This is a genomic window from Pseudonocardia sp. EC080619-01 (assembly GCF_001420995.1).
Lineage (GTDB): Bacteria > Actinomycetota > Actinomycetes > Mycobacteriales > Pseudonocardiaceae > Pseudonocardia.
In genome coordinates this window covers 4350860-4462998 of record NZ_CP012184.1, presented here as the reverse complement: position 1 = coordinate 4462998, position 112139 = coordinate 4350860, and the positions used below count along the sequence as shown (strand labels likewise).

Genomic DNA, 112139 nt, shown 5'->3' with positions numbered 1-112139 from the left:
ACGCCCGATGTTCGCCGAGAGCGCACCACGTGCCGTTCCGGACGGGTGGACGGCCAGGTCAGGCCTTGGCGTCCGCCTTCTCGCCGGAGGCCTCGTCCGCCGCGTCGGCGGCCTCGGAGGTGGTGTCCTCCGAGCCCTCGACCACGGTCCCCTCGACGGTCCCCTCGGCGGCCTCGTCGGTGGCCTCGTCGTCGCCCAGGAGGTCGGACAGGTCGACCGCCTCACCGTTCGGCAGCGTCACCGAGGCGGCACGCACGGCGGTGATCAGCGCCTTGGAGCGGCGGACGTCCTGGTAGATCGCGCCGATCTGGCCGGCCTGCTGGATCTGCTGGACGAACTGCTCGGGCGCCATGCCGTACTGCTGGGCCTGGTAGAGGATCCGCTCGGTGATCTCCTGGTCGTTGACCGAGACCTCCTCGGAGTCCGCCAGCGCGTCGAGCACGAGGCGGTAGCGGACGGCCTTCTCGGCCTCCTCGCGCGACTCAGCGTCGAACTGCTCCCGGGTCTTGTCCTGGGAGGACAGGAACTCCGCGAAGCGCTCCTCGTCGTGGTCGAAGGCGTGCACCGCGTCGTGCAGGCGGTTGTCGACCTCGGCCTGGACGACGCTCTCCGGCAGCGGGACCTCGGTGCCCTCGACCAGCTTGTCGAGCAGGCGGTCGCGGGCCTGGGCGGCCTGCTCCATCCGCTTCGACTGGCCGAGGCGCTCGCGCAGGTTCTCGGTCAGCTCGTCGAGCGTGTCGAACTCGGAGGCGAGCTGGGCGAACTCGTCGTCGGCGTCGGGGAGGTGACGCTCCTTGACGGTGGTCACCTTGACCGTGATCTCGGCGTCGGCGTCGGCGTGCTCGCCGGCGACCAGCTTCGAGGTGAAGGTCTTCTCCTCGTCGGCCGACATGCCCTCGAGGGCCTCGTCGATGCCCTCGATGAGGCCGCCCTGACCGATCTCGTAGGAGAACCCGGTGGTGGTGGCCTCCTCGATCTCCTTGCCGTCGACGGCGGCGGAGAGGTCGATCTGGACGTAGTCGCCCGAGGTCGCGGGACGCTCGACACCGGCCAGGGTGCCGAAGCGGGCGCGCAGCTGGTCCAGCTGCTCGGTGACCTGCTCCTCGTCGACCTCGGTCTCGTCGACCTCGACGGCCAGGCCGTCGAGGTCCGGCAGCGCGATCTCGGGGCGGACGTCGACCTCGGCGGTGAACGCGATGCGCTCGCCGTCGGCGATCTCGGTGACCTCGATGTCCGGACGGCCGATCGGGGTGACGTCCTCGGCCGAGACGACGGCCTCCTGGTACTTCGTCGGGATCGCGTTGTTCACGACCTCGTCGAGCACCGGGGCCCGGCCGATCCGCGCCTCGAGGATGCGGGCCGGGGCCTTGCCCGGGCGGAAGCCCGGGATCCGGACCTGCTGGGCGATCTTCTTGTACGCGCGGTCGAAGTCGGGCTTGAGCTCGTCGAACGGCACCTCGACGTTGATCCGGACGCGCGTCGGGCTGAGGTGCTCGACGGTGCTCTTCACGGTGGAACTCCTTGCCGGTACGGGCTGGTGCAACGGGCCGCGCCGCGCGCGGCCCCGGTCGGTGTCTCTCCCCCGCCCTCCGGGTGTCGGTGGACGATCCCGGGCTGACCCGGGCGTCCCTCCCGGCCGGGCGCGGGCACGTCGGACGTGCCCGGCTACGGCGGGGGCCCGCGCGAGTCTAGGCGAGGCTCGTCACGGCGTGTCGGGCCGGGCGTGCCTCAGCGCGACGGGACGGGATCGACCCCGCCCACGTCGGCCACCGTGACCTCCACGTCCACGGTGTCGTCGCCGAGGACGGCACGGACGCGGGCCGCGATCCCGTCGGCGATCTCGGCGAACGGGACGCCGAGGCCGACGACGACGGCGATCTCCACGGGGTCGCCGAGGCGGACGCCCCACACCCGGTGGCCGGGGAGGTAGGAGGCGATGGAGCCGAACGGCCCGCCGTCGAGCCGCAGCACCGACGGGTGCGCCAGCACGGCCGTCGCCACGTCCTGCGGCCCGGGGCCCGTGTGCTCGTCCACGCGGGCACCCTAGCCCCGCCGACGGTCCCCGGCCCCGCACACGACGACGGCGGCGCCCGGTCGTGGGCGCCGCCGTCGTCGGAGGGGGTGGATCAGTCCTTCGAGCTCTTGAAGGTGTCCTTCAGCTTCTCGCCGGCCTGCTTGAGGTTCCCGGTGACCTGGTCCTTCTTGCCCTCGGCCTCGAGGTCCTGGTCGTCGGCCGCACGGCCCACGGCCTCCTTGGCCTTCCCGCCCAGCTCCTCGGTCTTGTTGTCGATCTTGTCTCCGAGACCCATGGGGCTCACCCGCTTCCTCTGCGTGTCCGACGCGCGACGGCACGAGCCGGTCGCTACCGTCGCTGACACGCGCCGGGTACCCCGTCGATCACGTCTCAACCGCGGGAGAGACGGACATCTCGGACGCGGGACCATCGCCCACACCGATCGGGACGGACGGACGTGCAGGTCACCCACCGGACGACCCAGGACGGGTCGCCGACCGCGACGCCGGTCGGGGGCGCACCGGTGGACGGTGCCGCACCGCCCGAGGCGCAGGGTGCGGCGACGCCGCGCGCCGCGCTCGACGAGCCGACCCTCGTCGCACGGGCGCAGGACGGTGACGTGCACGCCTTCGAGGAGCTGGCCCGCCGGCACCAGGACGCCCTGTTCCGGGTCGCGGTGCGGGTGCTCGGCCAGCGCGCGGACGCCGAGGACGCGCTGCAGGAGGCCCTGATCGACGCGTGGCGCCGGATCGGCACCTTCCGCGGCGAGGCCGCGTTCTCGACCTGGATGTACCGCATCGTCACGCACCGCTGCACCGCGCTCATGCGCCGGAACCGGCGGACCGAGCCGCTGCCCGCGGAGGACGGCGCCGGGTCCTCCGTCCTGGTCACCGGATCCGGCTCCCCGGAACGGGCCGCCGAGGTCGACGCCGAGATGGCCGCGCTGTCCCGGGCCGTGGCCGAGCTGCCCGGCGAGCAGCGCACCTGCTGGGTGCTGCGCGAGCTGGAGGGGCTCGGGTACGCCGACATCTCCCACATCACCGGTGTCTCCGAGACGGCGGTACGCGGGAGGATCCACCGGGCACGGACGGCCCTGGCGGAGAGGATGCGGGCATGGCGGTAGAGCAGGTGGAGCCGCTGGCCTGCGGGCGCGACGCCGCCGACGTCTGGGAGCACGCCGAGGGCGGCACCCTCGACGAGCACGAGGTGTCCTGCCCGCACTGCGTCGCGGCGCGGGCCGACCACGACCGGCTCGGCGGGCTCGTCGCCCGGATGGCGGCCGAGCCGCTGCGGCCGCCGCCGTCGGTCCTGGAGCAGGTGATGGGCGCGGTCGTGGCGGACCTGCGTCCGCACGAGCTGCTGGAGATCGGGCCGGACGCCTGGCTGGGACGCCCGGCCGCGGAGGCCGCGCTGCGGCACGTCGTCGACTCGATGGGCGGCCTGCGGGCCCGGCGCTGCCGGATCGAGCAGGCCCGCGGCCCCGGCCCGGCCGAGCCGGTCTGGGTCCGGATGACGGTGTCCGCGCGGTTCGGTGTCGACCTCGCCTCGGTCACCGCGCGGGTCCGGCAGATGATCATCTCGGCCGGAGAACGGACGCTCGGCGTGCCGATCGCCGGCGTCGACATCCATGTGGAGGACGTGTGGGAGGAGCCGGAGGTGGCACGCCGGTGAGCACCGTCCGCGTCCACGTCTCGGACCTGGCGGTCGCCCGGGTCGCCGCGCGCCGGGCCCGCGCGGTCCCGGGCGTGGCGACACTGCTGGGCGACGTGACCCAGACCCTGCTCGGGCTGGCCGCGACCTGGCTGCCCCGCTACCCGGTGCCCGACGAGCTGCGCACCCAGGGCGTCGTCGCGACCGTCCTCGGCCGGGAGGCCGAGATCCGGGTGACCGTCGGCGTCCGGCTGGGGACGCCGTGCGCGGACCTCGCGGCGCGGGTGCAGCGCGAGGTGGCCGAGGAGGTCGCCGCGGTCACCGGCCTCGCGGCGCGGGTCCGGGTCACGGTCGCCGGCATCGATCTCCCCGCCTGAGACCTCCCCGCCTGAGACCTCCCCGCCGGGGAGCTCCCCGCACGCGAGCTCCCCGCACGGCCGGACGGCGCCCCGGGCCCCGTCAGCCCCGTCCGGCGAGGACGCAGTCGCCGCAGGTGCCACCGCCGGGCACCCGGACGTAGAGACAGCAGGAGCGACGGTGGAAGGTCCACCCGGCGTCGCCGGTGGGCCGGGACAGGCGCCCGGTCGCCCCGTCCGGCAGCGGACCGGCCAGCCCGGGGTGCCCGACCAGGGCGTCGAGCAGCGCGAGGAACGCGGGCCGGTCCGCCGGCCGCGCGGTGTCCATCACCCGGGCTGCCCCGGCGATCGCGGAGACGACGTTGCCGCGCAGGACCCGCTCCGACACCGACACCCGGGCACCGACGGCCGCGTAGAGCGGTTCGAGGTGGGTGCCGGCGAGCTCCCGGGCCAGCAGACCGGCGGCGCCGTGCGGGTCGGTGCGGGCGTCCGGGGTCACGACGGCGACCGGCTCCGCGGGCAGGGCGGGTGCCCACGGGTCGTCGGCACCGGGGTCGCGGTGCAGGTCGCCCAGCGACGGCAGCACCCCGTGCAGCGCGACGGCGGCGAACGGCATCGACACCAGCCGGGCCGCCATCCCCTGCACCGCGATCGACGCCGCGACCCGCCGGTCGGTGCGCAGGGCGGCGGCCACCTGGTCGATCCGCGCCGACAGCGGGTCGGTCCCGGCACCGGGCGGCGCGTGGAGCTCGTCCCAGCGGCGCGGCCCGGTCCCGCCGGCACCCGCGCGGGCGGACCGGCCGGGCGACGGGACCGCGGCGCCGGCCGGCAGCAGGCCGACGGCGAACCACGGGCCGATCCGGGCGACGTCGGCGAGCACCGCCGCGATCGTCGTCCGATCAGGTGACGCCGACATGGCTCGGCCGGGCGCGGGTAGGTCCATCGCGGCCACTCTCCCCCGGCGGGGCCGGATCCGCCGCACCGTTGCGGTAACGGATCGGGCACGCGCAGCGATACCCTCGGCACGAGACCCCTCCCGTCGGATGGTCACGCGTCGCTCACCGTCCGGACACAGGACGGCAACGTCGCCCTGGTCGGATGGCCAGCGATCCACATCACGGGCCCGGGGCCCGATCATCAGTAGCGCGTCCGGGCGGCGGCATGCGACTCTGTGCTCTCGCCAGACCGCACTCGCCGGGGTGTGCGGTCGAACCGTGCCGCAGGGTTTTGGCCGGGTACTGACAACCAGCGCCCGGCCGCTCGTCGTGCCCGGAGGACAACGTCCGTCGGTCACCCGCCCGGCGGCACGGTGCACCTGAACGGCCCACTTCGCACGCCCCGTACCAGCGCAGCGCTGTATTCTGAGAACCCTTTCGGACCGCAGCGAGCTGCCTGGTCCCGGGTCGTCCGATGCGGGTGGCAGAGGTGCACCGAGACGACAGGAGGAGCAGTTGGCCGCGATCAGTGACCAGATGCGTCGCCCCTCGCCCGGTGGTCTGTACGCCGCCGATCACGAGCACGACGCCTGCGGTGTGGCCATGTTGGCCGACGTCACCGGCAAGCGCGACCACTCCATCGTGCAGAAGGCCATCGAGGCCCTGCTGCGACTGGAGCACCGTGGAGCGCGCGGGTCCGAGCACAACACCGGTGACGGTGCGGGGATCCTGATCCAGGTACCCGACGAGTTCTACCGCGAGGTCACCGACTTCGAGCTGCCCGCGGCCGGTGCGTACGCCACCGGCATCGCGATGCTCCCGCAGGACCCGGAGGCCGCCGAGGCGGCGGTCCGGGCGATCGACGGGCTGGCCGCCGAGGAGAACCTGACGGTGCTGGGCTGGCGCGAGCTGCCCACCGACCCGGACGCGGCCGACCTCGGCCCGACGGCGCTCGCCGCGATGCCGATCTTCCGGCAGCTGTTCGTCGGCGGCGCCGAGCTGACCGGCGACGACCCCGCGGGCGCGCCGAGCGGCATCGAGCTGGAGCGTCGCGCGTTCTGCCTGCGCAAGCGGGTCGAGCACGGGCACGACACCTACTTCGCGTCGCTGTCGCCGCGCACCGTCATCTACAAGGGCATGCTCGCCGAGCCGCAGGTCGCCGCGTTCTACCCGGACCTGACCGACGAGCGCGTCACCTCGGCCCTGGCCGTCGTGCACTCGCGGTTCTCGACGAACACGTTCCCGGCGTGGCCGCTGGCCCACCCGTTCCGCTACGTCGCGCACAACGGTGAGATCAACACCCTGCGCGGGAACCGGAACTGGATGGCGGCCCGCGAGGCGCTGCTGGAGTCCGCGAACCTGCCGGGCGACCTGTCGCGGCTGACCCCGATCGTCACCCCGGACGCGTCGGACTCGGCCACCTTCGACGAGGTCCTCGAGCTGCTCCACCTGTCCGGGCGCAGCCTGCCGCACGCGGTGCTGATGATGATCCCGGAGGCCTGGGAGCACAACACCGAGATGGGCGCCGCCCGCCGGGCGTTCTACGAGTACCACTCCACGCTGATGGAGCCCTGGGACGGACCGGCCCTGGTCGCCTTCACCGACGGCACCCAGATCGGTGCGGTCCTCGACCGCAACGGCCTGCGGCCCGCCCGGTACTGGGTCACCGAGGACGGGCTCGTCGTGCTGGCCTCCGAGGTCGGCGTGCTCGACGTCGAGCCGGACAAGGTGGTCCGCAAGGGCCGTCTCGAGCCGGGCCGGATGTTCCTCATCGACACCGAGCGCGGCAAGATCGTCGACGACGACGAGGTCAAGGGCGAGCTGGCGGCCGAGCACCCCTACGAGGAGTGGCTGCACGCCGGCCTCATCCGCCTCGAGGAGCTCCCCGACCGGCACCGGGAGACCCCGACCCACCAGGCGCTCACACTGCGCCAGCAGGCGTCCGGGTACACCGAGGAGGAGCTCAACGTCGTCCTCCGCCCGATGGCCGTCGGCGGCGCCGAGCCGATCGGCTCCATGGGCAACGACGCGCCGCTCGCCGCGATCTCCGAGCGCCCGCGCCAGCTCTACGACTACTTCATCCAGCTCTTCGCGCAGGTCACGAACCCGCCGCTGGACGCGATCCGCGAGGAGCTCGTCACCTCGCTGTTCAGCCAGCTGGGCCCCGAGCAGAACCTGCTCGACGCGACCCCGGCGCACTGCCGGACCGTCGTCGTGCCGTTCCCGGTGCTCACCAACGACGACCTCGCGAAGATCGTCCACATCAACGACGACCGGGAGTTCCCCGGCTTCGCCTCGCACGTCGTGCAGGGGACCTTCCTCGCGAAGGACGGCGGCAAGGGCCTGCTGTCCCGGCTCGCCGAGATCAAGCAGGAGGTGTCCCGCGCGATCGAGGGCGGCGCCCGCCTGATCGTGCTGTCCCAGCGCGGGGTCGACGCCGAGCACGCGCAGATCCCGTCCCTGCTGCTGACCGGCGCGGTCCACCACCACCTCGTCCGGGAGCGCTCGCGCACCCGGGTGGGCCTGGTCGTCGAGTCCGCGGACGCCCGCGAGGTCCACCACGTCGCGCTGCTGCTGGGCTACGGCGCCTCCGCGGTGAACCCGTACCTGGCGATGGCCACGGTCGAGGACCTCGCCGAGCGGGGCGACATCCCCGGCGTCGACGGCCGGACCGCGGCGAAGAACCTGGTCAAGGCGCTCGGCAAGGGCGTCCGCAAGACCATGTCGAAGATGGGTGTCTCGACCGTCGCGTCCTACACCGGCGCGCAGATCTTCGAGGCCGTCGGCCTGGGGCAGGACGTCGTCGACGCCTGCTTCACCGGCACCACCTCCCGCCTCGGCGGCGTCGGCTTCGACGTCCTCGCCGAGGAGGTGCTGGCCCACCACCGGCGCGCCTACCCGTCCGACGAGGTCCGCGCGTCGCACCGGGCCCTGGCGGTCGGCGGCGAGTACCAGTGGCGCCGCGAGGGCGAGCTGCACCTGTTCAACCCGCAGACCGTCTTCAAGCTGCAGCACTCGACCCGGTCCGGCCAGTACGACGTCTTCAAGGAGTACACGAAGGCCGTCGACGAGCAGGCGAAGCGGCTGATGACGCTGCGCGGCCTGTTCGGCTTCAAGGAGGGGCTGCGGGCCCCGGTGCCGATCGACGAGGTCGAGTCCATCGAGTCGATCATGACCCGGTTCGCCACCGGCGCGATCTCCTACGGCTCCATCTCGCAGGAGATGCACGAGACCCTGGCGATCGCCATGAACCGCATCGGCGGGCGCTCGAACACCGGTGAGGGCGGGGAGGACCCGGACCGCTTCACCCCGGACCCGAACGGCGACTCCCGCCGCAGCGCCGTCAAGCAGGCGGCGTCCGGCCGGTTCGGCGTCACGTCCGAGTACCTGGTCAACGCCGACGACATCCAGATCAAGATCGCGCAGGGCGCCAAGCCCGGCGAGGGCGGTCAGCTGCCGGGCGGCAAGGTCTACCCGTGGATCGCGACCACCCGGTACTCGACACCGGGTGTCGGCCTCATCTCGCCGCCACCGCACCACGACATCTACTCGATCGAGGACATCAAGCAGCTCATCCACGACCTGAAGAACGCCAACCCGCGGGCCCGCATCCACGTGAAGCTGGTGTCCCAGGTCGGCGTCGGGACCGTGGCGGCCGGCGTGTCCAAGGCGCACTCCGACGTCGTGCTCATCTCGGGCCACGACGGCGGCACCGGCGCCTCGCCGCTGTCCTCGATCAAGCACGCGGGCGGCCCCTGGGAGCTCGGCCTGGCCGAGACCCAGCAGACGCTGATGGCCAACAACCTGCGTGACCGGATCACGGTGCAGGCCGACGGCCAGCTCAAGACCGGCCGCGACGTCGTCATCGCGGCGCTGCTCGGCGCCGAGGAGTTCGGTTTCGCGACCGCCCCGCTCGTCGTGTCGGGCTGCATCATGATGCGCGTCTGTCACCTGGACACCTGTCCGGTCGGCGTCGCGACCCAGAACCCGGAGCTGCGCAAGAAGTTCGACGGCAAGGCCGAGTACGTCGTCAACTTCATGCGGTTCGTCGCCGAGGAGGTGCGGGAGTACCTGGCCGAGCTGGGCTTCCGCTCCATCGACGAGGCGATCGGCCGGGCCGACGTGCTCGACGTCGACACCGCCGCGCAGCACTGGAAGTCGAGGCACCTCGACCTGTCCCCGATCTTCGAGGTCGGTGACCACGGCGACGACGTGCCGCGCAAGCGGACCCGCGAGCAGGACCACGGCCTGGACAAGGCGCTGGACAACACCATGATCCAGCTGGCCGAGGGCGCGTTGCGCAACGGCGACCAGGTCACGCTGGACCTGCCGGTGCGCAACGTGAACCGCACCGTCGGCACCATGCTCGGGTCCGAGCTGACCCGGGCGCACGGCGGCAAGGGCCTGCCGGACGGCACGATCGACATCACGCTCACCGGCGCGGCCGGCCAGAGCTTCGGTGCCTTCGTGCCCAAGGGGATCACCCTGCGGCTGGTCGGCGACACGAACGACTACTTCGGCAAGGGCCTGTCGGGCGGACGCCTGACCCTGCGGCCGGACCCGTCGGCGCCGTTCCCCGCCGAGGAGAACGTCATCGCCGGCAACGTCATCGGCTACGGCGCCACCTCGGGCGAGATGTTCATCCGGGGCGTCGTCGGCGAGCGGTTCTGCGTGCGGAACTCCGGCGCGGTCGCCGTCGTCGAGGGCGTGGGCGACCACGGCTGCGAGTACATGACGGGCGGTCAGGTGGTCGTGCTCGGCCGGACCGGGCGCAACTTCGCGGCCGGCATGTCCGGCGGCGTGGCCTACGTGCTGGACGTGGACAAGAACCGGGTCAACCCGGAGATGGTGGACCTCGACCCGCTCGGTGAGGACGACCGCGCCATCCTGCGGGACCGCGTCGAGCGGCACCACGCCGAGACCGGCTCCGCGGTGGCGCACGCCCTGCTCACCGACTGGGACGCCGCGGTGGAGCGGTTCGGCAAGGTCATGCCCAAGGACTACAAGCGCGTGCTGCTCGCGACGGAGAACGCCGAGCGCGAGGGGCGCGACGTGAACCAGGCAATCATGGAGGCTGCTCATGGGTGACCCGAAGGGCTTCATGACGACCCGCCGGGAGACCCCGACCCAGCGACCGGTGGACCTGCGCCTGATGGACTGGCGCGAGGTCTACGAGGACTTCCCCCGCCAGAGCCTGGAGAAGCAGGCCGGGCGCTGCATGAACTGCGGCATCCCGTTCTGTCACCAGGGCTGTCCGCTGGGGAACCTCATCCCCGAGTGGAACGACCTCGTCTACCGCAAGGACTGGCGGGAGGCGACCGAGCGACTGCACGCCACGAACAACTTCCCGGAGTTCACCGGGACGCTGTGCCCCGCGCCCTGCGAGGCGGCGTGCGTGCTCGCGATCAACGACGACGCCGTCACCATCAAGCAGGTCGAGATCGAGATCATCGACCGCGCGTGGGACGAGGGCTGGGTGACCCCGCAGGTGCCCGCGGCGAAGACCGGCAAGAAGGTCGCCGTCGTCGGGTCCGGGCCGGCCGGGCTGGCCGCCGCCCAGCAGCTCACCCGTGCCGGGCACGACGTCGTCGTGTTCGAGCGGGCGGACCGCATCGGCGGGCTGCTGCGCTACGGCATCCCCGAGTTCAAGATGGAGAAGTCGCGGCTCGACAGGCGGCTGGAGCAGATGGTCGCCGAGGGCACCCACTTCCGGGCCTCGGTCGACGTCGGCACCGACGTGACCGTCGAGCAGCTGCGGGCCGACTTCGACGCGGTCGTCCTCGCGGGCGGCGCGACGGCGTGGCGCGACATCCCCGCCGACGGCCGTGACGCCGAGGGCGTCTACCAGGCGATGGAGTTCCTGCCGTGGGCCAACCACGTGCAGCAGGGCGACATGGACGCGCCCCCGATCTCCGCCGAGGGCAAGGACGTCGTGATCATCGGTGGCGGTGACACCGGCGCCGACTGCCTGGGCACCTCGCACCGCCAGGGTGCGCGCTCGGTGACCCAGCTGGAGATCATGCCGACGCCGCCGGAGGACCGCACCGCGGGCATGCCCTGGCCGACCTACCCGATGGTCTACCGGGTGTCCTCGGCCCACGAGGAGGGCGGCGAGCGGCTGTTCTCGGTCAACACGACCGAGTTCGTGAAGGACGCCGACGGCAGGCTCGCCGGCATCCGGATCGTCGAGGTCAAGCGCGGCGACAACGGCTTCGAGCCGGTCGAGGGCACCGAGCAGGAGCTCCCGGCGCAGCTGGTGCTGCTGGCGATGGGCTTCGTCGGCCCGGAGAAGGGCCGGCTCCTGACCGACCTGGAGGTCGAGCTCGACGGGCGCGGCAACGTCGCCCGCGACGAGACCTACATGTCGTCCGCGGACGGCGTGTTCGTCGCCGGCGACATCGGCCGCGGGCAGTCGCTCATCGTGTGGGCGATCTCCGAGGGCCGTTCCGCGGCCGCCGGGGTGGACACCTACCTGACCGGCCGCACCGTGCTCCCGCGGCCGATCGACCCGACGGACCGCCAGATCGGCTGAGCGCCAGCCACACGGATCCGAACGAGTCCGGGCCCGGCCGCACACCGCGGCCGGGCCCGGACTCATTCCACGAGCTCCAGGTCGAACGCGTCGTCACCGATCCAGATCCGGAGACCGTCCGCGTCGTCGGTGACGTAGCCGTCCTCCTCCTCACCGAGCTCGCGGATGGCGCCCAGGGCGCGGCGGCCGAACTCGACGACCCCGTCCCCGGCGTCGACCGGCCGGTACTCGCGGGCGAGCAGGGCCGTCCGGCACGCGGTGGCCAGCCAGGCCGCGTTCGCCGTGCCGACCTCGGCCCGCCATCGTGACTCGCGCATCCGCCGAGTATGAACCGGATCACCCCCGCCCGTCGCCACCCGACGACCGGCGATCGCACCGAAACGGTCCACATCGGCCTCCGGTCGTCGTCACGGCCCCGTCCGTCGCGGACGCGATGCCGCTCGCGGTCGAACCCGGAACGACCGCCACCCGCACCACAACCCGGGGCGCTCTCGTGCGTTGAACCGTGCGACCGGCACCTGCAGAACCGGGAGCCCCTGTCGGTGCCGGGCACCATCGGGACATCGGGTACCGCGAGTCCGCTCGCGGGCCCGGTGCCCGGTGGTGTAACTCGTGGAGCGGCGCCGGGTCAGCGGCCTGCGAGCGCCGGGACCGGCCGTGCGGACCCGTGAGCCCGCCGCCGCAGCGTCCGCACCCGGCTCGCCACCCAGAACAGCGACGCCGTCACCACGGCCAGCACCCCGCCCGCCAGCACGCACAGCAGCGGGTTGCCGCCGGTCACCGGACCGAGCGCGAGCCCGATCGCGAGCATGTACGACGCCCACAGCACCGAGCTCACGGCCGACCCGGCCAGGAACGGGCGCAGACCCAGCCCCAGCCGTCCGGCCGCGGCACAGCCGGCCAGGCGCCCGCCGGGCAGGAACCGGGCTGCCGCGAGCACCGTCACCGGACGCCGGGCGAGGTTCTCCCGGACCCAGCGCACCGCCGGACGGTCGTCGGTGTCGGCGGAGCGCGGGAGCAACCGGTGCGGGCCACGGCCGAGCGCGTGCACGGCGAGGTCACCCGTCATCGAGCCGACGACCGCGGCGAGGACGAGGCCCACCACCATCGGCACGTCACCAGACACGCCCGCCGTCGCCGTCGCCGTCATCAGGACGGTCTCGCTCGGTAGTACCGGCATCGGCCCGTCCACCGCGATCATCAGGACCAGGGCGGGGATCAGCCACGCGCTGTGCAGTACCGCCGTGACCAGCTCCACCCGAGGGACCTCCGTGTCCGGTGCGTCGTCCCACGACCCTCGCAGATCCCACACACGGCGTAACGGGGGCATCCCCCCGGGCTCCGCGATGAGTTCCGTTGCTCGTCCCGGTCTGATCGGGTGAGTGCCACGGACCGGCCGTGGCCCGCCCCCGGAGGTACGTCATGTCCGCGCCGTCGGCCACCCGCCCGTCCGTCTCCCCCGCGCTGCACCGGACACTGTGGGTGCTGCAGATCCTGCTGGGCCTGTTCATCGTGGTCGCCTCCGCCGCACCCAAGCTCGTCGGCGAGGCCTCCGCGGTGCAGATCTTCACCGACATCGGGATCGGCCAGTGGCTCCGCTACCTCGTCGGGGTGCTGGAGCTCGCCGGCGGGATCGGCCTGATGACCAGGCGGTACGCCGGCCCCGCCGCGGTCGGCCTGGTCCTGCTCATGATCGGCGCGGCGCTCACGCAGGCGTTCGTGCTGCACGGCGGAGCGCTGGTGCTGACCCCGGTCGTGCTCGGCGTGCTGTTCGCCCTCGTCGCCGCCGGCCGCCGGGAGACCCTCACCACGAAGCGCTGACCAGCGTTTACCCGTCGTGCGACGGGGAACCCCCCGACCGACACGGGCGCTCCGGCGCCGTTCCGCAGTCTTCCCAGAGGAGAGAACCCGCCATGGCCGACCGCCACGTGAAGCCGGTCGACGACGGCTGGACCGTCGAGAAGCAGAACGCCCAGCGCCCGAGCGCCAAGGCCGGCACCCAGGCCGAGGCGATCACCAGGGCGGTGGAGATCATCGCGAAGGACGGCGGCGGCAACCTCGTCGTGTACGGCACCGACGGCTCGGTCCGCGAACGCCGCTCGGTGGAAGCCGGCTCGGACGCCACCACCGGCACCGCGGCCAGGGCGACCGCCTCCGCGACCGGGACCGCGGCCGCGGACACCGCGGCCAAGGCCGCCGACACCGCAGGCCGCACCGCGGACGAGATCGGCTCCGACACCGCCACCACCGCCCGGAAGGTCGCCGGCGAGACGCGCAGCGCCGCGGCGAAGGCCGGTGACACGGCGAAGACCGGCGCCGAGCAGGTCGCCGCGGAGGCGCGCAAGGTCTCCGACAACGGCAAGAAGCCGGAGAACGCCGGCCGGGACGCCGCCGACGCGGCGAAGGCCACCGGCGAGCGTCTGGCGGGCACCGCCTCCCGCACCGGACGTCAGGTCGCCGGGGAGGCCACCGCCTCGGCGGAGCGTTCCGCGGCGACGCTGCGGTCCGTCGCCGGCGAGGGCGCGGACACCGCGGTGCGCAGCGCGGACCGGGCCGCCCGGGTCGGTGAGCGCGTCGAGGACGACCTCGACGACACCGGTGCCCGGCTGGCGCGCAAGCTGCACGACGACGGTGAGCGCGCCGCCGTCCGCCTCGACGAGTTCGCCCTCCGCCTCTACCGGCCGCTGAACCCGATCCGGTTCGGCAGCCGGGTCGCCGCCGGCGCGGTCGCGACCGCGTTCGGCGTGACCGGCGCCGTCACCTCCCGTGCCGGCAAGCTCTTCCAGAGCGGCACCCGCAAGGCCACCGGCCGCTGACCCCGGCCCCGTCGGCCCCGCCCCGCAGAACGTCCGGGGCGGGGCCGGACCATGTCAGGGGGCGGGGCTGATCACGTAGTCGCCGACGTCGTCGCGCCACTCCATCTGGATCAGGTCCCGGGCCCTGGCAGCCTTCGCGAACGACAGGAAGCTGCCGAAGCCGAACCGCTTCTCCGAGAAGTCGGGCACCCGCTTGCGGAGCTGGTCCTTCAGCCCGGACAGCTGCGGCGGTCCGCCGGCCGCGCTCAGGTCCCGCACGACGCCGACGAGCAGCGCGAACGCGTCCTGGTCGGCGTCGGGGTCGTCGGGCACCGTGACCTCGGGGTCGCCCTGCGCCGACCCGGCGGCCAGCGACAGCGCGCCCTGCGTCTCCAGGTGGCGCAGCAGCTCGCCGAACCCGCGGAACCCGTGGTCGGCCTCGTCGAAGGTGGGGTCCTTGCGGAGGATCGCCCGCTTCAGCCGGGACGCGAGGACCGGGCCGTCGGCGTGCCGGGCCAGGCCGGCCAGGGTGCTGACCACCAGGCCGTCGACGTCGCGTTCCTCGGCCCCGGTCGTCGCGGTCTCCTCGGTGGCGTCGGAGAACGTGAGACCGAACGGGTTCTGGTCCCGCTCGGGTGCGGCCGGGGCCCCGGCCGGCGCCGGGGCCGCGGCGGCCACGGGCTCGGCGGCCGCCGCCGCGGCGGGCGGGCGCGCCGTGCCCCGCCTGCGGCGCTGCGGAGCGGGCTCACGGCTCGGTTCCAGACCGGGCAACCGGTCGTAGAACAGGAACTCGTCGCAGGCCGGCGGCAGCAGTGCCGACGTCGAGGACTGCACCCCGATCCCGATCACCCGCTTGTCCAGCTCGCGGAGCTTGTGCATCAGCGGGGTGAAGTCGGAGTCGCCGGTGGCGATCGCGAACGTCGTCACGAACCCGCGCTCGTAGGCGAGCTCGATCGCGTCGACGGCGAGCTTGATGTCGGCCGCGTTCTTCCGCGAGCCACCGATCCGCTGCGGGATCTCGATGAGCTCGACCTGGGCGCGGGCCATCAGGCGGCGGTCCTCGTCGAACGCCGACCAGTCCGCGTAGGCGCGGCGCACCACCACCCGGCCCCGTTCGGCGAGCGCGTCGGCGACCGGACCGAAGTCGAAGGGGACGACACCGAGCCCGTCCCGGGCGCCGATCGCGAGGTTCTCGTAGTCGAGCAGCAGGGCGATGCGTTCGTCCTCGTGGGCCACCGCGGAAGACTAATCCCGGTGCACCGCCGGGGACCGGCCGGGAGACTGCCCGTCATGCGAGCGGAGGACGTCGAGCAGGCGGTCGTGGTCATGACGGAGGCGCTGCGCGGGACCGACGACGCCGACTGGTCGGCCCCGGCCGGGCCGCTCGAGTGGTCGTGCCGGGACACCGCCGTGCACGTCGCCGACGACCTGTTCGGCTACGCCGCGCAGGTCGCCGTCGCGCCGGCGGGTGACTACCCGCCGTTCGAGCTCACGGTCCCCGCCGCGGCGTCGGTCGACGGCCTGCTCCTGGTGGTGGAGACCGGCGGGGCGATGCTCGCGTCGGTGGTCCGCACGGCGCCGCCCGGCGTCCGCGGCTGGCACCCCTACGGCGACGGCGACGCCTGCGGTTTCGCCGCGATGGGCGTGGTGGAGGTGCTGGTGCACACCCACGACATCACCCGCGGGCCGGGCGTCGGCTGGACGATGCCGGCCCCGCTGTGCCGCGGTGTGCTCGCCCGCCTCTGGCCGGACACCGACCCGGGCGACGACCCGGCGGCGACACTGCTGCACCGGACCGGCCGGGCAGCACTGAACGGGGTCCCACCGCCGTCGCGGTGGCGGTGGTACGGCGCCCCGCACACCTGATCCGCACGGGGTACTGCGTCCCGGAAATCCGGTGACCGTCGGCCCTCCCCGTCCGCGGCGGATCGGAGCAGACTGGGCCCTCCACCAGGAGGAGACCCATGAACTCCCCGCACCCGCCGGCCGGCACCGTCCTCGTCGCGCTCGCCTCTGCCGACCACCGCACCCTGCGCGCGGCCGCCGAGATCGGGCGTGCGCTGGTCGTGCACGGCCACAGCCCGCTGATCGCCGCCGCGGGCGACCTCCCCCCGCTCGACGGGGTGTGCGCCGTCGTCCTCGGCGGGGCCTGGGACCGGCCGTGGGCGCGCCTGGCCGCCCACCGCTTCCTGCACCACGACGACGACCTGCTGCGCGACCGTCCACTCTGGATGTTCGATGCCAACCCGCGCACCGGTCCCGGTCGGCACCCGCACCCGGTGCCGCCGGCAGGGGTGGAACTGCGGGGACCCGTGCAGGGGCCGGAGGCGGCCGGCTGGGGGCCGTGGGCGTCGGCGATCGCCGGCGAGCTCGCCGGGACGGGCACCCCGGTGGGCGCGTCGTGACCGGGCCCGGGGTCCCGGGGCCGACCCCACCCCGCCCGGGTGTCGTCCGGCAGGCGGTCGCCACCGCGCTCATGGCGCCCTCGGTGCACAACAGCCAGCCGTGGCGCTGGCGGATCGGCGCCGACCGCATCGAGCTGTACGGCGACCCGGACCGGCGGCTGCCCTTCACCGATCCCGACGGCCGCGACCTGCTGGTCAGCTGCGGCAGCGCGCTCTCCCACCTGCACGTCGCCCTGGCCGCGGCGGACGTCGGGCACGAGACGCTGCGCTTCCCCACCGACGACCGCCACCATCTGGCCACGGTCCGTCTCACCGGCGAGCCACCGGACCGGGCCGCGCGCGCCGACCGCGTCCTCGCGCCCGCCATCGCGGTCCGGCGCAGCGACCGCCGTCCCTTCACCGACGGTGAGCTCGCCCCGCACACCCGCGCCGCGCTCGGCCTCCGCGCCGCCCGCTACGGCGTCGCCCTGCACGCCGTGACGGGGACGGCGGCCCGCGAACAGCTCGCGGAGCTGGAGCGGGAGGCCGCCCGCGACGCCCGCCGGCGGCCCGGTCAGGCCGCGGAGCTGCTGGTCTGGACGCACCGCTACGCCGGCTCCCGCGACGGCGTGCGGGCCTCGTCGGTCCCGGCGGGCACACTCCGGACGGCCGGGGACGATCTCGCCGTCCGCTTCCCGCCCGGGTCGTTGCCGGTGGACCCGCTCGCCCACGACCGGGCCACGATCCTCGTGCTCAGCACCCCCGCCGACGACGACGAGGCCCGGCTCGCGGCCGGGGAGGCCGGCGGCGCGCTGCTGCTGGCCGCCACCCGCGCGGGCCTCGCGACCTGCCCGCTGACCCGGATCCTGGAGACCAGGGCGACCCGGGCGGCGCTGGCGTCGCGGGTGCTGCGCACCCCCGACCACGCCCAGCTGCTGATCAGGATCGGGCGCGCCCCGGACGACCGGGAGCTCCCGGCCACCCCGCGCCGCCGCCTCTCCGACGTGCTGGTGCACGGTCACGCCTGAGCGCGGCCGGGCGGCGGCGTGAGGCCGGACACGGACCTTCGGCCCGCCCGGCCGGGCCGTCCGGACGGCACCCGTCCCGGCGGCCGGCGGATAGTCTCGGGCCCGACGGGGACGACGGCGTGCGGAGGCGATCGTGACGATCTCGGTGTTCCTGCTCGACGACCACGAGATCGTGCGCCGCGGACTGGCCCAGCTGCTCGAGCTCGAGGACGACATCGAGGTCGTCGGGGAGGCCGCCACCGCCTCCCAGGCCACGGTGCGGCTGCCCGCGCTGCGGCCGGACGTCGCGATCCTCGACGTCCGGCTCCCCGACGGCGACGGCGTCAGCGTCTGCCGCGACGTCCGGTCGGCGGTCACCCCGCCCCCGGCCTGCCTGATGCTGACCTCGTACGCCGACGACGAGGCCCTGTTCGGCGCGATCATGGCCGGTGCGTCGGGCTACCTGCTCAAGCAGGTCGCCGGGGTCGATCTCGTCGGCGCGGTCCGCACGGTCGCCGCGGGCGGCTCGCTGCTCGACCCGAAGGCGACGGCCGCGGTGCTGGAGCGGCTGCGCCGCGGCGACACCGCCACGCAGTCCGACCCCCGCTACGAGTCGCTGAGCCCGCAGGAGCAGCGGATCCTCGAGCTGATCGCGGACGGGCTGACCAACCGGCAGATCGGCGGGGAGCTGCACCTGGCGGAGAAGACCGTCAAGAACTACGTCTCCTCGATCCTGCACAAGCTCGGCTACGCCCGGCGCACCGAGGCCGCCGTGTACGCCGTCGAACGGCGCCGCGGGCAGCGTTGAGGCTCACGGCAGCGGGACCGTCCACACCACACGGGTCCCGCCCGTGTCCGGCGTGTCCGCGACGAACGTCCCGTCCAGCTCCACCGCCCGCTCCGCCAGGTTCCGGAGCCCGCTGCGCCGCCCGGTGCCCCCGATCCCCCGACCGTCGTCGACGATCTCGGCGCCGAGCTCGCGGCCGGCCCGCACCGTGACCGTCAGGGTGTAGGCGCCGGCGTGCCGGACGGTGTTCGTCGCCGCTTCCCGCACCACCGCGAGCAGGTGCGTCGCCACGGTCGCCGGGACGAGCGTGTCGACCGGGCCGTCGGTCTGCACCGAGGTCGTCAGCCCCGACTCGGCGGTCGCCTCCGCGACGGTGTCGAGCAGCCTGCGGCGCAGCCCGCCGGGACCGTGCTCGGCCGTCTGCAGGTCGAAGATCGTCGTCCGGATCTCGCGGACGGTGCGGTCCAGCTCGTCGACGGCCTGCTCGACCCGCTCCCGGGCCGGGCCGTCGGCGGTGCGGCGCAGCGTCCCCTGCAGTTTCAGCCCGACCGCGAACAACCGCTGGATCACGTGGTCGTGCAGGTCGCGGGCGATCCGGTCACGGTCGGCGAGCACCGCGAGCTGCTGCTGGGCGCGGTTCTTCTCCCCCAGCTCCAGGGCCAGCGCGGCCTGGTCGGCGAACGACACCAGCAGTGGCACCTCGGACGGGCGGAACGGTGGGTCCCCCGACCGGCGCTGGGCGATCAGCACCCCGATCACCCGCTCGACGGCACGCATCGGGACGGCGACGGTGGGCCCCGCGGAGCCGCCGTCGGCGGGCGAGTCGAGGAACGCGCGGGGACTGTCGGCGAGCACCGGCTGCAGTCCCTCGACGACGTCGCGCAGCAGGGTCCCGCCGAGCCCGCCCGACGGCCAGGCCCGGCCCGCCGTGGCGCCCTCACGGAACCCGCCGTCGTCGTCGCCGGGGCCCAGCGCGATCAGCGTGCTGTCGGCCCGGCTCAGCTCGAGGCACCGGCGGGCGACGAGCGCGAGCGTGTCCGGCTCGTCGGTACCGGCCAGCACCTCGCCGCGGATCTCGGCGGAGGCCTCCAGCCACTGCTGGCGCAGCAGCCCCTGCTCGAACAGGTCGGCGTTCTGCACCGCGATCCCGGCCGCGGCGGCCAGCGCCTGCAGGATCAGCTCGTCGTCGGCGGTGAACCCGGCGGCCGCCCCGCCCGGCCCGATCTTCTCGGTCAGGTAGATGTTGCCGTAGACGGCCTCCCGCACCCGGATCGGGACGCCGAGGAAGCTGGCCATCGGCGGATGGTTCGGCGGGAAGCCGGACGACGCCGGGTGTGCGGAGAGATCGTCGAGGCGCAGCGGGCGGGGATCCTCGATCAGCTGCCCGAGCAGGCCCTTGCCCTCGGGCGGGCGCCCGAGCGCCGCCCGTGTCGCGTCGTCCAGCCCGACGTCGATGAACCGCGCGATCGAGCCGTCCGGCGCGAGCACGCCGAGCGCTCCGTAGCGGGCGTCCACCAGGTCGACGGCCGACTGGACGATCCGTTCCAGCGTCGCGTCGAGCTCCAGCCCGGCGGCGACGCCGAGCACCGCGTCGAGCAGCCGCTGCATCCGCCTGCGGGTGCCCGCGATCTCGCCCAGCCGGTCCTGCACCTCGCCGATCAGCTGGTCCAGGCGGAGCCCGGACAGCAACCGGGCCAGCTCGCCGGGACCGCTCGCGTTCTCGTCCATCCGGACTCCTCCCGCCGGTACCGAACCTGGCACCGGGCCCGCACGCGCACAAGCGGTCCGGGTGGCCCGGGTATCGCGGGACCTTCGGACCTGACCACCGGGGGCGGCCCGGGACACCATCGACGGCGACCGGGCGGCCTCGCGACGCAGCCGCTGCCGACGTGGGGGAGGGACCGGAATGGACACCACCTGCCACCGCGGGACGGTCACCCGCACGCTCGGGCTCGACGACGGGGCCGTCCACGCGGTACTGGGGCTCGCCACGCGGGCGCCGTCGTTGCACAACAGCCAGCCGTGGCTGTTCCGGCTGCGCCCGGACCGGATCGACCTGCGCGCCGATCCCACTCGCCGGGTCCCGGTCGCCGACCCGGCCGACCGCGAGCTGCGGGTCGGCTGCGGCGCGGCGCTGTTCACCCTCCGGCTGGCGCTCACCGCCGCCGGGGTCCGGCCGCTGGTCAGCCGTTTCCCCGAACCGCACGATCCCGAGCTGGTCGCCGTCGTCCGGCACGGCGGGGCCGTACCGCCGACGACGGTCACGCAGGACCAGCGCCGGATGCTCGAGGCGGTACCGCGCCGGCACACCAACCGGCGGCCGTTCCGGGACACCCCGGTGCCCCGGCCGGTCCGGGCGGCACTGCGCCGGGCCGCGTTCGACGAGGGGGCCTGGCTGGACCTCGTCACCGATCCCGACGACCTCGCCGAGCTGGGCAGGCTCGCCCGGGAGGCGCACCGCAGGCAGTGCGGGGACGCCGCGTTCACCGCCGAGCTCGCGTCCTGGACCGGGCTCGGGAGCGACCGCGACGACGGTGTCCCCGCCCGCGCCGGCGGGCCCTGCCCGCCGCCGAACCAGCCGTGGGTGACGCGGGACTTCGCCGGTGACCGTCATCCCCGCCCGGCGCCCGCGGCCTTCGAGTCCGATCCGCTGATCGCCGTGCTGAGCGTGCACACCGACGGCCCGCGCGAGGAGCTGCGGGCCGGGGAGGCGCTGCAGCGGGTGCTGCTGACGGCGACCGCGGAGGGCCTGTCCGCGTCGTTCCTGTCCCAGCTGGTCGAGGTCCCCGACGTGCGCGAGCGGGTCCGCAGGCTGCTCGGCGGGACCCGCCCGCCCCAGGTCGTGCTGCGGCTCGGGCACGGCGTCCCCGTCCCCGCCACGCCGCGGCGGCGGCCGGAACAGGTCGTCGAACCCGCCTGACCTCCGGTCCCGGGCCCGCGTGGGGGCGGACCCGGGACCGGTCACCCCGGGACGGAGGTCCCGGCCGGGACCGGCCGTCCGCCCGGTTCGCGATGCCCCGCCACGAACCACGATCGACGGAGCGGGGCCGGCGGACCGGTCCCGCCGGTCGTCCGGAGGGGGCGTCGAGGACGCGATGAACCTGGATCTCGCGCGGTGGCAGTTCGCGATCGTCACCGTCTACCACTTCCTGTTCGTCCCGCTGACGATCGGCCTGTCGCTGCTGGTCGCGAGCATGCAGACGGTCTGGGTCGCCACCGGCGACGAGCGCTGGCTGCGCATGACGAAGTTCTGGGGGAAGCTCTTCCTGATCAACTTCGCGATGGGTGTGGTCACCGGCATCGTCCAGGAGTTCCAGTTCGGGATGAACTGGAGCGACTACAGCCGGTTCGTCGGTGACGTGTTCGGCGCGCCGCTCGCGATCGAGGCGCTGCTCGCGTTCTTCCTGGAGTCCACGTTCCTCGGCCTGTGGATCTTCGGATGGGACCGGCTGCCACGGCGGGTCCACCTGGCCTGCATCTGGCTGGCCGCGATCGGCACCGTGCTGTCGGCGTACTTCATCCTCGCCGCGAACTCCTGGATGCAGCACCCGGTCGGCTTCACGGTGAACCCGGAGTCCGGCCGCGCCGAGCTGAACGACTTCGGCGCGCTGCTCACCAACTCGACCGCGGTCGCCGCGTTCTCCCACACGATCACCGCCTGCCTCGTCACGGCCGGGATGTTCCTGGTCGCCATCAGCGCCTGGAACCTCGCGAAGGACCGCCATCCCGAGGTGTTCCGGCCCTCGGCCCGGGTCGGGCTCTGGACCGTGCTGGTGGCGGGCCTGGGTGTCGTGGTGACCGGCGACCTGCAGGCCCGGCTGATGACCGAGCAGCAGCCGATGAAGATGGCCGCGGCCGAGGCGCTGTGGGACACCGTCGCACCGGCGTCGTTCTCGCTGTTCACGATCGGCACCCCGGACGGGACGCAGGAGCTCTGGAGCCTGCGTGTGCCGCGGCTGCTGTCGTTCCTGGCGACCGGCACCTGGGACGGCCAGGTCGAGGGCATCCGCCAGCTCCAGGCGCAGGCGGTGGCGACCTTCGGTCCGGGGCTCTACACGCCCGACATCCCGATGACGTACTGGACGTTCCGGTTCATGATCGGCTTCGGCCTGCTCGCCGGTCTGGTCGCGCTCGTCGGGCTGTGGCTCACCCGCCGTCGCGCCCGCCGGGTGCCCCGCTGGTTCGGCGTCGCGGCGCTGGCCGGGCTGGTCACCCCGTTCGCCGCGAACTCGGCGGGCTGGATCTTCACCGAGACCGGCAGGCAGCCGTGGGTGGTGTTCGGCGTGCTGCGCACCGCCGACGGCGTCTCCCCCTCGGTCGGCTGGGCGACCGTGCTGACGTCGCTGGTCGTGCTCACCCTGCTCTACGGCGTCCTCGCGGTGGTCGAGGTGGTGCTGCTGGTGCGGGCGGTGAGGGCCGGGCCACCGGCGGCCGGCACCCCGGTGGGCGACGGCGCCCCGGCAGGTCCCGCCCCCGAACCCGACCCGGCCGAGCCGCCGGCCCTGACCTACTGAGGAGGACGCGGTCGTGGAGCTCGTCGACGTGTGGTTCGTACTGATCGCCGTCCTGTGGACGGGGTACCTGTGCCTGGAGGGCTTCGACTTCGGCGTCGGGATGCTGCTGCCCGCGGTGACCCGTGACGAGTACGACCGGAAGGTCGCGCTCGGCACCATCGGGCCGGTCTGGGACGGCAACGAGGTCTGGCTGCTGGTCGCCGGCGGTGCGATGTTCGCGGCGTTCCCGGAGTGGTACGCGAGCCTGTTCTCCGGCTTCTACCTGGCGTTCCTGCTGCTGCTGGTGGCGCTGATCCTGCGGGGGATCGCGCTGGAGTACCGGGGGAAGGAACCGCGCTGGGCGCCGGTGCTCGACCGGATCCTGACCGGGTCGTCGCTGGCCGCGGCGCTGCTGGTCGGGGTGGCGCTGGCGAACGTCGTACGCGGGGTCCCGCTCGACGCCGACCACGAGTTCACCGGCACCCTGCTCACCCTCCTCAACCCGTACGCGCTGCTCGGCGGGATCACCACGGTGCTGGTGTTCGCGCTGCACGGCGGGGTGTTCCTGGCGCTGAAGACCGACGGCCCGGTCCGGGAGCGGTCCGCCGCCGTCGCGGTGACGGCGGGCGTGCTGGCCGTCCCCGCCGGTGGGGTGTTCGGCGCCTGGACCCTGGTCGACGGCGCCCCGCTCTGGGTCCTCGCGCCGGTCGCCGTCGCGGCAGGCGGGCTGGTGGGGGCGACGGTGCTGGTGGCGCGGGGCCGGGAGGGCTGGGCGTTCACCGCGACGACGACGGCGATCGTCGCGGTCGCGGTGACGCTGTTCGGGTCGCTGTACCCGGACGTCCTGCCCTCCACGACCGACCCGGCGTTCTCGCTGACGGTGGACAACGCGTCCTCCACGCCGTACACGCTCACGATCATGACGTGGGTGGCGGCGGTGGTCACGCCGGTCGTGCTCTGCTACCAGGCCTGGACGTTCTGGGTGTTCCGCAGGCGGCTGACCCGCCGGGACTTCGTGGCAGCGGAACCCACGACGCCGGAGGGCTGACACGGCGCGGGGCGGGCACCGGCGCTCCGGTGCCCGCCCCGCGTCCGTCGTGCATGGGTGTCAGCCGCGTGTCACGGCGCGCCGAACCCGGCGGTGGTGAGGACCTGCCTGCCCTGCTCACCGTTCACGAAGTCGACCCACTTCTGCGCCAGCTCGGCGTCCTGCGTGTTCTTCAGGACGGTGATCGGGTAGTCGTTCACCGCGTCCGCGGCCTGCGGGAAGTCGACGCCCTGGGCCTGCCCCTTCGACGCCGTCACGTCGGTCTTGTAGACCAGCCCGGCGTCGGCGTTGCCGGTGGTGACCTTCTGGAGGACGGCCTTGACGTCCTGCTCCTCCGACACCGGCGTGATGTCGACGTCCGCCGCCTGCTCGACCTTCTCGGTCGCCGAGCCGCACGGCACCTGCGGCGCGCAGACCACGGTCCGCAGGTCGGGCTTCGTGAGGTCCTGCAGCGACGCGACCGCCTTCGGGTTCTGCGGGGCGACCGCGATCTGCAGCGTGTTCGTCGCGAAGACGGTGGGCTCGGCCTGCTGGTTGCCGGCGTCGGTCACCTTCTTCATGTTGTTCTGGTCGGCCGAGGCGAACACGTCCGCCGGGGCGCCCTGGTTGATCTGCTGGGCCAGGGTCGAGGAGCCGGCGAAGTTGAACGTGACGTCGGTCCCGGGGTTGGCGGCCTCGAACTGCTTCTCCAGCTCCTCGAAGGTGCCGGTCAGCGACGCGGCCGCGAACACGGTGAGGGTCCCGCCCTGGGCCTGGGCGCTCTCCGGGGCGGCGCCGCCACCGGACTCGCCCCCGCCGCAGCCGGCCAGCACGGCCAGCGCGGTCGCGGCGACCGCGGCTCCGGCGACGCGGACAGTGGAACGGATCTTCACGAGGGTCCTCCGGGAGGTCGGACGGTGCGTCGGTGTGCGCGCCGTCCCGGCGGTCCGGGGTGGACGTCGACGGTGACGTCCCCGCCCGGGGCATCCTCCGATGTCCGGAACTGCGGCACGGCGAGGATCATAAGGACGCACACGCCGACCCGCCATGGCCCGGGACCCGCAGATCGTCGTTTCGCCTCAGGGCAGGACGGCCACGGCGTCGACCTCGACGAGGTAGCCGGGTGCGGCCAGCGAGGTGACCCCGATCCAGGTGCTCGGCTGCTGGAACTCGACGCCCAGCCTCGCGGCCGCCCGCTCGCGCCCGACGACGAACTGCCCGGCCTTCGCCTCGTCGAGGCCCACGACGTACACGGTGACCTTGGCCAGGTCGGCCGCCGTCGCCCCGACCGCGTCGAGCGCGGCGGCGACGTTGAGGTAGCACTGCTCGGCCTGCGCGGCGACGTCGCCCGGCCCCACGAGCGTGCCCTCGGTGTCCCAGGACACCTGCCCGGCCAGGTACACCGTGCGCGACCCCTGCGCGGTGGCGACCTGGTGGTGGACGTCGACCCGGTTGACCCGCTCGGGATGCACCAGTTCCACGGTCATCGTCGTTCTCCTCTCGGCGTGGACCCGAAACATAACACAACAATGTTATTGCATGCCGGAAGGTCAGGAGCGCACACCCGGCGACCGGCCGGTGTGAGGGCCCTGTAATCCTGTGTTGACGGCATGTCACGGCCGGATAACGCCCCGGCCCTACCGTCACCGGCGTCCGGGATCGACCCGGGCGCGACGGCGGGAGGCGACGGGACACGGTGGCGGCCACGGGGACCGGAACGACCACGGCGCGGACCGTGTGCACCTACTGCGGGGTCGGCTGCGGGATCCTGCTCGAGATCGGGGCCGGGCCCTCCGGCGAGCGCAGCGTCCGCCGGGCCACCGGCGACCCGCAGCACCCGGCCAACGCGGGGCGGCTGTGCACCAAGGGCGCCACCAGTGCGGAGCTGTTCCGGGCGCCCGGCCGTCTCGGCACGGCTCTCACCCGCACCGAGCGCGGCGCCGAGCCGGTCGCCACCCCGGTCGACGAGGCGATCACCTCCACCGCCCGCCGGCTGCGCGCGATCCTCGACGAGCACGGGCCCGACGCGCTGTCCTTCTACGTGTCCGGGCAGATGAGCACCGAGGCGCAGTACCTGGCGAACAAGCTCGCCAAGGGGTTCGTGCGGACCAGCCAGATCGAGTCGAACTCCCGGCTCTGCATGGCGTCGGCCGCCACCGGATACAAGCTGTCGCTCGGCTCGGACGGCCCGCCCGGCTCCTACGACGACCTCGACCACGCCGACGTCTTCCTCGTGATCGGCTCCAACATGGCCGACTGCCACCCGGTCCTGTTCCTGCGCATGATGGACCGGGTCGCGGCCGGGGCGACCCTGATCGTCGTCGACCCCCGCCGGACGGCGACCGCGGACAGGGCCGACCTGTTCCTCCAGATCACCCCGGGCACCGACCTCGCGCTGCTGAACGGTCTCCTGCACCTGCTGCAGGAGAACGGGCACGTCGACACCGCGTTCGTCGAGGAGTTCACCGAGGGCTGGGAGGACATGCCCGCCCTGCTCGCGGACTACCCGCCCGCCGTCGTCGCCGGGATCACCGGGCTCGCCGAGGACGACCTCCGGCGGGCCGCCGAGCTGATCGGCGGCGCGGAGAACTGGACCAGCTGCTGGACGATGGGGCTCAACCAGAGCACCCACGGCACCTGGAACACGAACGCGCTCGTCAACCTGCACCTGGCGACGGGCGCGATCTGCCGCCGCGGCAGCGGGCCGTTCTCGCTCACCGGCCAGCCGAACGCCATGGGCGGCCGCGAGATGGGCTACATGGGCCCGGGCCTCCCCGGCCAGCGCTCGGTGCTCTCCGCCGACGACCGCGAGTTCGTCGAGCAGGAGTGGGGCGTCCCCGCGGGCACCCTGCGGTCCGACGCCGGGCAGGGCACCGTCGACATGTTCTCCCGGATGGCCGACGGCGCGATCAAGGCGTGCTGGATCGTCTGCACCAACCCGGTCGCCTCCGTCGCGAACCGCCGCACGGTGATCGAGGGGCTCGAGGCCGCCGAGCTGGTGATCACGCAGGACGTGGTGGCCGACACCGAGACCAACGCCTACGCCGACGTCGTGCTGCCCGCCGCGATGTGGGCCGAGAGCGACGGCGTCATGGTCAACTCCGAGCGGAACCTGACGCTCGTCCCCGGCGCGGTCGACCCGCCCGGCCAGGCCCTCCCGGACTGGGAGCTGATCGCCCGGGTGGCCTGCGAGATGGGCTTCGCCGACGCCTTCACCTACGCGAGCGCCGAGGAGGTGTTCGCCGAGATCCGCCGGTTCCACAACCCCGCGACCGGCTACGACCTGCGCGGTGTCGACTACGACCGGCTCCGCGAGGCCCCGGTCCAGTGGCCCGCCGCGCCCGGCGCCGGGGACCGCAACCCGGTCCGCTACCTCAACGACGGCCGCAGCCAGGCCCGCGGCACCCGCCCCGGCGGCGGGACGCCGCGGCTGTGGTTCCCGCGGCCCGGCGGGCGCGCCGCGTTCCTCCCCCGCCCGCACCTGCCCGCCGCGGAGATGCCCGACGACGACCACCCGTTCCTGCTCAACACCGGCCGCGTGCAGCACCAGTGGCACACGCTGACCAAGACCGGGACCGTCGCGGCACTGAACCGGCTGAACCCCGGGCCGTACGTCGAGATCCACCCGGCCGACGCCGAGCGGCTCGGCGTCACCGACGGCGACGGCCTGGAGCTGACCTCCCGGCGCGGACGGGCGGTCGTCCCCGCCGCCGTCTCCGACCGGGTGCGCGAGGGCGCCCTGTTCGCCCCGTTCCACTGGAACGACCGCTACGGCGAGTACCTCGCGGTCAACGCCGTGACCAGCGACGCCGTCGACCCGCAGTCGTTCCAGCCCGAGTTCAAGGTGTGCGCGGTCGCCGTCGCCCCGGTCCCGGCGCCCCGCGAGCCGGAACCGGTCGCGGCGGCGGCACACCCGCTGGAGGCCGTGTTCGGCCTGGCCGGGCAGGCCGAGCCGGAGCTCGGCGGTACCGAACGCCGGTACCTGGCGGGCTTCGTCCGCGGGCTGCAGGCCGCACCACCGGACGGGGTCGTGCCCGTGCTGCCGCCCGGCGCCCCGTTCGCCCCGGAGCACGCCACCTGGGTCGACGGCGTCCTCGCCGGGATGTTCTCCCGCTCCTCCCCCGGCGCACCGGACTCCCCCGGCAGCGTGGCGGGCACCGGGAGCCGGCCGGTCGTCGTCCTGTGGGCGTCGCAGACCGGCACCGCGGAGGACTTCGCGACCGGCCCCCTGACCGCGCGGCTCGCCGCGGCGGGCCGCACCCCGACCGTGACGGACATGGGCGGCAGCGGCCTCGCCGAGCTCCCGCCCGACGCCGATCTGCTCGTCGTGACCAGCACCTTCGGCGACGGCGGGGCCCCGGACAACGGCGCGGGGTTCTGGGAGTCGCTGGCCGGCGCCGAGCCGGGCTCCCTCGACGGGCGGCGCTTCGCCGTCCTCGCGCTGGGCGACTCCAGCTACGCCGACTTCTGCGGCCACGGCCGCCGGCTCGACGACCGGCTCGCCGAGCTGGGCGCGGACCGGCTGGTCGAGCGCGTCGACTGCGAGCCCGAGTACGAGGAGGGCGCGCAGCGCTGGCTCGACGCCGTCGTCACCGCCCTGACCGGGGACACCCGCGAACCGGACGGGGCGTCCGGCAGCCCGGGTACCGCGCGCCGCGCAACCGAGCCCGCGCCGCTCGTCGGCAACCGCCTCCTCAGCCGGCCCGGCGCCGGCAAGGAGGTCCGCCGCTTCACCTTCGACCTGTCCGGCACCGGCCTGACCTACGAGGCGGGCGACGCCCTCGACGTGACCCCCAGAAACAGCGAGGCCCTGGTGGGCGAGTGGCTGGCGGCCACCGGGCTGGACGGCGCGACCGAGGTGGAGCTCGACGGCGACGCGGTACCGCTGTGGACGGCCCTGCGCGACCGGCTCGACATCACCCGGGCGAGCCCCGCGCTGCTGCGGTTCGTCGCCGAACGCTGCGCGGACGCGCTGCCGGGCAAGCTGCTCCGGCCGGACAACCGCGGCGAGCTGGAGCGCTGGTCGTGGGGCAGACAGGCGGTCGACGTCGTCGGCGAGTTCGGTGTCCGGGCCACCGCCCAGGAGTGGGCCGACGTGCTCGGCCCGCTGCGCCCGCGGCAGTACTCGATCTCGTCGAGTCCCCTGGAGCGCCCCGACGAGGTGAGCCTGACGGTGTCGGTGGTCCGGTTCGCGAACCCGCGCGGCACGGCCCGGACCGGGGTCTGCTCCGCGTTCCTCGCCGACGCCCCGGAGGGGCACCCGGTCCCGGTCGGGATCCGTCCCGCCCCGCACTTCCGCCCGCCGGCCGACGGCGTCCCGATGATCATGATCGGGCCGGGGACCGGGATCGCGCCGTTCCTCGGGTTCCTCGAGGAACGACGGGCCCGTGGCGACCGGTCGCCGAACTGGCTGTTCTTCGGTGAGCAGCACGAGTCGACCGACTTCTACTACCGCGAGGAGCTCGAGACGCTGCGCCGCGACGGCGTGCTCACCGATCTCGACCTGGCGTTCTCCCGGGACCAGCGGACGAAGGTCTACGTGCAGGACCGGATGGCGGAGAACGGCGCGAAGCTCTGGTCGTGGCTGCGGGACGGCGCCCACCTCTACGTGTGCGGCGACGCGACCCGGATGGCGCGCGACGTCGACCGGACGCTCCGCACCGTCGTCGCCCGGCACGGCGGGCTCGCCCCGGACGAGGCCGACGCCTGGGTCACCCGGCTCGCCGAGGACCGGCGCTACGTCCGCGACGTCTACTGAACCGCCGGGCCTACCGGGCCTCCTCGCCGTCGCGTTCCAGGTCCGCCGCGACGTCCGCGCCGGCGACGGCGTCACGGAACGCGCCGGCGACGTACGAGGCCGGACCCTGGTCGCCCAGCCGGAGCCCGACCGTCGGCAGCGGGCCCTCGCCGACGACGGGCAGCGCCCGCATCCCCGGCGGCACCCCGAACGCCCGCAGCCAGGTGTGGGCGATGACGGCGGACCACCGGCCGGTCGCCAGGTGCGCGTACAGCGCGGCGACGGTGTCGGTCTCGACCACGATCCGCGGCTCGCCACCGGCACGGCGGACCGCGTCGTCGAGGATCCGGCGGTTCTCCATGCCGCGGGTGAGGGCGCACAGCTCCACCCCGGCGACGTCGGCCCAGCCGACCTCCGTCCGGTCCGCCGGGACCCCGGCGGCGCCGGTGAGCAGCAGGTACCGCTCCCGGTACAGCGGGAGCACGGTGTCGCCGTCGTCGTCGGGGTCGAGGTAGGTGAGCCCGGCGTCGAGCTCGAACTCGGCGAGCCTGCGGTCGATCTCGCGCGACGGCAGGACCTCGATCCGGGTCCCGGCCCGCGGGTGGGCCCGCGTCCAGGCGAGTGTCAGCGCCGCCGTCGCCGGCACGGCGGTGGGGATCGCCCCGATCCGGACGACCGCGGACAGGCCGCCGCGCATCCGGTCCAGGTCGGTCCGCAGCGCGTCCCGCTCGGCGAGGATCCGGTGCGCCCAGCCGACGACGCGGGCGCCCTCCGCGGTGAACCCCTGGAACCGGTGGCCACGCTGCACGATCGTCACGCCGAGCTGGCGCTCCAGCGTCTGCAACGCCGCCGACAGGGTCGACTGGCTCGCGTGGCAGGCCGCCGCGGCACGCCCGAAGTGCTGCTCCCGCGCCAGCGCGACGAGGTACTCGAGCTGCCGCAGCTGCACGTCCCCCGCCATCCGGCGAGCCTAGCCCCGGTCCGCCGTCGATCGATCCGGTCGATCATGCCTCCAGGGTTCCCGATCGACCGCGCGGCGCCGCCCCGGTCCGCCTAGGTTGTGCGGGAAGGCGATCGGAACGGAGCAGGCGTGGACGTCGTGGGATGGCTGGGCTCGTGGCCCGTCCTCCGCCAGCTGACCGGTGGTGACCGGCTCGGCCGGGGTGCGGCGGCGCAGTCCGCCCGGTCCGAGGGCCTCCGCGCCCGCACCGCGACCGCCGACCGCTGGGCGGGCTCCGTGTGCCCGTACTGCGCGGTCGGCTGCGGGCAGCGGGTCTACGTGAAGGACGAGAAGGTCGTCCAGATCGAGGGCGACCCGGACTCGCCGATCTCCCGCGGGCGGCTCTGCCCGAAGGGCTCGGCCAGCACCCAGCTCGTCACCGGCCCGCAACGGCTGGAGACGGTCCGCTACCGCGCGCCGTACGCCACCGAGTGGACCGACCTCGACCTCGACACGGCGATGCACATGATCGCCGACCGCGTCGTCGACGCCCGCCGCCGCGGCTGGCAGGACGCCGACGACGAGGGCCGCCCGCTGAACCGCACCATGGGCATCGCCGCGCTCGGTGGCGCCGCCCTGGACAACGAGGAGAACTACCTCCTCAAGAAGGTGTTCACGTCCTGGGGCGCGGTACAGATCGAGAACCAGGCGCGTATTTGACACTCCGCCACGGTTCCCGGTCTGGGGACCTCGTTCGGTCGGGGCGGCGCGACCAATCACCAGCAGAACCTGGTGGACGCCGACTGCATCATCATCATGGGCTCGAACATGGCCGAGGCGCACCCGGTCGGGTTCCAGTGGGTGATGGAGGCCAAGGCCCGGGGCGCCCGGGTGATCCACATCGATCCGCGGTTCACCCGGACCAGCGCGGTCGCGGACACCTACGTGCGGCTGCGCGCGGGCTCGGACATCGCGTTCCTCGGCGGCGTCGTGCGGCACGTCCTGGAGAACGACCTCGCCTTCCGTGAGTACGTCGCGGCGTACACCAACGCGTCGTACCTGCTGACCGAGGACTACGTCGACGCCGAGGACAACGACGGCGTCTTCTCCGGCTACGACGCCGAGACCGGCAGCTACGACACCCACAGCTGGCGGTTCCAGACCGACGGGACCGGCGAGCCGGTGGCCGACCCGACGCTGGAGCACCCCCGCTGCGTGTTCCAGGTGCTGCGCCGGCACTACGCCCGCTACACCCCCGAGACCGTGCAGCGGGTCTGCGGCGTGTCGCCCGAGCAGTTCGCGGACGTCTGCGAGGCGTGGACGGCGAACTCCGGACGGGACCGCACGACGTCGCTCGTCTACAGCGTGGGCTGGACCCAGCACAGCGTCGGCGCGCAGTACATCCGGTGCGGGGCGATCCTGCAGCTGCTGCTCGGCAACGTCGGCCGTCCCGGCGGCGGGATCTTCGCGCTGCGCGGGCACGCGTCCATCCAGGGCTCGACCGACATCCCGACCCTGTTCAACCTGCTGCCCGGCTACCTGCCGATGCCGAGCGTCGGCCAGGCCGACACCGGCACCTACGTCGAGGCGCTGCGCGCCAAGGGCCGCAAGGGCTTCGGCTGGAACAGCGACGCCTACCTGGTGTCGATGCTCAAGGAGTGGTTCGGCGACGCCGCGACCCCGGAGAACGACTTCGGGTACGACTGGCTGCCGCGCATCGACGGCGACCACGGCACGTACCGCACCGTCATGGACATGATCGACGGCCACGTCTTCGGCTACTTCGTCCTCGGCCAGAACCCGGCGGTCGGGTCGGCGCACGGGAAGATGCAGCGGCTCGGGATGGCGAACCTCGAGTGGATGGTCGTCCGGGACCTCGTCGACATCGAGACGGCGAGCTTCTGGAAGGACTCGCCGGAGATCGAGACCGGCGAGATCGTGACCGAGGAGTGCCGGACCGAGGTGTTCCTGCTCCCGGCGGCGTCGCACGTGGAGAAGGACGGCACCTTCACCCAGACCCAGCGGATGGTGCAGTGGCGGACCAAGGCCGTCGAGCCGTCCGGGGACCGGCGCTCGGACCTGTGGTTCGCCTACCACCTGGGACGCCTGGTGCGTGAGCGCCTGGCCGGCTCCACCGACCCGCGCGACCTCCCGGTCCGGAACCTGGCCTGGGACTACGAGCTCGAGGGCGAAGGCGAGTGGGCCGAGCCCTCCCCCGACGACGTCCTGCGCCGGATCAACGGCTACGACCTCGCCACGGGTGAGCTGCTCGACGGGTTCGCCGGGCTGAAGGCCGACGGCAGCACGTCGTCGGGCTGCTGGATCTACAGCGGGGTCTACGCCGGCGGGATCAACCGGGCCGCCCGGCGCGAGCCGCACCACGGCACCCCGGACGAGACCCCCGACTGGGGCTGGACCTGGCCGATGAACCGGCGCGTGATCTACAACCGGGCCTCGGCGGACCCGCAGGGACGCCCGTGGAGCGAGCGCAAGAAGCTCCTCTGGTGGGACGACGACGCCGGCCGCTGGGCCGGGCACGACGTCCCCGACTTCGTGGCGACCACCCCGCCCGGGCACGAACCCGGCCCCGACACCGTCGGGCCGGACGCCCTCGGCGGCGACGACGCGTTCGTCATGCAGCCGGACGGGAAGGCGTGGCTGTTCGCGCCGACCGGCGTCGCCGACGGGCCGCTGCCCACGCACTACGAGCCGCACGAGTCGCCGATCCGCAACGAGCTCTACCTCCAGCAGTCCAACCCGACCCGCAGGGTGTTCGGGCGCAAGGACAACCCGTCGAACCCGGCCGCGGACGAGAAGGGCTGGGAGGTCTTCCCGTTCGTCCTGACGACGTCGCGGCTGACCGAGCACCACACCGCCGGCGCGATGAGCCGCCAGCTGCCGTTCCTCGCGGAGCTGCAGCCGGAGCTGTTCGTGGAGGTCTCGCCGGAGCTGGCCCGCGAGCGGGGCCTGGAGCACATGGGCACCGCGCACGTCGTGACCAGCCGGTCCGCCGTCGAGGCACGGGTGATGGTCACCGACCGGATGGGGCCCCTGCGGATCGGCGACACGACCGTGCACCAGATCTGGATGCCCTACCACTGGGGCTCCACCGGGCTGGTCCGCGGCGACGTCGTCAACGACCTGTTCGGTGTGGTCGAGGACCCGAACGTCTTCATCCAGGAGACCAAGGTGATCACCTGCGACGTCCGGCCCGGGCCGCGCCCGCGCGGTGCGGAGCTCACCGCCCTCCTGGAGGAGGTGCGCTCGCTGGCCGGGATCACCCCGGCGACCAACACCGAGCTGGTGCACGACGGCGCCCCGCACCTCGACCCGACCGCCCGCCCCGACGACCGGCCGCCCGGCGTGCCCGGGATCGGGACACCGCTGGAGGAGGCACCGTGACGGAGCGGAACAGCGTCTACGGCCCCCTGGACGACGTGGCCGGCGACGCCGGCTACGACCCGGAACACCCGCCCCGCATGGGGTTCTTCACCGACACGTCGGTGTGCATCGGGTGCAAGGCCTGCGAGGTCGCCTGCAAGCAGTGGAACGGCGTCCCCGACGACGGCTTCGACCTGCTCGGGATGTCGTTCGACAACACCGGCTCGCTCGGCGCCGACAGCTGGCGGCACGTCGCCTTCATCGAGCAGCCGCGCCGCTCCGGTTGCCAGGACACCGGCCTCGACGCCGCACCCGTCGGCGCGACGGCGACCGGGATCATGCAGTCCTCGGTCGCCGGGGGACTCGCGGCGTCGCCGGAGCTCGGCGGCGAGCTCGGGACGAGGCCGCGGCGGGACGGGGCGGAGCCGGAGCCGCTCGGCATGCCGGCGTTCTCCCGGCCCGGCGACGCCACCGGCGCCGAGGTGCGCACCGACTTCCGCTGGCTGATGTCCTCCGACGTCTGCAAGCACTGCACGTACGCCGGCTGCCTCGACGTCTGCCCGACCGGCGCGCTGTTCCGCACGGAGTTCGGCACCGTCGTCGTGCAGCAGGACATCTGCAACGGCTGCGGCTACTGCGTCTCCGGCTGCCCGTACGGCGTCATCGACCGCCGGGAGGGCGACGGCCGCGCACAGAAGTGCACGCTCTGCTACGACCGCCTGCACGACGGCCTCGAGCCCGCGTGCGCGAAGGCCTGCCCCACCGACTCGATCCAGTTCGGACCGCTCGACGAGCTGCGCGAGCGCGCCGACCGGCGCCTGGAGACGCTCCACGGGCTCGGTGTCGACGAGGCCCGGCTCTACGGGCGCGACCCGGACGACGGCGTCGGCGGCGACGGCGCGTTCTTCCTCCTGCTCGACGAGCCGGAGGTCTACGGACTGCCGCCGGACCCGGTCGTCCCGACCCGCGACGCCGGTGCGATGTGGACGCGCGCCGCGATGGCGGCGGGCGCGTTCCTGGTGGCCGGCGTGGCGTCCTTCCTGGGAGGACGACGATGAGCGACGACGCCCCTGTGCCCGGCACGCCCTCGTCCGGCACCCCCTCGCCCGGCACCCCCTCGCCCGGCGATCCGCCGGTCGCAGAGCCGTCGGCCGGAGTGCCGCCGAGCGCAGTGCTGTCGGCCGGACAGTCATCGACCGCAGTGCCGCCGACCGGAGCGCCGTCGGCCGGAGTGCCCGAGGCCGGCCTGCCCGCTGCTCCCGGTGCGCCCGGTGCGCGGGATGCCGAGATGTTCCAGGGCGGACGCCGCCGTCGTCGTCGCCGGGGCGGCGGACGCGGCGAGGAGTCGATGGTCCCCGAGGCGGAGTTCTCGTCGTACTACGGCCGGGCCGTGCTCAAGCCGCCGGTGTGGGAGCACAAGATCGCCTACTACCTGTTCTGCGGCGGGCTCGCCGCCGGGACCGCGGTGGTCGGGGCCGGCGCGGACCTCACCGGACGGCCCGCGCTGCGCCGGGCGAGCCGCGCCGGTGCGCTCGGCGGGCTGGTGGCGAGCACCTACTTCCTGGTGTCCGACCTCGGGCGTCCGGAGCGGTTCCACCACATGCTGCGGGTGGCCAAGCCGACGTCGCCGATGAGCGTCGGCACCTGGATCCTGGCCGTGTTCGGCCCGGCCGCCGGCCTGGCCGGGACCGCCGAGCTGACCGGCGCGCTCCCCCCGCGGGTCCGCCGGTCGTGGCCGGTCCGGCTGCTGGACGCGCTGGCCCGCCCGGCCGGGCTCGGTGCGGCCGCGACCGCCCCGGCGCTGTGCACCTACACCGCGGTGCTGTTCTCGCACACCGCCGTGCCCGGCTGGAACGAGGTCCGCGACGAGCTGCCGTTCGTGTTCGCCGGCTCGGCCGCGGCCAGTGGCGGCGGGTTCGGCATGCTCGCCGCGCCGGTCGCCGAGGCAGGCCCGGCACGGGCGTTCGCGGTGCTCGGGGCCGCGGGCGAGCTCGTCGCCGGGAAGATCATGGAACGGCGGATGGGGATCATCCGCGAGGCCTACGAGCACGGGCACGCCGGACGGCTCCGGAAGGCCTCCGAGGCGTGCACCGCCGCGGGCCTCGCCGGGACCCTCCTGCTCGGACGCCGGTCCCGGGCCGGCGCCGCCGCATCCGGGCTCGCCCTGCTGGCCGGGAGCCTCCTGCAGCGGCTGTCCGTGTTCGAGGCGGGGGTCGAGACGACCAAGGACCCGCGCTACGTCGTCGTCCCCCAGCGCGAGCGTCTGGCCCGCCGCGCCGCCGAGTCCGCGGAGGCCTGACCAGCCCAAGATCACGGATCGGGAAGCGTGGCGGCCGGATGTGGCCGCGTCCCTTCCCGATCCGGGATCACCGGACTCGGGCGCCAGCTCCCGAGTCCGGTTTCGGCTGGCCGGTGGCGGTGATCTCCGGCGGGCTCGGGCGCCGGCGCCCGGGGAACGGCCGGGGCCGATGAGCAACGGGCGCGCCCCACGCCCCGGACCTGGTACGCGACTCACACGCCACTCCGCCACGGGCAGGCCCTCGGCCGACTCCGGGCCCTGCCCCTTCCCGGCTCGCTCCGCCGCGGCCGCGCTCTCCCCCGCCGGCCCCGTCGCCCTTCATGGCCCGCTCATTGCCTGGCCACACATCTCGTCACCGCCACTGCCACTGGTCCTGGTCCTGGTCCTGGTCCCGGCACTGCCACTGGCCCGGCCCCGGCCCCGGCCCCGGCCCCGCACTGGCCCTCGCCCTGGCCCTGGCCCCGGCCCCGGCCCCGGCCCACTCAGGGCCGGCTACTGCCCCTGACCCGTACCAGCTCACCGGGTCCCTGCCCCGCCCTGGCCCCGCACCTAGCCCCGCGCCCGGTGATCACGGATCGGGAATCATCGCGGCCAGAAATGACCGGCTCCCTTCCCGATCCGTGATCACCGGGGTGTCGACCGGACAGGGCGCGGGACGCGCGGCCAGAGGGTGACCGGCTCCCTTCCTGACCTGTGGTCACCCGGCCCGTGCACCGACCGGACGGAGCGCGGCGACGAGAACAGCGTCCTGACTCCGCCGCAGACCAGCACCGACACCGCCGACCCGCTGCAGGCTCCCGACCACCGCCCACCCCGACACCGGCCCCTCAACCCGGTTCCCGGCGCCGGCCCGACCCAGGTGATCACGGGTCGGGAAGTCCGGCGGCCAGAAGTGACCGCCTCCCTTCCCGATCCGTGATCATCGGGTCCGAGCGCCGAGGTCGCGGGCACGGCGACCGGCACGGCATCCTGTCCCGGGCGGGCCCGGCTCCATCGCCCCGTCCGCGGCCGGCCACCGTCCGCATCGCTTCCCGCCCAGCTCCCCCAGGACCTGCTCCCGCCCATGACCTGATCCCGTCTTGGCCCCGACCTGATCTCGACCGCGCCCGCCCAGCCCTGCCCTGCCCTGATCACGGATCGGGCAGCATCGTGGCCGGATATGACCGCTTCGCTTCCCGATCCGTGATCATCGGTGGTGCGCCGAGGGTCGGCGGCCAGGCTCGGTCTGCAGCGCGTCACCGGGGCCCGCGGCCGGGGCCGCCGGGGCCGGGGCCGCCGGGGTAGGCGGAGCGGCCGGGGTAGGCGGAGCGGCCGGGGTAGCCGGCGCGACGGGGGTGGCGCGATCCCCTGGGTCCCCTGGCTTCCCCGGCTCCCTGGGGTCCTCGGTGCTCCGGCGCGCGGCGGGGATCGCCAGGGTGAGCAGCGCGCCCAGCACCGCCAGCCCCGCCAGCAGGTAGAAGATCGAGTCCAGGGCCGCCCCGGACGCCACCAGAGCGCCGCCGACGAGCGGCCCGCCGATCCCGCCGAGCCGTCCGAACCCCGCGACCCAGGCGACGCCCGCGCTGCGCACCGGCGTCGGGTAGTGCGTCGACGCGAAGCCGAAGATCAGGATCTGGGTGCCGCTGGTGCCGAGCCCGACGACCGCGACGAATGCCAGCAGCAGGCCGATCGGCAGCTCCAGGGTGAGCAGGGCGATCGACAGGGCACCGAGCGCGAAGCTGGCGGCGACGACCCGGCGCGGGCCGAACCGGTCGGAGATCCGGCTGGCCGCCAGCGCACCGAGCACGGCACCGCCGTTGAGCACCAGCAGGAAGCTCAGGGAGCCGTTCGCCGAGAACCCGGCACGGCCCATCAGCTCCGGCAGCCAGGTGTTGAGCGCGTAGACCAGGAGCAGGCCGGCGGCGCTGACGAACCCGAACAGCAGCGTCGGCGTCAGGTGCGGGGTGCGGAACAGCCCGGCAAAACCGGCCCGTCCGGCGGGAGCGGCGACCGGGGCAGCGGCACGGGTGAGCTCCGGTACCGCGACACCGGTGCGGTCGGCGACCGCGCGCGCCTCCTCGATCCGGCCGCGGCTGACCAGCCACGACGGGGACTCCGGCATCCGGGCGACCGCCACCGGCAGGACCAGCACGAGCGGCAGCGCGCCGATCAGGAACATGCCGCGCCACCCGACGAGCGGCAGCAGCAGGATCGCCAGCAGCGCCGCGAGCAGGCTGCCCAGCGGCACGCCGCAGTAGGCGATCGCGGTGCACAGGTTCTTCCTGCCGGGTGGCGCGAACTCGGCGACGAGGGCACCGGTCGTCGCCACCAGCGCGCCGACCCCGATGCCGGTCAGGAAGCGCAGCGCACCGAACGCGGCCGTCGTCGTCGTGAACGCGGTCGCGGCCATGCCGACCGAGAACCAGACGTAGGAGGTCAGCATGACCTTCCGGCGGCCGACCAGGTCGGCGACCGACCCGGCGATCAGCGCCCCGACCAGGACGCCGACCAGCGCGTAGCTGCCGAGCGCACCGGCGGTGCCCGCGTCGACCGGTCCGATCAGCGACGGGTCGCGGAGGAACAGCGGCACCAGGGTCCCGTAGACGACGAGGTCGTAGCCGTCGAACACCAGCCCGACGGTCGCGGTCCCGACGATCCAGGCGAGCGCCCGGCGTCTCCGTGCGTCGTGCGTCCCACTGTCCGGCGACGTCATCGTCGCTCCCCTCGTCCGGTTCGGGTGTCCGGTCCGAGTTCTACAGCAGTGTGACGCCGCGTCCGTCCTCCGTTGTGTCCGAATCGGGACCGGTCGGGTCCTGACCGTCGTCGCCGGGAGGCACGGCGAACAGCGCCGCGTGCGGGGCCCGTCCCGCACCGCCGGCCGGGATCCGGTCCAGGACGTCGAGGTACTCCAGGGTCCCCGTGGTCTGCAGGACGCGGCGCACCTGGCGGGCGTCGCCGCAGCGGAGCTGGAACGTCACTCCCCCGGCGGCGGCGTCGCGGTGCGCGGCGAGCAGCACCGACAGGCCCGGCGACCCGAGGAACGACACCCCCGACAGGTCCAGCACCACCCGTGGTGCCGCACCGAACCAGGCCACCAGATGCTCGGCCAGGTCGGCCGCCGTGACGTCGTCGATCTCGCCGGTGGCGCGCAGCAGCACGGGCCCGGACGGGTGCGGCACCGGCTCCAGCACGAGCGTCGCCGAGGTGGGACCGGGCACACCCGTCCGGCCGTCCGTCCCCTCGGTCATCGGGTGCCGCCTCCCCGGGGCGGCGCCCCGTCGACGATCAGGATGGCAGCACCGGGCCGGAGCCGCCGGACGGCGGGACCGGGCCGGCAGGCACGCGAGGTCCGTAGCGGCGCGCGTAGACGGTCGGCGGCTCCCCGAACAGACCGGCGAAGTCCCGGGAGAGGTGGGCCTGGTCGGTGTACCCGAGCGTGGCGGCGACCTCGGCCCAGTGGACGGGCGCACCCCCCGCCATCAGCTCGGTGACCTCGTGCAGCCGGTAGCGGCGGATCACCCACTTCGGGCCGAGGCCGACGTGCTCGTGGAAGATCCGCTGCAACGACCGGACGCTGTAGCCGCCGTGCCGGGCGAGCCGGTCGACCCGGGTGAGCTCCCGGTCCGCGACGACCGCGGCGACGAGGTCGTGAGCGTCACGGGCCGACCGGTCGGGGCCGTCCGGTGGGAGAACGGCTCGCAGCCGCTCCGCCAGACCGTCGACGTCCGGCGGCCCGGGCCCGTCGAAGGGTGCCCCGGCCGGGACCCGGCGGTCGGCGAGTGTCGCGACGGGGACTCCTGCCAGCGCTCGCGCGGTGCCCGGCCGGAACGCCACCCCGACGACCCGCCCGCGACCGTGCAGCTCGCGCGTCACGAACCGCGACGCCGGCCCGCTGATCCGGAGCGGCCCCACGCCCGGCTCCCCCGTCAGGTGCACCTGCGGATACGGGACGATCTTCTGCAGGAACGGCCGCGCATAGTCCCAGCCGACCGTCCAGAACCGGTCGACGAAGCCGGCGAGGTCCGGCGGGGGCGGCTCGCTGTGGTGCCGCTGGTACCGGGCCCACTCCCCGGACAGCCCGCGCGGATCGGCGTCCATCGACGGTGAGTATGGCGCGTTCGTCCAAGCCCGGCCCCCCGCTGTCGCCCTAGCGTTGCGGCCATGCACCAGCACATCGCCCCCGCCGCGGCAGCGCACGTCCCGCTCGTGAAGGCCGCCACCGATCTGCCGCTCACCGCGCCGACCCCGTGCGCCGCCTGGGACCTGCGGGGACTGCTCGGTCACCTCCTGTACTGGACGCCGCTGCTGGCCGCCGTCGGGCGCCGGGAGGACCCCGCCGCGGGCGACGAGGCGCGCGCCGCCGAGCTGGTCACGGACGACTGGCCGGCCCGCCTCGACGACGCCCGCTCGGAGCTGGCCGCCGTGTGGTCCGACCCGGCTGCCTGGCAGGGCACCGTCGTCCTGGGTGAGGAGGTGCCGGCAGCGATGATCGGCGGGATGGTGCTGGGCGAGCTCGTGGTGCACGGCTAGGACCTGGGGCGCTCGGTCGGCACCGGCCCGGTCTGGCCCGCCGACGTGCTCGCCGCGGCCCTGGACGCCGTCTCCGGCACGGCCGAGCAGGGCCGCGGGATGGGCGTCTTCGCCGGTCCCGTCGACGTTCCCGCCGGGGCACCGGTGCTGGACCGGATCGTGGCCGTGACCGGCCGGTCGCCCGCGTGGACGTCCTGAGCCGTCACACCGGCTCGGCACGACCGCCGGACAGCTGCGTGACCACCGCCAGCCCGACGACCACCGCCAGCACCACGAGCCCGATCGCGATGGCCGGGAGCGCGTGCCCGAGCAGCAGGGCGACGGCACCGGCGACGATCAGCACCGCGCCGGCGACGTAGCGGGACTTACCGACCGTCCCGGTGCGTCCGCGCAGGTAGATCTTGTTCCCGACGAGGTAGAGCAGTGGGCCGCCGATCGACGTCAGCACCAGCGACGGCGTGTTCTCCGGGTGCGTCAGGTGCAGGTCGATCGCGACCGCGAACAGCACCGCCCCGGCGACCATCAGGCCGTGCGCGTAGGCGAACGCCGAGCGGGCGGCACGGGTGCTGTCGTCGCCCCGGCTGGCGGCCGTCCCGTGCCCGGCCAGCGCGAAGTACGACCACCACAGCGCCACCAGGCCGGTGAACCCGAGCAGGGTGATCAGCACGGTGTAGGGCGTGATCTCCGCCATCTCGGACAGGGTGAATCCCATGATCAGGATGGACTCGCCGAGCGCGATGATGAACACCAGCCGGTTGCGCTCGGCGAGGTGCTCGACGTCGACCGGCCAGTCCGTCATCGGGGTGGAGCCGAGCCCGGGCACGCGGAACTCGAAGCGTGGCCCGGCGAGGTCGACCGCCACCGCGACCGCCCAGACGACCAGCCGGGCCACCGGCGGGAGGAACGCGCCGACGAGGAACAGCACGCTCGCGGCGGCGCTCCAGACGAGCAGGTTGCGGTAGTTGCGGGACAGCACGTGCCCGCGCATCGTGATCCACATGAACAGCGGCCGCCCGATCTGGGCGGCCGCGAAGCACAGGGCGAACAGCAGCCCGCCGCCCGCGAACGCCGACGGCAGCGCCAGCGCCATCCCGAGCGCCGCGAGCATGAGCAGGGCGTTCAGCACCCGGACCGGGGTCCGCGCCGGATCGAGGTAGTTCATCGCCCACGCCGAGTAGTTCCAGAGCCACCACACCGCGGTGAACAGCAGCGCCGTCTCCAGCGCCCCGAGCGGGGTGAGGTGGTACAGCAGGGTGTGCGAGACCTGGACGATCGCGAACACGTAGACCAGGTCGAAGAACAGCTCGATCGGCGCGACCTCGGAGTCGCCGGTCCGGCGCAGCAGACGCTGCCGGCTCTCCTGCACGGTCATCTCCGGTCCCCTCCCCCGTGTCGGCGTCGCACAGACTAGTGCGGCACGCAACGATGACGCCGTGAGCACACCTTCGCTCGGCCTGAGCAGGATGCACCCGCGGGACCCGGACGAACCGCACCGGGTCGCGAGCCCTCTGGAGCTGTTCTTCGACCTGGTGTTCGTCGTCGCGGTGTCGCTGTCCTCGGCGGAGCTGCACCACGCCGAGTCGGGCGGTCACGTCGGCGCCGGGCTCGGCGGGTACCTGATCGTGTTCTTCGCGGTCTGGTGGGCCTGGATGAACTTCACCTGGTTCGCCAGCGCCTTCGACGTCGACGACTGGCTCTACCGGGTCCTGACGTTCGTGCAGATGGCGGGCGCGCTCGTGCTGGCCGCCGGGACCCCGGCCGCGATGGCCGGGTCGGGCTTCACCGTCACCGTCGCCGGCTACCTGATCATGCGGCTGGCGATGGTGACCCAGTGGCTGCGGGCCGCCGGATCGCACCCGGGCCTGCGGACGACCGCGCTGCGCTACGCCGGTGGGATCACCGGCGTCCAGGTGCTGTGGGTGCTGTGGGTGGTCTGGTCCCCGACCGGCGCGACCGGCGTCGTCACGTTCGTCGTGCTGGCACTGGCCGAGCTGTCGGTGCCGGTCCTCGCCGAGCGGGCGCGGAGCACGCCGTGGCACCCGCACCACATCGCCGAGCGGTACAGCCTGTTCACCCTGATCCTGCTCGGGGAGTCGATCCTGGCCTCGACCGGCGCCGTCGTCGACGCGCTCTCCTCCGCCGAGCACCTCGCCCCGCTGCTCGAGCTGTCGGCCTGCGGGCTCGTCCTGGCGGCCGGGATGTGGTGGATCTACTTCTGCCGGGAGCAGCACGAGCACGTCCGGTTCATGCCGCGCGCGCTGGTCTTCGGCTACGGCCACTACCTGATCTTCGCCGCGGCCGGGGCGTTCTCGGCGGGCATCGAGGTGGCCGTCGACGTCGACACCCGGCAGACCGGGCTCGCCGCGGCCGCCGGGGCGACGCTGACCGTGCCGGTGGCGGTGTTCGTGCTGGGGATCTGGGCGCTGTCGATCCGGCCGACCCTGTGCACGGGCCGCAATGCCGTCGTCGCCGGGCTGGCCGTGCTCCTCGGGCTGTCGGCGTTCGCGCCGTGGACGCCGGTCGTCGCGGCGGCACTCATGGTGGCCGTCGTGGTCGCGGTGGAGACCGCACCCGCGCGGAACACCGCGGACACCTGAGCGGTTGATCCGGTCATGTCGGACACCGAGGACCCGGTCGTCACCCACGAGCCGGGGCGCAGCCGCTACGAGATCGCGCTGGGCGGGACCCGGGTGGGCCTCGCCGCGTACGTCGACGACGGCGACGAGCGGCGGATCTTCCACCACACCGAGATCGACGACGCGTACGGCGGCCGTGGCCTCGCCGGGACGCTCGTGCGCGACGCGCTCTCCGACACCCGCGCGGCGGGGAGGAGGATCGTGCCCCTGTGCCCGTACGTCCGGCGCTGGGTCGGGACGCACGACGGGTTCGCCGACGTCCTCGACCCGGTGACCCCGGACGCGATCGCCACGGTCGAGCAGGCACTCGTCCGCGACACCGGGGAGGCCCGCCCGTGAGCAACGTCGAGACCGCGCCCGAGGCGCTCGTCTGCGGTGGTGACGCCGCGGCCGTCGAGCTGGTGGAGCCGCGCACGGTGCCGCTGGGCGGTCCGCGGGCGATCACGGTGCGCCGCACCCTGCCGCGCCGCGCGCGGTCGCTGATCGGCGCCTGGTGCTTCCTCGACCACTACGGCCCGGACCGCGTGTCCGACGCAGGCGGGATGGCCGTCCCCGGGCACCCGCACACCGGGCTGCAGACGGTGTCGTGGCTGTTCTCCGGCGAGATCGAGCACCGGGACACGACCGGCGCGCACGCGCTCGTCCGGCCCGGGGAGCTGAACCTGATGACGGCCGGGCGCGGCATCGCGCACTCGGAGTTCTCCACGCCCCGCACGGGTGTCCTGCACGGGGCCCAGCTGTGGGTGGCGCTGCCGGAGGCGCACCGGCAGACGGAGCCGGCGTTCGAGCACCACGTGCCACCGGCGACCGTGCTCGACGGTGCCACGGTGCGGGTCTTCCTCGGTTCGCTGGGCGGGTCGACGTCCCCGGTCGCGACGTTCTCGCCGCTGCTCGGCGCCGAGGTCGTGCTGCCCGCGGGCGCGGTGCTCGCCCCGGACGTCGACCCGGTCTTCGAGCACGGCGTGCTCGTCGACACCGGCGACGTCGAGGTCTGCGGGACGGCGGCGGCACCCGGCGAGCTGGTGTACCTCCCGCCCGGCCGGTCGGCGCTGGACCTGCGCGCCGGTGCCGACGGCGCCCGGGTGCTGCTGCTCGGCGGGGAGCCGCTGGGCGAGCGGATCGTCATGTGGTGGAACTTCGTCGGCTCGTCGCACGACGAGATCGCCGGCTACCGCGAGCAGTGGCAGGCCGAGCGCGCCGCAGGCGGGACGCCCGGCGGCCGGTTCGGCGGGTTCCCGGCGACCTGGGAGTCGACGCTCCCCGCACCGGAGCTGCCGAACGCGCGGCTCAGCCCGCGGGAGTAGCGCCGCCGGCGCGTCCGGTCAGCGGACCACCGCCCCGCTCCGTTCCGGACGGGCCAGGTCGGCGCGGGTGGGCAGCCCCTCCCAGTCGCCGCGCACCCGGCACACCGCGCCCCCGCAGGCGTTGCCGAGGGCGAGCTGCTCCCGCAGCGGGGCCCCGGCGAGCCGCTCGGCGAGGAACCCGGCGACGAACGCGTCCCCGGCACCGACGGCGTCGACGACGTCCACCGGTCCGGTCGGGACGTGCACCGGCCCGTCCGGCCCCGCCGCGACGGCGCCCAGCTCGCCGAGCTTGACCACCGCGGTCGCCGGGCCGAGCCCGGTGAGCGCGACGGCGAGCTCCGCGCCGCGGTCCGGGTCGTCGTCCCCGGCCGGGCGGTCGAGCAGCAGGGCCGCCTCGTCGGTCCCGGCGAGGACGACGTCGACCCCGGAGAGCAGGCCGGTCAGCACCGTCCGGGCCCGCTCGTCGGTCCACAGGGCGCGGCGGTGGTTGACGTCGAGCACCACCTCGGTGCCGGCCGCGCGGGCGACGGCGACCGCGCGCCGCACGACGGCCAGCGGGCCGGAGCCGAGCGCCGGTGTGATGCCGGTCAGGTGCAGCACCCGCGCCGCCTCGATCTCCGCCGCGACCGGGTCCAGGTCCTCCGGGGTCCAGCGGGCGGCGGCGCTCGCCGACCGGTAGTAGCGGACCCGGCGGGGCCTGCCGTCGCGCATCTCCTTGAGCATGATCCCGGTCGGGGCGTCCGGGTCGCGCTCGGCGAGCACCCGCACACCCTCGGCGCGGATCTCGCGGACGACGGCCGTGCCGAGGTCGTCGTCGCCGACCCGGCTGATCCAGGTGACGTCGTGGCCGAGGCGGGCCAGCCCGATCGCGACGTTCGACTCCGCCCCGCCGATGCCGACGCCGAGCGCCGAGCCCGCCACCAGCCGGTCCCCCGGCGTCAGCAGCGCCATCGTCTCGCCGAGGGTCACGACCCCGCTCACCGGTCGAGCCTCAGCATGACCTTGCTGCTGCCCGGGGCGGCGGCGACGGCGATCGCCTCCCCGGCGTCGGCGAGGTCGAACCGGTGGCTGACGACCGGGGACACGTCGACGCCGTCGGCCAGTGCGGTCAGCGCGTCGGCGATCTCGACGAACCGGAACGAGCCGACCCAGGTGATCTCGCGGGTCACCAGGTCGCCCAGCGCGGCCGGGGCGGGGGCGCCCGGCAGGTTCCCGACCTGCACGACGGTCCCGCCACGGGCGCAGGCGCGCAGGACCGGGCCGAGTGCGGACGGCGCGCCGGACGCCTCGATCACGACGTGGACGTCGTCGGGCAGTGGCTGTGCGGAGACATCGACGACGGCGTCGGCCCCCATCGCGCGGGCGACCGCCAGCGAGGCGGGGTCGACGTCGGACGCGACCACGGTGGCCGCGCCGCGGTACCGGGCCGCGGCCACCGCGAGGCAGCCGATCGGGCCCGCCCCGTTGACGAGGACGGTCCGCCCGGTGAGGTCCCCGGCCCGCCCGGCCGCGTGCAGCGCGACGGCCAGCGGCTCGGCGAGCGCGCCGTGCTCGGTGCCGACACCGCCGGGCAGGACCCGGACCTGGTCGGCGGGGACCGTGCGCAGGCCGCTGAACCCGCCGTCGGTGTGCGGGTCGAAGGCGGCCGAACCGAGGTAGCGCACCCGCGGGTGGAGGTTCGTCCGCCCGGCGATCCGGCAGGGCAGCTCCCGGTCCCCGACGAGGGTCGCCGGGTGGACGGTGACCGGCGTGCCCGGTTCGGGCCCGGTCACGTCCGGGCCGAGTGCGGCGACCCGGCCGGCCACCTCGTGCCCGAGCACCAGCGGGTGGCGGAGTGTCGCGGTGCCCGAGCCGCCGTGGCGCCAGTAGGAGATGTCGGAGCCGCAGATGCCGCCCCACTCCATGGCGACCAGGACCTCCCCCGGCCCGGGTGCCGGATCGGGGCGCTCGTCGACCCGCAGGTCGCCGGGTGCGTGTACGACGACGGACCTCATGCGGCGTCCTCCAGGCGGACCAGGTCGCGGCCCCGGGTCTCCGGCGCGAGGAGCGCGGCGACCAGGGTGATCGACGAGTAGACGACGAGCATCACCGCGATCGGCCACCAGCTGCCGGTGACCGCGGTGAAGGTGGCGGCGAGGACGGGGCCGATCGCGGTGGCGAGGACGCCGCCGACCTCCTTGGCCAGCGCGAGCTGGGTGAAGCGGGTGCGCGACCCGAAGAGCTCGGCCATGGTCACGCTCTCCGCGGAGAAGATGCCCAGCACGCCGAGGTTGAGCGCGATCACCATCGCCAGCGTCAGCAGCACGGTGTTCCCGCTGACGATCATCAGCATCAGCGGGAACGCGAGCACCGCGGTCGCCACGGTCAGTCCGATGTAGACGGGGCGGCGGCCGATCCGGTCGCTGAGCAGCCCGATCAGCGGCACGGTGACGAACCCGACGAGGGAGCCGATCACGATCGCGTCGGTGGGGACCGAGCGGTCCATCATCAGGTTGGTCGCGATGAAGCCGACCAGGAAGGTCTGGACGAGGCCGGAGTTGCCGGCCTGGCCGAAGCGCAGCCCGAGCGCGAGCAGGAACGCCCGTCCCTTGCGCTGCTTCAGCCCGGCCTCCAGGACGCTCGTCCCGGGCTGCTGCGCGGCGGCGTCGGTCAGCTCGTCGCGGCTGAGCGCGACGCCGTCGACGACGTCGGCCCGCTCCTCGAAGACCGGGCTCTCCTTCACGTTGCGCCGCAGCCACACCGCCAGGATCAGCAGCACGAAGCTCAGCAGGAACGGCAGCCGCCAGCCCCAGGAGACGAGCTGCTCCTCGGTGAGGACGACGAGCAGGATCGCCCAGATGCCCGACGCGGCGAGCGTGCCCGAGTTGGTGCCCAGCGAGACGAGCGACCCGATCAGGCCCCGGCGCCGGTTCGGCGCGTACTCCACCAGCATCACGGTGGCGCCGGCGATCTCCGCACCGGCGCCGAAGCCCTGCGCCAGGCGGAGCACGACGAGCAGGACGGGCGCCAGGATGCCGATCTGGGCGTAGGTCGGGAGCGCACCGATGAGCGTGGTCGAGACGCCCATCAGCAGGATCGTGAGGTAGAGGACCTTCTTGCGGCCCAGCCGGTCGCCCATCCGTCCGAAGTAGACGGCGCCGGCGAGCCGGGCGACGTAGCCGACGCCGTAGGTCGCCATGGCGGCGATGAGGCCGACGGCGGGGTGCACGTCGGGGAAGAAGACCTGGTTGAAGACGATCGCGGCCGCCAGCGAGTACAGCTGGAAGTCCATGAACTCCATCGCCGTACCGAGCCAGCCGGACGCGGCGGCCTTGCCGAGATCCCGCGTGGAGCGGGTGGCCGGTCCCGGGGAGCCGGTCGTCGTGGTGTGGTCCGTCATCAAGAACTCCGTTGCTCCGTGACCGGGTGGTGGATCAGAGCTCGACGCGTCCGGCGCCGAGTGCGGGCAGGTGCGCGGCGACGCCGGTGACCAGGTCGTCGTCCGCGGCGAGATCGGGGGCCCCTGCGGTGTCCAGGAGCATGCGGACGGTCGCGGCCGGGTCGGTGGTGCCGGGCCGGGTGGCGTGCACCCAGCCGGCGAGTGCGAGCCGCAGCACGGGGCCGCCGCCCCCGGCCCGCAGCACCGGGAACCAGCGCTCGGCGATCTTCTGCGAGCCGTCGGAGCCGATCTGGCGCAGGCGGTGCCGGATCCCCGGGTTCCCGAAGCGTGCCACGAGGGCGTCGGCGTAGGCGGCCGGGTCCGGCCCGCCGGCGGGCAGGGTCGGCGCGACCTCGGTGGCGAGAGCGCGGACCAGCGGCGCGCCCCAGTGCGTGGCCATCGTGTCGGCGACCGTCTCCACCCCGGCGGCGAGGCCGAGGTAGGCGAGCGCCGAGTGCGCGCCGTTGAGCAGCCGCAGCTTGGTCAGCTGGAACGGCGCGACGTCGCCGACCAGCTCGGCACCGGCGAGCTCCCAGCGCGGCCGCGGCCCGGCGAAGCGGTCCTCGACCACCCACTGCAGGTAGCTCTCGCCGGTCACCGGGACGGCGTCCACGGTGCCGAGGGCCGCCGCCGCGGCGGCGCGGTCGGCGTCGGTGGTGGCGGGCACGATCCGGTCGACGACGGTCGCGGGGAACGTGACCGCGGTGTCCATCGCCGCCAGCACCCGGTCCCGGTCCGGCCACGCCGACGCGGCGACGAAGCCCCGGACGACGGCGGCGGTCACCGCGCCGTTGTCCGCCGTGTTGTCGCAGGACACGACGCTGATCGGCGCGCCGCCGTCCCGCATCCGGCGGGCGAGTCCGGCGGCGAGCGCCCCGATCGGGGTCCGCAGGGGCCCGGTGCCGGCGAGGTCGGCGGCGACGTCCGGGTCGGTGGTGTCCGGCCCGCCGCCGGGGCCCCGGCGGTAGCCCTTCTCGGTCAGCGTCAGGGTCACGACGGTGACGTCCGGGTCGGCGAGCAGGCCGGACACCCGTCCGGCGTCCGGGCCCAGCCGCAGCGCCTCCACCACCGCCCCGACGACCGCGGTGCGCGGACCGGCCGGGCCGTGCTCGGTCAGCGAGTAGAGGTGGTCCTGCGCCCGCAGCCCGTCGACGACGTCCGCCGAGCGCGGCGCGACTCCGGCGACGCCCCACGGCTCGCCGGTGGCCGCGGCGGCGCGCTCGGTGCACGGCGCCTGGTGGGCCCGGTGGAACGCGCCGAGCCCCAGGTGCAGCACGCGCGGCCGCAGGTCACCGGGATCGACGGCCGGGCGGGCGTCGGCGGGGACGCGGGCGAGCGTCGCGCGCCCCAGCGCGGGACGGGTCGTGGGCGCGCTCACCAGTCGTGCACCGAGCCGTCGAGCCGGCGCGCGACCGGCAGGTACCGCTGCCGGTACGGGAACCGCTCGGCCGCCGTCTCGTCGTAGGTCACGCCCAGCCCCGGCTCGTCGGACGGGTGCAGCATGCCGTCGGCGAGCGTCGGCCCGCCGTGGAACACCTCCGCGGCCTCCGGCGGGTGGCCCATGTACTCCTGGATGCCGAAGTTCGGCACCGCGAGATCGAGGTGGACGGCCGCGGCCATGCTGACCGGGGAGAGGTCGGTGGCGCCGTGCGAGCCGGTGCGCACCTGGTACAGCGCGGCCAGGTCGAAGATCCGCCGCAGGTGGGTGATGCCCCCGGCGTGCACGACGGTGGTGCGCACGTAGTCGATCAGCTGCCCGGTGATGAGCTGCTGGACGTCCCAGATCGAGCTGAGGATCTCGCCGGTCGCGATCGGCGTCGTCGTGTGCTGCCGGATCAGGCGGAACGCCTCCTGGTCCTCGGCCGGGGTCGGGTCCTCCATCCAGAACAGGCGCGCGGGCTCGACGTCCTTCCCGAACCGGGCCGCCTCGATCGGGGACAGCCGGTGGTGGACGTCGTGCAGCAGGTGGAAGCCGAACCCGAAGCGCTCCCGCACCGCCTCCAGGTACCCGGGGGCGAAGGCCAGGTAGGCCTCGGTGTCCCAGGGCTGCTCGTCGGGCAGCTCGGTGTCGGCGGGCTCGTAGAGCGCGCCCTTGCGGACGCCGTAGGTGCCCCCGACGCCGGGCACGGCCGCCTGGGCGCGGACGGCCCTGAAGCCCTGCTCCAGGAACCGCTCGACGTCGTCGAGCAGCTCCGGGACGTCCCGTCCGCTGGCATGCGAGTAGACCAGCACGCCGTCCCGGGAGCGGCCGCCGAGCAGCTCGTAGACGGGCAGGCCGGCGACCCGGCCCTTGATGTCCCACAGCGCGGTGTCGACGGCCGAGATCGCGGTCATCGTGACCGGGCCGCGCCGCCAGTAGGCGCCCTTGTACAGGTACTGCCAGGTGTCCTCGATGCGCGCCGGGTCGCGGCCGATCAGCAGCGGCACCAGGTGGTCGCGCAGGTAGCTCGCGACGGCGAGCTCGCGGCCGTTGAGCGTGGCGTCGCCGAGCCCGACGACCCCGTCGGACGTGGTGATGCGCAGGGTGACGAAGGTGCGCCCGGGCGAGGCGACGAACACCTCGGCCCGCTCGATCGTGCTCATCGCTGAACTCCCGTTCCGAGATCCGTGCCGTCGCCGTCCTCCGCCCCTGCTGTCGCGAAGTACTTGCATACAAGCATCCGTCGGGATGATGGCGCAAGTGCCGGTGACGGTGTCGCTGCGGATATCGTGGGGCCGTGCCACCGAACGGGACGCGGCGGACGAGCCGCCGGGAGGTCTACGAGACCCTGCGCCGTGAGGTGCTGACCCTCGGGCTCGCGCCCGGCGCCGCGCTGTCCGAGAACGAGCTCGCCGCCCGGCTCGGCGTGAGCCGCACCCCGATCCGCGAGAGCCTCGTCCTGCTCGTCGAGGAGGGCCTGGTGCAGGTCTTCCCGAAGATCGGGTCGTTCGTGTCCCGGGTCGACCCGGCGCGCGTCGCCGACGCGCAGTTCGTCCGTGAGGCGATCGAGCTGGCCGCGCTGCAGGACCTGCCCGGCGAGCCGGATCCCGCGGTCGTCGCCGAGCTGCGGGAGAACCTGGCCGCCCAGCAGCGGCCGGGACTGGACCAGGACGCGTTCTTCGAGCTGGACGAGGCGTTCCACCAGGGCCTGCTCCGGCTCAGCGGGCACGGCAGCGCCTGGACGACGGTGGTCTCCGCGAAGGGGCACCTGGACCGGGCCCGCCGGCTCGGGCTGTCGGAGAGCCCGCCGACCGAGTACGCCGCGCAGCACGTGCGGATCCTCGACGCCGTGCTGTCCGGTGACACCGGATCCGCCCACGCCGCGATGCGCGGCCACCTGCGGGCCGTGTTCGACGACATCGAGCGGATCCGCGAGCGCTCACCCGAGCTGTTCTCGGCCGACCCGGCCTCGGTGCCGGTGCGGCGCAGCGTCGTCGTCTGGGAGTGACGCCCGGGGTCAGCCGTGCTCGGCCCGCACCACCGCGACGACCCGGCGCAGCTGCTCCAGCAGCAGGTCGGCGTCGCGCCCGTCGGGTTCGAGGGTGCCCTCGACCCGGCCGACCTCGCCGGAGAGATCGACCCACAGGTCGCGCACGGCGTACCGGCGCGAACGCAGTGTCGTGAGGACCTTCATCAGGCCCTCGGTCCCGCCGGTGACGAGCAACGTGAAGCGGTGGCCGGCCGGCGTCGTGGTGGTCGCCGGTTCGGCGGAGGTGAGCGTGTCCATCGGATCTCCGTGGGTCGCGGTCGCGAGGGGATCCGGCCAGGTCCGGGTGGCGGCACGACGTCGCGCGCGCCGGCGACCTGGGTTCAGCCGGCGCGCCGGGTAATCACCAGTCCGCGCACCGGACAAGGGTAACAGCCGTCACCACCCCACCCGGCCGCCACGACCGTTGCGGGGCGGATCATGGACCGCGTGCGGTACGTGGCGATCGGGGACAGCTTCACCGAGGGCGTGGGTGACGAGGACGCCGCGGGCACCCCGCGCGGCTGGGCGGACCGGGTCGCGGCCGGGCTGGCCGGGGCGTCGGGCGGGCCGGTGTCGTACGCGAACCTGGCCGTGCGCGGGCGGCTGCTCGACGACGTCGTCGGCCGCCAGCTGGACGCCGCGCTCGCGCTCGACCCGCTCCCCACGATGGTCACGCTCAACGGCGGCGGGAACGACATGCTGCGCCCGCGCAGCGACCTGGCGCGGCTGCGCGCCCTCACCGCGTCCGCGGTCCGCCGGTGCGCCGACGCGGGGGTCCGGCTGGTGCTGCTCAGCGGCGCGGACCCGTCGGCCGGGCTGCCGATGGGCCGGGTCGTGCACCGGCGGGCGGCGGCGCTGACCGGCGCCGTCGCGGACCTCGCGGGCGAGCACGGCCTGACCCTCGTCGACGCCTTCTCCGACACCGAGATCCGCGGGCCGGGCTACTGGTCGCCGGACCGGCTGCACCTCGGCCCGGCCGGGCACGTGCGCGTCGCCGGGCTGGTGCTGGACGCGCTCGGGGTCCGCGGCTCGCTCCCGGCGGCGGGCACCGCCCCGGACGCCCCGCCGCGCGCCGGGACGCAGCTCGCGTACTACCGCGAGCACGTCCTGCCGTGGATCGGCAGGCGGTTGCGCGGCCGTTCCTCCGGCGACGGCCGCCCCGCGAAGTACCCGGACTGGACGACGGTGCCGCCCGCCGGCTGAGCCGTCACGAACGGCGGTCCTGGAGCCGCTGCAGCTTCCCGACCGACCGCTCCAGCGTGTCCGGGTCGACGACCTCGCAGGTCACGGTCACGCCGACGGTCTCCTTCACCGCGCGCACGAGCTCGGCCGCGGCCGGTTCGCGCCGGTCGGCGGGGGTGTCGTGGCGGGCCTCGACGCGGACGCCCAGCGCGTCCATCCGGCCCTCGGTCGTCAGCACCAGCTGGAAGTGCGGCGCGAACCCCGGGGTGCGCAGGACGATCTCCTCGATCTGGGTCGGGAAGACGTTCACCCCGCGCAGGATGATCATGTCGTCGGACCGGCCGGTGATCTTGGCCATCCGGCGCATCTGCGGCCGCGCGGTGCCGGGCAGCAGCGTCGTGAGGTCCCGGGTGCGGTAGCGGATGATCGGCAGCCCCTCCTTGGTGAGGCTGGTGAACAGCAGCTCCCCCTCCTCGCCGTCGGGGAGCGGGGTGCCCTCGAGCGGGTCGACGACCTCGGGCAGGAAGTGGTCCTCCCAGATGTGCAGGCCGTCCTTGGTCTCCACGCACTCCTGCGAGACGCCGGGGCCCATCACCTCGGAGAGCCCGTAGATGTCGACGGCGTGGATGCCGGCGCGCGCCTCGATCTCCGCGCGCATCTGCTCGGTCCACGGCTCGGCGCCGAAGATCCCGACCCGCAGGCTGGAGCTGCGCGGGTCGATGCCCTGGCGCTCGAACTCGTCGAGCAGGGTGAGCATGTAGCTCGGGGTCAGCATGATGACCTCGGGCTCGAAGTCGGTGATCAGCTGCACCTGGCGCGGGGTCATGCCGCCGGAGACCGGGATCGCGGTGGCGCCGAGCTTCTCGACGCCGTAGTGCGCGCCGAGCCCGCCGGTGAACAGGCCGTACCCGTAGGCGACGTGCACCCGGTGCCCGGGTCGCCCGCCGGCCGCCCGGATCGAGCGGGCCACGAGCGTCGCCCACCGGTCGATGTCCCCGGCGGTGTAGCCGACGACGGTCGGACGGCCGGTCGTCCCGGACGACGCGTGGATCCGCGCGATCCGCTCCCGCGGCACGGCGAACATGCCGAACGGGTAGGTCTCCCGCAGGTCGGCCTTGGTGGTCGTCGGGAACCTCGCGATGTCGGCGAGCTCGCGGCAGTCCTCGGGCCGGACGCCGTGCGCGTCGAACTTCTCGCGGTAGTGCGGCACGTTCTCGTAGGCGTGCCGCAGCGTCCACTGCAGACGCTCGAGCTGCAGCGCACGGAGCTCGTCGACCGACATGCGCTCGGCCGGGTCGAGCAGCCCGGCCGGGGGCGCGTCCCCGAACCGCTTCGTGGCGGTGGTCATGAGTCCTTCTTCGCGACGAGGGTGAGGACGTCGTAGCGGGCGACGGACTCGCCGTCCTGGCGGGTGACGTCGGCGTCCCACCGGACCTCGCCGTACCCGGCGGACTCGCGCGGGGTGAGCTGCTTGCAGGTCAGGGTCACGGTGAGCTCGTCGTCGAAGCGGACGGGCGTGAGGAAACGCAGCCCGTCGACGCCGAAGTTGGCCAGCACCGGGCCGGGGTCCGGATCGACGAACAGGCCGGCGGCCAGCGAGACGACGAGGTAGCCGTGCGCGACACGCTGCCCGAACAGCGGGTTCGCCGCGGCGGCCGCCTCGTCCATGTGGGCGTAGAACGTGTCGCCGGTGAACTCGGCGAAGTGCTCGACGTCCTCGCGGGTGACCCGGCGCGGGCCCGCGACCAGGCAGTCGCCGGGACGGAGCTCCTCGAGGTGCCTGCGGAAGGGGTGCACGTCGGACTCGTGGCGCTGCGCGCCGGTGACCCAGCGGCCGGTGATCGCGGCGAGCGAGTCCGGGTCGGCCTGGACCGCGGTGCGCTGCATGTGGTGCAGGACCCCGCGGATCCCGCCCATCTCCTCGCCGCCGCCGGCCCGGCCGGGACCGCCGTGGACCAGCTGCGGCGGCGGGGACCCGTGGCCGGTGGACTCGCCGGCGTCGCGGGCGTTGAGCACGTGCACGCGGCCGTGGAACGGCGCGATGCCGAGCACGACCTCGCGGACGAACGCCGGGTCGGCGGAGACGACCGAGCCGGCCAGCGAGCCCTGCCCGCGCGCGGCGTACTCGACGAGCCGGTCGGTGGTGTCGTAGGGCAGGACGGTCGCGACCGGGCCGAACGCCTCCACCTCGTGCGGCTCGGCGCGGTCGGGGTCGCCGACGAGCAGCAGCGGGGACACGAATGCGCCGCGGTCGGCGTCGGCGCCGGTCACCTCGACGTGGTCGGGGTCGCCGGACACGATCCGGCCGGCGTCGCGCAGGGCCTTCACGCTGCGCCGGACCTCCTCGCGCTGGTCGAGGCTCGCGAGCGCGCCCATCCGGACACCCTCGGCGCCGGGCGCGCCGACGACGACCGTCGCGAGCCGCGCCGATGCGGCCTCGACGACGGCGTCGAGGTGGGCGCTGGGGACGAACGCGCGCCGGATCGCGGTGCACTTCTGCCCGGCCTTGACCGTCATCTCGGTGGTCAGGGCCTTCACGAACAGGTCGAACTCGTCGGTGCCCGGGCCCGCGTCGGGGCCGAGCGCGGCGAGGTTCAGGGAGTCGGCCTCGGCGGAGAACCGGACGGCGTTGCGGACGATCGCCGGGTGCGACCGCAGGGTCTGCGCGGTCGAGGCCGAGCCGGTGAAGGACACGACGTCCTGCCCGGTCAGGTGCTCGAAGCAGTCCCCCAGCCCGCCCGCGACGAACTGGACGGCGCCGGTGGGCAGCAGGCCCGAGTCCACGACCAGCTCGACGAGCTTCGCGGTGAGGAACGCCGTGGGCGACGCCGGCTTGATCAGCGTGGGGACCCCGGCCAGGAAGGCGGGGGCGAGCTTCTCCAGCGGGCCCCATACGGGGAAGTTGAACGCGTTGACCTGCACCGTCACGCCACGGAGCGGGGTGAGGACGTGCTGGCCGAGGAACGTGCCGCCGCGCCCCAGGGGCTCGACGTCGCCCTCGACGACCACGGTGTCGTTGGGCAGTTCGCGCTTGGCCTTCGAGGCGTAGGCGAGCAGCACGCCGATGCCGCCGTCGACGTCGAACTTCGAGTCGCCGAGCGTCGCACCGGTCTGCGCCGAGACCGCATAGAGCTCCTCGCGGTGCTCGCGCAGGTGCTGCCCGAGCGCCTTGAGCAACGCGGCGCGCTGGTGGAACGTGAGTTCCCGCAGCGCCGGGCCGCCGGTCCGGCGGCCGAAGTCGAGTGCGGCGCCGAGATCGAGGCCGTCGGCGGAGATCCGCGCGACCTCCTCGCCGGTCACCGCGTCGTGCAGCGGGCGCCCCTCACCGGTCCCGGTCTGCCAGGTACCCGCGAGATGGCTGCGGAGCAGGGTCATCGGCGACGCCTCCGTCGTAGCTCGTCGTTGAACCGACCGTTCGTTCGGCTGCGAACCTAGCACTGCCGGACACCCGGCGGCCAGAGCTGCCCGGCAGCTGCCCGGCGCGGATGAGGGACCGATCGTTCGGTCGGCCGCTAGGGTGGCCGGATGGCCGACTCCGAACCCGCCGTCCTCGTCACCCGCGACGACACCGACCCCGCCGTCGCGGTGATCACGCTGAACCGGCCGGCGAAGTACAACGCGCTCACCGTCGAGCTCAAGGAGGCCCTGCTCCCCGCGATCACCGGCGTGTCCGCGGACGACTCGGTCCGCGCCGTCGTCATCACCGGGGCCGGGAAGGCGTTCTGTGTCGGGCAGGACCTCGGCGAGCACGCCGCCGCGCTCGAGAAGGACCCGACGACCGCGCTCGACACCGTCCGCGACCACTACAACCCGCTCGTCCTCGCGATCACCGGGACGCCGAAGCCGGTCGTCGCGGCGATCAACGGGCCGTGCGTGGGCGCAGGGCTCGGCCTCGCGCTGGCCGCCGACCTGCGGGTGGGCGCCGCGGGGCTGAAGTTCGGCACCGCGTTCACCGGGATCGGCCTGGGCGCCGACAGCGGCCTGTCGGCGAGCCTGGCGCACGCCGTCGGCGTCTCGCGCGCGACCGAGCTGCTGCTCCTGAACGAGCAGTTCACCGCCGAGGACGCCCGGAACTGGGGCCTGCTGCGCGACGTCGTCCCGGCCGAGGAGGTGCTGGACTCGGCGCTGGAGCTGGCCCGGAAGCTGGCTGCCGGCCCGACCCGCGCCTACGCCGAGGTGAAGGGCGCCATCCGGTTCGGCGCCGTCAACGAGATGCCGGCCGTGCTGGAGTACGAGGCCGACGCCCAGGTCCGGCTGGCGACGACGACGGATCACCAGGGAGCCGTCAGCGCGTTCCTGGCGAAGAAGGCCCCCACGTTCGAGGGCCGATGAGCGCCGCGCCGGCGAAGCGGGCCCGCCGACCCTCCGGCGGGCGGGACCAGCTGCTCGAGACCGCGGTCGGCGAGTTCATCGCCCGCGGCTACGACGCGACGTCGATGGAGGACCTGTCCCGCGCCGCGGGGATCACCAAGTCGTCCTTCTACCACCACTTCGCCGGCAAGGAGGCGCTGCTGCGCGCCGCCCTCGAACGGGCCGTGGACGGCCTGTTCGGCGTCCTCGACCTGCCCGCCGCCCAGGAGGGCACCCCCGCCGGACGGCTCCGGGTGATCGTCGCCGAGCAGGTCCGGGTGCTCATGACCGAGCTCCCCTACGTGACGCTGCTGCTGCGGGTGCGCGGCAACACCGAGACCGAGCGCTGGGCGCTGGAGCGGCGGCGCGCGTTCGACACGGCGATCACGACCCTCGTCCGCGACGCCGTCGACGCCGGCGAGGTCCGCTCCGACGTGGACCCCGCACTGGCCGCCCGGCTGCTCTCGGGCGTCGTGAACTCGATCGTCGAGTGGTACCGCCCGGACCGCCCCGCCACGGCAACCCTCCCGGAAGACGCGGTGAGAGCAACCTTCGAGGGCATAGTCCCCACCCCCTGACCGGCTCAGGCCGTCGAGTCGCACGGTGCGGCCCCGGCGAGGGCCGAACCGTGCACCCCGATCGCGACGCCGGCGCCCCGAGCTCAGCCGGCGAGCCGGAGCAGGTGGTGCCGGACCGTGCCGGCGACGCGATCGGGGTAGCGGATCACCTCGCTCGCGTCGGGCCGGAGGACGGTCCAGCCCTGCGCGGTCAGGAACGCCTGCCGTGCCAGGTCCTCACGCGCCTGCCACGGGTCGAGGTGGTGACCGCCGTCGTACTCGATGCCGAGGAGGAGATCCGGGTACGCGAGGTCGATCCGGTACGTCCCGACCGGATGTTGCAGCACCGGAGGACGGACGCCGTGGTCGTGCAGGGCGAGCCGGACCCGTGTCTCCATCGGGGACTCCGCGAGCGGGCTCGCCAGGGCGACGAGCCCGGCGAGGCGCGCGACACCCCGGCTCCCGGGATGCCGAGCGTGCACGCCGAGCACCTCCTGCGGTGCGAAGCCACCGACCCGGGAGAGCGCGTCGAGCGCGATCACCGCGTCGAGCCGTGGCTCGCGCCGCGCGAGGTCGAACGCGGTGCGCAGCGCCGACGTCGTGACCACCGTCCGGCCGGGAACGAACCGGCGCCGCCGCCCCGGCAGCGGGATCGGAACCCCGTACACGATCTCGTCCGGCAGCACCGCGGCATGCATCGGGCGCAGGCCCTCCCGGTTGCGGCGGTGCCCCTTCGGCACCATCACCTCGACCGGTACGGAGCGGGGCGCGCAGTCGGCGCCCAGCATCTCGGCGGCCGACCAGGCCGCGAGGGCGGTCGCACCGCCGGTGTGCACCCGTGCCCGGCGGTCCTCCAGGGCACCCACGGCGAGCGCCGCAGCCTCACAGCGCACCAGGTACGTGAGTGCGACGTCCGCGGACAGGAAGACGTCCCGGAACAGCGCCCGGAAACGCGGCCCGCGGAGTTGCTTACGGGTCACGAGGCCCGCAGCGACGGCCGCCGCCCCGAAGAAGGGTCGTGTCACATCCATGCGACTCCGACGACACCGCCCCCACCCCGGTTCCCCCCATCCCGCCGCAGGGCACCCACAACCGCGCAGACGAGGATCGATCATCACGTTCCGGCCCCGCCCGGGGCATCGGCGTGCTGATCGACCGGCACCGCCTCGTGGAAGGGGGTGGGGTTGCGCTCTTGGGGAGTGGTGGGTCAGACTAGTAGCCGAACGAACATTCGGTACGGAGGTGTCCAGTGACGAGCACCGCGCCATCCGAGGCGGATCTGCAGGAACGCTTCGACGCCACGATCGCGGCGGACCAGCGGATCGAGCCGCGGGACTGGATGCCCGAGGCGTATCGGAGGACGTTGATCCGCCAGATCGCCCAGCACGCGCACTCGGAGATCATCGGGATGCAGCCCGAGGGCAACTGGCTGCTGCGGGCACCGTCGTTGCGGCGCAAGGCGATCCTGCTGGCCAAGGTGCAGGACGAGGCCGGTCACGGCATGTACCTGTACGCCGCCGCGGAGACCCTCGGGGTGGACCGCGAGGAGCTGACCGAGAAGCTGATCGACGCGAAGCAGAAGTACAGCTCGATCTTCAACTACCCGACGCTGTCCTGGGCGGACATCGGGGTGATCGGCTGGCTCGTCGACGGTGCGGCGATCTGCAACCAGGTGCCGCTGTGCCGGTGCTCCTACGGGCCCTACGCGCGGGCGATGATCCGGATCTGCAAGGAGGAGTCGTTCCACCAGCGGCAGGGCTACGAGTCCCTGCTCGCGCTGGCGAACGGCACCGAGGCCCAGCGGGCGATGGTGCAGGAGGCCACGGACCGGTGGTGGTGGCCGTCGCTGATGATGTTCGGCCCGGCCGACGGCGACTCCCCCAACACGCAGCAGTCGATGGCGTGGGGGATCAAGCGCCACACCAACGACGAACTGCGGCAGCGGTTCGTGGACATGAGCGTCCCGCAGGCGGAGGCGCTGGGCGTGACGCTGCCCGATCCCGAGCTGCGGTGGAACGAGCAGCGCCAGGCGCACGACTTCGGTGAGCCGGACTGGTCGGAGTTCACGGCGGTGATCTCCGGGGCGGGGCCGGCGAACCGGCAGCGGCTGGACCACCGGCGCCGTGCCCACGAGGGCGGCGAGTGGGTCCGCGAGGCGGCCCGCGCCTACGCCGACAAGCAGGCTGCCCGGGCGAGCACCGGGCCGGGCACGGGAGCGGGCGCAGGCACGAGCACCGAGGGGGACCGGGCGTGATCCCGAGCGACGACAGCACCGGCAGCACAGACAGCACCGAGGTGACCGCGGAGGGCGGGCACGGCGCCGTCCCCACCACCGGGGTCGAGACGGGCGCCGGGGTGGCGCCGTCGCGGCGGGCCTGGCCGCTCTACGAGGTGTTCGTGCGCGGCAAGCGCGGCCTCAACCACGTCCACGTCGGTTCCCTGCACGCCGCCGACGACGAGATGGCGCTGCACAACGCGCGCGACGTCTACACGCGTCGCAACGAGGGCGTCAGCATCTGGGTGGTGCGCGCCGACGCGATCGCCGCGTCCAGCCCGGACGAGAAGGACCCGTTCTTCGCGCCCAGCGCCGACAAGGTCTACCGGCACCCGACGTTCTACGCGATCCCGGAGGAGGTGCCGCACCTGTGAGCGGGACCGCGCACGAGGAGAACGTCTACGACGCGCTGACGGAGTCCGACGACCCGCGCTGGGCGTTCGGGTCCGGGTTCGAGGACGCCGAGGCCGACATCGTCGCCCCGGTGCCCGGGGGCACCGATCCCGCCGACCTGGCCGCGTACTGCCTGATGCTCGGCGACGACGCGCTGATCTACAGCCACCGGCTCACCGAGTGGGTCTCGAACGCCCCCGAGCTCGAGGAGGAGGTCGCGCTCGCCAACACCGCGCTCGACCTGCTCGGCCAGGCCCGGGTGCTGCTGTCCCGCGCCGGGCACGTCGAGGGCCTCGCCGAGGGCGGCACCGGCCGCGACGAGGACGCGCTCGCCCACGGGCGCGAGGTGCACGAGTTCCGCAACGTCGCGCTGGCCGAGCCCTCCGACGACCTCGACTTCGCCCGCGCGATCGCCCGGCTGCTGGTCTTCTCCACCTGGCGTCTGGCCCTGCTGCACCGCCTGCAGGGCTCGGCCGACCCGGTGGTGGCCGCCGTCGCCGCGAAGGGCGTCAAGGAGGTCACCTACCACCGCGACCACGCGGCCCGCTGGACGCTGCGCCTGGGTGACGGCACCGCCGAGTCGCACCGGCGGATGCAGGACGCGCTGGTGTGGGTCTGGCCGTTCCTGGGCGAGCTGTTCCGCACGTCCGACGTCGAACGGCGGCTGGTCGCCGCGGGCGTCGCCGTCGACCCGGCGGACACCCACGACGAGGTCCACGGGGTCCTCGACGAGGTGATCGCCCGGGCGACGCTGACCCGCCCCGACGTGCCCGGGATCGGCACCATCGCCGGCCGCGGCGGCCGCCAGGGCGTGCACACCGAGAAGCTGGAACAGGCACTCGTCGTCATGCAGAGCCTGGCCCGCAGGCACCCGGGGGCGACGTGGTGACCGCACCCGCGCTGGGCGCCCGCGACGTCGTCGCCGACGTCGTCGACCCCGAGATGCCGATGCTCACTCTCGACGACCTCGGCGTGATCAGGTCGGTGGACGAGACCCGCGACGGCGTCACGGTGACGATCACCCCGACCTACTCGGGCTGCCCGGCGATCGAGGAGATGCGCGCCGACATCGCCCGCGCGCTCGACGGCGCCGGGTACCGGGTCGCCGGCGTCCGGACCGTGCTGTCCCCGCCGTGGAGCACCGACTGGATCAGCGAGACCGGCAGGCGCAAGCTCGCCGAGGCCGGCGTCGCACCGCCCGGCCGGGCCACGCCGCACGCACCGGGGCCGGTCCCCCTGACGCTGGACCCGCCGTCGGCCGTCGTGCGCTGCCCGCAGTGCGGATCACCGGCCACCGAGGAGTTCTCCCGTTTCGGCCCGACCGCGTGCACCGCACTGCGCCGGTGCACCGCCTGCCGGGAGCCGTTCGAGCACATGAAGGAGCTCTAGACGATGAGCGAGCAGCGCCGCACCGCCGCCTGGCAGGCACGGGCGAACCGGGCGTCCGGCCGCACCACGCTCGCACTCGACGACGAGATCGAGGCGCTGCTGGCCGGTACCGGCGAGCCCGGTGCGGACGCCCTCCCGGCCGGGTTCCACCGGCTCGTCGTGTCCGGTGTGGACCGCCTGTGCGACGACGCCGTCGCCGTCACCTTCGACGTGCCCGGCGACCTGCGCGCGCACTACGCCTTCCGGCCCGGCCAGTACCTCACCCTGCGCCGCCGCACCGACGACGGCGAGGAGCGCCGCTCGTACTCGATCTGCTCCCCCGCGGGCTCCGCGCCGCGGGTCGGCGTGCGCCGGGTCGACGGCGGGCTGTTCTCCGAGTGGCTGGTCGACCGGGTCGAGCCCGGCGACGTCGTCGAGGTCGGCCCGCCCGGCGGCTCCTTCACCCCCGACCTGGACGCCGGCACCCACCACGGGCTGATCGCCGCCGGTTCGGGCATCACACCGGTGCTGTCGATCGCCGCGTCGCTGCTGGCCGCGCACCCCGACACCCGGGTCACGCTGCTCTACGGCAACCGCCGGACCGACACGGTCATGTTCACCGAGGAGATCGCCGACCTCAAGAACGCCCACGGCCCGCGGCTGCACCTGCTGCACGTGCTGTCCCGCGAACCCACCGAGGCCGAGATCGTCAACGGCCGCCTCGACGCGGGACGGATCCGGACGCTGCTCACCGCACTCGTCGACACCGCCGACGTCGACGAGTGGTGGCTGTGCGGACCGCTCGGCATGACCGAGGACGCCGTCGCGGTCCTGGGTGAGCTCGGCACCGACCGCCGGCGGGTGCACCGCGAGCTGTTCTACGTCGACGAGCCGCCGCCCGAGGTGCACCGCGCCGAGGACGACGCGGCAGCCGGGGACGGGACCGGCAGCGAGGTCACCGTCGTCCTCAACGGACGGTCGACCACGCTGGCGCTGCCGCGCGGCGAGACCGTGCTGGACGCGGCCCAGAAGGTGCGGGGCGACCTGCCCTTCGCCTGCAAGGGCGGGGTCTGCGGCACGTGCCGGGCGAAGGTCACCGACGGCGAGGTCGACATGCGACGCAACTTCGCCCTGGAGGACGACGAGGTCGCGGCCGGGTTCGTCCTGACGTGCCAGAGCCGGCCGGTGTCCGGACGGGCCACGATCGACTACGACGTCTGAGCCCGCGAGAATGGCGCCATGGGATTCCTCGACGGTGTCATGGGCAACGCGTCCCGGGTCGATCCGCAGGCGGCGGCGCACGAGTTCGGGCGGCTGCTCGCGCAGGGCGAGCAGATCCACGCCGCGTACCAGCTGCTGCGGGACTCGTTCCTCTTCACCGACCGGCGACTGATCATGGTCGACAAGCAGGGCATGACCGGTCGCAAGGTCGAGTACCACTCGATCCCCTACAGGGCGATCACGCACTTCTCCGTGGAGACGGCGGGGACGTTCGACCTGGACGCGGAGCTGAAGATCTGGCTGTCCGGGAGCCCGGCGCCGATCCAGAAGCAGTTCGGCAAGGGTGTCGACGTCTACGAGGTGCAGGCGCTGCTGAGCAGCTTCGTCGCGCGCTGAGGAGCACGGCCGGGGACCACGTAGGGTCGTGCCGTGTTCGTGAAGGTGTGCGGCCTGCGTACCGCCGAGGACGTCCGGGTCGCGGTCGGGGCCGGGGCCGACGCGATCGGGTTCGTGCTGCACCCGCCGAGCCCGCGCTACGTCGATCCCGGGACCGCGCGCGACCTCGTCGGCCAGGTGCCGCCGGGGGTGCTGTCGGTGGTCGTCGTGGCCGACTACACCGCCGCCGACGCCGCCCGCGCCACCCGGGAGATCGGCGCCGACGTGCTCCAGCTGCACGGCCGCTACACCGCCGGGGACTTCGCCGTCGCCGCCGCGGAGCCGGTCCGGCTCTGGCGGGCAACCTCCCTGGACCAGCGTCCCGACCTGCGGGTCGGCGCCTTCGGCGAGGAGGTCCTGCTGCTGGACTCGCCGGTCGCCGGTTCCGGCGAGACCTGGGCGGCCGAGGCGATGGAGCACCGTCCGGACGGGCCGTGGCTGCTCGCGGGCGGTCTCGACCCGGACAACGTCGGCGACGCCGTCCGGCGGGTCCGGCCCTGGGGCGTCGACGTCTCCAGCGGCGTCGAGGCGACCCGCGGGGTGAAGGACCACGGCCGGATCGCGGCGTTCGTCGCCGCGGCACGGGCCGCGGACCGGCCCGCCGGCCGGGTCTGAGCGGCGCCGGCGCCCGGTCGGCCGCAGGACACTGAGCCGTCCGGCCGAGCCGCTCCCCGTTCACAGCGCGGCGGCGCCCGGTCACCGCCGGTCGCCCTCAGGGAGGCCACCCGCCCCGGAACCGGGCATACCGTCGGTCTCGGAACGGTAACGACGTCGATCCCCAGCGGCGTCACGCGCCCCGCTCCCCCATCCGGGCGCGACCGCTTCCGACGAGGAAGGACGAACCAGCTGTGCCGAGGCATACCCCCGGCGGCACGGCACGTGTCCGGCGCTCCCCGAGCCGGCCCGTGCCGTCCCGCACCGTCGTGACCCGCGACGTCCACCGACCCGTCCGCCGCCCGGTGGGCGCGGTCGGGATGCTCAGCTCCGCGCTCGCCGGTGGCGGCCTCGTCGCCGGGCACGTCGCGACCGGCGGGCTCGCACCGCAGACCGAGGACCTGGCGCTGCAGTCGTTCAGCCTCCCCTCCGCCGAGGCGGCACAGGCCGATCCCGCCGCACCCGCCGCGTCGGCGGGCGCGGCCCGGGCCCTCGCCGAGCCGCCGCCCCCGGTGGACGTCGACGAGATCGTCGGCGCCGCGACCGGCGCGGTCGACGACGCCGTCGCGGCCCGCGAGGAGCAGCGCCGGGCCGCGGAGGCCGCCGCGAAGGCGGCCGCCGCCGCGGCGGCCGAGCCCGACGAGCCGGAGCCGTCGTCCGGCGGTGGCGGTACCGGGCCGAGCACCTGCGCGGCCGGCACCGAGGGCATGGAGGGTGTCGCCGGCAACGTCGCCGACGCCGGCGAGACGCTGCGCTGCATGTTCGGCGTCGACACCGTGCTCGGCATCGGCAGCCGCGGTGGCACGTCCGACCACCCGAGCGGCAAGGCGCTCGACTTCATGGTCGACCGCGCCACCGGCGACCGGCTGGCCGAGTACGCGCTGGCCAACCGCGACGAGCTCGGCATCACCTACGTGATCTGGCGTCAGCGCATCGACACCGGCAGCGGCTGGGAGATGCAGGAGGACCGGGGCGGCGACACCGCCAACCACATGGACCACGTGCACATCTCCTTCAGCTGAGCTCCCTGAGCTCCCCCAGCTCGGTCAGGTCGCCGACGTGCAGGTCCGGCGCGACCGCCGAGGGCGGCGCGGGCGTGGCGCCGGTACCGGCCCGCCCGCGCCGCCGTTCCACCCAGCACGTCCTGATGCCGAGCCGCTGCGCGGTGCCGACGTCGTGGTAGCGGCTCTGCGCGACGTGCAGCAGCTCGCCGCGGGAGATCCCGGCGAGATCGAGACGGCCCAGCATCCAGGCGAACATCTGCGGGTCCGGCTTGTTCACGCCCACGTCGGAGACGGTCACGACGTCGTCGAACGGGTCGCCGAGCGTCCGCGCCATCGCCAGGGTCCCGGCCCGGTCGGCGTTGGTCAGCGCGACCAGCCGGAACCGGTGACCGAGCCGGGCGAGCGTCCCGGCGGCGTCCGGGAAGGCCGGCCACCCCGGCAACGACGCCCGCAGGGCCGCCGGGTCGGGCAGCCCCAGTCGCTCCGAGATCGGGTCCAGCATCTGCGTGAACGGCATCTCCGGTGTGCGGTGCTGCTGCACGTCCTCGGCGGCGGCGAACTCCGCCAGGACCTGCTCGTCCGGTGCGGTCACGCCCTGCCGCCGTACGCAGTCGAGAATGCCGGTCTCGAAGTCGATCAGCGTGCCGACGACGTCGAAGCTCAGCGCCCGCACCCGCGTCACGGCTCCACCACCAGCTTCCCCACGAAGCCCTTGCCGGCGAACCGCTCCTGGGCGGCGGCCAGGTCGGCGAGCGGGAACCGGGCGGCGACCGGCAGCCGCAGGGCCCCGCGCCCGGCGAGCTCGACGACCTCGGCGAAGTCGTCGTGGGTGCCGAACGACGACCCGACCAGCGTGAGCTGGCGCAGGTAGACGGTCCGCAGATCCGCCTCGACGAGCGGACCGGCGATCGCGCCCGCGACCACGTAGCGGCCGAGCGGGGCGAGCGCGCCGAGCAGCGCCGGGAACGACGGCCCGGCGACGACGTCGGCGACCACGTCCACCTCACCGGCCTCGGCGACGGCGTCGCGGTCGAGCACGACGTCGGCGCCCATCGCGCGGACCGCCTCGTGCTTGGCCGCACCGGCGACGGCGACCACGCGGGCGCCGCGGTCCTTCGCGATCTGCACCAGCGCCGCGCCGACACCGCCGGAGGCCCCGGTGACCAGCACCGACTCCCCGGCCCGCAGGCCGGCCCGGCCGAGCATCCGCATCGCGGTCGTCGCCGCCGTCGGCAGCGCCGCGAGCTCGGCGGGCGACAGCGCACCGCCGACCGGGTGCGCGTTCCCCGCCGGCACGGTGACCAGCTCGGCGAACCCGCCGTCGCGCTCGCTGCCCAGGTAGTCGGTCGTGACCAGGGCGCGCTCGCCGCCGTCGTAGATCATGGGGTCGACCAGCACCCGCTCCCCGATCCGGCTCGTGGGCACCCCGTCGCCGACGGCGTCGATCTCACCGGTGACGTCGGCACCCTGGATGCGCGGGAACGCGAACGCCGAGCGCCGCCACCCGGTCCGCGCGCCGGGGTCGTCGCCGGTGCCGTAGGCGCCCTCGCGCGTCCAGACGTCGGTGTTGTTCAGCGCCGCCGCGCGCACCCGGATCCGCACCTCGCCCGGTGCGGGCACCGGGTCCGGCACGTCGTCGCGGTACTCCAGCGCGTCCGGGCCGCCGTGGCGGGTCAGCAGGACCGCCCTCATGTCTCCTCCTCAGGTAAACCGATCGGTATACCCACGAAGGAGAACAGCGCGACCCGTGTCATGTCAACCCACCGGTCGGTATAGTCGGCGTCGTGCCGGACACCCTCACCCCCACCACCGACGCCGGACGCCGGCTGCTCGCCGCCGCGTCCGAGCTCTTCTACCGCCGGGGCATCACCGCGGTCGGCGTCGCCGGGATCGCCGAGGCGGCAGGCGTCACCAAGAAGACGCTCTACGACTGCTACGGCTCGAAGTCCACGCTGGTCGCGGCCTACCTGGCGCACCGGCACCGCACGTGGTGGGAGCACCTGCAGCGCCGGATCGAGGCGGCACCGGCCCCGCGGGTGCTCGCCGTGTTCGAGGCCTACCGCGAGCACCCGGCCCTGGACAGCGACGTGGGCTGCGCGTTCCAGCGCGGGGCCGCGGAGCTCGACGAGGGCCACCCGGGCCGGGCCGTCATCACCGAGCACAAGACGGCGGTGCGCGCCGAGATCGCGCGGCTGCTCGCCGAGGACGTCCCGGGCGACGCCACGGAGCTCGCCGACCTGCTGGCCCTGCTGCTGGAGGGCGCGGCCTTCCAGCGCGGGCTCGACGGCACCCCCGACGCGCTCGACCGGGCGGCCGCGCACGCACGAGCACTGCTCGCCGCACGCTGACCGCCCGGCCGGGCGGGATCAGGCCCGGTCGAGCATGCCGCGCATCGCGTCGATCTCGGACCGCTGGGCGTCGACGATCCGCTGCGCCAGCTCACGTGCCTGCGGGTTCTCCCCGTCGGCGAGCTCCGCGCCTGCCATGGCGACCGCTCCCTCGTGGTGGACGATCATCAGCTCGAGGAAGCGGCGGTCGAACGCGGGCCCGGTGGCCCGTTCCAGCTCCGCCATGTCGTCGGCGGTCATCATCCCGGACATGTCACCGTGCCCGCCGTGGGCGCCGTGCTCCATGGCCGCGCCTGCGGACTCCGGTGCACCCCAGGCCGCGAGGAACCCGCGCAGCTGCTCGATTTCCGGGCCCTGCGCCGCCTCGATCGCGGCGGCCAGGCGGCGCACCCCGTCGTCGGACGCCCGCCCCTCGGCCAGGCGCGCCATCTCCACGGCCTGCCGGTGGTGCGGGATCATGCCCTGCGCGAAGGCGATGTCGGCGTCGCCGTGCCGGGCGTCGGCGCCGGGGGCGGCGGTCGCCGCCGGAGGCGCGGCCGCCGGGGCAGCGGGTTCCGCCGCGGTCCCGCCGGAACAGCCGGTGAGGACGAGGGCAGCGGTGATCGTCGCGGCGGCGAGTGCCGCCGCGTGGGTGGTCGTCATGTGGACTCCCGTGTCGGAACGGTGTGATCGGCCGGACTCCGGCGCTCTCCCGCGCCGGGGGCCGATCAGGTCCGCGACACGCAGAGCAGGGCCAGCCGCCGCCCGACCGGGGGCGGCCGTCCGGCCGCGGGACCGGGGACGTCGCGTCGCGACGTCGTGACCGTCGCCGGGAGCGGGACACGGCCGAGGAACAGCAGGGCCGCGAGCAGCGCGACGCCGACGGCGGCGAGCACGGCGAGGCACAGATGGAGGAGGTGCGCGGCGCCGCCGTGGTCCCCGTGACCGCCGTGGTCCCCGTGCGCGGGTGCCCCGGCCACCGCGGGCGGCAGGACGCCCGGCGCACCGTCGGCCCCATCGGCGGCGACGGGGCCCGGGACGGGCGCGGCCGGTGCGACCATCGCGGGCGGCCCCGCGGGCGCGGCGGCCGCGGGCAGTACGAGGGCGTGCATGCCCACCAGCCCGAGCAGGACCGGCAGCACGACGAGCACCAGCCGTCGTCCGGGACCTCCGCTCGTCATACCGCGCAGGTTACCCACCCCACATCGTTTGATGCCCCTACCCCCTAGGGGTATCGTCGGATCCGGACCGAGGAGGTGCGCGATGCACGGCTACGCCGACAACAAGGACGCCCACGTCAACCGGATGCGCCGGATCGAGGGCCAGGTCCGCGGCATCAGCAGGATGATCGAGTCGGACAAGTACTGCATCGACGTCCTGACCCAGGTCGCCGCGGTCAACAAGGCACTCGAGGCGGTCGCGCTCGGTCTGCTCGACGAACACCTCAAGCACTGTGTCGCCGACGCCGCCGCCGAGGGCGGCCCCGTCGCCGAGCAGAAGCTCGAGGAGGCCAGCGCCGCCATCGCCCGTCTCGTCCGGTCCTAGCTCCCCCACCCACCCTGCCCGCACCCCGCGGACACCACGAGGAGGTACGCACGCCATGAGCACCGCCACCTACACCGTCACCGGCATGACCTGCGAGCACTGCGTCGCCTCGGTCACCGAGGAGGTCGGCGAGATCTCCGGGGTGACCGGCGTCGACGTGGACCTGTCCACCGGCGCCGTCAGCGTCACCAGCGACGGCCCCGTCTCCGACGACGCCGTCCGCGCCGCCGTGTCGGAGGCCGGGTACGAGGTCACCGGCTCCTGATCCCGCGGGCGGGCCCGTCCCGCGGCCCGTCCGTCCCCCACCCACGCACCCGGCAGGGGTCGCCGCGCACGCGGCCCACCCCGGCAGGGTCCGATCGAAGGGTCCAGCCATGACAACCCTCGTCCCCGAGGGAGACCTCCGGTGACCACCACCGCCCCGCGGTCCGGTCGTGACCGGAGCGACGACGTCCAGGAGATCGAGCTCGCCATCGGCGGGATGACCTGTGCGTCCTGCGCCAACCGGGTCGAGCGCAAGCTCAACAAGCTCGACGGCGTCACCGCCAGCGTCAACTACGCCACCGAGAAGGCCAGGGTCACCGCACCCGACGGCGTCGCCGCCGCGACGCTGATCGAGACCGTCGAGTCCGCCGGCTACACCGCGACCCCGCCCGCCCCGGCGTCCGAGGAGGACGACGACGGCGACGCCGCGGCCCTGCTGCTGCGCGACCGGCTGGTCATCGCCGCCGTCCTCGCGGTGCCCGTGGTCGTGCTGTCGATGGTCCCGGCCTGGCAGTTCGTGAACTGGCAGTGGGCGGCGTTCGTGCTGACCGTCCCGATCTGGTCGTGGTCCGGGGCGCCGTTCCACAAGGCCGCCTGGACCAACCTGCGGCACGGCGCGGCCACGATGGACACCCTCATCTCGATGGGGACGACCGCGGCGCTGGCCTGGTCGGTGTACGCGCTGTTCTGGGGCACCGCGGGCATCCCCGGCCTGGTGCACCCCTTCGAGCTGTCGATCTCGGCGTCGCACGGTGCGAGCAACATCTACCTCGAGGTCGTCGCGGGCGTCATCACGTTCGTGCTGGCCGGGCGCTGGTTCGAGCTGCGCTCCAAGCGCCGGGCCGGTGCCGCGCTGCGGGCGCTGCTGGAGCTGGGGGCCAAGGAGGTCACCGTCCTGCGCGGGGGTGTCGAGCACCGGATCCCGGTGGGCGACCTCGCGGTCGGCGACCGGTTCGTCGTCCACCCCGGGGAAAAGGTCGCCACCGACGGCGAGGTCGTCGAGGGCCGGTCCGCGGTGGACGCGTCGATGCTGACCGGCGAGTCCGTCCCGGTGGAGGTCCGCACGGGCGACACCGTCGTCGGGGCGACCGTCAACTCCGGTGGCCGGCTGGTCGTGCGGGCGACCCGGATCGGCTCCGACACGCAGCTCGCGCAGATGGCGCGGCTGGTCGAGGAGGCGCAGTCCGGCAAGGCCGCGGTGCAGCGGCTCGCCGACCGGATCTCCGGCGTGTTCGTGCCGATCGTGATCGTCGTGGCGCTCGTGACGCTGGGCTTCTGGCTGGGCAGCGGCGCCGGGGTGTCGGCGGCCTTCACCGCCGCCGTCGCCGTCCTGATCATCGCCTGCCCGTGCGCGCTCGGCCTCGCGACGCCGACTGCACTGCTGGTCGGCACCGGTCGCGGCGCCCAGATGGGCATCCTGATCAAGGGCCCGGAGGTGCTGGAGTCGACCCGCACGGTCGACACCGTCGTCCTGGACAAGACCGGCACCGTCACCACGGGCCGGATGACGCTGGTCGCCGTGCACACCGCCGACGGCGTCGACGAGGACGAGGCGCTGCGCCTGGCCGGTGCGCTGGAGCGGGCCTCCCAGCACCCGATCGCCGCCGCCGTGACCGCGGGGGCGGCCGAGCGGGTCGGCGAGCTCCCCGCCGTCGAGGACTTCACCGACCACGAGGGCCTCGGGGTGCAGGGCGTCGTCGGGTCCCGTGCCGTGCTGGTCGGCAGGCCGCGGCTGCTCGAGGAGTGGTCGGTCCCGCTGACCGGCACGCTCGCCGGCGCGGTGGCCGACGAGGCCGCCCGCGGCCGCACCGCGGTCGCGGTGGCGTGGGACGGCGAGGCCCGGGCGGTGCTCGTCGTCGCGGACTCGGTGAAGGAGACCTCGGCCGAGGCGATCGCCGAGTTCGTCCGGCTCGGGTTGCGCCCGGTCCTGCTGACCGGTGACAACCGGGCCGTCGCCGAGTCGGTCGCCGCCGAGGTCGGCATCGGGACCGGGCCGGACAGCGTGATCGCCGACGTGATGCCGGCCGACAAGCTGGCCGTGATCGAGCGGCTGCAGCGCGAGGGCCGGGTCGTGGCCATGGTCGGCGACGGCGTCAACGACGCCGCGGCGCTCGCGAAGGCCGATCTCGGCCTGGCCATGGGCACCGGCACCGACGTGGCGATCGAGGCGTCCGACATCACCCTGGTGCGGGGCGACCTGCGGGCGGCCGCGGACGCCGTGCGGCTGTCCCGCCGGACCCTGCGGACGATCCGGGGGAACCTCTTCTGGGCGTTCGCCTACAACACCGCGGCCATCCCGCTGGCCGCGTTCGGGCTGCTGAACCCGATGATCGCCGGCGCCGCGATGGCGTTCAGCTCGGTGTGCGTGGTGTCGAACAGCCTGCGCCTGCGCAGCTTCCGCGGGCACGCCGTCTGATCGGGCGGCTCACCCGGCGTCGCGCTCCTCCGGCTCGCGGGAGAGGTGCTCGGCGATCGAGCGCAGCTTGACGTTGAGGTGCTGCGACGCACGGGTGAGCCGTTCGAAGGCGGTGTCCGAGGAGATCGAGTACCGCTCCTTGAGGATGCCGATGGCCTCACCGATCACCTGCCGGCTGCGGACCGCCTCCTGCAGGCCGGACCGGGTGCGGGCGGCGTCGATCGCGACGGCGGCGTGCGCGGCGAGCACGACGATGCGGTCCTGGTCGCTCTCGTCGAAGGCGTCGACGACCGGCCCGAACACGTTGAGTGCCCCGATCGTGCGCGAGTCGATGAACAAGCGGCAGGCCACCATCGACCGGACGCCGCGGCGGGCCGCCTCCGGGCCGTACCGCGGCCAGCGCGGGTCCCCGGCCAGGTCCGGGACGGAGAAATTGCGGTCGTCACGGATCGCCTGCAGGCACGGGCCCTCGTCCATCTCGTGCTGCAGCTCGTCGAGCTGCTCGGCCGTGCGGTCGCTGGCGGCGGGGGTCGTGACCCGTCCCTTGGAGGTCAGCGACACCGCGGCGTGGCTGCACCCTTCCACGATCTCGGTGCACGCCTCGAGCACGCGGTCACACGCGTCGGAGGCGTCCTCCGCGAGGTAGAGGTACCGGGACACCTCGGCCATCACCGATGCGAGGGTCTCCGGCGCGGCGGCGGCATCGGCGTCGGCGCGCGTCTCACCGAAGGCCCCCTGCTCGAGGGTCTGGATCCAGGAACGCTCGTCGGTCACGCGCTGCCGTTCCGCTCGTCGATGTCGTCGTCCAGGGTAGGGGGCGGCCCCGCCGGCTGCAGAGCTGAACCGACAGGACCTGAGCCGGCGACGCGCCCGGGCCCGACGGCGGCATGAGAGGGAGGTACCCGCACACGCGGGTCCCACACGCATCCGGCGCGATCGTCCGGGGATCAGCCCGCCGCCGGGTGCAGATCCGGGGACCGGTCGGACGGTCCGGCCTGCACGTGGTCCAGGCAGCGGCGCAGGTGCAGCACGATCCCGGACGCGGCGAGGCTGTCCTCCCAGCCGGCCGCCGCCCCGTCGAGCCGCTCCGTCACCCGGTCCAGCGAGTCGCGCGCGGCGGCCAGGTTCCTGGTGTGGGTGTCGCCGTCCGGCGACTCCGGGCCGCGGGCGAGGTGGAGGAGGTCGGCCGACCCGACCGCCGTCGCGAGACCGGACATGGCGTCGGCGACCGGGCGGCGCAGGTCCGGGTCCAGTACCAGGACGGTGCGTTCGGCCCACGCCGTCTGGGCGAGGACGGTGCTGATGTCCCGTACCAGGACGGCGAGCTGCTCCAGGGTCTGCGCGGCCTCGTAGAGCTGCTGGCCGCGGATCCGGTACGAGCGTGCACGCAGGTTCGCGCGCCGCCCGGAGTCGGCGGCCACGACGGCCTCCCGGGTCGCGTCGATCAGCGGCTCGAAGTCGTGCCGGTGCCGGATCCACTCCTCCCGCTCGGGCGGCCACTGTTCGGCCAGCACGGCCGCCATCTCGTGCAGGTGGTCGGCGATCCCGTCGCGGAGCCGGGTCACCCGGCGGGAGGCGCGCCCGTTCTGCGGGGGCGGCGGCAGCACCACGGTGACCAGGATCCCGACGGCGACGCCGAGCAGCGTCTGCCCGAGGTAGCCGGCCATGAAGCCGGTGGGGTCCACGGCCCCGACGAGGATCGTGAACAGGGCGGCGAGCGGGACGGTGTCGCGCTGCGGTGCGAGGTACGGCAGCGCGCCGAGCGCCATGCCGAGGACGACGGCGAGCGCGACACCCCACCACGTGGCACCGGCGGCGTGCACCGCCGCCGCGCCGAGGCCGACCCCGACGGCGGTGGCGGTGAGCGCGCGCAGGCTCTGCCGCAGCGAGTCGACGACGGTCGGGTAGCAGACGAGCAGGGCACCCATCGGGGCGTAGTAGGGGTAGTCGCCGACGACGCCGGGGACCAGCGTCGCGAGGTACCAGGCGGCGGCGGTCGCGGCGCCGGCGCGCCAGGCCAGGCGCATGCGGTGGCGCAGGTCGTCGGGGAACGACCCGGCCGTGGACAGGGGGAGACGCGATCTCAACAAGGCTCCGTCGCGGTCGTGCGTGTCTCGGGGACGGGCCGTGGTCTCGACCGCAGAGGGGGCCACCGGAGCCAGTCGCGGGAAGGCGGACCGGCCGGCGCACCGGACCCGGTGCGCAGCAGCCGCCGGGACGGTACCCACCATGGCGGGGAGCCACACACCCGGCACCGGACGCGGTGCGGGCCCGATCCGGGCGGGCGCGAACAGAGCAGTGCGGCGGGTGGTCTTGTGGGGACCAGGTGATGTTCGTACCGTCGGCACGTCCGATGTCGAGACGACAGCCGTTCAATCACGCAGCGGAGTCGACGCCCCGAAGAACCGGGAGTCCCCGTGCGTACCACCGCATCCCACTCGTCCGAGTCGCGCCCCGGCACCACCGGTGCCCGCCGCGACGGCCCGAACGCCTACGACGACGTCGAGCCCGACCTACGGCGCCTCGCCGGCATGGATCCCGCCGATCCCGCCCGCGGCCCGCTGCGGGACCGGGTCATCTGCGCCTTCCTCCCGCTGGCACGCAACCTGTCGCGTCGCTACGTCACCGGCGTGCACTCGGCCGACGACGTCGAGCAGGCCGCGACGCTCGGCCTGATCAAGGCGGTCGACCGCTACGACCCGGACGTCGCCACCGGCGGCCCGCTCGGGTACCTGGTGCCCTGCGTCCGCGGCGAGCTCATGCGCTACCTCCGCGACCACAGCTGGGCCCTGCGCGTCCCCCGCGACCTCAAGGAGCGCAGCGTCGGCCTCAACCGGGCCGCCGTGACACTGACCCAGAGGCTGGGCCGTGCCCCGCGCCCCAGCGAGCTCGCGTCCGAACTGGACGTCGACACCTCCGAGGTCGTCGAGGCGCTCGGCGCGATGGAGTCCTACAACGCGGTCTCGCTCGACGAGCCGGGACCCGACGGCGAGACGACGCTCGGGGAACGCCTCGGCGAGGACGACGGCGCCCTGGAGGGCGCACCGGTCCGGACCGAGCTCCGGGAACGGATCGGCGAGCTCCCGGAACGGGAGCGCCGGATCCTGCTGCTGCGGTTCTACGGCAACCGCACCCAGTCCGAGATCGCCGAGGACATCGGTGTGTCGCAGATGCACGTCTCGCGGTTGCTGACCCGCACCGTGGCCACCCTGCGGCACGACCTCGACGGCTGATCCGGCGTCCGGCGCCGTGTCGGGTTTGGACCGCTCGGCAACGGTGATACGTCGCCGGTGACCGATCCCGAACACCTCCACTCCCGGACGGGTGCCGGAACCGGGACCGTCCCGGGGCCCTCCGGGATCCTCGGCCGGGTCCCCGACCCCGCCGGGGCACCCACTCCCTTCCCCGCCGCCGCGGCCCTGGCCGGCGCCGTCGCCGCGGGCGACCTCGACCTCCCGCTGCCCGGCTCCGGGGCGACCGCGGAGCGCTGGGCACGCCTGGCCGCCGTCGGCCGCCGTGACCTGCCGGTCGCGCGACTGGCCGAGGGGCACACCGACGCGGTCGCGATCCTGGCCGAGCACGGCCGGGGTGCCGCCCCCGGCGTCACCTACGGGGTGTGGGCGTCGCGGGCCGGCGGTGGGGCACGTCTGGGGTCCGGCCCGGGCGGGCCACGGCTCGGCGGGACGGTCCGGTTCTGTTCCGGCACGCACCTGCTGGACCGGGCGCTCGTCGTCGCGGGTGCCGGCGACGACGCCACCCGGATCGTCGATGTCGATCTCCGCGATCCGCGGGTCGAACGCCGGACCGGGGCGTGGCGGGCAGCCGGGATGGCTGCCGCCGACACCGACGACGTCGTCCTGCACGACGTACCGGTCCCGCCCGAGGCCTTCGTCGGCGGACCCGACGCCTACACCGGACGGCCCGGGTTCCGGCACGGGGGCGCCGGGGTCGCCGCCGTCTGGCTCGGCGGCGCCGCCGGGATCGTCGACGAGATCGCCGCCGGCCTGCGCGGCACCGGCGGGGACCCGCACCGGCTCGCCGGTCTCGGCACGCTGCACGCCGCGGTCGCCGCGGCGGACGCGCTGCTCGGTGCCACGGCCGCCGCGATCGACGCCGACCCGGCCGACCCGCACCGCATCGCGGTGGCGGCCGCCCGGGCCGCCGTGGAACGGGCCTGCCGCACGGAGCTCGACGCCGGGCCCGAGACCGCCGGGGTCACCGTGCTGGCCGGCTCCGACCGGCTCGCGGCGCGGCTCGCCGACCTCCAGGTCTACCTGCGTCAGCACCACGGTGCGCGGGACCTGGCCGACCTGGGCCGGGCCGTGCTCGGCGAGGAGGACTGATGGAGCCGATCCAGCCCGCCGACGTGTGGGAGGACGCCGTCGCGACGCGCGCCGTCCACGAGCTGGAACCGTCGGGGTTCCGCCGTCTCGTCGTGGTCTGCGCCCATCCCGACGACGAGACACTCGGTGCGGCCGGGCTGCTCCGCGGCGTCGCCGCGGCGGGTGGCACCGTCGAGCTCGTCCTGGCGAGCGACGGCGAGGCGGCGCTGCCCGAGATCGGCGGGCTCGACCGCGCCGCGCTGGCCCGCACCCGCCGGGCCGAACTCGACGCGGCACTGGCCGAGCTGGGCGTCTCCGCGACGGTGCACCGGCTCGGGATGCCCGACTCCGCGCTCCGGACGGAGGACCTCGTCCCGGCGCTGATGCCGTACCTGGGAGGTGCCGACGCGTGGGCGAGCCCGTGGCGGGCGGACCCGCACCCCGACCACGCGGCCGTCGCGGAGGCGTGCCGGGCGGCCGCACCGGTGACCGTGCACGGCTTCGGCTTCCCGGTCTGGGCGCGGACGCGGTGCGACCCGCACGGCCCGGACGTCCCGTGGGAGCGCGGCCACCGGCTGCGGCTGTCCCCCGGCGACCGTGCCGCCAAGCGACGGGCGATCGCCGCGCACGCGTCGCAGACCGCGGTCCCGGCCGGCGGCAGCCGGGCCGTGCTGTCCGCCGCCACGCTCGAACACTTCCACGGCACCGAGGAGGTCTACTTCCGGGAGCCGCCCGCCACCGGGGCACCGCCGGAGCTGTTCGCCGCCCGCTACCGCGACGACCCGGACCCGTGGCGGGTACGGAGCTCCTGGTACGAGCGGCGCAAGCAGGCGGTCCTGCTCGCCTCGCTGCCCCGCGAGCACTACGGGCTGGTCGCCGAGCCGGGGTGCGGGATCGGTGAGCTCACCCGTGCGCTGGCGAGCCGGTGCCGGCGGCTCGTCGCCACCGACGCGGTCGACGAGGCCGTGTCCGCCACGACGGCGGCCGTCGCGGACGCACCCGGCGTCGAGGTCGCGCGGGCCGACGTCGACGACGCGCGCGCCGTGCCCGACGGCGCCGATCTCGTCGTGCTGTCGGAGTTCCTGTACTACCTGCCCGCGCAGCGGGTGACGGCCGTGCTGGACCGGGTCGCGACGGCGCTGGAGCCCGGTGGCGACCTCGCCCTCGTGCACTGGCGGCGCTGGCCGGCCGAGGCTCCCGCGGACGCCGCCACCGTGCACGGCCGGGTACGGGACGACGACCGGTTCCGCACCGTCGTCGACCACACCGACGAGGAGTTCCTGCTGCTCGTGGTGCGGCGGCGGTGACCCCGGGGCCGATCACCGCGGCAGGAGTGCTGATCCCGGCGCACGACGAGGCCGGTTCGATCGGTGCCTGCGTGGGATCCGTCCTGACGGCGCTCGACAGGACACCGGGGCTGCGGGCCCGGGCGCTGTGCGTGGTGGCGGACCGCTGCTCCGACGCCACCGCCGCGCACGCCCGGGCGGCGGCCGCCGGACACCCGGCCGCCCGGCGGGTCCGGGTCACCGTGCTCGAACGGGACCCGCAGGCGGTCCGCGACGGGCTGCCCCCGGTCGTCGGGGCGGCGCGCACCCTGGCCGGGCGGACGGTGCTGCGCTCGCTGGGCACCGATCCGGCGACGACCTGGCTGCTCAGCATCGACGCCGACGGCACCGTCGCACCCGGGTGGGTGCGCGAGCACCTCGCGATCGCCGACACGGGGGCCGGCGCCGTGGCGGGCGGCGTCGTCCTCGACCTGCCCGGTTCCCCGCGGCCGCCCGGGGAGCCGCCGGCCCCGGACCATCCCGTCTACGCGGCGAACCTCGGTCTGCGCGCGGACGCCTTCCTCGCGGTCGCCGGTTTCCCGGCGGTGGGCAGCGGGGAGGACCACGGGATCGTCGCCCGGCTGCGGGCACACGGGTTCCGGGTCGTCCCCGGTGCCCCGGGGACGGTCCGCACCAGCGCCCGCGAGCGGGGCCGGGCCCGCGGCGGGCTCGCCGACCTGCTGCGGGACACGGGCTCGGAGAGCCCGGGGGCGGGGCGACCGGTGGCGTGAACGAAATGATCTTCGACTGCACAACAGAGCCAGCCATATTCGCTCCCTTTCCCACACACAGACGCCTCTTATACTTCTTCTCGCCTAGCCGAGGAAACTTTCCGCGTCTCCTCAACTCGACTGGGCGACACAGGCTCGACCTGTACAGGTTCTCGTAGACCGGAGGTCGATCGGTCTATCGTCGATACATGACTCACGCGATCAGAAAACCATCGCTTCATGAGCGACTGTTGATCGCTCTTGGATTACTTCTCGTAATCACTCTGTGCTGCTCGAGTGTGGCTCACGCCAAGGGAGCGAGATCTTCGATCTCCGGCCAATCCGCACCTCTATGCAGCGACTCGGTCAGCGCCAGTCAACTTGATGTCCGCCCCTCAGACGGACCCGTTTCTGGAACCGAGACATGGTCCTTCCGCATCAATCTCGCGGGGATCGAGAACCACCTTGGAGGCCCGCAGGCTCCGGCAGGCAGTTTTACGGCGACCTTCGAGCGGTCCGTCCGTGGACCTTTCGTGGCGTCGCCCCGCGGGGCTGCGTTCCGGTCAGCTACACGACGACGTTGCGGCCCTCGATCGATGTGCGCGTCGATGTCTTCCGCGCCAGTGGTAGCTTGGCCTGCTACGCGACGTTGACACTCCGCAATCCTGGCCTGGTCGCCCGCAGGTGAGTCGGTGAAGCTCATGGATCGAAATCAGATACGATTCCCGGCCACCTCCTGTCGGACGGTGCACGAGAAAGAAGTTCACGTGGTTCTCAGATTCAGGACGCAGGGACTGACGGCAGTCGTTCCGGACTTCCCACACAGCCCGCGCGAGACCTTTGTCGAATCCGTGACCGGTGCTCCGGATGCTGTGACAGCGATGACGACCTGTACCGCGGTCCCCACCGGTTCGCCGTCCGGTGCCTTCAGCGGCGTACGGCTGGTCTGCGTCCACACCCCGCTACCCGACCAGGGACGGCCGGACCTGATCGGGGCCGCAGCCGCTCTTCACGTGGGAGCGACCCTCCCCGGGCCGGCCGACGAGTACCCGGGGGCGGTACCGGCCGCACTGTCCCTGGCGAACGACGAGATCGGGAGTCCGAGTGGCACGGACTGCTCGGTCGTCCTGGACGGAGACGTCATCGACTGCACATCCTGGCGGTTCGCCGGGGCGGTGACGCTCCTCCCCGCCGGCCCGGCCAGGTTCTCCGTCCTGTTGGTCGGACGACCGCAGCACGGAGTCCAGTTGGCCTTCACGCGAGTCACGGATCTCGCCGAGATCGGGATCGAATCCGGTGAGTACGACCCCGGTTCGGTGACCGGCAGACGGAATGCCGCCACGATGGCATCGGGGACCGACGACGCTGCGGTAGCGGAGTACCGGAGACTGGCCACGCATCGCTGACCGAGGTTCTCAGCGAGCGGTGGCATGCAGCAGCACCCCGGTCACGGTGCCCTCGGAGATCAACCGGCCGATCCGGTCCGCCTGCTCCTCCGCCGCGCGGAACCGCGGATCGTCGCCGTGGTCGCGGGTCAGCACCTCGTCGACCCGGCCGATCCGGTCGTGCCAGCTCCTCGGGGCGTCGGCGAACCCGGTGAGCGGGGCCTCCTCGACGACCGTGAACCCGGCCTGGTCGAGCAGGTCCCGGGTCCCGGCGACGGTCGGGAAGAGGTTGCCCTCCGGCGCCCCCGCGGGCCGCGGCTCGTCGGCGGTGTACACCAGCAGGCCCAGCCCACCGCCGGGGCGCAGGATCCGGTGCAGCTCGCCGAGCAGGACGTCCTTCTCCCGCACCGTGCGCAGCACCCCGAGGCACCAGCAGGCCGGGACCGATCCGGTCGCCAGCGGTATCCGGTGCCCGTCCCCGACGACGGCGGGCAGCCCGAACATCGACGCCGCGGCCCGGCAGGCCCCCGGCATCGGGTCGACGACGACCGGGTCGGCACCGAAGTACTCGCGGGCGTAGGCGGCGGGCCCGCCGGTGCCGCCGCCGACGTCGGCGAGCCGGGTGCCGCGGCCGACCCCGCACGCCGCGACCAGCCGGTCCAGACCGTCGGGGCTGGCGCTGCCCCGGCACGCCGCCGGGATCGCGTGGTCGTCGCCGAGCTCGGCGACCGCCACGCGGGTCCACTCCGCGACGGTGTCGAACTCGAGTTCCATCCGCTCGGGGACGAGGTCGGCCATGGCGTCCGCCTACCCGCGGGTCCCGGCCCTACTCCGGATCCGGTGCCCGATCTCGGCCTTGATCGCGGCGGCGGTGTCGTCGTCGCCGGAGGAACCGCGGCCGGACAGGTTGACCCCGGCGACGCCGTCGACGGCCAGCAGCGCCACGGCCTCGTCGACGGCCGCCTCGATGCCCGCCTCGACCGGGTCGGACGCGGTCAGCACCCGCTCGACCGCGGCCGGGTCGATCTCCAGACCGGGGAACGCCTCCAGCCGCCGGGCGCCCGGCTCGTCGGTGAACACCGCGACCCCGGCGACCACCGGCAGCGTCGCGCCGTGGCCGCGGGCGGCGGTGACGAACTCCGCGACCCGCCCCGGTGACGCCGCGTGGTTCAGGACGACCGCGCCCGCGCCGGCCCGCTGCTTCTCGGCCAGCCGCGCCGGGCGCAGCCCGGTCGGCGGGGCGTCCGGCGCCTCGGGGACGACGGCGGGCAGCCCGGCCGCGGCGGCGAGCGACGCCAGCCGGGTGCCGTCGAGGTCGAACACCTGGGAGACGTCCGGCCGCACACTCGGGCCGCGGGCGTCACCGGTCACGCAGAACACGGCCTCCGCTCCGGCTGCGGCCAGCCCGGCGACGTCCTGTTCGAGAACGACGCGGTTGCGGTCCCGGCAGGTCAGCGTCACCCACGGGTGCCCGCCCGCCTCCCGGGCGAGCACGGCCAGCATCGTCGGCGGGAAGTCCGGCTCGTCGTGGTGCTGGCCGATCAGCAGCGCGTCGCACGAGCCGGCGATCGTCCGCACGATCCGGCCGAGTGCGGCGGGATCGTACGGCGGCGACGTCAGATCGGTGAGCACGACGGGCCCCTTGTGCCCGAACGCGGCCGGTGCCGCCGACCGGCCGGGCGGCCCCGTCCACGGGACGGCGGCGCCGTCGGCGAACGGGCACGGCACCGTCCCGAGCTCGCAGGTCAGGTCCGCGCGCACGCCCCCGCACGGCCCGAACTCCATCCGCTTCGGGCAGGGATCGAGTCGTACGTCACCCACGCGACCGTCCTCCCCCGTCTGCCTCATTCCAAACCTCTTCCCTGCGCGTGCGTCCGGCGCGTACGCGATCTACCGTGCCCCGCCGTGACCGATACGTCCCGTGCCACCGTCCTCACACTCGTCGCCGATCCCGGGCTGCCCACCGAGCTCGCCGAGCGGCTGGCCCGCGAGCTGCCCACCGAGCTCGACCGGCACGGGGACGGCCGGTGGGAGGTCCGGCTGTCCGGCGAGCAGATCGCGCTCGATGCGCAGGGGTCCCTGCCGATGCTGGAGATCGGGGGGCGCGCCCGCGAGAACGACGCGGCCGACGCGGTCGTGCTGATCACCGACCTGCCGCGCCGGGCCGGGCAGGACCCCGTCGCCGCCGACGCCGGCACCGGCGACCGGGTGGGCCTGGTCTCGCTGCCCGCGCTCGGGGCACTCGACCAGTACCGGCGCTGCCGGGACACGGTCGTCCGGCTCGTGACCCGGCACCTGTTCCCCGCCGAGGACCGGGCCGCGGTCGGCGAGAGCGCGCAGGCCGGGAGCGCGGGCTCGCTCACCCGACTCGACCCCGGTGACGGGAACGAGGACGACGCCGGCAGCGCGGGCGTCGAGGACGGCGTCGACGTCCGCCTGGGTCTGGTCGGTGTGCGGGGCCGGCTCCGGCTGCTCGCCGGGCTGGTCCGCGCGAACCGCCCGTGGCGGCTCGTGCCGAGCCTGTCCCCCGCGATCGCGGCGGCCGCGGGCGGGGCGGCATTCGGCATCTTCTATTCGAACATCTGGCAGCTGGCGACCGCGCTCGGCGTGACCCGGCAGATCACCGTCATGCTGCTCGCGCTCGTCGGGATGACCGCCTGGCTGATCCTGAACAACGGGCTCTGGGAGTCGCGGCGCAGCCGGTCGCTGCGCGAGGAGATGCTGCTGTCCAATGCCTCGACGGTGATCACCGTCGGGGTCGGGGTCCTGATCATGTTCGCGCTGCTGTTCGCGATGTCGCTGGTGGCCGCGGCGCTGGTCGTCCCGCCCGACTACCTCGGTTCGACGCTCATGCGCGAGTCCGGGTTCGACGACTACCTCATGATCGCCCTGCTCTCGACCTCGATGGGCACCGTCGCCGGCGCGCTCGGATCCGGCTTCGCCGACGAGTCGGCGGTCCGGCAGGCCGCGTACAGCCGTCGTGAGCAGGAGCGGCGGGCGCGGCTGGACCGGGAGGAGGAGCGCCAGGAGGGCGGGCGTCAGGGCTGAGTCGCGGCTGGTGCGCGGGCGGGAGCCGCCCGCACACCAGCCGAGTGGTCGTCAGCGGTGCCGCACCAGGTCGGTCTGCAGCAGGTCGGCGTACTCGCCGGGCAGCTGGGCGGCGAGGTGGGCGTACTCCTCGTCGGTCACCGCGACGGCGATCGTCGCCAGCGTCGCGCGGGCGTGGCGCCGGGCGTCGGCTCGCGGGACGCCCTCGTCGTCGGCCACCCGGTCGTAGAACCCGTCGACGTCGAACCGCTCGCCCCCGCCCGTCGCGGGCAGGGCCTCCCCCAGGTCACCGGGGAGCTGGGAGGCGAGGTTGCCGGGCATCCCGCCCGCGAGGCGGCTGCCGAGCACCCGCAGGGTCGACCGGACCGCGCGGTCGGCGGCGGACTGGTCGGGCAGCTCGCCGCTGTCGCGGACGGTGCTGATGAACGTGTCGTACTGCATGTCCGTCGCGTACCCGGCACGCCGGTCCCGACACGTGCGGATCGTCGTCGACCGATGAGCCGGGCCCGTCGCCACGGTCGGAACCTACGACGGCGCGGCGGCCGCGCCGCGCGGCCGCACCAGGGAGGGCGACGAACATGGGCGACGTGACTGCCGACCGGACCCCCGCCGACGAGTACCGCGAGATCGCGGGCCGGTTCACCGAGGTCGTCGAGGGCGTGCCCGGCGACGACGCCTGGGACCGGCGCTCGCCGGTGCCCGAGTGGACCGCCCGCGACGTCGTCGGTCACCTCGTGGAGTGGTTCCCTGCGTTCCTCGCGGGCGGAGCCGGCGTGACGCTGCCCGCGGGGCCCGGCGTCGACGAGGACCCGGTCGCCGCCTGGCGCACCCTGAGCGACGGCGTCCAGGCCCTGCTCGACGACCCGGCGTCGGCAGGCCGGACGCTGAGCAACCCGCACATCGGCGAGCTCGACGTCCCCACCGCCGTCTCCCGCTTCTTCACCGCCGACGTCTTCCTGCACACCTGGGACCTCGCCCGCGCCACCGGCCAGGACGCGACGCTCGATCCCGGACGGTGCGCGACGATGCTGGAGGGGATGCTGCCGCTCGACGACCTGCTGCGCGCGAGCGGCCAGTACGGCCCGCGGGTGGCGGTCCCGGACGACGCCGACGTGCAGACCCGGCTGCTCGCCTTCATCGGGCGGGACCCGCGCTGACCCGCGGCCGTCAGGCGTCGACGACCGACTCCAGCTCCCGCAGCCGCGGCAGGGCGCGCCCGGTCAGGTGCTGCTCCCGCACCTCCGCGGAGATCGACAGGCTGTCCTTCCACAGCGACCGGCCCGCCATCGCCCCGGCCGCGCCGTTGTCGACGGCGACCTTCACCTGGCCGATGAAGGTCTCGTGGTCGACGCCGGCCGACAGCACCGCCCACGGCACGCCCGCGGCCGCCTCCGTCACCGCGGCGGCCGCCTCGGCCGAACCCGGGTACTGCAGCTTCAGCACCTTCGCCCCGCAGTCGACGGCCAGCTTCGCCCCGTCGGCGACCAGCGCCGGGAACGCGGCGGCGTAGTCCGCGTCGGACTCGCCGTCGAGCTGGTAGGTGAGCAGCTCGACGATCAGGAGTACGCCCTCGTCGGCGCAGTCGCGCACGCAGTCGCGGATCTGTGCGGCGACCGTCGAGTCCGGGCCCTGGCGGTCCGGGCGGGTGTAGAAGAGCATCTTGGCGACGTCGCCACCCAGGTCACGGACCCGGCGCGCGGTCACGCCCGGCACGAACCGGGTGTGGCGCAGGCCGTCGACGGTCTCGTAGCCGGAGGCGTCCATCCCGACGACGAGTGCGGTGTCGCGCGCCAGCGTGCCGTCGTCGACGACGCCCGGCAGCGCCACCTCCGGGTCCAGCAGGATCGCCGGCGCGGAGTTGGCCAGGTGGCGGACCAGGTCGGACTTCGCCTCGGCGAGCTCCTCGGCGCTGATCGCGTCGGCGCCGTCCGGCGCGTCCGCCATGGCCTTGCGCATGCCGTTGCGCTGGTCGGCGGCGACGATCAGCATCCGCCCGCCGGGGGTGGAGATCGCGGTCAGGCCGCGGCGCTCGGGGGTGGTGAGTGCGTTCATCGGTTCCTCCTGGTGTGGTGCCTGGTCAGCGGGCCGGCGCGGAGTCGCCGGCAGGCGTCAGCCGGGCGGCGACGAGTGCCGCGCCGTACGCGGTCTCCTGCGCCCGGCCGGAGACGGTCACGCCGGGCAGCACCTGCGCGCGGGCCCGCCGGACGCTGTCCATCCCGGCCCATCCGCCGGTGAGCGTGGCCGACGTCGCGGGCGGGAGCTCCCGGTCGATCGCGGTGACAAGGCGGGCGATCTCGTCGTTGCTGTGCCGCAGCACGGCGGCGACGACCTCGGCGGGGCTCACGCCGTCGGTGCGCACCGTGATCGCGAGCTCCCCGTCGTCGTTGCGGGCCCCGGACACCTCGATGCCGCCGTCGGGCAGGGCGCCCTCGTAGGGCAGGTCCAGCACGGCGGCGTCCAGCCGGTCCCGTCCGGCGCGGTCGCCGACGCCGAAGGTCTGCAGCGCGCGGCGCAGCAGCAGGCCGGTCTTCACCCCGGCGACGAGCACGTGCTTCCCGGGGACGACGTGCCGGACCTCGTTGATCAGGTACTCGGCCAGCCGGGCCCGTGCCGCGTAGCCGAGCGGGGCGTCCACCACCCGCAGCAGGACCTCGGCGGTGCCGATGGACACGTGGTAGTGGCCGTCGCCGATCGTCCCCGCGGCCTCGGCCGCCACCAGGTGGTCGTGCCCGCCGACGGCGATCCGGGCGCCGGCGAAGGGCGCCGGGAACCGCTCGGAGACCGCGCCGAGATCGGTCCCGGCCGGTTCGAGCGGCGGTAGGAACGCGGGCGTCACGCCGAGCTCGTCGAGCATCGCGTCCCACGGCAGGCCGGTGTCCTGGTCGAGCAGCCCGGTGCGGGAGGCCAGCGAGTACTCCGCCGTCGGGCGGCCGCCGAGCACGGTGGCGACGAACTCGGGGAGGTTGAGCCAGCACCGGCCGTCGAGCCGGATCCCGCTGTCGCGCAGGTACGCGAGCTTGGCCACCGAGGTCTGCGCGCCGAGCGGCAGCCCGGTCCGGCCCGCGAACTCGGACCGGATCCGCTCCGGGAGGTTCGCCACCTGCTCCGCACCGCGCGGGTCGAACCAGGCGAAGGCCGGGGCGACGGCGTCGCCGTCCCCGTCGAGCAGGACACCGCTCTCCCCCATCCCCGCGACGGCGATCGCCCCGACCGTCCGGTCGGTGACGGTGGCGAGCCGCCCGGCCGCGGCGCCGACCAGCCGGTGCACCGCGGAGACGAGGGTCGGAACCGGGAGGTCCGCGGTCCCGCCCGGACCGGGCCGCCACGGCGTCGGGATCTCCTCGACCAGGACCTCCGTGCCGTCCTCGTCGAGAACGAGCAGCTTGATCCCGGTGCTCCCCAGGTCGATCCCCGCCACGAGCCGGTCGTCCATGGGACCGGACCCCCTCCCGCACCTCGCCGATGACTCCGGTGTCATGTCTTGCCATGACACCGGTGACTTGTATCGATATCGTCGGCAGCATGACGTCGCGTTGTCAACCCGGCCGGCCCACGGTGATCGCGGTCTCGGGAGCCGCCGGGAGCGGCAAGTCGACCCTCGGCCGCACCCTCGCCACGACCCTGCGGGCCCCGCTGCTCGACCTCGACACGCTCACGAACCCGCTGCTCGACGGTCTGCACGGCCCGGTGCTGACCGAGCACTGGCTCACCGGGGAGCACCGGTCCACGATCCGCGACGCGCGCTACGCCGCCCTCCGCGCGACGGCCGCCGAGGTCGCGGGCACGGCCGGGACCGTCGTGCTGGTCGCGCCCTTCACGGCCGAGCTCACCGGCGGGCCGGAGTGGGAGGCGCTCGCCGCTGCCGTCGCCCCCGCCGAGCTGCGGATGGTCCACCTGCGCGGGGACGCGGAGCTGTTCGCCCGGCGCCGGTCCGCCCGGGCCGAGCCGCGCGACGCGCACCGACCGGCCGATGCCGCGCCGACCGGCACCGGCCCGGCACCGCCCGCCGCGCCACATCTGGCCGTCGACGCCGAGCTGTCCCCCGCCCAGCAGGAGCTGCGCGTGCTGCGCGCGCTCGGGGTGCGGACCGCCGTCGATCCGGACGCACCGGTGTTCGCCCGGACGTTCGACGCCGTCCTGTCCGACCTGGACGGCGTGCTGGCCGACTCCACGGCGTCGGTCGTCCGTTCCTGGGACCGGTTCGCCCGGGAGCTGGGCGCCCCGCCCGCCGCCGTGCACGGCAACCACGGGCGGCCGGCCCGGATGCTGGTGGAGGCGCTCGTCGGCCCGGACGGCGTGGAGGAGGGCCTGCGCCGGATCGAGGCGATCGAGGTCGCCGACGCGACCGGCGTCGAGCCGGTCCCGGGTGCACGCGAGCTGATGGCGTCACTGCCCGGCGACCGGGTCGCGGTCGCCACCTCCGGCACCCCCGCCATCGCCGGGGCCCGCCTGCACGCGGCCGGGATCACGCCGCCGGACGTGCTCGTCACCGCCGACGACGTGCGGCACGGCAAGCCGGACCCGGAGCCCTACCTGCTGGCCGCCCGCCGGCTCGGGGTCGACCCCGCCCGGTGCCTGGTGCTGGAGGACGCCCCGGCCGGCGTCGCGGCGGCCCGTGCCGCGGGCTGCGCGGTCGTGGGCGTGCTGGGCACCGTCGGTGCCGGGGAGCTCGCGGAGGCCGATCTCGTCGTCGACGGACTGGACCGGCTCCGGGTGTCCGCGGGCGCGGACGGGCTGTCGGTCACCCCGGCCTAGCACCGGCACCTACCGGCAGGACTCGCGCTCCACCAGGCGGACGGGCAGCACCGTGCGGCGGCGGAACCGCCTGCGTGGGTGGTCGAGCCGGTCGAACACGCGCTGCGCGGCGTGCTCGCCGAGCGCGAACGGGTCCTGGTCGACCACGGTGAGGGCCGGGGAGAGCATGTCCGCCATCGGGAAGTCGCCGAACCCGACGACCGCGAGCCTCCGGTGCCGCAGCACCGGGACGAGCGCCATGCTGCTGCGCGCGTTGGACGACAGGATCGCCGTCGGCGGGCCGGGCAGCGCGTCCAGCCGCCCGACGACGGCCGCGGCGCTCGCCCGGTCGATCGCCCCGAACTCCTCGTAGCCCTCCGGCACGGTCAGGCCGGCGTCGGCGAGCGCGCCGCGGTAGCCGAGCAGCCGGTTGCGGGCGGTCGGCAGCTCGGGCAGGTCGCCGACGAACGCGATCCGCTCGTGACCGTGCCCGATCAGGTGCTCGGTGGCCGCACGGGCACCACCGGCGTCGTCCTCGATGAAGGAGTCGGCCGCCACGCCCACCGGGGCGCGGTCGACGAACACGATCGGCAGCCGCTCCCGCCACCGGGCCAGGTACGAGTGGTCGGCCTCGACGGGAGCGACGACCAGTCCGCTCAGCGACTGGCTCAGCAACCGCCCGATCGTCTCGTGCTCCGTGCGCGTGGTGTGCCCGACGCTGGTGACCACGGTGGACATGCCGCGGTCGAGCGCGAGCCGGTTCACCGACTCGGCGACGGCGGCGAAGAACGGGTCGAGCAGGTCCGGGACGACGACGCCGACCACCGGCGCGCGGCCCTTCCGGAACGTGGTGGCCACCGAGTTCGGCACGTAGTTGAGCTCGCGCAGTGCGGACTCGACGCGGGTGCGGGTCTCGGGCAGCACGTGCTCGTCGTCGTTGAAGACACGCGAGACCGTCTTCGCGCTCACACCTGCTCGGGCGGCGACGTCTCGCATCGTGGTCATGACGACGTGGCCGGACCTTTCCACAGGGGGTGCGGCGACCGGCGGCGCCGGCAGCGGGGCCGGTCCCGGTCGGGTCGGCGCAGTCTATCGGCCACCGCCCCGGAGGGACCACGGACCGATCATGTCACCGATGTCGCGGTCGCGCTTGACATCGGTGTCATGCCGTCTTCTACTGACGCCGGAGAGACACCTCGAGAACAACCGGAGACATCAGATGAACGACAACGCGGTCGTCGGCACACCACGACGGGGGACCGGGGCCACGGTGATCGCGGCCCTCGGCGGGCTGCTCTTCGGGTACGACACCGGCATCATCTCCGCCGCGCTGCTCTACCTCGGGCCCGCGTTCGGGCTCAGCGACCAGGCCAAGGAGATCGTGGTCGCGTCGCTGCTGGTCGGCGCGATCGTCGGTGTCGCGGGCGGCGGCACGGTGATGGACCGGATCGGCCGCCGGCGCACCCTGCTCGGCGTCGCGGTGCTGTTCCTCACCGGGGCGGTCGCCTCCGGCCTGGCGGGCTCGCTGACCGTCCTGCTCCTCGCCCGCATCGTGCTCGGCCTGGCGATCGGGGCCGCGTCGGTCGCGGTGCCCGCCTACATCGCCGAGATCGCGCCGGCACACCTGCGCGGCCGGCTCGTGTCGGTCAACCAGCTGATGATCTCCTCCGGGATCCTGCTCTCCTACGTCACCGGCTACGTGCTGTCGGACGCGCAGGCGTGGCGCTGGATGCTCGCGATCGCCGCGGTCCCCGCTGCGGTCATGCTGGTGGCGCTCCCCCGGCTCCCGGAGAGCCCACGGTGGCTGCTCGCGAAGGGCCGTGAGGACGAGGCGCGGGCCCTGCTCGCCGACGGCCGCAGCCCGGCCGAGGTCGACGACGAGGTCCGCGGCATCACCGAGGCGATGCACGCCGAGACCCGGTCCACCGTCCGCGACCTGCTCGGCTCCCGGTTCCGGCCGGGCATCGTCCTCGGCGTCGGCGTGGCCGCGACGAACCAGCTGGTCGGCGTCAACGCCGTCACCTACTACACCCCGACCCTGCTCACCGGCTCCGGTTTCGGGGAGTCGGCCGCGATCCTGTCGTCGGTCGGGCTCGGTGTCGCGAACGTCGCCTTCACCCTCGTCGGCCTGGTCCTCGTGGACCGGATCGGGCGCCGCCCGCTGGTGCTCGGCGGCACCGGCCTCGTCGTCGTCGCGCTCGTGGTGATCGGCGCGGTCTACGCGTTCACCGACCTGAGCGGGATCTGGGCCGCCGTCCTGCTGGCCTTCCTGATGATCTACCAGGCGTCCTTCGCGGCCAGCCTCGGCCTGGCGATGTGGCTGGTCAACAGCGAGGTCTTCCCGACGGAGGTCCGCGGCAAGGCGGGCAGCGCCGGCCTCGCCACGCACTGGATCCTGAACCTGTTGATCTCGGTCACCGTGCTGACCACGATCGACGCGATCACCCCGAGCGGGCTGTTCTGGCTGTACGCCGTCCTCGGCGGCCTCGGCCTGGTGTTCCTCTACAGGCGCCTGCCCGAGACCCGTGGCCGCACGCTGGAGGAGATCGACGCCGAGCTGAACGGCGGACGTCCGGCCCGGCAGGCACCCACCGGCTGAGGGCCGGCCGGGTCCGGGCCGCCGCGGTCACCCCTGGTCCTCGGCGAGGGCCACCGTGGTCCCGACCGTCATCACCTCCACCGGGAGGAGTCCCGGATCGGCCACGGGCGCGTCGGCCCCCTCGGCGGGCGCGGCCGCGCCGGCGTCGGCGCCGCGCCGCGGACGTCGTTCGGGAAGGCGTGCCTCGATCCACGCCATCCCCATCGTGAGCACCATGACCAGCAGTGGGACGCACAGCGGGATCCAGAGGTCCCCCACGCCGGTACCGACCGTCGACGCCATCGGAGCGCGGTCAGCGTGCGGATCCGGGACTCCTCTCCGGTCCGGTCCGTGGGCGCTCGTCGCGCCCGCCGCCCCGTGTCCTCCCGGGTGACCACCACCCGGTGGCCCCCGTCGCGGCACCGCCCCGGACCCGTCGCACCACGGCACTCCCCTTCCGCTCGCACACTCCGCAGCCGCCGGAGGGGAGCACTCGGCGGCGGCCCTACCCTGGTTGGTTGTCGCGTCCGACCGACGTCATTCGTCGGGACATTCGGCCAGGTACGCGAGATTCGCCCGGTCCCAGACGGGCGCGTTCGCCGAGGCGAGGTGCGCCCACATGATCGCGTGCTCGACCCCGCCGCCGTAGAGGCGGCCGATCTCGGACCGGCCGAAGATGGCCTCGTTCGCGGCCGACAACTCCCGGACGACGGCGGCCGGTGAGACCGGGACCGGATCGACGCACCCGGTCAACGGGGCCGCCCCGCCGTCGCGCACCCACACCAGGGCCGCGACCGCGCCCCGGTGGAAGTCGTCGACGCGGACGTCGCGCCCGGCGCTCCCGTTGCCGTCCCCGAGCCGGACACGCAACGTGGAGATCATCTCGTCGAGGACGTCCGGGGCCCTCGTCCGGCGCAGCTCAGCCATGCACACCACGCCCGCAGGCGGCCCCGCCCCGAGGCGGGACCGTCGGGTGTCCCCACCCCTCGACGGGGGCACCGGGGCAGGCACGCACCCGGGCGGGCGCACCGGCCCGATCCCGTCGCGAACCGGCCGAGACCATCACGACCATCCTCTCGCTCGCTCGCCGGTCGCCACCCGTGCGACGCTCGTGACCAGGATCGATCGCGCTCCGCCGCCGGTACCGGAACTAGCAGGGCTACTCCCCTCGATGATCACCTACAAGGCTCTTCACGACCGGCGTCGTGAACTGGCCAACGGCGACGCGGACCGGACGAACACGGGCCGGCCGGAACGCGCGGCATCGTCCGCGGGGTCGTCTTCGCCCGGAATCCGCACGGGTGGGAGCGGATGTCAGCAGCGTCCGGGGGGTTCCACCGGACGGAGTGACGTCCGCAGCGGCAGCCCGGCGACGATCCGCGCCGCGTCGCCGCCGAGCACCCGCACCTGCGCCGGGCCGGCACCGGGACCGAGCGTCAGGAGGACGTGCGGCACGAGGGCGTGGTGCACCGCGACCGTCCCGTCGCGGGCGACGCCCACGCCGACCTCGAGCCGCGACTCCGCCGCGGCGTGCCTGCCGAGCTGCTCCGCGCCGGTGTCCCCCGCTCCTCCGTCCACGGCCCCGGCCGGCGCCGTCGGGATGCCCTGCTCCTCGACGCCCGCGTACACCTCGCGCACGACGACCGCGGGGGCGGCGGCGTGGACGGCGACGAGCACCGCGGGCGGTGACGGGGCCGGACCGTCCCGGCTCACGTCGCCACCCGGTGCCCGGCCCGCCGCGTCGTCCCCGCCGCGACGCCGGCGTGGGCGTCCACCAGCCCGGCCGCGACGGCGTTGCGCGGGCCCTCGGTGCCGTGCACGTTGCCGATGCCGCAGACCACGCCGTACGGGGCGAGCGCGTCGGCGACCATCGCCGGGATCTCGAAGTCCAGCGCCGACCCGCCCAGCAGCACCACCGACCCGAGCAGCCGCAGCGACCCCTGCGGGGCGACCTGCGCGAGGGCGCGGAGCGCGTTGACGACGAACACCCGCTGCTTGGCGGCGCGCCGGACCCGGCGGACCTCCTCCAGCGAGCCGCGCACGGGCACCGCCGCGAGCCCGTCCGGGGTCACGGTGACGACCTTCGCGAACACGTGCGGCGGCAGCGGCTCACCGAAGAACTGCACCGACCCGTCCTCGTGGCGGACGTGGAAGAAGCTCTCCACCTTCGCCAGCGGATGCCGCTTCACCGACTCGGCGGCCTCGCGGTCGTCGATCCCCAGCTCGGAGCCGATGAGCCGGGTGACCAGCTCGCCCGCACCGGCGACGTGGACGGTCGAGACGGTGCCGTCGGCGTCGAGCAGGGCCGCGTCGGTCGAGCCGCCACCCATGTCGACGATCGCGATCGGGACCGACGAGCCCGGCGTGGTGAGCGCGCCGCGCACCGCGACCTCGGCCTCCACCCCACCGATGACGGTGTCGCAGCCGAGCTCGGCGGCGAGCGCGCTGGCCACCGCCTGCATCCGGCTGCGGCTGGTGCGGACCATCGCCGCGAGCGCGACGGCGTTCTCCCGGGAGACCTCGCCCGCGAGCCCGCCGCGCACGGCGGCGGGCACCACGGTGTCCACGGCGAGGACGTCCCGGATCCGGATCTCCGACGCGGGCTGCCCCGTCACGTCGGTCATCGTGTCGCGGACGTTCGCGAGCATGCCGCCGACGTGGGTGCCGGGCTCGCCGTGCACGTCGGTCAGCGGGGCGACCCGCGCGACGGCGTCCATGATGGCGTCCGCGCCGTCGTCGACGCCGACGTCGAGCGTGCGCCCGGAGCCCGACAGCGTCAGCGTCCCGACCGGGATGCGCCGGTCGGTGACGTCACCGGCCGGTGTCCGCACGACGACGGCGGACCGGTTGCCCGAGAGCGCGCGGGCCACCGGGGAGACCTGCCGGGTCTGCTCGGCGTCGAGGTCGAACGTCGACGCCAGCCCGTAGGAGTCCGACAGCGTGCGGATCGTCCTCCCCGGCGGCGCGACCTCCACCGCCGCGAGCATCCCGAGGGGGACCCGCTCCACGGCGGACACCTCGTCGACGACCGGGATCCGGTGCCGCAGCCGGTTCACCACGAGGACCGCGTCGTCGCCGTGCAGGACCGCGGCGACGACCACGACGCCGCGGTCGGACGCCCGGTTCAGCCGCTCCGCGACGTCGTCGAAGTCGGCACCGGCGGCGACCACGACGACGACCGGGCTCCCCGCCGCGGTGCCGCCGAGCCCGTCGAGGGGCACGGTCGTGCCGACCCCGATCCCCTCGCCCCCCGGGGTCTCCGGGTTGTGCCCGATCATCGTGGACTCGGTGATGACGGTCTCGGTGATCGTCTCCATCGCGAGCCCGCTGATCACCGGCGTGGCCTCGTTGAGCAGCACGGTCGCGAGGTCACCGGCCGGCCGCCCGGCGGCCTCCAGGGCCCGCCGGACGGCCGTGACCGCCCCCGCCGTGTTGGCCGGGGTGCCCTTCACCCCCGTCGTCGCGGTCAGCGAGGACGCGAGGCGTCCGACCGCACCGCCGGACACCTCGGCGACGCACGCCTCGGTGGTGGAGTTGCCGATGTCGACGCCGATGACGAGGGACACTCCCGGCCTTCCTGCTCGGTACGGCGCACGCCGCGGGGTTCGGTCAGTCGACGCGGGTGATGACCGGCTCGACCTCCACCGCGGCGCGGGAGTGGTCGATGCACTCGAACTCCTTGATGTGCAGCAGCGCCGCCTTCGCCTGCCAGCGCGGCCGCGCCATCTGGTCGTTGCGGGTCGGCACCGGGCGGGGCGACCGGCCCTGGGCGTACTGGGCCGCGTTCGCACCGATCATGCGGAACACCTCGGCGTCGAGCAACGGGGCCTGCGGGAACAGCTCCAGGTTCGACAGCCGCGGCAGGTCGCGCTGGTGGACGACGGTGGTGCCACGGGACAGCACGCCCACCGCGATCCCGGAGCCGGACAGCGAGGCCCCGAAGTGCGCGATCGCTGCCAGGTCGGCGGTCCGGAACACCTTGATCAGCCGTGCGGTGCCGCCCTGCTCCTCGATGCCGGCGAGCAGCTGCCGGACGACCTCGGCGTGCGGTACCTCGACGATCGTCTTGGTGAACGGGTCGCCGAAGGCCGGCGAGAGCGCGACGACGACCTCCTCGGGCCGGGTGCCCCGCTCCGCGGTCCCGGTCTCGCGCAGGGTCAGTGTCCGGAGCGGTTCGACTGCGGCGGTCATGAGACCTCCCTAAGGTCGTAGGTGTTCGGGGTTGGTGCCCCGGATGCCCGGGACGACGGGGTGTGGCTGATGAGGTGTTGTCGCTTCGGTGGCTCGGAAGGAATGGCCGCCCCGTCGTGCTGGACAGGCCTGGCCACTGATTCGGATCTGTGCGGACCGTCGCTGATTAGGGACCTGATGGCGGGTTGTCCACGGGCGTGACCTGCAACGACAGGAGCCTGCGCGTGGCGCAACGGCCAGTGATCTGGATCGGGATCGACGTCGGGAAGAGGACGCACCATGCGTGCGCGATCGATACCGACGGCAAGGTGGTGTTCTCCCGCAAGGTCAGCAACGACCAGGCCGCGATCGAGGCGTTGCTGGCCCGCGCTGCGGAAGCGGCCCAGGACGTGCGGTGGGCCATCGACCTGACCTGCAGCTATGCGGCGCTGCTGCAGGTGGTCCTCACCGCGGCCGACCAGCAGGTGGTCTATGTCCCCGGTCGGGTCGTCGACCGGATGAGCGGCGTGTTCCGGGGCGAGGCCAAGACCGACGCCCGTGACGCGAAGGTCATCGCCGAGACCGCCCGCATGCGCGGCGCCGACCTCACCACGGTCACCGCCACTGATGAGACCACTGCCGAACTGGCCCGGCTCGTGGCCCATCGCGAGGACCTGATGGCCGACTGGGTGCGCGGGGTCAACCGGCTGCGTGACCTGCTCGGGTCGATCTTTCCCGGTCTCGAGGCGGCATTCGACTATTCCACCCGCAGCGCTCTGGTGCTGGTCACCGGGTTCCAGACACCCCAGGCCCTCCGGGACGCCGGCGAGGCAGGGGTGATCGAGTACCTGCGTGCCCATCGGGCGTGGGCACCGGGTATTGCTGCGATGGCCGCCACCGCGGTCGAGGTCGCCCACGCCCAGACCGTGGCACTGCCCAGCGAGACGCGGACCGCGATCCTTGTTGCCGGCCTGGCCCGACGACTGCTGGAACTCGACCGGGAGATCAAGGACACCGACAAGCTGATCACCACCGTGTTCCGCTCCCACCCGGACGCGGCGATCATCGAGTCGCTGCCCGGTCTCGGACCCATCCTGGGCGCGGAGTTCCTCACCGCCACCCACGGCGGTGTCGGCCCTGAACTGGGCGGATTCACCTCTCCAGGGCGGCTGGCCTCCTACGCCGGACTCGTCCCGGTGCCCCAGGACTCCGGCCGGATCAGCGGGAACCTGCGTCGCCCACGACGCTACAACCGCCGCCTGCGGCGAGTGTTCTACATGGCCGCACTGTCCAGCCTCAAGGTCAATGGCCCGTCCCGGGCCTTCTACCAGCGCAAACGCAGCGAAAGAATGCTTCATACCCAGGCTCTGCTCGCCTTGGCCAGACGCCTGGTCGACGTCCTGTGGGCCCTGCTGCGTGACCGGAGGATGTTCACCATCACCGCACCACAACCCGCTATCGCGGCTTGACACGGTCATTCGGATTCCTCCTCGGGGTTCTCGGCGGAGGTGACGTGGCGGAGCTTCTTGAGCTCCTCCCACCGCTCGCCGGACAGGCGGTAGCCGGTGCCGGGGCCGGCGTAGTCGTTGGCGTCGTTGATCGCGGCCAGCGGCACGAAGTCGCCGGTCAGCACGGCCGCGGTCTGCAGCAGGTCCCCGGACACGCGCTGGCGGAGCACCTGCAGGTAGTTCTCCGCCACGTCCCCGAAGCCGGAACGCTCCAGGATCCGCACCAGGTCCAGCCCGGTGACGCCGCGCTCCATCACGCTGCGGGCGCCCTCGAGGTCGGCGAGCACGTCGCGGTCGGGGTAGTCGTCGCTGGAGTCGGCGTAGGTCGCCGCCTCCACCTCCTCGTCGGTGATCGCGGGGAGGTCGAGCTCGGCGAACACCGCCTGCAGCGCGCGGGCGGCCTTGTTGCGGACCTGCAGGATGACGTCGTCGCGGACGTGCCGCAGGCCGCCGTCGACCTGCATGTCGCGCTGGATGACGTTCCAGTCGTCGTAGTCCTCGGTGTCGAGGTTGGACCCGGCGAACATGTTGTCCCGGTTCGGCACCGCGGAGTAACCGGAGCACACGAAGTCGGTGCCCGGCAGCATCTGCGGCAGCAGCCGGCTGGTGCGGCGCATCGGCGAGTGCGAGAACGACTGGTCGTTGCCCGACGCGCACTCCAGGTCCATCCAGCTGGCGACGAGGTTCTCCGCGGCGACCGCCCGGATCCCGCCGGGCACCGCCCCGGGGACGCCGATGCAGGAGATCGAGCCGTTCTGCAGGCCCTGCACGCCCGCGCCGCGCGCCATGAGGATGCACCGGATCTCCAGGTACAGCATGGACCGCCCCTCGGCGTTGCCCATCTGCACCTCCGAACCGGTGCCCGAGGTGAAACGCATCTTGATCCCGCGCGAGGCGTAGGCCGAGGCCAGGAACGCCTTCGACCACGGGGTGTCGTCGCCGTCGACGAACACCGACTCGGTGCCGTAGATGGAGATCGTCTCGGCGTAGGCGGTGATCCCCCGCATGCCGAGATCGAGCTCGGTCGCCTCCTCCAGCGCGCACTGGGTGAGGACGCCACCGCGCCCGACCTGGGCGCCGACCTGCAGGCCGATCGCCACCAGCGGCGCGTAGCGGACGACGCCGAGGGTCGTCTCCAGCTCGGCGAACCCGCGCACCGCACCCTCGGCGGCGTCGGCCGCGACCTGGATCGGGTTGTCCTTCGCGCTCGTGGAGTGCGCCTGGTTGGCGGGCGTGCGCCGCGAGCGGGTCCTCTGGATGCCCATCATGATCTCGACGACGTTCATCAGCTTGACGACGTCGAGGATCTTGGCCGGGGTCATCCCACGGCCGAGCGCGACCACCTCGTCGCGGGTGGTCCGCGGGTCGCAGAGCATCCTGGCGATCTCGATCGACGGCGTTGCGAGGGCGTCCTCGCAGGTCGCGACGTCGATCGCGTGGTCGGCGATGAAGGTGTCCATGAAGTCGAACTCGTCGCGGGTGCGGCCGTCGAGCTCGACGATCCGGCCGTCCTCGACGCGCACGCCCGGCTTCGGGTCGAAGTCGGACTCCATCGCGACGAGACCCTTCTCGGGCCACTCCTCGACGAAGCCGTCCAGGTTGACCGGGCGGTCCTCGAGAATCCCGGTGCGCGTGGACGTCCGCACCGTCGAGTCGGGACGCGGGGCTACGGCGGTCATGTCAGTCCTCCTCGGCGAGCAGGTTGCGGGCCGCGTAGACCTGCGCGGCCTCGCGGACGAGCGCGGCGCACAGGGGGGCGGAGTAGGTGGCCTCCAGCCGGGCGGCGATCGACTCGAGCCGGTCCGCGCTCGACGCGTTGGGGCGCAGCGCGTTGTACATGGCGAGGACCTCGTCGTCGGGGATGGCGGTCATCTCCGCGGCACGGCGGCAGTTCTCGCCCAGCTGACGGCGGCCCATCGACTCGGCGATGCTGCCCTGCATGACCAGCGTCGCGGGCGTCACGCGCAGGTCCTCGGCGGTGACGTCACCGGCGACGACGGCGGCCATCGTGATGTCGGACAGCGCCTTGCCGGTGGGCGTGCGGAGCAGCTCGGGCCGGTTGACCGAGAGCGGGTAGTCGGCGGGGGTCAGGTCGACGGTCATCGGGACGCCTCCTTCGGGGGCGGGGACGGCTGGGACGGCAGGTCGCCGGGGACGACCTCGACCGCGGTGATCGGGTGGCGCGGGTCGGCGACGGCCCCGGCCTCGGCGGACTCCGGGGTCGGTGCGGGCGCCGGTGCGGCGAGGGCCGCGGGCACCTCGAGACGCTCGATGAGCAGGACGTACAGGCCACCGCCGATCAGCGCACCGATCACCGGCGCGACGATCGGCAGCCACCAGTACGGCGTGCCGTCGGCGGTGCCCCAGGCGCCGTCGTAGCCGGTGAGCCACTGTGCGAGCCGGGGCCCGAAGTCACGGGCCGGGTTGATCGCGTAGCCGGCGTTGGTGCCCCACGCGAAGCCGATCCCGAGCAGCAGGAACCCGACCATCAGCGGGAGCAGCTGGCCCGCGGCGCCCTGCAGCGTCGCGAGCAGTGCGAACAGGACGAACACCAGCAGCGCGGTGCCGACGATCTGGTCGAAGAACGCCGTCCCGATCCCGTGGTTGGGCAGCGTCGAGAAGATCGTCTGGGACGCCGTGGTCAGGCCGGGGTCGACCGACGCGATCCCCGAGGCGTACACCCCGCGGGTCACCAGCGCGGCGAGGAACGCCCCGAGGGTCTGCGCGGCGATGTAGGGCAGGACGCTGCGCCACGGCAGTCCGCGGTAGACCGCCATCGCGAGGGTGACGGCCGGGTTGAGGTGGCCGGCGCCGAGGCGCCCGGCCACGTAGATGCCCATGATCAGGCCGGCGACCCAGCCCCAGGTCAGGGTGGCCCAGTCACCGGCGTCGCCGCCGGAGACCACCATCTGCGCCACCGCGGCGGTGCCGAAGACGACGAGGACGAACGTGCCGGCGAGCTCGCCGACGCACTCACGGACGAGCGGCGACGGTGCCACGGATCGCGTCATCGCGGGCCCCTCATTCCTTGATCGCCGCGACGGCGGCCTCGGCGACGAGGGTGTCCTGCTCGACGGAGCCCGCGCTGACGCCGACGGCGCCGACCAGCTCGCCGTCGCGGTGGACGGGGATCCCGCCGCCGAAGACGACGAGCCCGCCGGCGGTCTGCTCCAGGCCGTACAGCTCGGCGCCGGGCTGGACCAGCGGGGTCAGCGCGCCCGTCGGGGCCTCCATGAGGACCGACGTCACCGCCTTGCGCTGGGAGATGTCGATGCTGGCGCGGATCGCGCCGTCCTGGCGGGCGAAGGCCAGCAGGTGCCCGCCGGCGTCGACGACGGCGACGTTCATCGGTTGGCCGATGCGGTCGGCCTCGGCCAGCCCGGCGTCGAGCATCCGGCGTGCCTCGGCAAGGGTCAGTCCCGGCATGCGGTCCTCCGCGGATCCGGTGGGCGCCCCGCTCCCGGTCGCCGTGCGACGGTCCGGCGGGGCGGCCGGGCACCGCCCGGCGACGACGGACACTAGGAGCGCCCCGACCGGCCGACCACGGGGAGAGTCCCCACCCCCGGCCCTGGGGGATCTCCCCCACGACGAGGGGTCAGCCGCCGATCGGATGACCCCCCGCGGGGCGGGTACCGGCCCGCTGGCCCCCCAGCACGGAGACGCGGGTGGCGTCGAGGTGGTCCCGCAGCCGCTCGCGGGTCCCGGCGCGGTCCCCGCGGCCCAGCGCGTCGACGATCGCCTCGTGCTGGGTGAGGATCTCGTGCGGCCGGGAGGGCCCCCGTTCCAGCGAGCCGAGGTTCATCCGCAGCTGACGGTCGCGCAGCGAGGCGTAGAGCTCCAGCAGGATCGCGTTGCGCGCGCTCTCGACGACGGTGATGTGGAAGCGGCGGTCGGCCTCGGCGAACGCCCGCTGGTCGCCCGAGGCCAGCGCGGCGCGCTGGACGTCCAGCACGTCACGCAGGGCGCGGGCCACGACGGCGCGCTCGGCCTCGGACACCGCGCAGAGCTTCTCCAGCGCGTGCCCCTCGACCAGCTCGCGGGCCTCCAGCACGTCCTCGACCTCGTGCGGCGACACCGCGACCACGAGCGCCCCGCGCTTGGGGAACAGCCGCAGCAGCCCCTCGGCCTCGAGGCGCAGGAACGCCTCCCGCACCGGGGTGCGGCTCATGGCGAGCGTCTCGGCGACCTGGCCCTCGGTGATGAGGTCCCCGCCGGGGAACGAGCCGTCGAGGATGCGTGACTTCGTGTCGCGGTAGGCGCGCTCCTTGGCCGATGTCCCCGCCGGCACACCACCGTTCCCCGCCACGTCACCGCCCTTGCCCTCGACTCGGCGCGACCCTACTCTCACTCCATCAATGCATCTTGTATGCATCATGCGTCGAGGAGGACGGCTGGTGGTCGCAGCGGCACCGTCGGGCGCGCTCGCGGCCCGTCCCGGCCCCCCGGGGTCCGTGCACCCCGGCGACGGCGACCCCCTGCTGCACCGCATCGCCGACCACCTGCGCACGCTCACCGGCGGTGCCGGTTGGGTCGTGCGCGTCGACGAGGCCCGCGGATCGTGGGCGGGGGCGGTGGACGACGGCGGCGTGCCCGGCGACGTCGTCGCCCGGCTGCTCGCGACCCGCGCGCCGGTGCACGACGAGTCCCCCGGGCGCCGCCCGGTCCTCGCCGTGCCGGTCCGGCGCGGCCCCCGCATCGTCGGCGCCTGTGTCGTCACCGGCGGGATCGACGGCTTCTCCTCCGCCGACGTCCACCTCGCAGAGCTGTTCGCCGACTACGCCGCGCTCGCGCTCGCCGACAGCGGTGCGCTCGCCGGGCGCACCCTCGAACAGGCCGTGCGCCAGGAGCTCGCCTGGGTGGAGGCGCAGGGGACCCCCCGCGCGGACCTCGTGACCGTCGGCTCCGGGACGATCCCCGCCGAGACCGCCGACGAGGTGTTCCGGACGGTGCAGGAGGCGCTGCTCAACGTCGCGGTGCACGCCGGCGCGGCCTGCGTGCGGATCGGGGTGGTGCACGGCCCCGGCACGCTCACCGTCCTGGTCGAGGACGACGGCCGCGGGTTCGACGCCTCGGCGGGCACCCGGCTGCACGTCGCGGCCGCGGGCGCGCGCCTCGGCCTGCGTTCCATGGCGGCCCGGGCCCGCCGCCTCGACGGCGAGCTCGAGATCGACAGCAGCCCCGGGTCCGGGACCCGGCTGCGCCTGACCGTGCCCTGCACGACGGTGGCCCCAGCCGCACCGGGCCGGGTCCGGACCGGGGTGCTCGTCGCCGCGGCCCGCCCGGTGGTGCGCGCCGGGATCGTCCGCCTGCTGCAGCTCGGCGAACCCGGGCTCGGCATGGTCTCGGAGGTCCCCGACGCCGCCGACGCCGACCGGATCGCCGGCGCCTGCCGGCTCCTCGGCCCGGACGTGCTCGTCGTGGACCACGAACTGCTCGGCGACGACCTCGGCGTGCTCGACCGCCTCGCGGCCCTCCCCGACCCGCCGGCCGTCGTCCTGCTCGCCGAGGACTGCCCCGACCAGCGGCTGCGCGCCGCCGTCGCCGCCGGGGTGAAGGGCTGCGTCGACCCGGACGCCGACGGGGCACGCCTGGCCGCCGTCGTCGGTGCCGCCGGACGCGGCGAGACCCTCCTCGCCGACGAGCAGCTCGGGCGGCTCGCCGCGCCGCGGCGCACCGTGGGTCTCCCGGGGATCACGCCGCGGGAGGAGGAGGTCCGGGCGCTCGTCGCCGACGGCCTCACCGACCGCCAGATCGCCCGCACGCTGGCCATCTCGGCGAAGACGGTCGAGAAGCACGTCGGCTCGCTGCTGCGCAAGACCAGGACGAGCAACCGGACGATGCTGGCCCGGCTGGCCTAGACCGCGAGTCCGGCCAGCGCCCATCCCGCGGCCGCCGACCCGACCCCCACGATCATGCTGACCAGCAGGTACGCCGTCGCCGTCAGCCGCTCGCGGACGTCGAGGAGTGCGACCACCTCGTAGCTGAAGGTGCTGTAGGTCGTCAGTGCGCCGCAGAAGCCGGTCGCGGCCAGCAGCTGGGCCCACGGCGGGAGCGCCGCCGACGCACCGGCGAGCCCGCCGAGCACGAACGACCCGATGACGTTCGCGGCGAACGTCCCCCACGGGAACGCGGTCCGGACCACCCGGCGTCCCAGCCGGTCGAGCAGGTACCGCAGCGGTGCCCCGACCGCCGCCCCGAGCGCCACCAGAAGCGCCGACGACGCGGTCACCGGCCGGTCCCCCGGCGCGCGGCCCGGCGGGTGAGCGCGACACCCGCACCGCACGCCGCGACGGCGAGCAGCGGCGTCGCCACCAGGTACCCGACGGCGGCGGCGGTGCGGCCCGCGGCGGCGAGGTGCAGCAGGTCGACCGACCACGTCGAGAACGTCGTGTACCCGCCCAGCACGCCGGTCGCGAGCAGCGGGCGGAGCAGCGGGTGCGGGGTGGTCAGCTCGACCAGGACGGTGAGCAGGACCCCGATCAACAGGCAGCCCGACAGGTTGATCACGAACGTCGTCCACGGCCAGCCGCCCGGCCCGTCGGGGAACAGCACGCCCAGGACCCAGCGGGCCTCCGCGCCGGCGACGCCGCCGGCCGCCACCGCCCCCAGCACCGCGGGCGTCCGCGGGTTCCTCGGTGACCGATGCTCGTCCACGCACACCACTCCCACACGGCCGTCTCCGGTCGGGTAGGAGCCATCAGCCCGGGCGGGCGGTTGTCGGCGGAGCCCCATCGCCGTCGAGGGGGCACCGTACCCCGGCCCGGCCGGGAGCGGCGGCTCAGCACCGGTAGTACCGGAGCGTCACCGGGCCGCCGCCGGGCGCCGTCCAGCCGGCGGTCCCGGTCCCGACGTGCGTCCAGCCGGTCCGCTCGTAGAGCTCGATCGCGGCACCACCGCCGGGCTCGGCGACCTCGAGCCCGAGCGTCAGCCCGTGCCGCCGGGCGTGCTCCCGCACGTGGTCGAGCAGCAGCCGCGCGATCCCCCGGCGCCGTCCCCGGGGGCGACGAACAGCCGGCCGACCGTCGCGACGGGCGCGATGCCGACGTCCGCGGTGAGCAACACGTGCCCGGCGACGACGTCGTCGACCGTCGCCACCCAGGCACCCAGGAGACCGTCCGGTGCGAGCCACCCTGCGGGGTCGCCGGGCCAGACCATCGGGTACCGGTCGGTCCCGTGCACCGCGGCCAGTGCGGCGACGCACCCGGGCAGGTCGTCCGGGCTGCGCCGCCGGATCCGTGGGTCCACGGTCGGCCATCATCGTCCCGGTCCGCGGACGGACCGGTCGGGGCCTCAGTCGGTCTCGACCTTGAACCCGACCTTCATGGCGACCTGGAAGTGCTGGACGGCGCCGTCGTCGAGGTGCAGCCGGATGTCGCTGACCTGTGCCCAGTCCAGGTTGCGGAGGGTCTTGGAGGCGTCGGCGATACCGGAGCGGATGGCGGCGTCCACTCCGTCCGACGAGGTCCCGACGATCTCGGTCACGCGATACGTGTCAGCCATGCCCGATGGTTCCCGTTCCGCGGCGCGGCAAACCGCGCCGCGCCGCGCGCCGTGGGCCGCCTACGCCGGTGCGGTCTCGCGACGTCGCGCCGGGGTCCGGTAGGTGAGGTGGCGCAGGAGCGCCTCGGCCGGCCCGCGCCGGCCCGTGCGGCGCAGCAGGTCCGCGATGACGACGGTGGCCGCCCACGTGGCGACCGCGACCCCCGCGGCCGCGGCGGCGCCCAGCCCGCCGCCCAGGTCCAGCAGGGACGGTTCGGTGAGGACCAGCCACACCGGCGACTGGGCGATGTAGAAGGTCATCGACCGCCGGCCGCACGCCACCAGCGCGGTCGTCACCCGGCCGCGCGTGCCCCCGATGCGGTCGGCGACGAGCGCGATGGCCGCCATGAAGGCGAGCCCCCCGGCGATGCCGGTCCCGGCGAACACCGCCACCGCGGCGGCAGCGGCACCGGGCGTGCCCGGCGTCCACACCCCGACGGCCTGCAGCGCGACCGGCTGCGCCCCCAGGACGGCGACCGGGAAACCGAGCAGGACGACGCGCCACAGCAGCGACCGGTAGCGGTCGGGCTGCTCCAGCAGGCGCATCCGGCCGACCCAGACACCGACCAGCACCGCCGGCAGCACGGTGAGCGCGGAGAGCGGAAGCAGCGGGAGCGCCACGGCGCGCTGGAGCGCACTGTCCACGAGCGTCGGCCCGACGGCGAGCGGCGTGTCGGACGCGGCCGCCGTCTGGAGGAGGGTCGAGGCGGCCACCCCGATCAGGAGGGTCACCGCGGTGACGATCCCCAGCCGGCGCCCGGACCACGAGACCACGCCCGCGAACACCACGGCGACCACACCGTAGGCACCGATGACGTCCCCGCCGTAGAGCAGGACGACGTGGGCGGCACCGAACACGACCAGCCACGCCCCGCGGCGCCGGATCAGCCGCCGCGCCTGCGCCGGGTCCCCGCCCGGACCCGAGAGGCGCCGGGTCATCTGCACGAGGCCGTATCCGAAGAGGAGCCCGAACAACGGGGCGGACCGTGCGTCCACGAAGGACGTCAGCAGCCACTGGACGGCGACGTCGAGCGGGCCGCCACCGGCCGGGGTGGTCATCGAGTTGCCTCCCCCGTGCAGCATCCGGGAGTGGGCGAGCGCGATGAGCAGCAGCATCACCCCCCGCGCCAGGTCGGGGGCCAGCAGGCGTTCCGACTCCGGGGTGGGTGTGGACGGACCGGGCACGGGCGGACGGGATCTGGGCACGGGCCCGACGCTAGGAACGCCGTCCGGTGTCGCGCATCGGTCGAGAGGCTGGGACCACCCGACCGAAGTCGGAGACGTGACGCACGTCATGCCGCGGCCCCTTGAGGATGCCGCAGCGGCACGGCCTTACCTGGACCCACTCCACCCGGACGCTGAGACCCGGCCCCACAGAGGAGAGACCCATGCCGCACCACCACCCCGTATCGCCGATCCACCCGGCGGGCACCGGTCCCGTACGCAGCTCGTGCCCGACGGTGTCGGTCGTCGTGCCGACCCGCAACGAGGCGCGCAACCTGGAGATCGTGCTGCCGGAGCTGGCGGCCCAGCCGCTGGTCTCGCAGGTCGTCGTGGTCGACGGGCACTCGGTGGACGGTACGACGGACGTGGCGCGCCGGGTGCTGCCCGCCGCGACCGTGGTCACGCAGACCCGTCGCGGCAAGGGCAACGCGATGGCCTGCGGCTTCGCCGCGGCCACGGGCGACATCGTCGTCATGTTCGACGCGGACGGGTCGGCGGACCCCGCCGAGATCCCCGCCTTCGTCGAGGCCCTCGTCGACGGCGCCGACGTGGCGAAGGGGAGCCGGTTCCGCTCCGGCGGCGGGAGCGACGACATCACCCCGCTACGGAGGTGCGGCAACGCCGGCCTCAACGCGGTCGCCAACCTGCTGTTCCGGACGTCCTACACGGACCTCTGCTACGGCTACAACGCGTTCTGGGCGGACGTCCTGCCGGTCCTCGAGCTGCCGGCCGTCGAGACGCCGGACGCGGGCGGGCCGCTGGCCTGGGGCGACGGGTTCGAGATCGAGACGATCCTGAACTGCCGGATCGCCGCCGCCGGGCTGAGGATCGCCGAGGTCGCCTCGGTCGAGCGTGCCCGCGTCCACGGCGAGACGAACCTGCGGACCTTCGCCGACGGCACCCGGGTGCTGCGGACGCTGGTGGCCGAGTACCGGCGGTCCCAGCGGCCGCGCGTTCCCGTCGCCGTCCACTGAGGTCCCGTGCGTCAGCCTCCGGCCGTCTGGGACCGGCCGGCGTTGTGCACGCAGACGAACAGGACCTCCGGTACAGCGGTCATGCGGGACCCTTCCAGCGTCGGCGTGCGGCGATCGAGACGGAGACCAGTGCGACCAGGACCGGGACCTCGATCAGCGGTCCGACGACCCCGGCCAGTGCCTGGCCGGAGGTGACACCGAACGTGGCGACGGCGACGGCGATGGCCAGCTCGAAGTTGTTGCCGGCCGCGGTGAAGGCGAGCGTCGTGGTCCGGGCGTAGCCGAGCCCGATCGCCTTCCCGAGCGCGAAGGAACCGGCCCACATGATCGCGAAGTAGGCCAGCAGCGGCACCGCGATCCGCGCGACGTCGAGCGGCCGCGAGGTGATCGCCTCCCCCTGGAGCGCGAAGAGGACCACGATGGTGAACAGCAGCCCGTACAGCGCGAGCGGGCCGACGCGGGGCAGGAACCGTGACTCGTACCAGTCGCGCCCGCGGGTGCTCTCGCCCACGCGCCGGGACAGGTAGCCGGCCACCAGCGGCACGCCGAGGAACACCAGCACCGACCCGGCGATCTGCCACGGCGAGACGTCCAGGTCGGTGACGGGGAGCCCCAGCCATCCGGGCAGCAGGTCGAGGTAGAACCAGCCCAGCGCGGCGAACGCGATCACCTGGAACACCGAGTTGAGCGCCACCAGCACGGCCGCGGCCTCCCGGTCCCCGCAGGCCAGGTCGTTCCAGATGACGACCATGGCGATGCAGCGGGCCAGCCCGACGACGATCAGGCCGGTCCGGTACTCGGGCAGGTCCGGCAGCAGCAGCCACGCGAGCGCGAACATCAGCGCCGGACCGGCCACCCAGTTCAGCACCAGCGACGCGACGATCAGCCGCCGGTCCCCCACGACCGAGTCCATGCGGTCGTAGCGGACCTTCGCCAGCACCGGGTACATCATCACGAGCAGCCCGAGCGCGATCGGCAGGGAGACCCCCGAGACCGTCACCGCGTCCAGCGCGGGCCCCAGCCCGGGGACCAGGCGCCCGGCCAGCAGCCCGGCGGCCATCGCCACCAGGATCCAGACCGGGAGCATCCGGTCCAGGGTGGACATACGGGCGGCCACCGGCGCCGTCCCGGGACCGATCGAGGTGCCGGCGCCGGGCCCGGTGCTCACGGCGCCACCGCCGCGTCCTCCGCGGAACGGGTGGGGAGCAGGACGGCGGACAGCCGGCCGAGCACGTCCGGGTGGACGCGGTAGTAGACCCAGGTCCCCCGCCGCTCCCCCGAGATCAGGCCCGCCTCGCGGAGGACCTTCAGGTGGTGCGAGATGGTGGCCCCGGCCAGGTCGAACACGTCCGTCAGGTCGCACACGCACGCCTCACCGCCGGCGTGCGAGGCGATCAGCGAGAGCAGGCGGAGCCGCACCGGGTCGCCCATCGCCTTGAACACCCGGGCCAGCTCGGCCGACCGGTCGGCGGACAGCGGCTCGGCCACCAGCGGCGAGCAGCACCCGACCACGTCGCTCGTCCGCACGTGTTTCGACATCCATCTACCTTGACAGATGTCGAAACAGCGGCGCAAGCTCTGTATCGACAGTCATCGAATCAAGGAGTCGTCATGTCACGGGTCCAGCTCGCACTGCGCGTCGCCGACCTCGAGGGCTCGATCGCCTTCTACCGGTCCCTGTTCGGGATCGAGCCCGCCAAGCGGCGCCGCGGCTACGCGAACTTCGCCGTCACCGACCCCCCGCTGAAGCTCGTCCTGATCGAGGGCGACGCCGGCGAGCCCACCGCCATGGACCACCTCGGCGTTGAGGTCGGGACCACCGAGGAGGTCGACCGGGCCACCGGACGGCTGTCGGCACTCGGCCTGTTCACCCGGACCGAGGAGGACACCACCTGCTGCTATGCCCTGCAGGACAAGGTGTGGGTACACGGGCCGGGCGCCGAACCGTGGGAGGTCTACACCGTCAAGGCCGACGCCCCCGAGGCCACCTCCGTGCACCCGGCCGGCACACCGGGAGGGGCGGCGGGACGCTGCGAGTGCGGACGGACCGCCAGCGGGGCGGGATCCGCCGGCACCTGTTGCACCACAGCGGCACACCAGGGGGACCCGGCCGGCTGACCCTCCGCCGTCACCGGAAGGGCAGAGCCGACTCGAGGTGCTCGCGGAGCGCCACGACCGCACTCCTCCGTGCGGAGTACCGGGACTGGAAGAGGCCGTAGTAGCGGCGGAGATCGACCCCGACGACCGACACGAGACGCTCGGCCGCGATGCCGTGCCGGAGGGCCGCACGCCGGGTCATCAACGCGGTCCGTGAGGCCTCCGAGTCGATGAGGCCGAGCAGCGTCGTCAGACTCCCGATCCAGCGGACGCCCGGCCCCGGGCCGCCGGTCGCGGCGCGGGCGCCGGCGGACAGCTGATCGAAGACCGCCTGGTAGGGGCGGATCACCAGCAGCTCCAGGCCGGCGACGGCCGCGACGCCGGCCCGGTCCGCCCCGTGCAGCTCATGGGCGACGGGGACCACGAGCACCACCTCGTCGCTCCCCAGCTCGATCGCTCCCCAGCTCGATCGCTCCCGGCCGTCCGGCGGCCCGTGCCGTCAGGAGCGCCAGGTCGGCCTCACCGTCGTCGACCGCGGCGAGCACGTCGTCGTACTCGAGGTCCGAGACGACGACCTCGACGGCCGGGTACCGCGCGTGGAAGGTCTGCAGCGCAGGGTGCAGGAACGAGGTCGCCAGGTGGGGGGTCGAGGCCAGCATCACCGAGCCCGCCGGCTCCTCGCCGTCCTGGACGAACCCGCCGAGGAAGCGGTCCAGCTGGTCGAGCAGGGGATCCACCCCGGCGAGCAACCGCTCCCCCGCGGCGGTCAGCTCGACGCGGCGGGTGTTCCGCGTGAGCAGCTGGGTCCGCACGGCCGCCTCGAGGCGCTGGATGCGGCTCGTCGTGGCCGGCTGGGTGAGATGCAGCCGCTTGGCGGCGGCGGTGAAGCTGCCGAGCTCGGCCACGGCGACGAAGGCCTCGATCTCCGCGAGCTTGAAGTGCTCGAGCGCCTGCCTGCGATGTCCGTCCACGCCCCCACCCGTCAATAAATTTCATTTATGAGCGTATCACACCATTCGATTGGACTCCTTCCGTTCGTCGCGATTACCGTTCTCCCCGTACGTCGCGACAGACAATCATCACCTCATCGGGGAGGAATCGTCCGTGCGAATCATCGATGCCCACCACCACCTGTGGGACCTGGGCACGCTGCACTATCCGTGGCTGACGGACGACATCCAGCCGAAGTCGTACGGCGACTACTCCGCGATCCGCCGCAACTATCTCGTCGAGGACTTCCTCGCCGACGTCGACAGCGCCGGCGTCACGAAGTCCGTGCACCTCGCGGCGGGCACCGAACCGTTCGCGGAGACCGCCTGGCTGGAGGAGACCGCGAACGACACCGCCCGGTCGCGCGGCTTCCCGCACGCGATCGTCGCGGGTGCCGACCTCACGGTGGACGACGTCGAGGAGGGGATCGAGCGCCAGGCGGCACTCAGCGGCCGGATGCGTGGGGTCCGCCAGATCCTGAGCAAGGCCGTCACGGCGGGACATGCCGACCCCTCCCAGGACCCGGCGTGGCACACCGGCGTCGGCCTGCTGGCGAAGCACGACTTCTCGCTCGACCTGCAGGTCCACCCGACACAGCTGGACATCGCCGTGTCCGTCGCCCGCGACCATCCCGAGCTGCTGGTGGTCATGGACCACTGTGCGCTGGTCGACCAGCGGGACGCGGAGACCTTCCCGATGTGGCGGCGCGGCGTCGCCGAGCTCGCCGGGCTGCCGAACGTGCGCATGAAGATCTCCGCATTCATGCTGTACGACCTCGATTTCACCGCGGAGTCGATCCGTCCGGTCGTGCACGAACTCCTCGATCTGTTCGGAACGGATCGCGCATTCTTCGCCAGCAATTTCCCGGTGGATCGGCTCGCCTGTTCCTACGCCGATCTGTGGTCGCGCTACACGGCCTCGATCGCGGATCTCACCGACGACGAGCGCGACCAGGTCCTCTACCGCACGGCCGCCGCGACGTACCGGATCCCGGAATGACGTGGCGCGACGTCGTATCCCTGTTCGTGCCCGCGCACGTCGCGCGGCTGCGGGAGAAGGCCGAGGCGCTCGGCGTCCCGCTCGTCCTCGACCTCGAGGACGCGGTGCCTGCCGCGGAGAAGGAGACCGCCCGGCACGCCGCCGCCGAGCTCGTCGGGCGGCTGCCGGGGCGCTGCACCGTACGGATCAACCCCGTCGCCGTCTCGCGGGCCTTCGGTGTCGCCGCCGCCGCGGACGACCTCGCCGCGGTGGTGCGGCCCGGTCTCGCGGGCGTCGTCGCCCCGAAGATCGACGACGTGGAGACGCTGCACCGCGTCGACGACCACCTCACGGGCGCGGAACGGCGGGCCGGTGTCGCGGAGGGGTCCGTCCCGCTCGGTGCCGTGATCGAGACCGCGAAGGGAGTCGTGGATCTCCCGCTCGTCGCACGCGCCGGGGCAGCACTCGCCCGCCCCTTCGGGCTCTCCTTCGGGGCCGGCGACCTGACCACGGACCTCGGCATCGACTGGGGGCCCGACGAGTCGGTGTTCGACACGCCGCGTGCGTTGCTCCCCATCGCGTCCCGGGCCGCGGGGCTCGGCAGGCCGCGCGACACCGTCTTCGCCGACGTCGCCGACGTCGCGGGCCTGCGGGCCAGCGCGGCGCGGGGCAAGGCTCTCGGCTACGGGGGCAAGGCCGCGATCCACCCGGCCCAGATCGACGTGATCCGCGAGGTCTACCGCCCGACCGCCCGCCAGCTGGGCTGGGCACGGGACGTGGTGGACGCGGCAGCCCGGCACGCCTCCGACGGGGCCGGTGCCTTCCTGCTCGACGGACGCATGATCGACGACCCGGTCGTGGCGCGTGCCCGCGAACTACTCGCCTCGACGACGGAAGGACACGAGTGATGAGCTCAGCCCTCGACGGCATGGTCGTCCTGGACCTGACGAGCTACCTGGCCGGCCCCTACGGCTGCGCGCTCCTCGGCGACCAGGGCGCCGATGTGATCAAGGTGGAGTCGCCGGACGGCGACATGATGCGTCGTTACCCCTCCACGCTGAGGGGGGAGAACCGCGCCGTGCTGGGCGCGAACCGGAACAAGCGGTCGATCCGGCTCGATCTCAAGTCCGAGCAGGGCCGGGCGGCGTTCCTGCGCATGGTCGCCGCCGCGGACGTCGTCGTGCACAACTTCCGGCCGGGTGTCGCGGAGTCGCTGGGCATCGGCTACGAGGCGCTCCGTGCCGTCCGCGAGGACCTCGTCTACTGCTCGCTGACCGGCTACGGGAACGGCGACGGGCCGATGCGCCGCCACCCGGGATACGACCAGATGCTCCAGTGCTTCACCGGCATGGCCATGGCCCAGGGACTGTCGGTCGGGTCCCCCAGATCCTGCGCGGGTCCATCGTGGACTTCTACGCCTCGGCGCTGCTCGCACAGGGGGTGATCGCGGCGCTGCTGCACCGGTACCGGACCGGGGCGGGCCAGCACGTCGAGATCTCGCTGCTCCGGTCCGCGATCGCGCTGCAGGTCGGGCGGTTCGTCTGGGCGGACTCGGAACCGCGGGACGTGCAGCGGGAGCCGGATTCGAGCCAGGCGAGCGGCGCCGTCGAGACCAAGGAGGGCTACCTGTACTTCCAGGCCGGGACGGCGAAGTTCTGGACGGCGTTCTGCGAGGCCATCGGGTTGCCGGAGCTCGCGGACGATCCCCGCTACGACACCCTGGTGAAGCGCGCGCAGCACGGGGCGACCCTCATGCCGCAGATCAAGCAGGCCCTGCTCGCCAGGACGGCTGTCGAGTGGGAGCAGGAGATGGTCGGCCGCGTCCCGGTCGTCGCCCTGCGGGACATCGGGGAGATGTTCGAGCACCCGCAGGTGCTGGCGGAGGGACTGGTCACCGAGCACGACCACCCCGAGGTGGGCCGGTACCGCACCATGACCACGGCCGTGAAGATGGGCGCCGGGGACCCGGTGACCACCCGCGCGCCACTGGCGGGCGAGCACACCGACGAGATCCTCGGCCGTTTCGACTTCAGCGCTGCGGAGATCGAGCAGCTCCGGCGTGCGAGGGCGGCCTCGTGAGCACGGCCGTGAGCACCGCCGTCGACGAGGCGATCATCGGTCGGCGGGCGGTGCGGGGCTTCCTCCCGGACCCCGTCCCCGAGGAGCTCGTCCGGCAGCTGCTCGCGACCGCCTCCCGGGCACCCAGCGGCAGCAACACCCAGCCCTGGCGGGTCTCCGTCGTCACCGGCGGGACCCTGCGCGAGCTCGGTGCCGACCTGGTCGCCGAGCACGACCGCGGGACGGCACCCCGCCCGGACTACGACTACTACCCGGGGCAGTGGCGCAGCCCCTACCTCGACCGGCGACGGGAGTGCGGGTGGGGCCTCTACAGCGCCGTCGGCGTCGCCCGGGGCGACCGGGACGCGGCGCACCGGCAGCGCGCCCGCAACTACACGTTCTTCGGGGCCCCGGTCGGCGTGTTCGTCACCGTCGAGCGGGACATGGGCCGGGGCAGCCTGCTCGACGCCGGCATGTTCGTCCAGAACCTGATGCTCGCCGCGCGGGGCCACGGGCTCGACTCCTGCCCCCAGGTCGCCGTCGCGTCCTGGCCGGACATCGTGCGCCGCCGCCTCCTGATCCCCGAGACCGAGATCGTCGTGTGCGGCGTCGGGATCGGGTGGATCGACCCGGACGAGCCCGCCAACTCGCTGCGCACCTCGCGGGTCCCCGTCGAGACCTTCGCGACCTTCCACCGCTGACCGGACACGAGAAATGGGTGATCGACGATGACAGACCCGACCTCCACGAACCCGATCTTCGGGCCCAACCGGTTGAAGATGGGTGTCTTCGGGCTCAACGGGAAGGGGACGGCCAACACGCTCGTCCCCGAGGTCCACACCCCGACCTGGGGGA

General features: G+C 74.2%; 112 protein-coding genes, 1 pseudogene and 1 riboswitch (1 of these 114 cut by a window edge). Of the genes and pseudogenes, 57 read left to right on the top strand and 56 right to left on the bottom strand.

What is annotated here, in order from left to right:
* Positions 1-58: 58 nt before the first annotated feature.
* From tig to AD017_RS20885, 3 genes are all read right to left on the bottom strand, one after another.
* Positions 59-1510 carry a trigger factor gene (gene tig, locus AD017_RS20895; protein ID WP_060575214.1) on the bottom strand — a complete coding sequence of 484 codons (1452 nt, stop codon included), beginning with the start codon at positions 1508-1510 and terminating at the stop codon, positions 59-61.
* A 218-nt stretch (positions 1511-1728) separates the two neighbouring features.
* Positions 1729-2034: a hypothetical protein gene (locus AD017_RS20890; RefSeq protein WP_010232509.1), complete on the bottom strand. Its 306-nt coding sequence runs from the start codon at positions 2032-2034 to the stop codon at positions 1729-1731.
* A 92-nt stretch (positions 2035-2126) separates the two neighbouring features.
* A complete protein-coding gene (locus AD017_RS20885; RefSeq protein WP_010232510.1) occupies positions 2127-2309 on the bottom strand; it encodes a CsbD family protein in 183 nt (60 codons plus the stop codon).
* 162 nt (positions 2310-2471) lie between these two features.
* On the opposite strand from AD017_RS20885, the gene AD017_RS20880 reads away from it, so the two are divergent.
* From AD017_RS20880 to AD017_RS20870, 3 genes are read left to right on the top strand one after another with little or no spacing between them, the layout of a single operon-like run.
* Entirely contained in the window at positions 2472-3137 is a 666-nt protein-coding gene (locus AD017_RS20880) for an RNA polymerase sigma factor (protein WP_010232511.1), read from the top strand.
* The gene (locus AD017_RS20875) at positions 3128-3685 is read left to right on the top strand and encodes an Asp23/Gls24 family envelope stress response protein (RefSeq protein ID WP_010232512.1); all 558 of its coding nucleotides are present in this window, start codon (positions 3128-3130) and stop codon (positions 3683-3685) included. The genes AD017_RS20880 and AD017_RS20875 overlap by 10 nt, the downstream gene beginning before the upstream one ends.
* Positions 3682-4041, top strand: coding sequence for an Asp23/Gls24 family envelope stress response protein (locus AD017_RS20870; protein WP_060575213.1), 360 nt, complete (start codon positions 3682-3684; stop codon positions 4039-4041). The genes AD017_RS20875 and AD017_RS20870 overlap by 4 nt, the downstream gene beginning before the upstream one ends.
* 82 nt (positions 4042-4123) lie before the next feature.
* Here the strand turns inward: AD017_RS20870 and AD017_RS20865 are convergent, their stop codons facing one another.
* Positions 4124-4963, bottom strand: coding sequence for a (2Fe-2S)-binding protein (locus AD017_RS20865; RefSeq protein ID WP_202968888.1), 840 nt, complete (start codon positions 4961-4963; stop codon positions 4124-4126).
* Between the two features lie 529 nt (positions 4964-5492).
* On the opposite strand from AD017_RS20865, the gene gltB reads away from it, so the two are divergent.
* Positions 5493-10043, top strand: coding sequence for a glutamate synthase large subunit (gene gltB / locus AD017_RS20860; RefSeq protein ID WP_060576513.1), 4551 nt, complete (start codon positions 5493-5495; stop codon positions 10041-10043).
* Positions 10036-11487: a glutamate synthase subunit beta gene (locus AD017_RS20855; protein ID WP_060575211.1), complete on the top strand. Its 1452-nt coding sequence runs from the start codon at positions 10036-10038 to the stop codon at positions 11485-11487. Before gltB ends, AD017_RS20855 begins: the two co-directional genes overlap by 8 nt.
* Positions 11488-11549: 62 nt before the next feature.
* Here AD017_RS20855 and AD017_RS20850 read toward each other — a convergent pair whose 3' ends face one another.
* Both AD017_RS20850 and AD017_RS20845 read right to left on the bottom strand, forming a co-directional pair.
* Positions 11550-11804: a hypothetical protein gene (locus tag AD017_RS20850; RefSeq protein WP_010230410.1), complete on the bottom strand. Its 255-nt coding sequence runs from the start codon at positions 11802-11804 to the stop codon at positions 11550-11552.
* A gap of 311 nt (positions 11805-12115) precedes the next feature.
* On the bottom strand, positions 12116-12745 hold the full coding sequence (locus AD017_RS20845; protein WP_060575210.1) for a DedA family protein: 630 nt from the start codon (positions 12743-12745) through the stop codon (positions 12116-12118).
* Between the two features lie 164 nt (positions 12746-12909).
* Here AD017_RS20845 and AD017_RS20840 point away from each other — a divergent pair, with 164 nt between their 5' ends.
* A complete protein-coding gene (locus tag AD017_RS20840; protein ID WP_060575209.1) occupies positions 12910-13308 on the top strand; it encodes a DoxX family protein in 399 nt (132 codons plus the stop codon).
* A gap of 92 nt (positions 13309-13400) precedes the next feature.
* A complete protein-coding gene (locus AD017_RS20835; RefSeq protein WP_060575208.1) occupies positions 13401-14303 on the top strand; it encodes a DUF2188 domain-containing protein in 903 nt (300 codons plus the stop codon).
* 54 nt (positions 14304-14357) lie between these two features.
* Here AD017_RS20835 and AD017_RS20830 read toward each other — a convergent pair whose 3' ends face one another.
* Positions 14358-15518 (bottom strand): PIN domain-containing protein, encoded by a 1161-nt coding sequence (locus AD017_RS20830; RefSeq protein WP_060575207.1) that lies wholly within the window; start codon positions 15516-15518, stop codon positions 14358-14360.
* Positions 15519-15572: 54 nt separating this feature from the next.
* On the opposite strand from AD017_RS20830, the gene AD017_RS20825 reads away from it, so the two are divergent.
* The 4 genes from AD017_RS20825 (at position 15573) to AD017_RS20810 (ending at position 18481) form a co-directional block, all read left to right on the top strand.
* A complete protein-coding gene (locus tag AD017_RS20825; protein ID WP_060575206.1) occupies positions 15573-16148 on the top strand; it encodes a maleylpyruvate isomerase N-terminal domain-containing protein in 576 nt (191 codons plus the stop codon).
* Between the two features lie 98 nt (positions 16149-16246).
* Entirely contained in the window at positions 16247-16687 is a 441-nt protein-coding gene (locus AD017_RS20820) for a hypothetical protein (protein ID WP_060575205.1), read from the top strand.
* Positions 16684-17694, top strand: coding sequence for a nitroreductase family protein (locus tag AD017_RS20815; protein ID WP_029239875.1), 1011 nt, complete (start codon positions 16684-16686; stop codon positions 17692-17694). The genes AD017_RS20820 and AD017_RS20815 overlap by 4 nt, the downstream gene beginning before the upstream one ends.
* A 133-nt stretch (positions 17695-17827) precedes the next feature.
* Entirely contained in the window at positions 17828-18481 is a 654-nt protein-coding gene (locus AD017_RS20810; protein ID WP_010240103.1) for a response regulator transcription factor, read from the top strand.
* A gap of 3 nt (positions 18482-18484) precedes the next feature.
* Here AD017_RS20810 and AD017_RS20805 read toward each other — a convergent pair whose 3' ends face one another.
* Positions 18485-20188, bottom strand: coding sequence for a GAF domain-containing protein (locus AD017_RS20805; RefSeq protein ID WP_060575204.1), 1704 nt, complete (start codon positions 20186-20188; stop codon positions 18485-18487).
* Positions 20189-20366: 178 nt separating this feature from the next.
* On the opposite strand from AD017_RS20805, the gene AD017_RS20800 reads away from it, so the two are divergent.
* The 3 genes from AD017_RS20800 to cydB all read left to right on the top strand — a co-directional run bounded on the left by AD017_RS20800 (position 20367) and on the right by cydB (position 24001).
* Positions 20367-21380, top strand: coding sequence for a nitroreductase (locus tag AD017_RS20800; RefSeq protein WP_010240107.1), 1014 nt, complete (start codon positions 20367-20369; stop codon positions 21378-21380).
* 175 nt (positions 21381-21555) lie between these two features.
* The gene (locus AD017_RS20795; protein WP_060575203.1) at positions 21556-22974 is read left to right on the top strand and encodes a cytochrome ubiquinol oxidase subunit I; all 1419 of its coding nucleotides are present in this window, start codon (positions 21556-21558) and stop codon (positions 22972-22974) included.
* A gap of 13 nt (positions 22975-22987) precedes the next feature.
* Positions 22988-24001, top strand: a complete 1014-nt coding sequence (cydB, locus tag AD017_RS20790) for a cytochrome d ubiquinol oxidase subunit II (RefSeq protein WP_060575202.1) — start codon at positions 22988-22990, stop codon at positions 23999-24001.
* A 71-nt stretch (positions 24002-24072) separates the two neighbouring features.
* Here the strand turns inward: cydB and modA are convergent, their stop codons facing one another.
* Positions 24073-24873 carry a molybdate ABC transporter substrate-binding protein gene (gene modA / locus AD017_RS20785; protein ID WP_082398844.1) on the bottom strand — a complete coding sequence of 267 codons (801 nt, stop codon included), beginning with the start codon at positions 24871-24873 and terminating at the stop codon, positions 24073-24075.
* 186 nt (positions 24874-25059) lie between these two features.
* A complete protein-coding gene (locus tag AD017_RS20780; RefSeq protein ID WP_060575201.1) occupies positions 25060-25467 on the bottom strand; it encodes a RidA family protein in 408 nt (135 codons plus the stop codon).
* Between the two features lie 248 nt (positions 25468-25715).
* Between AD017_RS20780 and AD017_RS20775 the strand changes: the two genes are divergently transcribed.
* Positions 25716-29738: a bifunctional nitrate reductase/sulfite reductase flavoprotein subunit alpha gene (locus tag AD017_RS20775; protein ID WP_238591954.1), complete on the top strand. Its 4023-nt coding sequence runs from the start codon at positions 25716-25718 to the stop codon at positions 29736-29738.
* Between the two features lie 10 nt (positions 29739-29748).
* Here AD017_RS20775 and AD017_RS20770 read toward each other — a convergent pair whose 3' ends face one another.
* The gene (locus tag AD017_RS20770; RefSeq protein WP_060575200.1) at positions 29749-30678 is read right to left on the bottom strand and encodes a LysR family transcriptional regulator; all 930 of its coding nucleotides are present in this window, start codon (positions 30676-30678) and stop codon (positions 29749-29751) included.
* A gap of 129 nt (positions 30679-30807) precedes the next feature.
* Between AD017_RS20770 and fdnG the strand changes: the two genes are divergently transcribed.
* From fdnG to nrfD, 3 genes are all read left to right on the top strand, one after another.
* Positions 30808-34059 carry a formate dehydrogenase-N subunit alpha gene (fdnG, locus tag AD017_RS20760; RefSeq protein ID WP_227012800.1) on the top strand — a complete coding sequence of 1084 codons (3252 nt, stop codon included), beginning with the start codon at positions 30808-30810 and terminating at the stop codon, positions 34057-34059.
* A complete protein-coding gene (locus tag AD017_RS20755; protein WP_060575199.1) occupies positions 34056-35096 on the top strand; it encodes a 4Fe-4S dicluster domain-containing protein in 1041 nt (346 codons plus the stop codon). The genes fdnG and AD017_RS20755 overlap by 4 nt, the downstream gene beginning before the upstream one ends.
* Before the next feature lie 230 nt (positions 35097-35326).
* Positions 35327-36337 carry an NrfD/PsrC family molybdoenzyme membrane anchor subunit gene (gene nrfD, locus AD017_RS20750; RefSeq protein ID WP_145982792.1) on the top strand — a complete coding sequence of 337 codons (1011 nt, stop codon included), beginning with the start codon at positions 35327-35329 and terminating at the stop codon, positions 36335-36337.
* 1186 nt (positions 36338-37523) lie between these two features.
* On the opposite strand, the gene AD017_RS20745 is transcribed toward nrfD, so the two are convergent.
* Genes AD017_RS20745 through AD017_RS20735 form a run of 3 tightly spaced genes read right to left on the bottom strand, consistent with a single transcriptional unit; the run spans position 37524 to position 40414 of the window.
* Entirely contained in the window at positions 37524-39029 is a 1506-nt protein-coding gene (locus AD017_RS20745) for an MFS transporter (protein WP_060575197.1), read from the bottom strand.
* Positions 39030-39069: 40 nt separating this feature from the next.
* On the bottom strand, positions 39070-39564 hold the full coding sequence (locus AD017_RS20740) for an STAS domain-containing protein (protein ID WP_010227390.1): 495 nt from the start codon (positions 39562-39564) through the stop codon (positions 39070-39072).
* A gap of 37 nt (positions 39565-39601) precedes the next feature.
* A complete protein-coding gene (locus AD017_RS20735; RefSeq protein ID WP_060575196.1) occupies positions 39602-40414 on the bottom strand; it encodes a DUF6597 domain-containing transcriptional factor in 813 nt (270 codons plus the stop codon).
* A gap of 63 nt (positions 40415-40477) precedes the next feature.
* On the opposite strand from AD017_RS20735, the gene AD017_RS20730 reads away from it, so the two are divergent.
* Positions 40478-40846 carry a maleylpyruvate isomerase N-terminal domain-containing protein gene (locus AD017_RS20730; protein ID WP_060575195.1) on the top strand — a complete coding sequence of 123 codons (369 nt, stop codon included), beginning with the start codon at positions 40478-40480 and terminating at the stop codon, positions 40844-40846.
* Between the two features lie 45 nt (positions 40847-40891).
* Entirely contained in the window at positions 40892-41044 is a 153-nt protein-coding gene (locus AD017_RS35410; RefSeq protein ID WP_168172286.1) for a hypothetical protein, read from the top strand.
* A 4-nt stretch (positions 41045-41048) separates the two neighbouring features.
* On the opposite strand, the gene AD017_RS20725 is transcribed toward AD017_RS35410, so the two are convergent.
* Positions 41049-42218, bottom strand: a complete 1170-nt coding sequence (locus tag AD017_RS20725) for a low temperature requirement protein A (protein ID WP_060575194.1) — start codon at positions 42216-42218, stop codon at positions 41049-41051.
* A 61-nt stretch (positions 42219-42279) separates the two neighbouring features.
* Here AD017_RS20725 and AD017_RS20720 point away from each other — a divergent pair, with 61 nt between their 5' ends.
* Genes AD017_RS20720 through AD017_RS20710 form a run of 3 tightly spaced genes read left to right on the top strand, consistent with a single transcriptional unit; the run spans position 42280 to position 44786 of the window.
* Positions 42280-43443 carry a low temperature requirement protein A gene (locus tag AD017_RS20720; protein WP_202968886.1) on the top strand — a complete coding sequence of 388 codons (1164 nt, stop codon included), beginning with the start codon at positions 42280-42282 and terminating at the stop codon, positions 43441-43443.
* 15 nt (positions 43444-43458) lie between these two features.
* Positions 43459-43821 (top strand): GNAT family N-acetyltransferase, encoded by a 363-nt coding sequence (locus AD017_RS20715; protein ID WP_060575192.1) that lies wholly within the window; start codon positions 43459-43461, stop codon positions 43819-43821.
* Positions 43818-44786 (top strand): pirin family protein, encoded by a 969-nt coding sequence (locus tag AD017_RS20710; protein WP_060575191.1) that lies wholly within the window; start codon positions 43818-43820, stop codon positions 44784-44786. The genes AD017_RS20715 and AD017_RS20710 overlap by 4 nt, the downstream gene beginning before the upstream one ends.
* Before the next feature lie 18 nt (positions 44787-44804).
* On the opposite strand, the gene AD017_RS20705 is transcribed toward AD017_RS20710, so the two are convergent.
* From AD017_RS20705 to manD, 5 genes are read right to left on the bottom strand one after another with little or no spacing between them, the layout of a single operon-like run.
* Positions 44805-45737, bottom strand: coding sequence for a sugar kinase (locus tag AD017_RS20705; RefSeq protein ID WP_060576509.1), 933 nt, complete (start codon positions 45735-45737; stop codon positions 44805-44807).
* A gap of 26 nt (positions 45738-45763) precedes the next feature.
* Positions 45764-46780 carry an L-idonate 5-dehydrogenase gene (locus tag AD017_RS20700; RefSeq protein WP_060575190.1) on the bottom strand — a complete coding sequence of 339 codons (1017 nt, stop codon included), beginning with the start codon at positions 46778-46780 and terminating at the stop codon, positions 45764-45766.
* On the bottom strand, positions 46777-48165 hold the full coding sequence (locus AD017_RS20695) for an MFS transporter (protein WP_010224279.1): 1389 nt from the start codon (positions 48163-48165) through the stop codon (positions 46777-46779). Before AD017_RS20695 ends, AD017_RS20700 begins: the two co-directional genes overlap by 4 nt.
* 34 nt (positions 48166-48199) lie before the next feature.
* Positions 48200-49582: a mannitol dehydrogenase family protein gene (locus AD017_RS20690; protein ID WP_060575189.1), complete on the bottom strand. Its 1383-nt coding sequence runs from the start codon at positions 49580-49582 to the stop codon at positions 48200-48202.
* On the bottom strand, positions 49579-50787 hold the full coding sequence (gene manD / locus AD017_RS20685) for a D-mannonate dehydratase ManD (RefSeq protein WP_060575188.1): 1209 nt from the start codon (positions 50785-50787) through the stop codon (positions 49579-49581). The genes AD017_RS20690 and manD overlap by 4 nt, the downstream gene beginning before the upstream one ends.
* A gap of 134 nt (positions 50788-50921) precedes the next feature.
* On the opposite strand from manD, the gene AD017_RS20680 reads away from it, so the two are divergent.
* The gene (locus tag AD017_RS20680; protein ID WP_010231889.1) at positions 50922-51632 is read left to right on the top strand and encodes a GntR family transcriptional regulator; all 711 of its coding nucleotides are present in this window, start codon (positions 50922-50924) and stop codon (positions 51630-51632) included.
* 9 nt (positions 51633-51641) lie between these two features.
* Here the strand turns inward: AD017_RS20680 and AD017_RS20675 are convergent, their stop codons facing one another.
* A complete protein-coding gene (locus AD017_RS20675) occupies positions 51642-51911 on the bottom strand; it encodes a hypothetical protein (RefSeq protein WP_010231891.1) in 270 nt (89 codons plus the stop codon).
* Between the two features lie 180 nt (positions 51912-52091).
* Between AD017_RS20675 and AD017_RS20670 the strand changes: the two genes are divergently transcribed.
* Complete coding sequence (locus AD017_RS20670; RefSeq protein ID WP_202968885.1) at positions 52092-52856, top strand: SGNH/GDSL hydrolase family protein; 765 nt, start codon at positions 52092-52094, stop codon at positions 52854-52856.
* Positions 52857-52860: 4 nt separating this feature from the next.
* Here the strand turns inward: AD017_RS20670 and paaK are convergent, their stop codons facing one another.
* Both paaK and paaZ read right to left on the bottom strand, forming a co-directional pair.
* The gene (gene paaK, locus AD017_RS20665; protein WP_010224370.1) at positions 52861-54183 is read right to left on the bottom strand and encodes a phenylacetate--CoA ligase PaaK; all 1323 of its coding nucleotides are present in this window, start codon (positions 54181-54183) and stop codon (positions 52861-52863) included.
* Complete coding sequence (gene paaZ / locus AD017_RS20660) at positions 54180-56210, bottom strand: phenylacetic acid degradation bifunctional protein PaaZ (RefSeq protein WP_060575187.1); 2031 nt, start codon at positions 56208-56210, stop codon at positions 54180-54182. The genes paaK and paaZ overlap by 4 nt, the downstream gene beginning before the upstream one ends.
* 150 nt (positions 56211-56360) lie before the next feature.
* Here paaZ and AD017_RS20655 point away from each other — a divergent pair, with 150 nt between their 5' ends.
* Positions 56361-57167 (top strand): enoyl-CoA hydratase/isomerase family protein, encoded by an 807-nt coding sequence (locus tag AD017_RS20655; RefSeq protein ID WP_060575186.1) that lies wholly within the window; start codon positions 56361-56363, stop codon positions 57165-57167.
* A complete protein-coding gene (locus AD017_RS20650) occupies positions 57164-57763 on the top strand; it encodes a TetR/AcrR family transcriptional regulator (protein ID WP_060575185.1) in 600 nt (199 codons plus the stop codon). The genes AD017_RS20655 and AD017_RS20650 overlap by 4 nt, the downstream gene beginning before the upstream one ends.
* An 83-nt stretch (positions 57764-57846) precedes the next feature.
* On the opposite strand, the gene AD017_RS20645 is transcribed toward AD017_RS20650, so the two are convergent.
* Positions 57847-58773, bottom strand: a complete 927-nt coding sequence (locus tag AD017_RS20645) for an endonuclease domain-containing protein (RefSeq protein ID WP_145982561.1) — start codon at positions 58771-58773, stop codon at positions 57847-57849.
* A 218-nt stretch (positions 58774-58991) separates the two neighbouring features.
* Between AD017_RS20645 and paaA the strand changes: the two genes are divergently transcribed.
* From paaA to AD017_RS36505, 8 genes are all read left to right on the top strand, one after another.
* Positions 58992-59996, top strand: a complete 1005-nt coding sequence (gene paaA / locus AD017_RS20640; RefSeq protein WP_010224380.1) for a 1,2-phenylacetyl-CoA epoxidase subunit PaaA — start codon at positions 58992-58994, stop codon at positions 59994-59996.
* Positions 59993-60391, top strand: coding sequence for a 1,2-phenylacetyl-CoA epoxidase subunit PaaB (paaB, locus tag AD017_RS20635; RefSeq protein ID WP_010224382.1), 399 nt, complete (start codon positions 59993-59995; stop codon positions 60389-60391). Before paaA ends, paaB begins: the two co-directional genes overlap by 4 nt.
* Positions 60388-61299: a 1,2-phenylacetyl-CoA epoxidase subunit PaaC gene (gene paaC, locus AD017_RS20630; RefSeq protein WP_060575183.1), complete on the top strand. Its 912-nt coding sequence runs from the start codon at positions 60388-60390 to the stop codon at positions 61297-61299. The genes paaB and paaC overlap by 4 nt, the downstream gene beginning before the upstream one ends.
* 53 nt (positions 61300-61352) lie before the next feature.
* Positions 61353-61799, top strand: coding sequence for a 1,2-phenylacetyl-CoA epoxidase subunit PaaD (gene paaD, locus AD017_RS20625; protein WP_238592015.1), 447 nt, complete (start codon positions 61353-61355; stop codon positions 61797-61799).
* A 3-nt stretch (positions 61800-61802) separates the two neighbouring features.
* The gene (gene paaE, locus AD017_RS20620) at positions 61803-62999 is read left to right on the top strand and encodes a 1,2-phenylacetyl-CoA epoxidase subunit PaaE (protein WP_145982560.1); all 1197 of its coding nucleotides are present in this window, start codon (positions 61803-61805) and stop codon (positions 62997-62999) included.
* 18 nt (positions 63000-63017) lie between these two features.
* Positions 63018-63395 carry a PH domain-containing protein gene (locus AD017_RS20615; RefSeq protein ID WP_010224390.1) on the top strand — a complete coding sequence of 126 codons (378 nt, stop codon included), beginning with the start codon at positions 63018-63020 and terminating at the stop codon, positions 63393-63395.
* Positions 63396-63428: 33 nt separating this feature from the next.
* Positions 63429-64049, top strand: a complete 621-nt coding sequence (locus AD017_RS20610; protein ID WP_060575181.1) for a phosphoribosylanthranilate isomerase — start codon at positions 63429-63431, stop codon at positions 64047-64049.
* Between the two features lie 290 nt (positions 64050-64339).
* Positions 64340-65110, top strand: a complete 771-nt coding sequence (locus tag AD017_RS36505) for a hypothetical protein (protein ID WP_060575180.1) — start codon at positions 64340-64342, stop codon at positions 65108-65110.
* Here the strand turns inward: AD017_RS36505 and AD017_RS20600 are convergent.
* On the bottom strand, positions 65103-65774 hold the full coding sequence (locus AD017_RS20600; protein ID WP_060575179.1) for an HAD family hydrolase: 672 nt from the start codon (positions 65772-65774) through the stop codon (positions 65103-65105). The genes AD017_RS36505 and AD017_RS20600 overlap by 8 nt on opposite strands.
* Positions 65771-66784: a zinc-binding dehydrogenase gene (locus AD017_RS20595; RefSeq protein WP_060575178.1), complete on the bottom strand. Its 1014-nt coding sequence runs from the start codon at positions 66782-66784 to the stop codon at positions 65771-65773. Before AD017_RS20595 ends, AD017_RS20600 begins: the two co-directional genes overlap by 4 nt.
* A gap of 92 nt (positions 66785-66876) precedes the next feature.
* On the opposite strand from AD017_RS20595, the gene AD017_RS20590 reads away from it, so the two are divergent.
* On the top strand, positions 66877-67440 hold the full coding sequence (locus AD017_RS20590; RefSeq protein WP_010235214.1) for a TetR/AcrR family transcriptional regulator: 564 nt from the start codon (positions 66877-66879) through the stop codon (positions 67438-67440).
* An 18-nt stretch (positions 67441-67458) separates the two neighbouring features.
* Here the strand turns inward: AD017_RS20590 and AD017_RS20585 are convergent, their stop codons facing one another.
* The gene (locus AD017_RS20585) at positions 67459-68082 is read right to left on the bottom strand and encodes a DUF305 domain-containing protein (RefSeq protein ID WP_060575177.1); all 624 of its coding nucleotides are present in this window, start codon (positions 68080-68082) and stop codon (positions 67459-67461) included.
* Positions 68083-68147: 65 nt separating this feature from the next.
* The gene (locus tag AD017_RS20580; protein ID WP_145982559.1) at positions 68148-68600 is read right to left on the bottom strand and encodes a DUF6153 family protein; all 453 of its coding nucleotides are present in this window, start codon (positions 68598-68600) and stop codon (positions 68148-68150) included.
* A gap of 82 nt (positions 68601-68682) precedes the next feature.
* Here AD017_RS20580 and AD017_RS20575 point away from each other — a divergent pair, with 82 nt between their 5' ends.
* The 3 genes from AD017_RS20575 (at position 68683) to AD017_RS20565 (ending at position 71644) form a co-directional block, all read left to right on the top strand.
* Positions 68683-68964 (top strand): metal-sensitive transcriptional regulator, encoded by a 282-nt coding sequence (locus tag AD017_RS20575; protein WP_010230496.1) that lies wholly within the window; start codon positions 68683-68685, stop codon positions 68962-68964.
* A gap of 55 nt (positions 68965-69019) precedes the next feature.
* The gene (locus AD017_RS20570) at positions 69020-69229 is read left to right on the top strand and encodes a heavy-metal-associated domain-containing protein (protein WP_010230494.1); all 210 of its coding nucleotides are present in this window, start codon (positions 69020-69022) and stop codon (positions 69227-69229) included.
* 216 nt (positions 69230-69445) lie between these two features.
* The gene (locus tag AD017_RS20565) at positions 69446-71644 is read left to right on the top strand and encodes a cation-translocating P-type ATPase (RefSeq protein WP_145984112.1); all 2199 of its coding nucleotides are present in this window, start codon (positions 69446-69448) and stop codon (positions 71642-71644) included.
* 9 nt (positions 71645-71653) lie between these two features.
* On the opposite strand, the gene AD017_RS20560 is transcribed toward AD017_RS20565, so the two are convergent.
* On the bottom strand, positions 71654-72418 hold the full coding sequence (locus tag AD017_RS20560) for a GAF and ANTAR domain-containing protein (protein WP_010230488.1): 765 nt from the start codon (positions 72416-72418) through the stop codon (positions 71654-71656).
* A 173-nt stretch (positions 72419-72591) separates the two neighbouring features.
* Positions 72592-73731, bottom strand: coding sequence for an aromatic acid exporter family protein (locus AD017_RS20555; RefSeq protein ID WP_139323920.1), 1140 nt, complete (start codon positions 73729-73731; stop codon positions 72592-72594).
* 330 nt (positions 73732-74061) lie between these two features.
* Here AD017_RS20555 and AD017_RS20550 point away from each other — a divergent pair, with 330 nt between their 5' ends.
* From AD017_RS20550 to AD017_RS20530, 5 genes are all read left to right on the top strand, one after another.
* Complete coding sequence (locus AD017_RS20550; protein ID WP_010230482.1) at positions 74062-74877, top strand: sigma-70 family RNA polymerase sigma factor; 816 nt, start codon at positions 74062-74064, stop codon at positions 74875-74877.
* Positions 74878-74934: 57 nt separating this feature from the next.
* Positions 74935-75987: an acyl-CoA dehydrogenase gene (locus tag AD017_RS20545; RefSeq protein WP_227013344.1), complete on the top strand. Its 1053-nt coding sequence runs from the start codon at positions 74935-74937 to the stop codon at positions 75985-75987.
* Entirely contained in the window at positions 75987-77273 is a 1287-nt protein-coding gene (locus AD017_RS20540) for a bifunctional PIG-L family deacetylase/class I SAM-dependent methyltransferase (protein ID WP_060575174.1), read from the top strand. The genes AD017_RS20545 and AD017_RS20540 overlap by 1 nt, the downstream gene beginning before the upstream one ends.
* Positions 77270-78022, top strand: a complete 753-nt coding sequence (locus AD017_RS20535; protein WP_060575173.1) for a glycosyltransferase family 2 protein — start codon at positions 77270-77272, stop codon at positions 78020-78022. The genes AD017_RS20540 and AD017_RS20535 overlap by 4 nt, the downstream gene beginning before the upstream one ends.
* A gap of 671 nt (positions 78023-78693) precedes the next feature.
* A complete protein-coding gene (locus AD017_RS20530) occupies positions 78694-79407 on the top strand; it encodes a hypothetical protein (RefSeq protein WP_145982556.1) in 714 nt (237 codons plus the stop codon).
* 9 nt (positions 79408-79416) lie between these two features.
* On the opposite strand, the gene AD017_RS20525 is transcribed toward AD017_RS20530, so the two are convergent.
* Together AD017_RS20525 and AD017_RS20520 are read right to left on the bottom strand one after the other, a co-directional pair.
* Positions 79417-80184, bottom strand: coding sequence for a class I SAM-dependent methyltransferase (locus tag AD017_RS20525; protein ID WP_060575171.1), 768 nt, complete (start codon positions 80182-80184; stop codon positions 79417-79419).
* Positions 80185-80193: 9 nt separating this feature from the next.
* Entirely contained in the window at positions 80194-81207 is a 1014-nt protein-coding gene (locus tag AD017_RS20520; protein ID WP_227012798.1) for a methylenetetrahydrofolate reductase, read from the bottom strand.
* A gap of 84 nt (positions 81208-81291) precedes the next feature.
* Here AD017_RS20520 and AD017_RS20515 point away from each other — a divergent pair, with 84 nt between their 5' ends.
* Entirely contained in the window at positions 81292-82434 is a 1143-nt protein-coding gene (locus AD017_RS20515; protein ID WP_060575169.1) for a hypothetical protein, read from the top strand.
* Between the two features lie 51 nt (positions 82435-82485).
* Here AD017_RS20515 and AD017_RS20510 read toward each other — a convergent pair whose 3' ends face one another.
* A complete protein-coding gene (locus AD017_RS20510) occupies positions 82486-82875 on the bottom strand; it encodes a DUF2267 domain-containing protein (protein ID WP_010224975.1) in 390 nt (129 codons plus the stop codon).
* Between the two features lie 137 nt (positions 82876-83012).
* Here AD017_RS20510 and AD017_RS20505 point away from each other — a divergent pair, with 137 nt between their 5' ends.
* Positions 83013-83591, top strand: coding sequence for a TIGR03086 family metal-binding protein (locus tag AD017_RS20505; protein WP_010224974.1), 579 nt, complete (start codon positions 83013-83015; stop codon positions 83589-83591).
* 10 nt (positions 83592-83601) lie between these two features.
* Here AD017_RS20505 and AD017_RS20500 read toward each other — a convergent pair whose 3' ends face one another.
* Together AD017_RS20500 and AD017_RS20495 are read right to left on the bottom strand one after the other, a co-directional pair.
* Complete coding sequence (locus AD017_RS20500) at positions 83602-84486, bottom strand: tagatose-bisphosphate aldolase (RefSeq protein WP_060575168.1); 885 nt, start codon at positions 84484-84486, stop codon at positions 83602-83604.
* Positions 84487-84511: 25 nt separating this feature from the next.
* Positions 84512-85867, bottom strand: a complete 1356-nt coding sequence (locus AD017_RS20495; RefSeq protein ID WP_060575167.1) for an L-fuculokinase — start codon at positions 85865-85867, stop codon at positions 84512-84514.
* Positions 85868-85956: 89 nt separating this feature from the next.
* Here AD017_RS20495 and AD017_RS20490 point away from each other — a divergent pair, with 89 nt between their 5' ends.
* Positions 85957-87189 carry an HAD-IA family hydrolase gene (locus AD017_RS20490; protein WP_227013343.1) on the top strand — a complete coding sequence of 411 codons (1233 nt, stop codon included), beginning with the start codon at positions 85957-85959 and terminating at the stop codon, positions 87187-87189.
* 9 nt (positions 87190-87198) lie between these two features.
* Here the strand turns inward: AD017_RS20490 and AD017_RS20485 are convergent, their stop codons facing one another.
* Positions 87199-88173 (bottom strand): LacI family DNA-binding transcriptional regulator, encoded by a 975-nt coding sequence (locus AD017_RS20485; RefSeq protein ID WP_060575166.1) that lies wholly within the window; start codon positions 88171-88173, stop codon positions 87199-87201.
* Between the two features lie 214 nt (positions 88174-88387).
* Between AD017_RS20485 and AD017_RS20480 the strand changes: the two genes are divergently transcribed.
* Entirely contained in the window at positions 88388-89767 is a 1380-nt protein-coding gene (locus tag AD017_RS20480) for a sugar porter family MFS transporter (protein WP_060575165.1), read from the top strand.
* 27 nt (positions 89768-89794) lie between these two features.
* Here the strand turns inward: AD017_RS20480 and AD017_RS20475 are convergent, their stop codons facing one another.
* The 5 genes from AD017_RS20475 to AD017_RS20455 form a co-directional block, all read right to left on the bottom strand.
* Complete coding sequence (locus AD017_RS20475) at positions 89795-90049, bottom strand: hypothetical protein (RefSeq protein WP_060575164.1); 255 nt, start codon at positions 90047-90049, stop codon at positions 89795-89797.
* A 234-nt stretch (positions 90050-90283) separates the two neighbouring features.
* Positions 90284-90673 carry a hypothetical protein gene (locus AD017_RS20470; RefSeq protein ID WP_060575163.1) on the bottom strand — a complete coding sequence of 130 codons (390 nt, stop codon included), beginning with the start codon at positions 90671-90673 and terminating at the stop codon, positions 90284-90286.
* Between the two features lie 387 nt (positions 90674-91060).
* Complete coding sequence (locus AD017_RS20465; protein WP_060575162.1) at positions 91061-91459, bottom strand: glycerol dehydratase reactivase beta/small subunit family protein; 399 nt, start codon at positions 91457-91459, stop codon at positions 91061-91063.
* Positions 91456-93312, bottom strand: coding sequence for a diol dehydratase reactivase subunit alpha (locus tag AD017_RS20460; RefSeq protein ID WP_060575161.1), 1857 nt, complete (start codon positions 93310-93312; stop codon positions 91456-91458). Before AD017_RS20460 ends, AD017_RS20465 begins: the two co-directional genes overlap by 4 nt.
* Before the next feature lie 43 nt (positions 93313-93355).
* A complete protein-coding gene (locus tag AD017_RS20455) occupies positions 93356-93937 on the bottom strand; it encodes a propanediol/glycerol family dehydratase medium subunit (RefSeq protein ID WP_010239684.1) in 582 nt (193 codons plus the stop codon).
* A 224-nt stretch (positions 93938-94161) separates the two neighbouring features.
* On the opposite strand from AD017_RS20455, the gene AD017_RS20450 reads away from it, so the two are divergent.
* On the top strand, positions 94162-95385 hold the full coding sequence (locus AD017_RS20450; RefSeq protein ID WP_060572134.1) for an IS110 family transposase: 1224 nt from the start codon (positions 94162-94164) through the stop codon (positions 95383-95385).
* A 5-nt stretch (positions 95386-95390) separates the two neighbouring features.
* Here the strand turns inward: AD017_RS20450 and AD017_RS20445 are convergent, their stop codons facing one another.
* The 5 genes from AD017_RS20445 to AD017_RS20425 all read right to left on the bottom strand — a co-directional run bounded on the left by AD017_RS20445 (position 95391) and on the right by AD017_RS20425 (position 99730).
* Entirely contained in the window at positions 95391-97103 is a 1713-nt protein-coding gene (locus tag AD017_RS20445; protein ID WP_060575160.1) for a propanediol/glycerol family dehydratase large subunit, read from the bottom strand.
* Position 97104: 1 nt separating this feature from the next.
* Complete coding sequence (locus AD017_RS20440; RefSeq protein ID WP_010239681.1) at positions 97105-97527, bottom strand: diol dehydratase small subunit; 423 nt, start codon at positions 97525-97527, stop codon at positions 97105-97107.
* Positions 97524-98435: an MIP/aquaporin family protein gene (locus AD017_RS20435; RefSeq protein WP_033200358.1), complete on the bottom strand. Its 912-nt coding sequence runs from the start codon at positions 98433-98435 to the stop codon at positions 97524-97526. Before AD017_RS20435 ends, AD017_RS20440 begins: the two co-directional genes overlap by 4 nt.
* Before the next feature lie 10 nt (positions 98436-98445).
* A complete protein-coding gene (locus tag AD017_RS20430) occupies positions 98446-98850 on the bottom strand; it encodes a heme-binding protein (protein WP_029239851.1) in 405 nt (134 codons plus the stop codon).
* A 169-nt stretch (positions 98851-99019) separates the two neighbouring features.
* Complete coding sequence (locus AD017_RS20425; protein WP_227013342.1) at positions 99020-99730, bottom strand: GntR family transcriptional regulator; 711 nt, start codon at positions 99728-99730, stop codon at positions 99020-99022.
* A gap of 88 nt (positions 99731-99818) precedes the next feature.
* On the opposite strand from AD017_RS20425, the gene AD017_RS20420 reads away from it, so the two are divergent.
* Positions 99819-101282 (top strand): LuxR C-terminal-related transcriptional regulator, encoded by a 1464-nt coding sequence (locus AD017_RS20420; RefSeq protein ID WP_060575159.1) that lies wholly within the window; start codon positions 99819-99821, stop codon positions 101280-101282.
* On the opposite strand, the gene crcB is transcribed toward AD017_RS20420, so the two are convergent.
* The 6 genes from crcB to AD017_RS20395 all read right to left on the bottom strand — a co-directional run bounded on the left by crcB (position 101279) and on the right by AD017_RS20395 (position 104169).
* Positions 101279-101653, bottom strand: coding sequence for a fluoride efflux transporter CrcB (gene crcB, locus AD017_RS20415; protein ID WP_010239667.1), 375 nt, complete (start codon positions 101651-101653; stop codon positions 101279-101281). The two genes, AD017_RS20420 and crcB, sit on opposite strands and share 4 nt — an antisense overlap.
* Positions 101650-102078: a CrcB family protein gene (locus AD017_RS20410; RefSeq protein WP_227012796.1), complete on the bottom strand. Its 429-nt coding sequence runs from the start codon at positions 102076-102078 to the stop codon at positions 101650-101652. Before AD017_RS20410 ends, crcB begins: the two co-directional genes overlap by 4 nt.
* A 27-nt stretch (positions 102079-102105) precedes the next feature.
* Positions 102106-102169, bottom strand: a riboswitch (Fluoride riboswitch).
* Positions 102170-102202: 33 nt separating this feature from the next.
* Positions 102203-102379 (bottom strand): hypothetical protein, encoded by a 177-nt coding sequence (locus AD017_RS36500; RefSeq protein WP_255358493.1) that lies wholly within the window; start codon positions 102377-102379, stop codon positions 102203-102205.
* Positions 102349-102669, bottom strand: coding sequence for a hypothetical protein (locus tag AD017_RS36495; RefSeq protein ID WP_227012906.1), 321 nt, complete (start codon positions 102667-102669; stop codon positions 102349-102351). Before AD017_RS36495 ends, AD017_RS36500 begins: the two co-directional genes overlap by 31 nt.
* 45 nt (positions 102670-102714) lie before the next feature.
* Entirely contained in the window at positions 102715-102924 is a 210-nt protein-coding gene (locus tag AD017_RS20400) for a dodecin (protein WP_033200357.1), read from the bottom strand.
* A gap of 60 nt (positions 102925-102984) precedes the next feature.
* Positions 102985-104169, bottom strand: coding sequence for a DUF418 domain-containing protein (locus AD017_RS20395; RefSeq protein ID WP_060575158.1), 1185 nt, complete (start codon positions 104167-104169; stop codon positions 102985-102987).
* A gap of 182 nt (positions 104170-104351) precedes the next feature.
* Between AD017_RS20395 and AD017_RS20390 the strand changes: the two genes are divergently transcribed.
* Positions 104352-105161, top strand: a complete 810-nt coding sequence (locus AD017_RS20390) for a glycosyltransferase family 2 protein (protein ID WP_060575157.1) — start codon at positions 104352-104354, stop codon at positions 105159-105161.
* 79 nt (positions 105162-105240) lie between these two features.
* Here the strand turns inward: AD017_RS20390 and arsB are convergent, their stop codons facing one another.
* Together arsB and AD017_RS20380 are read right to left on the bottom strand one after the other, a co-directional pair.
* Positions 105241-106266: an ACR3 family arsenite efflux transporter gene (gene arsB, locus AD017_RS20385; RefSeq protein ID WP_060576504.1), complete on the bottom strand. Its 1026-nt coding sequence runs from the start codon at positions 106264-106266 to the stop codon at positions 105241-105243.
* 59 nt (positions 106267-106325) lie between these two features.
* Positions 106326-106700, bottom strand: a complete 375-nt coding sequence (locus AD017_RS20380) for a helix-turn-helix transcriptional regulator (RefSeq protein WP_060575156.1) — start codon at positions 106698-106700, stop codon at positions 106326-106328.
* A 72-nt stretch (positions 106701-106772) separates the two neighbouring features.
* Here AD017_RS20380 and AD017_RS20375 point away from each other — a divergent pair, with 72 nt between their 5' ends.
* Positions 106773-107279, top strand: coding sequence for an ArsI/CadI family heavy metal resistance metalloenzyme (locus AD017_RS20375; protein ID WP_060575155.1), 507 nt, complete (start codon positions 106773-106775; stop codon positions 107277-107279).
* 10 nt (positions 107280-107289) lie between these two features.
* Here the strand turns inward: AD017_RS20375 and AD017_RS37085 are convergent, their stop codons facing one another.
* Together AD017_RS37085 and AD017_RS37080 are read right to left on the bottom strand one after the other, a co-directional pair.
* Entirely contained in the window at positions 107290-107691 is a 402-nt protein-coding gene (locus tag AD017_RS37085; protein ID WP_060575154.1) for a hypothetical protein, read from the bottom strand.
* Complete coding sequence (locus AD017_RS37080; protein WP_060575153.1) at positions 107663-108229, bottom strand: LysR family transcriptional regulator; 567 nt, start codon at positions 108227-108229, stop codon at positions 107663-107665. Before AD017_RS37080 ends, AD017_RS37085 begins: the two co-directional genes overlap by 29 nt.
* A gap of 49 nt (positions 108230-108278) precedes the next feature.
* Here AD017_RS37080 and AD017_RS20360 point away from each other — a divergent pair, with 49 nt between their 5' ends.
* The 5 genes and pseudogenes from AD017_RS20360 to AD017_RS20340 all read left to right on the top strand — a co-directional run.
* Positions 108279-109247 carry an amidohydrolase gene (locus AD017_RS20360; RefSeq protein ID WP_168170458.1) on the top strand — a complete coding sequence of 323 codons (969 nt, stop codon included), beginning with the start codon at positions 108279-108281 and terminating at the stop codon, positions 109245-109247.
* Complete coding sequence (locus AD017_RS20355; RefSeq protein ID WP_060575152.1) at positions 109244-110134, top strand: CoA ester lyase; 891 nt, start codon at positions 109244-109246, stop codon at positions 110132-110134. Before AD017_RS20360 ends, AD017_RS20355 begins: the two co-directional genes overlap by 4 nt.
* A pseudogene (locus AD017_RS37470) lies at positions 110134-111305 on the top strand (CaiB/BaiF CoA transferase family protein). The gene AD017_RS20355 and the pseudogene AD017_RS37470 overlap by 1 nt, the downstream one beginning before the upstream one ends.
* Complete coding sequence (locus tag AD017_RS20345; protein ID WP_145982553.1) at positions 111302-111985, top strand: nitroreductase; 684 nt, start codon at positions 111302-111304, stop codon at positions 111983-111985. Before AD017_RS37470 ends, AD017_RS20345 begins: the two are co-directional and overlap by 4 nt.
* 27 nt (positions 111986-112012) lie before the next feature.
* On the top strand, positions 112013-112139 hold the start of the coding sequence (locus AD017_RS20340; RefSeq protein WP_060575151.1) for an LLM class flavin-dependent oxidoreductase. 1013 nt of this gene lie beyond the right edge of the window; the window shows 127 of its 1140 coding nt (coding positions 1-127); the start codon lies at positions 112013-112015; its stop codon lies off the right edge, out of view.

Excerpts from the sequence above, each read along its gene's own strand:
- AD017_RS20840 (WP_060575209.1), top strand. The coding sequence starts at position 12,910 with ATGTCCGCGCCGTCGGCCACCCGCCCGTCCGTCTCCCCCGCGCTGCAC.
- AD017_RS20645 (WP_145982561.1), bottom strand. The coding sequence starts at position 58,773 with ATGGATGTGACACGACCCTTCTTCGGGGCGGCGGCCGTCGCTGCGGGC.
- AD017_RS20730 (WP_060575195.1), top strand. The coding sequence starts at position 40,478 with ATGCACCAGCACATCGCCCCCGCCGCGGCAGCGCACGTCCCGCTCGTG.
- paaE (WP_145982560.1), top strand. The coding sequence starts at position 61,803 with ATGAGCGAGCAGCGCCGCACCGCCGCCTGGCAGGCACGGGCGAACCGG.
- AD017_RS20695 (WP_010224279.1), bottom strand. The coding sequence starts at position 48,165 with ATGACGGACCACACCACGACGACCGGCTCCCCGGGACCGGCCACCCGC.
- AD017_RS20390 (WP_060575157.1), top strand. The coding sequence starts at position 104,352 with ATGCCGCACCACCACCCCGTATCGCCGATCCACCCGGCGGGCACCGGT.
- AD017_RS20715 (WP_060575192.1), top strand. The coding sequence starts at position 43,459 with ATGTCGGACACCGAGGACCCGGTCGTCACCCACGAGCCGGGGCGCAGC.
- AD017_RS20820 (WP_060575205.1), top strand. The coding sequence starts at position 16,247 with ATGAACTCCCCGCACCCGCCGGCCGGCACCGTCCTCGTCGCGCTCGCC.
- gltB (WP_060576513.1), top strand. The coding sequence starts at position 5,493 with ATGCGTCGCCCCTCGCCCGGTGGTCTGTACGCCGCCGATCACGAGCAC.
- AD017_RS20500 (WP_060575168.1), bottom strand. The coding sequence starts at position 84,486 with ATGAACGCACTCACCACCCCCGAGCGCCGCGGCCTGACCGCGATCTCC.
- AD017_RS20495 (WP_060575167.1), bottom strand. The coding sequence starts at position 85,867 with ATGGACGACCGGCTCGTGGCGGGGATCGACCTGGGGAGCACCGGGATC.
- nrfD (WP_145982792.1), top strand. The coding sequence starts at position 35,327 with ATGTTCCAGGGCGGACGCCGCCGTCGTCGTCGCCGGGGCGGCGGACGC.
- AD017_RS20825 (WP_060575206.1), top strand. The coding sequence starts at position 15,573 with ATGCGAGCGGAGGACGTCGAGCAGGCGGTCGTGGTCATGACGGAGGCG.
- paaD (WP_238592015.1), top strand. The coding sequence starts at position 61,353 with ATGCCGATGCTCACTCTCGACGACCTCGGCGTGATCAGGTCGGTGGAC.
- AD017_RS20585 (WP_060575177.1), bottom strand. The coding sequence starts at position 68,082 with ATGACGACCACCCACGCGGCGGCACTCGCCGCCGCGACGATCACCGCT.
- paaK (WP_010224370.1), bottom strand. The coding sequence starts at position 54,183 with ATGACCACCGCCACGAAGCGGTTCGGGGACGCGCCCCCGGCCGGGCTG.
- manD (WP_060575188.1), bottom strand. The coding sequence starts at position 50,787 with ATGAGCACGATCGAGCGGGCCGAGGTGTTCGTCGCCTCGCCCGGGCGC.
- AD017_RS20540 (WP_060575174.1), top strand. The coding sequence starts at position 75,987 with ATGGAGCCGATCCAGCCCGCCGACGTGTGGGAGGACGCCGTCGCGACG.
- AD017_RS20490 (WP_227013343.1), top strand. The coding sequence starts at position 85,957 with ATGACGTCGCGTTGTCAACCCGGCCGGCCCACGGTGATCGCGGTCTCG.
- AD017_RS20570 (WP_010230494.1), top strand. The coding sequence starts at position 69,020 with ATGAGCACCGCCACCTACACCGTCACCGGCATGACCTGCGAGCACTGC.
- AD017_RS20445 (WP_060575160.1), bottom strand. The coding sequence starts at position 97,103 with ATGACCGCCGTAGCCCCGCGTCCCGACTCGACGGTGCGGACGTCCACG.
- AD017_RS20705 (WP_060576509.1), bottom strand. The coding sequence starts at position 45,737 with ATGGCGCTGCTGACGCCGGGGGACCGGCTGGTGGCGGGCTCGGCGCTC.
- AD017_RS20780 (WP_060575201.1), bottom strand. The coding sequence starts at position 25,467 with ATGACCGTGGAACTGGTGCATCCCGAGCGGGTCAACCGGGTCGACGTC.
- AD017_RS20745 (WP_060575197.1), bottom strand. The coding sequence starts at position 39,029 with ATGACGTCGCCGGACAGTGGGACGCACGACGCACGGAGACGCCGGGCG.
- paaZ (WP_060575187.1), bottom strand. The coding sequence starts at position 56,210 with ATGACCCTGCTCCGCAGCCATCTCGCGGGTACCTGGCAGACCGGGACC.
- AD017_RS20885 (WP_010232510.1), bottom strand. The coding sequence starts at position 2,309 with ATGGGTCTCGGAGACAAGATCGACAACAAGACCGAGGAGCTGGGCGGG.
- AD017_RS20865 (WP_202968888.1), bottom strand. The coding sequence starts at position 4,963 with ATGGACCTACCCGCGCCCGGCCGAGCCATGTCGGCGTCACCTGATCGG.
- AD017_RS20875 (WP_010232512.1), top strand. The coding sequence starts at position 3,128 with ATGGCGGTAGAGCAGGTGGAGCCGCTGGCCTGCGGGCGCGACGCCGCC.
- AD017_RS20580 (WP_145982559.1), bottom strand. The coding sequence starts at position 68,600 with ATGACGAGCGGAGGTCCCGGACGACGGCTGGTGCTCGTCGTGCTGCCG.
- AD017_RS20435 (WP_033200358.1), bottom strand. The coding sequence starts at position 98,435 with ATGACGCGATCCGTGGCACCGTCGCCGCTCGTCCGTGAGTGCGTCGGC.
- AD017_RS20510 (WP_010224975.1), bottom strand. The coding sequence starts at position 82,875 with ATGCAGTACGACACGTTCATCAGCACCGTCCGCGACAGCGGCGAGCTG.
- AD017_RS20380 (WP_060575156.1), bottom strand. The coding sequence starts at position 106,700 with ATGTCGAAACACGTGCGGACGAGCGACGTGGTCGGGTGCTGCTCGCCG.
- AD017_RS20525 (WP_060575171.1), bottom strand. The coding sequence starts at position 80,184 with ATGGCCGACCTCGTCCCCGAGCGGATGGAACTCGAGTTCGACACCGTC.
- arsB (WP_060576504.1), bottom strand. The coding sequence starts at position 106,266 with ATGTCCACCCTGGACCGGATGCTCCCGGTCTGGATCCTGGTGGCGATG.
- AD017_RS20675 (WP_010231891.1), bottom strand. The coding sequence starts at position 51,911 with ATGGACACGCTCACCTCCGCCGAACCGGCGACCACCACGACGCCGGCC.
- AD017_RS20650 (WP_060575185.1), top strand. The coding sequence starts at position 57,164 with ATGAGCGCCGCGCCGGCGAAGCGGGCCCGCCGACCCTCCGGCGGGCGG.
- AD017_RS20505 (WP_010224974.1), top strand. The coding sequence starts at position 83,013 with ATGGGCGACGTGACTGCCGACCGGACCCCCGCCGACGAGTACCGCGAG.
- AD017_RS20615 (WP_010224390.1), top strand. The coding sequence starts at position 63,018 with ATGGGATTCCTCGACGGTGTCATGGGCAACGCGTCCCGGGTCGATCCG.
- AD017_RS20565 (WP_145984112.1), top strand. The coding sequence starts at position 69,446 with ATGACCTGTGCGTCCTGCGCCAACCGGGTCGAGCGCAAGCTCAACAAG.
- AD017_RS20575 (WP_010230496.1), top strand. The coding sequence starts at position 68,683 with ATGCACGGCTACGCCGACAACAAGGACGCCCACGTCAACCGGATGCGC.
- AD017_RS20835 (WP_060575208.1), top strand. The coding sequence starts at position 13,401 with ATGGCCGACCGCCACGTGAAGCCGGTCGACGACGGCTGGACCGTCGAG.
- AD017_RS20430 (WP_029239851.1), bottom strand. The coding sequence starts at position 98,850 with ATGCCGGGACTGACCCTTGCCGAGGCACGCCGGATGCTCGACGCCGGG.
- AD017_RS20475 (WP_060575164.1), bottom strand. The coding sequence starts at position 90,049 with ATGGCGTCGACGGTCGGTACCGGCGTGGGGGACCTCTGGATCCCGCTG.
- AD017_RS20480 (WP_060575165.1), top strand. The coding sequence starts at position 88,388 with ATGAACGACAACGCGGTCGTCGGCACACCACGACGGGGGACCGGGGCC.
- AD017_RS20655 (WP_060575186.1), top strand. The coding sequence starts at position 56,361 with ATGGCCGACTCCGAACCCGCCGTCCTCGTCACCCGCGACGACACCGAC.
- AD017_RS20355 (WP_060575152.1), top strand. The coding sequence starts at position 109,244 with ATGACGTGGCGCGACGTCGTATCCCTGTTCGTGCCCGCGCACGTCGCG.
- AD017_RS20850 (WP_010230410.1), bottom strand. The coding sequence starts at position 11,804 with ATGCGCGAGTCACGATGGCGGGCCGAGGTCGGCACGGCGAACGCGGCC.
- AD017_RS20770 (WP_060575200.1), bottom strand. The coding sequence starts at position 30,678 with ATGGCGGGGGACGTGCAGCTGCGGCAGCTCGAGTACCTCGTCGCGCTG.
- AD017_RS20700 (WP_060575190.1), bottom strand. The coding sequence starts at position 46,780 with ATGAGGTCCGTCGTCGTACACGCACCCGGCGACCTGCGGGTCGACGAG.
- AD017_RS20740 (WP_010227390.1), bottom strand. The coding sequence starts at position 39,564 with ATGACCGAGGGGACGGACGGCCGGACGGGTGTGCCCGGTCCCACCTCG.
- AD017_RS20725 (WP_060575194.1), bottom strand. The coding sequence starts at position 42,218 with ATGACCGTGCAGGAGAGCCGGCAGCGTCTGCTGCGCCGGACCGGCGAC.
- AD017_RS20375 (WP_060575155.1), top strand. The coding sequence starts at position 106,773 with ATGTCACGGGTCCAGCTCGCACTGCGCGTCGCCGACCTCGAGGGCTCG.
- AD017_RS20455 (WP_010239684.1), bottom strand. The coding sequence starts at position 93,937 with ATGACCGCCGCAGTCGAACCGCTCCGGACACTGACCCTGCGCGAGACC.
- AD017_RS20485 (WP_060575166.1), bottom strand. The coding sequence starts at position 88,173 with ATGACCACGATGCGAGACGTCGCCGCCCGAGCAGGTGTGAGCGCGAAG.
- AD017_RS20670 (WP_202968885.1), top strand. The coding sequence starts at position 52,092 with ATGGACCGCGTGCGGTACGTGGCGATCGGGGACAGCTTCACCGAGGGC.
- AD017_RS20805 (WP_060575204.1), bottom strand. The coding sequence starts at position 20,188 with ATGGACGAGAACGCGAGCGGTCCCGGCGAGCTGGCCCGGTTGCTGTCC.
- AD017_RS20855 (WP_060575211.1), top strand. The coding sequence starts at position 10,036 with ATGGGTGACCCGAAGGGCTTCATGACGACCCGCCGGGAGACCCCGACC.
- AD017_RS20735 (WP_060575196.1), bottom strand. The coding sequence starts at position 40,414 with ATGGACGCCGATCCGCGCGGGCTGTCCGGGGAGTGGGCCCGGTACCAG.
- AD017_RS20800 (WP_010240107.1), top strand. The coding sequence starts at position 20,367 with ATGGACACCACCTGCCACCGCGGGACGGTCACCCGCACGCTCGGGCTC.
- AD017_RS20440 (WP_010239681.1), bottom strand. The coding sequence starts at position 97,527 with ATGACCGTCGACCTGACCCCCGCCGACTACCCGCTCTCGGTCAACCGG.
- AD017_RS20470 (WP_060575163.1), bottom strand. The coding sequence starts at position 90,673 with ATGGCTGAGCTGCGCCGGACGAGGGCCCCGGACGTCCTCGACGAGATG.
- AD017_RS20400 (WP_033200357.1), bottom strand. The coding sequence starts at position 102,924 with ATGGCTGACACGTATCGCGTGACCGAGATCGTCGGGACCTCGTCGGAC.
- AD017_RS20795 (WP_060575203.1), top strand. The coding sequence starts at position 21,556 with ATGAACCTGGATCTCGCGCGGTGGCAGTTCGCGATCGTCACCGTCTAC.
- AD017_RS20595 (WP_060575178.1), bottom strand. The coding sequence starts at position 66,784 with ATGAGGGCGGTCCTGCTGACCCGCCACGGCGGCCCGGACGCGCTGGAG.